Origin of the sequence: Bacillus sp. 22-7 (genome assembly GCF_010628845.1) — a bacterium.
Classification (GTDB): domain Bacteria; phylum Bacillota; class Bacilli; order Bacillales; family Cytobacillaceae; genus Cytobacillus; species Cytobacillus firmus_B.
In genome coordinates this window covers 1-115,343 of sequence record NZ_NJQY01000013.1, presented here as the reverse complement: position 1 = coordinate 115,343, position 115,343 = coordinate 1, and the positions used below count along the sequence as shown (strand labels likewise).

Annotated in this window: 117 protein-coding genes, 1 tRNA gene, 1 other RNA gene and 4 riboswitches (1 of these 123 running past the window's edge); of the genes, 23 read left to right on the top strand and 96 right to left on the bottom strand. The window is 42.9% G+C overall.

The annotated features are described in order from the left end of the window. Positions 1 to 109: the start of a lipoyl synthase gene (lipA, locus tag CE058_RS11175; protein WP_048011989.1), read on the bottom strand. It extends 809 nt beyond the left edge of the window; the window shows 109 of its 918 coding nt (coding positions 1-109); the start codon lies at positions 107 to 109; its stop codon lies beyond the left edge, outside the window. Between the two features lie 316 nt (positions 110 to 425). Between lipA and CE058_RS11170 the strand changes: the two genes are divergently transcribed. Then, positions 426 to 1,418 (top strand): M23 family metallopeptidase, encoded by a 993-nt coding sequence (locus tag CE058_RS11170; RefSeq protein ID WP_163142586.1) that lies wholly within the window; start codon positions 426 to 428, stop codon positions 1,416 to 1,418. Positions 1,419 to 1,456: 38 nt separating this feature from the next. Here the strand turns inward: CE058_RS11170 and CE058_RS11165 are convergent, their stop codons facing one another. Continuing rightward, positions 1,457 to 1,564 (bottom strand): methionine/alanine import family NSS transporter small subunit, encoded by a 108-nt coding sequence (locus CE058_RS11165; protein ID WP_156185225.1) that lies wholly within the window; start codon positions 1,562 to 1,564, stop codon positions 1,457 to 1,459. Next, entirely contained in the window at positions 1,564 to 3,081 is a 1,518-nt protein-coding gene (locus tag CE058_RS11160) for a sodium-dependent transporter (protein ID WP_048011991.1), read from the bottom strand. The genes CE058_RS11165 and CE058_RS11160 overlap by 1 nt, the downstream gene beginning before the upstream one ends. 470 nt (positions 3,082 to 3,551) lie before the next feature. On the opposite strand from CE058_RS11160, the gene CE058_RS11155 reads away from it, so the two are divergent. Continuing rightward, positions 3,552 to 4,418 carry a YsnF/AvaK domain-containing protein gene (locus tag CE058_RS11155; RefSeq protein ID WP_163142583.1) on the top strand — a complete coding sequence of 289 codons (867 nt, stop codon included), beginning with the start codon at positions 3,552 to 3,554 and terminating at the stop codon, positions 4,416 to 4,418. Between the two features lie 94 nt (positions 4,419 to 4,512). Here the strand turns inward: CE058_RS11155 and CE058_RS11150 are convergent, their stop codons facing one another. From CE058_RS11150 to CE058_RS11015, 29 genes are all read right to left on the bottom strand, one after another. Further along, the gene (locus CE058_RS11150) at positions 4,513 to 6,090 is read right to left on the bottom strand and encodes a Na+/H+ antiporter NhaC family protein (protein WP_163142579.1); all 1,578 of its coding nucleotides are present in this window, start codon (positions 6,088 to 6,090) and stop codon (positions 4,513 to 4,515) included. Positions 6,091 to 6,403: 313 nt separating this feature from the next. After that, positions 6,404 to 6,611: riboswitch (Lysine riboswitch) on the bottom strand. A 65-nt stretch (positions 6,612 to 6,676) separates the two neighbouring features. Further along, positions 6,677 to 7,423: a sporulation protein YunB gene (yunB, locus tag CE058_RS11145; RefSeq protein ID WP_048011994.1), complete on the bottom strand. Its 747-nt coding sequence runs from the start codon at positions 7,421 to 7,423 to the stop codon at positions 6,677 to 6,679. Positions 7,424 to 7,801: 378 nt separating this feature from the next. After that, on the bottom strand, positions 7,802 to 8,896 hold the full coding sequence (locus CE058_RS11140; protein WP_163142576.1) for an HD-GYP domain-containing protein: 1,095 nt from the start codon (positions 8,894 to 8,896) through the stop codon (positions 7,802 to 7,804). A gap of 222 nt (positions 8,897 to 9,118) precedes the next feature. Then, positions 9,119 to 9,421: a YunC family protein gene (locus tag CE058_RS11135; RefSeq protein ID WP_035329361.1), complete on the bottom strand. Its 303-nt coding sequence runs from the start codon at positions 9,419 to 9,421 to the stop codon at positions 9,119 to 9,121. A 116-nt stretch (positions 9,422 to 9,537) separates the two neighbouring features. Beyond that, positions 9,538 to 10,383, bottom strand: a complete 846-nt coding sequence (locus CE058_RS11130; protein WP_163142573.1) for a DUF72 domain-containing protein — start codon at positions 10,381 to 10,383, stop codon at positions 9,538 to 9,540. 368 nt (positions 10,384 to 10,751) lie between these two features. After that, on the bottom strand, positions 10,752 to 11,930 hold the full coding sequence (locus tag CE058_RS11125; protein ID WP_163142570.1) for a Ger(x)C family spore germination protein: 1,179 nt from the start codon (positions 11,928 to 11,930) through the stop codon (positions 10,752 to 10,754). Continuing rightward, positions 11,917 to 13,014: a GerAB/ArcD/ProY family transporter gene (locus tag CE058_RS11120; protein ID WP_163142567.1), complete on the bottom strand. Its 1,098-nt coding sequence runs from the start codon at positions 13,012 to 13,014 to the stop codon at positions 11,917 to 11,919. Before CE058_RS11120 ends, CE058_RS11125 begins: the two co-directional genes overlap by 14 nt. A gap of 12 nt (positions 13,015 to 13,026) precedes the next feature. After that, positions 13,027 to 14,592 carry a spore germination protein gene (locus tag CE058_RS11115; protein WP_048008473.1) on the bottom strand — a complete coding sequence of 522 codons (1,566 nt, stop codon included), beginning with the start codon at positions 14,590 to 14,592 and terminating at the stop codon, positions 13,027 to 13,029. A gap of 432 nt (positions 14,593 to 15,024) precedes the next feature. Beyond that, complete coding sequence (gene sufB / locus CE058_RS11110; protein WP_048008472.1) at positions 15,025 to 16,422, bottom strand: Fe-S cluster assembly protein SufB; 1,398 nt, start codon at positions 16,420 to 16,422, stop codon at positions 15,025 to 15,027. 106 nt (positions 16,423 to 16,528) lie between these two features. Then, positions 16,529 to 16,978, bottom strand: coding sequence for a Fe-S cluster assembly sulfur transfer protein SufU (gene sufU, locus CE058_RS11105; protein WP_035329358.1), 450 nt, complete (start codon positions 16,976 to 16,978; stop codon positions 16,529 to 16,531). Continuing rightward, positions 16,968 to 18,197, bottom strand: coding sequence for a cysteine desulfurase (locus CE058_RS11100; protein ID WP_163142564.1), 1,230 nt, complete (start codon positions 18,195 to 18,197; stop codon positions 16,968 to 16,970). The genes sufU and CE058_RS11100 overlap by 11 nt, the downstream gene beginning before the upstream one ends. Next, positions 18,197 to 19,507: a Fe-S cluster assembly protein SufD gene (gene sufD / locus CE058_RS11095; RefSeq protein WP_048008469.1), complete on the bottom strand. Its 1,311-nt coding sequence runs from the start codon at positions 19,505 to 19,507 to the stop codon at positions 18,197 to 18,199. Before sufD ends, CE058_RS11100 begins: the two co-directional genes overlap by 1 nt. A 17-nt stretch (positions 19,508 to 19,524) precedes the next feature. Next, entirely contained in the window at positions 19,525 to 20,310 is a 786-nt protein-coding gene (sufC, locus tag CE058_RS11090; RefSeq protein WP_035329355.1) for a Fe-S cluster assembly ATPase SufC, read from the bottom strand. Positions 20,311 to 20,643: 333 nt separating this feature from the next. Further along, entirely contained in the window at positions 20,644 to 20,796 is a 153-nt protein-coding gene (locus tag CE058_RS24755; protein WP_169799774.1) for a YuzK family famiily protein, read from the bottom strand. 294 nt (positions 20,797 to 21,090) lie between these two features. Continuing rightward, positions 21,091 to 21,462: a carboxymuconolactone decarboxylase family protein gene (locus CE058_RS11085; protein WP_048008467.1), complete on the bottom strand. Its 372-nt coding sequence runs from the start codon at positions 21,460 to 21,462 to the stop codon at positions 21,091 to 21,093. A 125-nt stretch (positions 21,463 to 21,587) separates the two neighbouring features. Continuing rightward, on the bottom strand, positions 21,588 to 22,433 hold the full coding sequence (locus CE058_RS11080) for a MetQ/NlpA family ABC transporter substrate-binding protein (RefSeq protein WP_163142561.1): 846 nt from the start codon (positions 22,431 to 22,433) through the stop codon (positions 21,588 to 21,590). 12 nt (positions 22,434 to 22,445) lie between these two features. After that, a complete protein-coding gene (locus tag CE058_RS11075; protein ID WP_048008465.1) occupies positions 22,446 to 23,114 on the bottom strand; it encodes a methionine ABC transporter permease in 669 nt (222 codons plus the stop codon). Beyond that, complete coding sequence (locus CE058_RS11070) at positions 23,107 to 24,132, bottom strand: methionine ABC transporter ATP-binding protein (RefSeq protein WP_163142558.1); 1,026 nt, start codon at positions 24,130 to 24,132, stop codon at positions 23,107 to 23,109. The genes CE058_RS11075 and CE058_RS11070 overlap by 8 nt, the downstream gene beginning before the upstream one ends. 151 nt (positions 24,133 to 24,283) lie before the next feature. After that, a riboswitch (SAM riboswitch) is annotated at positions 24,284 to 24,387 on the bottom strand. Between the two features lie 140 nt (positions 24,388 to 24,527). After that, complete coding sequence (locus CE058_RS11065; RefSeq protein ID WP_163142555.1) at positions 24,528 to 25,844, bottom strand: O-acetylhomoserine aminocarboxypropyltransferase/cysteine synthase family protein; 1,317 nt, start codon at positions 25,842 to 25,844, stop codon at positions 24,528 to 24,530. 86 nt (positions 25,845 to 25,930) lie between these two features. Continuing rightward, positions 25,931 to 26,032: riboswitch (SAM riboswitch) on the bottom strand. Between the two features lie 51 nt (positions 26,033 to 26,083). Beyond that, the gene (locus CE058_RS11060; RefSeq protein WP_048008462.1) at positions 26,084 to 26,422 is read right to left on the bottom strand and encodes an SCP2 sterol-binding domain-containing protein; all 339 of its coding nucleotides are present in this window, start codon (positions 26,420 to 26,422) and stop codon (positions 26,084 to 26,086) included. A gap of 144 nt (positions 26,423 to 26,566) precedes the next feature. Continuing rightward, positions 26,567 to 27,838 (bottom strand): MFS transporter, encoded by a 1,272-nt coding sequence (locus CE058_RS11055; RefSeq protein ID WP_163142552.1) that lies wholly within the window; start codon positions 27,836 to 27,838, stop codon positions 26,567 to 26,569. A gap of 146 nt (positions 27,839 to 27,984) precedes the next feature. Continuing rightward, positions 27,985 to 28,296, bottom strand: a complete 312-nt coding sequence (locus tag CE058_RS11050) for a thioredoxin family protein (RefSeq protein WP_048008460.1) — start codon at positions 28,294 to 28,296, stop codon at positions 27,985 to 27,987. A 15-nt stretch (positions 28,297 to 28,311) separates the two neighbouring features. Continuing rightward, positions 28,312 to 28,665, bottom strand: a complete 354-nt coding sequence (locus CE058_RS11045) for a toprim domain-containing protein (RefSeq protein WP_035329346.1) — start codon at positions 28,663 to 28,665, stop codon at positions 28,312 to 28,314. A 293-nt stretch (positions 28,666 to 28,958) separates the two neighbouring features. Continuing rightward, the gene (locus tag CE058_RS11040) at positions 28,959 to 29,198 is read right to left on the bottom strand and encodes a YusG family protein (RefSeq protein ID WP_048008459.1); all 240 of its coding nucleotides are present in this window, start codon (positions 29,196 to 29,198) and stop codon (positions 28,959 to 28,961) included. A 160-nt stretch (positions 29,199 to 29,358) separates the two neighbouring features. Further along, a complete protein-coding gene (gcvH, locus tag CE058_RS11035) occupies positions 29,359 to 29,742 on the bottom strand; it encodes a glycine cleavage system protein GcvH (protein ID WP_009331744.1) in 384 nt (127 codons plus the stop codon). A 72-nt stretch (positions 29,743 to 29,814) separates the two neighbouring features. Beyond that, positions 29,815 to 30,177, bottom strand: a complete 363-nt coding sequence (locus tag CE058_RS11030; protein WP_048008483.1) for an arsenate reductase family protein — start codon at positions 30,175 to 30,177, stop codon at positions 29,815 to 29,817. A 209-nt stretch (positions 30,178 to 30,386) separates the two neighbouring features. Continuing rightward, a complete protein-coding gene (locus tag CE058_RS11025) occupies positions 30,387 to 32,171 on the bottom strand; it encodes an acyl-CoA dehydrogenase family protein (RefSeq protein ID WP_163142549.1) in 1,785 nt (594 codons plus the stop codon). A gap of 66 nt (positions 32,172 to 32,237) precedes the next feature. Continuing rightward, entirely contained in the window at positions 32,238 to 33,413 is a 1,176-nt protein-coding gene (locus CE058_RS11020; RefSeq protein ID WP_163142625.1) for an acetyl-CoA C-acetyltransferase, read from the bottom strand. Between the two features lie 39 nt (positions 33,414 to 33,452). Next, complete coding sequence (locus tag CE058_RS11015; RefSeq protein ID WP_163142622.1) at positions 33,453 to 35,834, bottom strand: 3-hydroxyacyl-CoA dehydrogenase/enoyl-CoA hydratase family protein; 2,382 nt, start codon at positions 35,832 to 35,834, stop codon at positions 33,453 to 33,455. Positions 35,835 to 36,096: 262 nt separating this feature from the next. On the opposite strand from CE058_RS11015, the gene CE058_RS11010 reads away from it, so the two are divergent. The 3 genes from CE058_RS11010 to CE058_RS11000 all read left to right on the top strand — a co-directional run bounded on the left by CE058_RS11010 (position 36,097) and on the right by CE058_RS11000 (position 36,991). Beyond that, on the top strand, positions 36,097 to 36,228 hold the full coding sequence (locus tag CE058_RS11010; protein ID WP_076258846.1) for a YuzL family protein: 132 nt from the start codon (positions 36,097 to 36,099) through the stop codon (positions 36,226 to 36,228). Positions 36,229 to 36,358: 130 nt separating this feature from the next. Next, complete coding sequence (locus tag CE058_RS11005; protein ID WP_197087584.1) at positions 36,359 to 36,628, top strand: hypothetical protein; 270 nt, start codon at positions 36,359 to 36,361, stop codon at positions 36,626 to 36,628. 15 nt (positions 36,629 to 36,643) lie between these two features. Continuing rightward, positions 36,644 to 36,991, top strand: a complete 348-nt coding sequence (locus CE058_RS11000) for a spore coat protein (RefSeq protein WP_048008456.1) — start codon at positions 36,644 to 36,646, stop codon at positions 36,989 to 36,991. Positions 36,992 to 37,407: 416 nt separating this feature from the next. Here the strand turns inward: CE058_RS11000 and CE058_RS10995 are convergent, their stop codons facing one another. The 5 genes from CE058_RS10995 to CE058_RS10975 all read right to left on the bottom strand — a co-directional run bounded on the left by CE058_RS10995 (position 37,408) and on the right by CE058_RS10975 (position 41,372). Then, positions 37,408 to 37,656: a YusU family protein gene (locus CE058_RS10995; RefSeq protein WP_048008455.1), complete on the bottom strand. Its 249-nt coding sequence runs from the start codon at positions 37,654 to 37,656 to the stop codon at positions 37,408 to 37,410. Then, positions 37,649 to 38,413, bottom strand: a complete 765-nt coding sequence (locus tag CE058_RS10990; RefSeq protein ID WP_227888670.1) for an IucA/IucC family C-terminal-domain containing protein — start codon at positions 38,411 to 38,413, stop codon at positions 37,649 to 37,651. Before CE058_RS10990 ends, CE058_RS10995 begins: the two co-directional genes overlap by 8 nt. Beyond that, the gene (locus CE058_RS10985; protein ID WP_163142543.1) at positions 38,410 to 39,234 is read right to left on the bottom strand and encodes an ABC transporter ATP-binding protein; all 825 of its coding nucleotides are present in this window, start codon (positions 39,232 to 39,234) and stop codon (positions 38,410 to 38,412) included. Before CE058_RS10985 ends, CE058_RS10990 begins: the two co-directional genes overlap by 4 nt. Before the next feature lie 81 nt (positions 39,235 to 39,315). Continuing rightward, entirely contained in the window at positions 39,316 to 40,371 is a 1,056-nt protein-coding gene (locus tag CE058_RS10980; protein WP_163142540.1) for a FecCD family ABC transporter permease, read from the bottom strand. Beyond that, entirely contained in the window at positions 40,371 to 41,372 is a 1,002-nt protein-coding gene (locus CE058_RS10975; RefSeq protein ID WP_163142537.1) for a FecCD family ABC transporter permease, read from the bottom strand. Before CE058_RS10975 ends, CE058_RS10980 begins: the two co-directional genes overlap by 1 nt. Positions 41,373 to 41,597: 225 nt before the next feature. Here CE058_RS10975 and CE058_RS10970 point away from each other — a divergent pair, with 225 nt between their 5' ends. The 4 genes from CE058_RS10970 to CE058_RS10955 all read left to right on the top strand — a co-directional run bounded on the left by CE058_RS10970 (position 41,598) and on the right by CE058_RS10955 (position 46,535). Then, complete coding sequence (locus tag CE058_RS10970; protein ID WP_163142534.1) at positions 41,598 to 42,566, top strand: ABC transporter substrate-binding protein; 969 nt, start codon at positions 41,598 to 41,600, stop codon at positions 42,564 to 42,566. Positions 42,567 to 42,831: 265 nt separating this feature from the next. Next, the gene (locus CE058_RS10965) at positions 42,832 to 44,325 is read left to right on the top strand and encodes a spore germination protein (RefSeq protein ID WP_048008450.1); all 1,494 of its coding nucleotides are present in this window, start codon (positions 42,832 to 42,834) and stop codon (positions 44,323 to 44,325) included. 54 nt (positions 44,326 to 44,379) lie between these two features. Continuing rightward, on the top strand, positions 44,380 to 45,480 hold the full coding sequence (locus CE058_RS10960) for a GerAB/ArcD/ProY family transporter (RefSeq protein ID WP_048008449.1): 1,101 nt from the start codon (positions 44,380 to 44,382) through the stop codon (positions 45,478 to 45,480). Beyond that, complete coding sequence (locus CE058_RS10955; RefSeq protein WP_163142531.1) at positions 45,477 to 46,535, top strand: Ger(x)C family spore germination protein; 1,059 nt, start codon at positions 45,477 to 45,479, stop codon at positions 46,533 to 46,535. Before CE058_RS10960 ends, CE058_RS10955 begins: the two co-directional genes overlap by 4 nt. A gap of 31 nt (positions 46,536 to 46,566) precedes the next feature. Here CE058_RS10955 and rodA read toward each other — a convergent pair whose 3' ends face one another. From rodA to CE058_RS10935, 4 genes are all read right to left on the bottom strand, one after another. Beyond that, entirely contained in the window at positions 46,567 to 47,739 is a 1,173-nt protein-coding gene (gene rodA, locus CE058_RS10950) for a rod shape-determining protein RodA (RefSeq protein WP_048008447.1), read from the bottom strand. Between the two features lie 246 nt (positions 47,740 to 47,985). Further along, on the bottom strand, positions 47,986 to 48,768 hold the full coding sequence (locus CE058_RS10945) for a DUF4931 domain-containing protein (protein ID WP_163142528.1): 783 nt from the start codon (positions 48,766 to 48,768) through the stop codon (positions 47,986 to 47,988). Between the two features lie 391 nt (positions 48,769 to 49,159). Next, entirely contained in the window at positions 49,160 to 49,924 is a 765-nt protein-coding gene (locus tag CE058_RS10940; protein ID WP_241746580.1) for a FixH family protein, read from the bottom strand. Between the two features lie 155 nt (positions 49,925 to 50,079). Next, a complete protein-coding gene (locus CE058_RS10935; RefSeq protein ID WP_286167965.1) occupies positions 50,080 to 50,535 on the bottom strand; it encodes a hypothetical protein in 456 nt (151 codons plus the stop codon). 121 nt (positions 50,536 to 50,656) lie between these two features. Between CE058_RS10935 and spoIIP the strand changes: the two genes are divergently transcribed. Both spoIIP and CE058_RS10925 read left to right on the top strand, forming a co-directional pair. Beyond that, positions 50,657 to 51,790 (top strand): stage II sporulation protein P, encoded by a 1,134-nt coding sequence (gene spoIIP / locus CE058_RS10930; protein ID WP_048008443.1) that lies wholly within the window; start codon positions 50,657 to 50,659, stop codon positions 51,788 to 51,790. 230 nt (positions 51,791 to 52,020) lie between these two features. Continuing rightward, on the top strand, positions 52,021 to 52,770 hold the full coding sequence (locus CE058_RS10925; protein ID WP_286167966.1) for a (S)-benzoin forming benzil reductase: 750 nt from the start codon (positions 52,021 to 52,023) through the stop codon (positions 52,768 to 52,770). A 35-nt stretch (positions 52,771 to 52,805) separates the two neighbouring features. On the opposite strand, the gene CE058_RS10920 is transcribed toward CE058_RS10925, so the two are convergent. The 5 genes from CE058_RS10920 to CE058_RS10900 all read right to left on the bottom strand — a co-directional run bounded on the left by CE058_RS10920 (position 52,806) and on the right by CE058_RS10900 (position 56,883). Continuing rightward, positions 52,806 to 53,441 (bottom strand): adenine nucleotide alpha hydrolase family protein, encoded by a 636-nt coding sequence (locus tag CE058_RS10920; protein ID WP_163142520.1) that lies wholly within the window; start codon positions 53,439 to 53,441, stop codon positions 52,806 to 52,808. Positions 53,442 to 53,683: 242 nt separating this feature from the next. Continuing rightward, complete coding sequence (locus tag CE058_RS10915) at positions 53,684 to 54,418, bottom strand: amino acid ABC transporter ATP-binding protein (protein WP_048008440.1); 735 nt, start codon at positions 54,416 to 54,418, stop codon at positions 53,684 to 53,686. Between the two features lie 18 nt (positions 54,419 to 54,436). Next, the gene (locus CE058_RS10910) at positions 54,437 to 55,138 is read right to left on the bottom strand and encodes an amino acid ABC transporter permease (RefSeq protein ID WP_048008439.1); all 702 of its coding nucleotides are present in this window, start codon (positions 55,136 to 55,138) and stop codon (positions 54,437 to 54,439) included. Next, the gene (locus CE058_RS10905) at positions 55,125 to 55,946 is read right to left on the bottom strand and encodes an amino acid ABC transporter substrate-binding protein (protein ID WP_048008438.1); all 822 of its coding nucleotides are present in this window, start codon (positions 55,944 to 55,946) and stop codon (positions 55,125 to 55,127) included. The genes CE058_RS10910 and CE058_RS10905 overlap by 14 nt, the downstream gene beginning before the upstream one ends. Positions 55,947 to 56,055: 109 nt before the next feature. Further along, entirely contained in the window at positions 56,056 to 56,883 is an 828-nt protein-coding gene (locus CE058_RS10900; protein WP_048008437.1) for a DUF2935 domain-containing protein, read from the bottom strand. 128 nt (positions 56,884 to 57,011) lie between these two features. Between CE058_RS10900 and CE058_RS25085 the strand changes: the two genes are divergently transcribed. Further along, entirely contained in the window at positions 57,012 to 57,143 is a 132-nt protein-coding gene (locus CE058_RS25085) for a hypothetical protein (RefSeq protein WP_258751946.1), read from the top strand. A gap of 32 nt (positions 57,144 to 57,175) precedes the next feature. Here CE058_RS25085 and CE058_RS10895 read toward each other — a convergent pair whose 3' ends face one another. The 5 genes from CE058_RS10895 to CE058_RS10875 all read right to left on the bottom strand — a co-directional run bounded on the left by CE058_RS10895 (position 57,176) and on the right by CE058_RS10875 (position 60,825). Further along, entirely contained in the window at positions 57,176 to 57,388 is a 213-nt protein-coding gene (locus CE058_RS10895) for a hypothetical protein (protein WP_163142517.1), read from the bottom strand. Positions 57,389 to 57,486: 98 nt separating this feature from the next. Next, positions 57,487 to 58,065, bottom strand: coding sequence for a peptide deformylase (gene def / locus CE058_RS10890; RefSeq protein WP_163142514.1), 579 nt, complete (start codon positions 58,063 to 58,065; stop codon positions 57,487 to 57,489). A gap of 11 nt (positions 58,066 to 58,076) precedes the next feature. Then, positions 58,077 to 58,211 carry a hypothetical protein gene (locus tag CE058_RS10885; RefSeq protein ID WP_412059445.1) on the bottom strand — a complete coding sequence of 45 codons (135 nt, stop codon included), beginning with the start codon at positions 58,209 to 58,211 and terminating at the stop codon, positions 58,077 to 58,079. Positions 58,212 to 58,463: 252 nt separating this feature from the next. Next, on the bottom strand, positions 58,464 to 59,954 hold the full coding sequence (locus tag CE058_RS10880; RefSeq protein WP_048008434.1) for a potassium/proton antiporter: 1,491 nt from the start codon (positions 59,952 to 59,954) through the stop codon (positions 58,464 to 58,466). Positions 59,955 to 60,291: 337 nt separating this feature from the next. Beyond that, the gene (locus CE058_RS10875) at positions 60,292 to 60,825 is read right to left on the bottom strand and encodes a GNAT family N-acetyltransferase (protein ID WP_163142511.1); all 534 of its coding nucleotides are present in this window, start codon (positions 60,823 to 60,825) and stop codon (positions 60,292 to 60,294) included. A 270-nt stretch (positions 60,826 to 61,095) separates the two neighbouring features. Here CE058_RS10875 and liaG point away from each other — a divergent pair, with 270 nt between their 5' ends. Both liaG and CE058_RS10865 read left to right on the top strand, forming a co-directional pair. After that, a complete protein-coding gene (gene liaG, locus CE058_RS10870; protein ID WP_048008433.1) occupies positions 61,096 to 61,950 on the top strand; it encodes a LiaG family protein in 855 nt (284 codons plus the stop codon). 117 nt (positions 61,951 to 62,067) lie between these two features. Beyond that, complete coding sequence (locus CE058_RS10865) at positions 62,068 to 62,760, top strand: C39 family peptidase (protein ID WP_163142509.1); 693 nt, start codon at positions 62,068 to 62,070, stop codon at positions 62,758 to 62,760. A 208-nt stretch (positions 62,761 to 62,968) separates the two neighbouring features. Here CE058_RS10865 and CE058_RS10860 read toward each other — a convergent pair whose 3' ends face one another. Next, complete coding sequence (locus CE058_RS10860) at positions 62,969 to 63,967, bottom strand: LLM class flavin-dependent oxidoreductase (protein WP_163142506.1); 999 nt, start codon at positions 63,965 to 63,967, stop codon at positions 62,969 to 62,971. Positions 63,968 to 64,107: 140 nt separating this feature from the next. Here CE058_RS10860 and CE058_RS10855 point away from each other — a divergent pair, with 140 nt between their 5' ends. Continuing rightward, positions 64,108 to 64,824, top strand: coding sequence for a 3-ketoacyl-ACP reductase (locus tag CE058_RS10855; protein ID WP_048008430.1), 717 nt, complete (start codon positions 64,108 to 64,110; stop codon positions 64,822 to 64,824). 100 nt (positions 64,825 to 64,924) lie between these two features. Here CE058_RS10855 and CE058_RS10850 read toward each other — a convergent pair whose 3' ends face one another. The 3 genes from CE058_RS10850 to CE058_RS10840 form a co-directional block, all read right to left on the bottom strand. Next, a complete protein-coding gene (locus CE058_RS10850) occupies positions 64,925 to 68,053 on the bottom strand; it encodes an MMPL family transporter (protein WP_048008429.1) in 3,129 nt (1,042 codons plus the stop codon). 121 nt (positions 68,054 to 68,174) lie between these two features. Beyond that, positions 68,175 to 68,624 (bottom strand): MarR family winged helix-turn-helix transcriptional regulator, encoded by a 450-nt coding sequence (locus CE058_RS10845; RefSeq protein WP_048008428.1) that lies wholly within the window; start codon positions 68,622 to 68,624, stop codon positions 68,175 to 68,177. Between the two features lie 74 nt (positions 68,625 to 68,698). Next, positions 68,699 to 69,688 (bottom strand): nuclease-related domain-containing protein, encoded by a 990-nt coding sequence (locus CE058_RS10840; protein WP_163142503.1) that lies wholly within the window; start codon positions 69,686 to 69,688, stop codon positions 68,699 to 68,701. Between the two features lie 292 nt (positions 69,689 to 69,980). Between CE058_RS10840 and CE058_RS10835 the strand changes: the two genes are divergently transcribed. Next, positions 69,981 to 70,517 (top strand): flavodoxin family protein, encoded by a 537-nt coding sequence (locus CE058_RS10835; protein ID WP_048008427.1) that lies wholly within the window; start codon positions 69,981 to 69,983, stop codon positions 70,515 to 70,517. 35 nt (positions 70,518 to 70,552) lie between these two features. On the opposite strand, the gene CE058_RS10830 is transcribed toward CE058_RS10835, so the two are convergent. The 11 genes from CE058_RS10830 to secG form a co-directional block, all read right to left on the bottom strand. Beyond that, positions 70,553 to 71,653 (bottom strand): mechanosensitive ion channel family protein, encoded by a 1,101-nt coding sequence (locus CE058_RS10830; protein WP_048008426.1) that lies wholly within the window; start codon positions 71,651 to 71,653, stop codon positions 70,553 to 70,555. A 100-nt stretch (positions 71,654 to 71,753) separates the two neighbouring features. Beyond that, positions 71,754 to 72,122, bottom strand: coding sequence for a fluoride efflux transporter CrcB (gene crcB / locus CE058_RS10825; protein WP_163142500.1), 369 nt, complete (start codon positions 72,120 to 72,122; stop codon positions 71,754 to 71,756). Further along, on the bottom strand, positions 72,119 to 72,496 hold the full coding sequence (locus CE058_RS10820) for a CrcB family protein (protein WP_048008424.1): 378 nt from the start codon (positions 72,494 to 72,496) through the stop codon (positions 72,119 to 72,121). The genes crcB and CE058_RS10820 overlap by 4 nt, the downstream gene beginning before the upstream one ends. Positions 72,497 to 72,556: 60 nt before the next feature. Continuing rightward, a riboswitch (Fluoride riboswitch) is annotated at positions 72,557 to 72,617 on the bottom strand. Between the two features lie 54 nt (positions 72,618 to 72,671). Beyond that, entirely contained in the window at positions 72,672 to 73,112 is a 441-nt protein-coding gene (locus CE058_RS10815; RefSeq protein ID WP_048008423.1) for a hypothetical protein, read from the bottom strand. 38 nt (positions 73,113 to 73,150) lie between these two features. Then, positions 73,151 to 73,303 carry an anti-repressor SinI family protein gene (locus CE058_RS10810; protein WP_082138926.1) on the bottom strand — a complete coding sequence of 51 codons (153 nt, stop codon included), beginning with the start codon at positions 73,301 to 73,303 and terminating at the stop codon, positions 73,151 to 73,153. 46 nt (positions 73,304 to 73,349) lie between these two features. Further along, complete coding sequence (locus tag CE058_RS10805; RefSeq protein WP_227888654.1) at positions 73,350 to 73,976, bottom strand: TetR/AcrR family transcriptional regulator; 627 nt, start codon at positions 73,974 to 73,976, stop codon at positions 73,350 to 73,352. Positions 73,977 to 74,213: 237 nt separating this feature from the next. Then, positions 74,214 to 74,573, bottom strand: a transfer-messenger RNA (tmRNA) gene (ssrA, locus tag CE058_RS10800). Positions 74,574 to 74,717: 144 nt separating this feature from the next. After that, positions 74,718 to 75,185: an SsrA-binding protein SmpB gene (gene smpB, locus CE058_RS10795; RefSeq protein WP_009331807.1), complete on the bottom strand. Its 468-nt coding sequence runs from the start codon at positions 75,183 to 75,185 to the stop codon at positions 74,718 to 74,720. Positions 75,186 to 75,334: 149 nt separating this feature from the next. Further along, entirely contained in the window at positions 75,335 to 77,659 is a 2,325-nt protein-coding gene (gene rnr, locus CE058_RS10790; RefSeq protein WP_163142497.1) for a ribonuclease R, read from the bottom strand. Positions 77,660 to 77,695: 36 nt separating this feature from the next. Beyond that, positions 77,696 to 78,442, bottom strand: coding sequence for an alpha/beta hydrolase (locus tag CE058_RS10785; RefSeq protein WP_163142494.1), 747 nt, complete (start codon positions 78,440 to 78,442; stop codon positions 77,696 to 77,698). 179 nt (positions 78,443 to 78,621) lie between these two features. Beyond that, complete coding sequence (secG, locus tag CE058_RS10780) at positions 78,622 to 78,855, bottom strand: preprotein translocase subunit SecG (protein WP_035329304.1); 234 nt, start codon at positions 78,853 to 78,855, stop codon at positions 78,622 to 78,624. A 147-nt stretch (positions 78,856 to 79,002) separates the two neighbouring features. On the opposite strand from secG, the gene CE058_RS10775 reads away from it, so the two are divergent. Continuing rightward, on the top strand, positions 79,003 to 79,305 hold the full coding sequence (locus tag CE058_RS10775; protein WP_163142491.1) for a nuclease-related domain-containing protein: 303 nt from the start codon (positions 79,003 to 79,005) through the stop codon (positions 79,303 to 79,305). A 270-nt stretch (positions 79,306 to 79,575) separates the two neighbouring features. After that, the gene (locus CE058_RS10770; RefSeq protein ID WP_156185107.1) at positions 79,576 to 79,998 is read left to right on the top strand and encodes a hypothetical protein; all 423 of its coding nucleotides are present in this window, start codon (positions 79,576 to 79,578) and stop codon (positions 79,996 to 79,998) included. Positions 79,999 to 80,078: 80 nt separating this feature from the next. Here the strand turns inward: CE058_RS10770 and eno are convergent, their stop codons facing one another. The 9 genes from eno to CE058_RS10725 form a co-directional block, all read right to left on the bottom strand. Next, positions 80,079 to 81,374, bottom strand: a complete 1,296-nt coding sequence (gene eno / locus CE058_RS10765; RefSeq protein ID WP_048008419.1) for a phosphopyruvate hydratase — start codon at positions 81,372 to 81,374, stop codon at positions 80,079 to 80,081. A 64-nt stretch (positions 81,375 to 81,438) separates the two neighbouring features. After that, a complete protein-coding gene (gene gpmI, locus CE058_RS10760; RefSeq protein WP_048008418.1) occupies positions 81,439 to 82,974 on the bottom strand; it encodes a 2,3-bisphosphoglycerate-independent phosphoglycerate mutase in 1,536 nt (511 codons plus the stop codon). Then, on the bottom strand, positions 82,967 to 83,728 hold the full coding sequence (gene tpiA, locus CE058_RS10755; protein ID WP_035329301.1) for a triose-phosphate isomerase: 762 nt from the start codon (positions 83,726 to 83,728) through the stop codon (positions 82,967 to 82,969). The genes gpmI and tpiA overlap by 8 nt, the downstream gene beginning before the upstream one ends. 73 nt (positions 83,729 to 83,801) lie before the next feature. Continuing rightward, positions 83,802 to 84,986 carry a phosphoglycerate kinase gene (locus CE058_RS10750; RefSeq protein ID WP_035329300.1) on the bottom strand — a complete coding sequence of 395 codons (1,185 nt, stop codon included), beginning with the start codon at positions 84,984 to 84,986 and terminating at the stop codon, positions 83,802 to 83,804. A gap of 258 nt (positions 84,987 to 85,244) precedes the next feature. Next, positions 85,245 to 86,252 (bottom strand): type I glyceraldehyde-3-phosphate dehydrogenase, encoded by a 1,008-nt coding sequence (gene gap, locus CE058_RS10745; protein WP_048008417.1) that lies wholly within the window; start codon positions 86,250 to 86,252, stop codon positions 85,245 to 85,247. 44 nt (positions 86,253 to 86,296) lie between these two features. Then, complete coding sequence (locus tag CE058_RS10740; protein WP_048008479.1) at positions 86,297 to 87,319, bottom strand: sugar-binding transcriptional regulator; 1,023 nt, start codon at positions 87,317 to 87,319, stop codon at positions 86,297 to 86,299. Positions 87,320 to 87,454: 135 nt separating this feature from the next. Further along, positions 87,455 to 87,703 (bottom strand): glutaredoxin family protein, encoded by a 249-nt coding sequence (locus CE058_RS10735; protein WP_082138925.1) that lies wholly within the window; start codon positions 87,701 to 87,703, stop codon positions 87,455 to 87,457. Positions 87,704 to 87,720: 17 nt separating this feature from the next. Beyond that, positions 87,721 to 89,052, bottom strand: a complete 1,332-nt coding sequence (gene rpoN, locus CE058_RS10730) for an RNA polymerase factor sigma-54 (protein WP_048008416.1) — start codon at positions 89,050 to 89,052, stop codon at positions 87,721 to 87,723. Positions 89,053 to 89,397: 345 nt separating this feature from the next. Beyond that, positions 89,398 to 89,469, bottom strand: a tRNA-Arg gene (locus CE058_RS10725). 306 nt (positions 89,470 to 89,775) lie between these two features. Between CE058_RS10725 and clpP the strand changes: the two genes are divergently transcribed. Further along, positions 89,776 to 90,381, top strand: a complete 606-nt coding sequence (gene clpP, locus CE058_RS10720; protein ID WP_048008415.1) for an ATP-dependent Clp endopeptidase proteolytic subunit ClpP — start codon at positions 89,776 to 89,778, stop codon at positions 90,379 to 90,381. 105 nt (positions 90,382 to 90,486) lie between these two features. Here the strand turns inward: clpP and CE058_RS10715 are convergent, their stop codons facing one another. From CE058_RS10715 to CE058_RS10655, 13 genes are all read right to left on the bottom strand, one after another. After that, positions 90,487 to 90,744 carry an HPr family phosphocarrier protein gene (locus CE058_RS10715; RefSeq protein ID WP_009331822.1) on the bottom strand — a complete coding sequence of 86 codons (258 nt, stop codon included), beginning with the start codon at positions 90,742 to 90,744 and terminating at the stop codon, positions 90,487 to 90,489. A 29-nt stretch (positions 90,745 to 90,773) separates the two neighbouring features. Beyond that, a complete protein-coding gene (gene whiA, locus CE058_RS10710; RefSeq protein ID WP_048008414.1) occupies positions 90,774 to 91,724 on the bottom strand; it encodes a DNA-binding protein WhiA in 951 nt (316 codons plus the stop codon). Positions 91,725 to 91,843: 119 nt separating this feature from the next. Then, positions 91,844 to 92,821 (bottom strand): gluconeogenesis factor YvcK family protein, encoded by a 978-nt coding sequence (locus CE058_RS10705; protein ID WP_163142488.1) that lies wholly within the window; start codon positions 92,819 to 92,821, stop codon positions 91,844 to 91,846. Next, positions 92,818 to 93,711, bottom strand: coding sequence for an RNase adapter RapZ (gene rapZ, locus CE058_RS10700; RefSeq protein WP_048008412.1), 894 nt, complete (start codon positions 93,709 to 93,711; stop codon positions 92,818 to 92,820). Before rapZ ends, CE058_RS10705 begins: the two co-directional genes overlap by 4 nt. A gap of 27 nt (positions 93,712 to 93,738) precedes the next feature. Continuing rightward, positions 93,739 to 94,197, bottom strand: a complete 459-nt coding sequence (locus tag CE058_RS10695; protein ID WP_035329286.1) for an 8-oxo-dGTP diphosphatase — start codon at positions 94,195 to 94,197, stop codon at positions 93,739 to 93,741. A 336-nt stretch (positions 94,198 to 94,533) separates the two neighbouring features. Then, on the bottom strand, positions 94,534 to 95,484 hold the full coding sequence (gene trxB / locus CE058_RS10690; RefSeq protein ID WP_048008411.1) for a thioredoxin-disulfide reductase: 951 nt from the start codon (positions 95,482 to 95,484) through the stop codon (positions 94,534 to 94,536). Positions 95,485 to 95,611: 127 nt separating this feature from the next. Then, positions 95,612 to 97,111: a tetratricopeptide repeat protein gene (locus CE058_RS10685; RefSeq protein WP_048008410.1), complete on the bottom strand. Its 1,500-nt coding sequence runs from the start codon at positions 97,109 to 97,111 to the stop codon at positions 95,612 to 95,614. 468 nt (positions 97,112 to 97,579) lie between these two features. Continuing rightward, the gene (locus CE058_RS10680; protein ID WP_048008409.1) at positions 97,580 to 99,043 is read right to left on the bottom strand and encodes an alanine/glycine:cation symporter family protein; all 1,464 of its coding nucleotides are present in this window, start codon (positions 99,041 to 99,043) and stop codon (positions 97,580 to 97,582) included. Between the two features lie 144 nt (positions 99,044 to 99,187). After that, on the bottom strand, positions 99,188 to 100,690 hold the full coding sequence (locus tag CE058_RS10675) for an aldehyde dehydrogenase family protein (RefSeq protein WP_163142485.1): 1,503 nt from the start codon (positions 100,688 to 100,690) through the stop codon (positions 99,188 to 99,190). Between the two features lie 20 nt (positions 100,691 to 100,710). Continuing rightward, the gene (gene dapA, locus CE058_RS10670; RefSeq protein WP_163142482.1) at positions 100,711 to 101,604 is read right to left on the bottom strand and encodes a 4-hydroxy-tetrahydrodipicolinate synthase; all 894 of its coding nucleotides are present in this window, start codon (positions 101,602 to 101,604) and stop codon (positions 100,711 to 100,713) included. Between the two features lie 31 nt (positions 101,605 to 101,635). Further along, entirely contained in the window at positions 101,636 to 102,589 is a 954-nt protein-coding gene (locus tag CE058_RS10665) for a proline racemase family protein (RefSeq protein ID WP_163142479.1), read from the bottom strand. Continuing rightward, the gene (locus tag CE058_RS10660) at positions 102,586 to 103,623 is read right to left on the bottom strand and encodes a proline racemase family protein (protein WP_048008405.1); all 1,038 of its coding nucleotides are present in this window, start codon (positions 103,621 to 103,623) and stop codon (positions 102,586 to 102,588) included. Before CE058_RS10660 ends, CE058_RS10665 begins: the two co-directional genes overlap by 4 nt. Next, positions 103,623 to 104,798 (bottom strand): NAD(P)/FAD-dependent oxidoreductase, encoded by a 1,176-nt coding sequence (locus CE058_RS10655; protein ID WP_163142476.1) that lies wholly within the window; start codon positions 104,796 to 104,798, stop codon positions 103,623 to 103,625. The genes CE058_RS10660 and CE058_RS10655 overlap by 1 nt, the downstream gene beginning before the upstream one ends. 212 nt (positions 104,799 to 105,010) lie before the next feature. Between CE058_RS10655 and CE058_RS10650 the strand changes: the two genes are divergently transcribed. From CE058_RS10650 to CE058_RS10635, 4 genes are all read left to right on the top strand, one after another. Further along, the gene (locus CE058_RS10650) at positions 105,011 to 106,621 is read left to right on the top strand and encodes a sigma-54 interaction domain-containing protein (RefSeq protein WP_048008403.1); all 1,611 of its coding nucleotides are present in this window, start codon (positions 105,011 to 105,013) and stop codon (positions 106,619 to 106,621) included. A 76-nt stretch (positions 106,622 to 106,697) separates the two neighbouring features. Beyond that, positions 106,698 to 106,973 carry a (2Fe-2S)-binding protein gene (locus tag CE058_RS10645; RefSeq protein ID WP_048008402.1) on the top strand — a complete coding sequence of 92 codons (276 nt, stop codon included), beginning with the start codon at positions 106,698 to 106,700 and terminating at the stop codon, positions 106,971 to 106,973. Next, positions 106,966 to 107,298: a (2Fe-2S)-binding protein gene (locus CE058_RS10640; protein WP_048008401.1), complete on the top strand. Its 333-nt coding sequence runs from the start codon at positions 106,966 to 106,968 to the stop codon at positions 107,296 to 107,298. The genes CE058_RS10645 and CE058_RS10640 overlap by 8 nt, the downstream gene beginning before the upstream one ends. Continuing rightward, positions 107,295 to 108,533, top strand: a complete 1,239-nt coding sequence (locus CE058_RS10635; protein WP_048008400.1) for an NAD(P)/FAD-dependent oxidoreductase — start codon at positions 107,295 to 107,297, stop codon at positions 108,531 to 108,533. Before CE058_RS10640 ends, CE058_RS10635 begins: the two co-directional genes overlap by 4 nt. Before the next feature lie 45 nt (positions 108,534 to 108,578). Here the strand turns inward: CE058_RS10635 and hisIE are convergent, their stop codons facing one another. The 8 genes from hisIE to CE058_RS10595 are packed head-to-tail and all read right to left on the bottom strand — an operon-like array spanning position 108,579 to position 115,059. Continuing rightward, positions 108,579 to 109,220, bottom strand: coding sequence for a bifunctional phosphoribosyl-AMP cyclohydrolase/phosphoribosyl-ATP diphosphatase HisIE (gene hisIE, locus CE058_RS10630; protein WP_048008399.1), 642 nt, complete (start codon positions 109,218 to 109,220; stop codon positions 108,579 to 108,581). After that, positions 109,217 to 109,975 carry an imidazole glycerol phosphate synthase subunit HisF gene (hisF, locus tag CE058_RS10625; protein ID WP_048008398.1) on the bottom strand — a complete coding sequence of 253 codons (759 nt, stop codon included), beginning with the start codon at positions 109,973 to 109,975 and terminating at the stop codon, positions 109,217 to 109,219. Before hisF ends, hisIE begins: the two co-directional genes overlap by 4 nt. After that, positions 109,975 to 110,706 (bottom strand): 1-(5-phosphoribosyl)-5-[(5-phosphoribosylamino)methylideneamino]imidazole-4-carboxamide isomerase, encoded by a 732-nt coding sequence (hisA, locus tag CE058_RS10620; protein WP_163142474.1) that lies wholly within the window; start codon positions 110,704 to 110,706, stop codon positions 109,975 to 109,977. The genes hisF and hisA overlap by 1 nt, the downstream gene beginning before the upstream one ends. Beyond that, positions 110,703 to 111,341, bottom strand: coding sequence for an imidazole glycerol phosphate synthase subunit HisH (hisH, locus tag CE058_RS10615; RefSeq protein WP_163142471.1), 639 nt, complete (start codon positions 111,339 to 111,341; stop codon positions 110,703 to 110,705). Before hisH ends, hisA begins: the two co-directional genes overlap by 4 nt. Continuing rightward, positions 111,342 to 111,929 (bottom strand): imidazoleglycerol-phosphate dehydratase HisB, encoded by a 588-nt coding sequence (gene hisB / locus CE058_RS10610; protein WP_163142468.1) that lies wholly within the window; start codon positions 111,927 to 111,929, stop codon positions 111,342 to 111,344. 15 nt (positions 111,930 to 111,944) lie between these two features. Beyond that, positions 111,945 to 113,216: a histidinol dehydrogenase gene (gene hisD / locus CE058_RS10605; protein WP_163142465.1), complete on the bottom strand. Its 1,272-nt coding sequence runs from the start codon at positions 113,214 to 113,216 to the stop codon at positions 111,945 to 111,947. Positions 113,217 to 113,233: 17 nt separating this feature from the next. Then, positions 113,234 to 113,878, bottom strand: coding sequence for an ATP phosphoribosyltransferase (gene hisG, locus CE058_RS10600; protein WP_048008393.1), 645 nt, complete (start codon positions 113,876 to 113,878; stop codon positions 113,234 to 113,236). Continuing rightward, a complete protein-coding gene (locus CE058_RS10595) occupies positions 113,875 to 115,059 on the bottom strand; it encodes an ATP phosphoribosyltransferase regulatory subunit (protein ID WP_163142462.1) in 1,185 nt (394 codons plus the stop codon). Before CE058_RS10595 ends, hisG begins: the two co-directional genes overlap by 4 nt. Between the last annotated feature and the right edge of the window lie 284 nt (positions 115,060 to 115,343).

The following is a 115,343-nucleotide window of genomic DNA, read 5'->3' as shown; positions in this document are numbered from 1 at the left end:
GCAGATTCTTTTCCCTCATCATTTTTTTTAGGCCAGTATAATTTTCATTTGTGTTCAACTTTATTTTCAGCCATTCCGGCTTGCGCAAATACTCTTCTTTCTTGCTCATTTTTCCCACTCCTTAATCTGAAGCTAGACGTAAAGAAAAGCGCAAGCGCCCTTGTCCGCCACTCCCGAAACATCGAGGGGGCTACGCTGCTTGAGCTAGACCATTTTTCTGACTTCAGAATTTATACTTTCTGCCCATTAAAAAAGCCAGTCATACAATTCCGACTAAGCTGATTAGGCTTCACCTGATGCCACTTTATCATAATGAATTGAAGAGGACAAGCCGAAGATTCTGGTATTACCATTAATTGATATTTATTAAATTATCCATTCATCACAAACTATATAAGCAGACCATCACAGAAGGGAGGATTTCCGTGCGTATTATATTTACCGCTGCTGCGGCCTTATCGTTTTTTCTGATTTCCTTATGCACCGTCAGTGCGCAAGAAAATGCAGCTGATATATATAAACAAAGAATGGCCTTATATAAAAGAGTAGAAGCTGTTACGAACATTCCCTGGTATTACCTTGCGGGGATTGACCAATATGAAAGGAATGTCCGGCAGTCAAGAAGAGACATTCCCAAGGCTGAAGGCATAACAGGAATCTATTTTAAACCTGAAGAATGGGCGGGAATTCTGAATCCGGATCCAGCTGATGAAAACCCTGCATCCATTCGATTTTTCAATGGAATAGGATTTGACGGGGACGGGGACGGTAAAGCCAGCTTGAAAAGTGATGAAGATGTTCTTCATTCCTTTGCAAATTTCCTTCTCTCCTATGGTACAGACCATGATAATTTAAAAATTGGATTGTGGAATTATTATAAGCGGGATAAAACTGTTGGCATTATCATCGGCAAAGCCCAAATTTACAAACAATTCGGCCGCCTTGATCTCGATGATCACGCCTTCCCTGTCCCCTTGAGAAGCAATTACAGCTACAGAAATACCTGGGGTGACGCAAGGGGCTGGGGCGGCAGACGGATTCATGAGGGAACCGATATTTTTGCTGATTACGGGGTACCCGTCCGGGCTACCTCCTATGGAATAGTGGAAATGAAGGGCTGGAACAAATATGGAGGATGGAGAATTGGCATCCGTGACATTAATAACAATTACCACTATTTTGCCCACTTAAGCGGGTTTGCCAAGGAGCTCAGAGTCGGACAAATCCTCGAACCCGGCATGATGATAGGCGGAGTAGGAAGCTCCGGATATGGGCCTCCGGGTACATCAGGCAAATTCCCGCCACATCTTCATTATGGCATCTATAAAGACAACGGCTATACTGAATGGTCCTACGATCCATATCCACACTTAAGATTATGGGAAAGACAGGAACGGATTAAAGCCAGAAGAAAATAAATGAAGGACTGCCCATTAGCAAGGCAGTCCTTCATAAATTATTTAGCTTTTTTGGCTTTGGACACAGCATTCATGATACTTGCTGCAAGGCCGCCCCAGATAATGAGCATCCCAACCACCATCATTGTAATTGCACTTATAGACATTATTGAGATACCTCCTTATCAGCTGGTATTGTAAGCTTAGTCTGTGTATCATTCTTTTTAATAGCCATAAACACAAATCCTAAGATAATGGCTCCAATTGCTACTCCCCATCCGGAATAGAGAAGGAAGCTGGTAGGATACCCTTCATAATTCTCTTTAATATTCGTAATAATGTTTTGAACCATCATATAGCCAAGCACGATTGGTGTAATAGCTGTCAAGCATATCTTCCACCAGGAACCAAGTCTTATATCAGAAACAGCATCTGCATGATTTTGAAGATTCTTGAGCTCTTTTAGCACCCAGCCAACAATAACAACCTGTACCAGGCCTGCTAACGCAACACCAAATTGGTTGATAAAGTAATCAGCCGCATCCAGGAAGTATAAACCGCCCTGAGTCGCAAAAAGTATGGAAATTACAGCAGATAAACCGCCGCCAACAAGAACAGCTTTATTACGAGATACATTAAACTTATCCTGTACACCGGCAACAAATGTTTCAACAATTGAGATTAACGACGTTAAGCCGGCCAGTGTTAAACAGATGAAGAAGAAAGAACCGAATAAGCCATTTAAAGCAGGGAATTCGTTAATGATCTGCGGGAATACAACGAATGCCAATCCCACACCTGATGATACTACCTCATTAATGCCTACACCCTGCTGTGCAGCCATAAATCCAAGTGCCGCAAAAACACCGATACCAGCAAGAAGTTCAAAACCGGAGTTTGCAAAGCCGGTAATGAAGGCGCTGTTTGTCAAATCCGTTTTCTTTGGAAGGTAGCTTGAATAGGTTACCATGATGGCAAATCCAATTGATAAGCTAAAGAAAATCTGGCCGTAGGCCGCTACCCAGACTTTAGGATCCGCTATCATTTCCCAGTTTGGCTTAAAGAATGCATCCAAACCAGCAATAGCTCCGTCGAGTGTCAATGCGCGAACAACAATAATTAAGAATAAAACTACAAGGACAGGAATAAAAATTTTGTTCGCGATTTCGATACCTTTTTTGATCCCTTTAAACAGGATTCCAAGCGTCACAACCCAAACAATAACTAATGGTATAAATACTCCTGGTACAATTCCGCCTACATCTCCAGGCGTTTCTGCAAGCTTTAAATATTCTCCAAAGAGGAATCCATTTGGATCGTCACCCCATTTAAGGTTAAACGAGAAGCCTGCAAATGACATTGCCCATGCGATGATAACTGCATAATATGTTGAAATCACAAATGAAATGGCGACCTGCCACCAGCCCAGCCATTCGTATTTTTTACTTAATCTTGCATAAGACAATGGCGCTGATCCGCGATACTTATGGCCAATTGTAAATTCCATGATCAAAAGCGGTATACCTGCTGTCAGCAAGGCAAACAAATATGGAAAAAAGAATGCTCCCCCTCCATTTTCATAAGCAACTGCCGGGAAACGCCAAATGTTTCCTAGACCAATTGCTGAACCCACGGCTGCCATAATAAACCCAGCTCTGGATCCCCACTGCGGACGATTATCCATAGTAAATACTACCCCCTGTAAATTCTCCCAATTAAAAAGAACAATGGGAACTTTTTATATTTTCAGATAATTAAAACTGACTAAGCCTAGTATAGCTAGTTTTTGATATTCTGTCAAAACATTATTTTCCTAATAGTAATATTTTTCGAAATAATTAGTTTTAGTACAATACCACAGTAAAGCGTCAATAAAAATTAATATACTCCTATTTTAATTTCCATTTGGATTCCACCCGGTCAGGAGTTATCCTACCAAAACTGACCACGTTATCCCTGTCCTCACCTCCTTTGTAAAATTTATTCCTAAAACTTAAAAACTTTCGTTTTTTATTCAGATAATTCAAAATTATATTATGTGAATGTTAAAATTAACCTCGTTTGTTCTTCGTGGCCCCGGGAATATAACCAATGTGCTTAAAAATTTTCAAATATAGCATAAGCATAAATGAAATACTGAGGAGGTTTTTACAAATGGATACCAATATTATCGGAGTTTATAATTCACAAAGGGAAGCAGTAAATGCCATTCAAGAACTGCAAAATGACGGATACCCTGTTCAGGAGCTTTCGATCATTGCACAGACTGAACATCTGGATACATCTCTTGAAGATAAAACGGGTGTTCATACAGAAACCTTCGAGACTAAGAATAGAGACAGCAGTGAAAGTGCAGGTTTCTTAAACAGTCTGGCATCCTGGTTTGATGATGACCGCATGAGCAGCAACTCTGCAGGTGAAAAGTTCAGAGAACTGGGCATGTCAGAGAATGAAGCCCGCAAGTATGAAACGTATGTGAACGAAGGGAAAATCATTTTATACAGTGATAGTATGGATACTCCGAAAGGATTTTCCGGTGCAGGGACTGCAGAAGTCAGAGAGGACAGCACTTACACAGGCGGATATGATGAACTAAGAAATTCAACTGCAGATGATGAGCAATCATTAAAACTGCGGGAAGAACAGCTCGATGTGTCGAAAGAACGTGTACAAGCCGGAGAGGTTGAAATCCAGAAGGATGTTGTAGAAGAACAAAAAACAATAAATGTACCTGTCGAGCATGAAGAAGTATATGTAGAAAGAAGAAAAGTGGATGATCCGGATGGCGCCGGCGTCTCACCAATATCGGACGATGAAACAATCAGGATTCCTATTACAGAAGAGCGTGTGGAAGTCTCCAAAAAGCCCGTTGTCACCGAAGAGATTGTCGTAGGCAAACGGGAAGTTGAGGAAACACAGCAGGTCAAGGAAAATCTCAAAAAAGAAGAAGTGCATTTTGAGGGCGGCCGTGAACACATTACAGATGATGAAGACTTAAATAGAAAAAATAATAACCTATAAATAAAAGGGTTCCCTCAGGGGGAACCTTTTTATTTATGTTGGACAACACCAAAAAAAGGCCTTCTCTCAAAGAGAAAGCCTTTTTCTATAGTGTTTAACTTGCCCTATTTTCCTGCCAGGCTTCTTTTTTACCGCGGCCAAGGAAAGCAAATGCCGCTACAAAAACAGCTACTGTAAGTAATGCGATAACAGTGCTGCCAGTAAATCCGATGACCAGATATCCAACAGCAGCGATTCCTGCTGAAATCAAGGCATATGGAAGCTGAGTCATCACATGGTCTATATGGTTACAGCCTGCCCCTGTTGAGGAAAGGATCGTTGTATCGGAAATCGGTGAACAATGGTCACCGAATACTGCACCCGCCAGGACAGCTGACATAGCCGGCAATAGCAGATTCATATCTGTTGCAGCAGCTATGTCTCCAGCAATCGGAAGCAGGATTCCGAAAGATCCCCATGAGGTTCCAGTACTGAAAGCCATAATTCCCGCTATGGCGAAAAGTAAAAACGGAAGCCATGATGTGCTCATATTTGAGCTTTCCACCAGACCGGCTAAATACTTTCCAGTTTCCAAACGGCCGATTAAATCAACAATCGCCCAGGCAAACAGCAGGATATAAACAGCTGGAAGCATGGATTTAATGCCTTCCCATACCCCTTTTCCAAAAACATTTGGATTAACACCTTTCAAGGAGAACGCCTGACGGAAGAATAAACCAAGCGAAACCAATAGACCCACCAGGCCACCAAGGATTAGGGATTTAGAGACATCCGTGTTCTCAAATATTTGTAAAACGGTCGCATTTCCTTCAACCGCCTGTGAACCCGTCCAAAACATTGAGCCCACTGTACCAATAACAAGAGCTATAATCGGCCAGACAAGATCACCAACAGATCCTTTAGAACTTGTTGGAAGGTCGTCCTTCAGTTCACCAGGTGCCGGCTTCTCAGGATCCATTACTAGCCCCTCTTCAACCGCCCGCTTCTCATGCACTTTCATTGGCCCAATCTCTATGCCTCTTATCGCCACGATAAATACAATAGCAAGAGTAGCCCATACATAAAGGTTCATGGGAATCATTTGAATAAATGCCGAGAAAGCTGAATACTCGGTAACATTATGTGCAGCAAGGATTGTTCCGATCAGCGCAATAATATATGCTCCCCAGCTCGAAACCGGTGAAACCACACAAACAGGTGCTGAAGTTGAATCAATCAGGTACGCCAGCTTTGCACGGGATACACGCTGGCGGTCTGTAATCGGACGTGAAATCTGACCGACTGCCAGAGCATTGAAATAGTCGTCAATAAAAATGATAATACCTAAAACAGCTCCGACAATCTGTGCGCCTGCACGGGTCTTGACCCGCTTCATCGCCCATTCTCCAAAAGCGCGGCTTCCGCCTGAGATAGATATAAATGCAGTAATAACTCCTAATACAAGCAAGAATAGAATAATATATACATTCCAGGTGTTCAGCTCTCCGTCTGAAACAAAAATTCCTTTTACAGCATCCCAAATGATGCTGAAAGTTTCTGTGATGCTGAATTCAGCCAGCAATAGCGCGGCTGTAACGATCCCCACTCCCAGTGACAGCAATACGCGCCTGGTCAGGATAACCATAGCGATTGCTACCAAAGGCGGCAGCAGGGAGAAAATCGTGTTAGTCATTTCTTGTCCTCCTCTGAAATTTGAATGGTGTCCAGCTACAGGCGCCATCGGCTCGAGGTCATAAGCCAATCCGTCAAGAAGGTTAAAGAACAACCTTCATGCCGGCTCGTCTTATGCTTGAGGCCCGCAGGAAGCGGGTCATGCAGACGTTGCCACAGGACGTGGCGGTTTTAGTCTGCGTTCCTTTATAAGCGGGCGCCTTCCGCTTTTCGTAGGGGAAACAACAAGGATGATGACGAAAACCAAAATAAAAAAAGAGTAACGATAGAGAAAAATCTATCATTACTCTTTTGAAGTAATTAGTTTCTCCATCACGATCTGTAGCTCCCCATTATGAAGGGCTTTGACAAAGTATATTCATACTTTCCCCTCATAATGACAGTGTTACTCCTATTCGAAGTAACCCCAGCATGATTAGTTTTGACTCACTAATTCTGCTTCGGCAACATTCCCTTTCGGCTGCGGTCGTCGTTGTCATCCTCACACAGCGTACTTTTGAATCCTGCACCTCTACCCCATCGGATATGATAAGGTTTTTATGAAATTATAGTAGAATTTTATCAAAATACTAACCTAATAGCAAGAGTTATTGGCCGGCCGGTATTTCTATTGAAGGCGAGGTGCCCCCTCCGCCATTGTAAAATTGCGGGACCTTTCCCGGGTAAATGCCATAAGCCGCCAGCACATCCTCCTGTACTGTGATAATTTTGGTGGCAAAAGGAATGATAATTTGAACCTGTACGTCCAGGCGGACCAGCACCTTCACTTCCACATTATTTATGCCGTGATCCTTTGTCTCAGTTATGAAATTGGAGGTAACGGAACCGACTGCATTAAACTTCACAGGTATTCGGGGACCCAAGTTACCGAGGAGGGCATTATTGGTTGCCTGGCCAAGCGGCACGTAATAGACAATTCCATTTGAGTGCTGCATTTCCTCCGTATTGATTTCCACGTCTGTAAAGGACTCCAACGCATCCAAATCGCCCTTTTCCGCTTTCTTAATATTATCCTGAACCAGTTCGGTTACTTCCGCTTTGACTCTGTTCAGCTTTTCCACGTTTATGCTGACAACACCGCTCTCGCTTGCTTCAAACATATCTTCCAAGTCCATCACATTGGTAATTTTTTTATTAATCGCATTGTTTATCACCAATGATGCAATTTTCCTTGTCTGTGAATCGGCATAGCTCATGAGTGTTGGCTTAAGCCCTTCATTGATAATCCAGAGGCCGGCAGCTGTTGAGATAACAAAAAATACAAAGGTCAAAAGAAATACATAGCGAAATGGAAGAGGACCTTTCCGGGGCAGCCGGCCGCGAAATTTTGCCAAAACAAATCCCCCCTTTACAAGCTATATGTATGCTGTAAAGGAGGGAACTAGGCTCAAAAATTCAAAATAGTTTATCGCAGTCTAACGGGCAGTAAGACCACACTTCAAGACTCAGCGGAATCAAAGGAGGATAAGTGGGAGGCAAACTGCCCAATCTAGCTGCGGCTCCTAGGGGCTCGCTTGTCACCCCTGGGCAAGTCGCCTCGCTTTATAATGTAAAGGCCCGAAAGAAGGACAAAGACTAAGAACGCCACATCCTCCCAAAAGCTGACGCATTTGGTCGTGCGATGCTCATGCTGACGAAGCCTTCCTTGTCCTGTGGGCCTCAACTACCAATCAGTGGGGGATAAGAAAAGCCCCACTGAAGAAAGTTTCACTTTATTGTTGTACTAAAGTCGTATCACAGCCTGTAATAACAGAATTCAATTCAAGCCCTAAATCCGCTTCATAGGGCTCCACATTCCTGCCCTTTTCTTCAAGTATGCGGATGACAGGCCTGTCGCTGAGACCCGGATTCTGCCGGCAGACAACACCTTTTCTTCCGTCATTCAGCTCGACTGTAACACCAACTGGATACACGGCAACCGCCTGCCGGAAAACTTCAATGACTTTCTTATCAAATAATTTTCCGGCCCCTGCATACAGAACTTCCAGGCCTTCATGCGGGAGCATAGCCTGTCTGTAAATGCGGTTGGATGTTACTGCGTCAAACACATCGGCAATCGCAATTATCTTGCCGAATTCATGAATCTCCTTCCCCTGCAGGCCGCGCGGATAGCCTGAACCATTTAATCTCTCATGATGCTGAAAGGCGCAATGCGCAACGAGGAGAGGGATCGTATCTACCTTTCTTAATATATTAAATCCATCTTCCGGATGCTTCTTTATTGATTCAAATTCGTCCTCTGTCAATTTACCCGGTTTCATAAGAATATCTGCAGGCACCTTCATCTTTCCGACATCATGAAGAATAGCACCCAGCCCCAGGATTTCAAGTTCCTTTGGCAGGAGCTGAAGCTTCATCCCGATTGCCAGTGAATACAGAGTTACATTCAGGGAGTGTGTGAAAATATAGTGATCATATGTATAAACATCTGATAGGATCGTAAGAAGCTCTTTATTTCCCCTTATTTCAATGAGTAGCTGACGTATCAGCCCTGAGAGCCGCTTGGAGGCATTCTCAATTACCAGAGAGCCTGATAACTCTTTATTTGCTTGTACTTCCTTCAGAACGGTTTCAATGGTTTCGATAGCCTGTTTGCGCATTTTGGGAGTCAGAGGGTCCTTATATTGGATATCCTCAGTGCGCAAATCCTTAATATACACATAGGTAATACCCATTTCCTGCAGTTTATGTATTAATTTATCAGCCAGCTCCACACCTTCTTGCAAAAGGACCTGACCCTTGTCATTATATATAGCTTTGGCCAAAACACTGCCAGTCTCAATTGTATTGGTTGCTGCTAATCTCATATATATCTCCCATTATCCTTTTTTCGGTGCTACCTTATATTTCGGGAATTATTTGGTTTTATTTACATTATACGACAAAATTTCCGGCGTGAGAGTAAGTTTATGATATATTTCCGGATAGAAAGATTTATATGTAGATAACCTGTTTTTACGTGCGGATAGAGTAATTTATGTGCAGAGCGCTCATGCATTAAAAAAAGACAGCCCTATTCAGGCATGCCTTTAAATCATTTTTAGAAGTGCTTCTTTTCCAATGGTTCCTTTAACAATACCCAGTTCCTCCGCCTCATAAGTGACAGATTCAAGCGGGGCATTTAACAGCTGATCTATCGTTTTTACACCGACAGCCCTGCCGGCAATTACTTTTCGGTCCTTAAGCTTCTCATTCAGCAAAGCTACATCCAGGGCTCCGCACATGATATACCCTTTATCATTCGTTACCACCAGCAGATTGGTCTTCGGCAGCTGCACTGAAACACTCAAAAAAGTGTGGCCATCTATATCAATCGGCTTCAAATCAATCATACCTGCACCCACTCCTTTCCTTTTCCCTTACACAATATGTGCGGACAAGGAAAAGGGTGAAAGTGACAGGCACCTATACCAGTTGGCTGAAGTGGTGTAGGTGCCTGTCACCCGCTTTAGAATAAATCAAGCTGTCTTGGAGCAAGCTGCTGATATTCGATATCCAGCATTTCGATCATTTGTTTAGCGTTGTCTGCCGCGTCACCGCCAGAGTTGTTGTTGAAAACGACGAATACATTTTTACATTTTTTCTCGAGCAATTTCAGATGTTCTGCCCATTCTGCCAGTTCTTTTTCGTTATAGCGGTAAAGATAGCGGACCTCCCGCCAGTTGTCCGCATTCTTTTTCTGCCAGCCGTGAAAATTGCGTCCATGAAAACGAACGAGCACCTTGTCAGTACTGGTTGTTTCCAGAACTGTCGGAACTGAACCTTCACCGGCTTGCGGCTCGTCACAGATGCTGTGAATCCAGTCTTCCTCTTTCATAAAGCTTAATGTGCTTTCCCTGAACTCCGGACGAAACCATGATTGATGCCTGAACTCCAGGGCACATGGGATATCCCCCATCTGCTCCTTGCACCAGCGGAGGTAATCGACATTGGCTTTTTTGCAGTCAAACCATGGCGGAAATTGAAACAGTACCATAGCCAGTTTGCCGGATTCGATATAAGGCTCCAATGAATCTTTAAACGCTTCAAACATTTCTTCTTTGCTTTCAAAAGGGATTTCACCTCTCTGATGACCTGTCATGCCCTGGTAGGCTTTTACTATGAATTGAAAAGATTCAGGCGTGTCCTTTACCCATTTGGAAGAGTTACGCTTTGGCTGCACCGCATAAAAAGCAGAGTCCACCTCCACAGTAGGGAAATGGCCCGCATATTCTTTTAGCTTATCTCTAGGTGAAACATTGCCCGTATATAGGCTATCATGGTCGCCCCAGCCTGTTACGCCGATGATAATCATTGAAACACCTCCGTTTTTTACTCTACTTTTCTTTTAACGGAAAATTTTGTACTGAAACTCTATATGATTATAATTTATTAAAAGTTTCAATTTCCAAGATTTTTAATCCAGTTTACCATAGGATTTTTTAAACTTCCTTTAAAATAATAAACAATTGATTGCTAAGCATTGATTTTATTGAACTCCAAGCTCTTGCCATATATAAAACAAGACGCTTTCTCCTTAACTCTAAGAAAGCGTCCTATGGCTGTGAAGTATTCTTATTTTGTTACTCCTCTGATTTTACCCTATATTGGGAAGTTGCTACTTATATAAATTAAAGGGGCGAGTATAAGCTAGTTGAAGGTTTTGCTCCTTTTGCACTTTTATTATTTCGATTTATTCATTTTTCTGCCTTGAGTCTGGAATTGTTTAATGTTAACCTTCACGTTAATATTAATTGAAGCTTCAGGAAACCGTTCCTCCCAATTTCCCTTTACTTTTTTCCACACTTTCGGTTGATTGATTCGTAAACTCTCTCCAAATCCAGCGACATCTACTTTTAATTCTTTTTGAGTCTTGGTTAATCCTGCTTCCATTAATCGCATAAATTCTTTTTCAACTGTTTTTTCTGCATCTCGAATAAACTTCTCATTAAAAGCATCACTGTTTGGAATCCAATCTTCAGATAATCGGCCTTCAGTATTAATGTTTACTGTATACGAAATATCCCCTCCATTTACGTGAGGCCTAATTGAACTTTTCAGCTGATCAATTTCATATGTAATGATTTTGCCCGTTTCTTTATCGACTCCTGTTACGGCACCTGCTTTCGCTTCACCTGTAATACAATTAATGCCCAAGGTTTCGTCTTCATTAAGCTCCCCAATCATTTTCTGTGTAATCCCTTTAATAACTGCTGCTCCAATGATTTGAACTCCACCATTAAATTTTTGTACTTTCTGAACCAAAAAACTTGAACTGGCCGACATTTTTTCCGAGAAATCGCCTAAGGATAATTTTGGGGGCATTTTTGCTGTTTTCGTTTTCATATTTTCAGTTATAGACAATAGCTTTAAAGCAGGTACTGGATCCTTTGTTCCTTTTATGCTTAATATTTCGCTTGCTTTTTCCTCTGATATCAATACATGAACTGTCCGTCTTATTTCATGGTCGCGAAAGAAAAAATTCAATAATTGGAGCAAATTAATGGATTGTGCTGCTTCCTTACTAATTACCAATACTTTTAAATGGGCATAATTCGGACTGCGACTTGTAGCCGTGGAAGCTTCACGGCCCGCTTCAAATAAAGAGGATTCCTCAATTGTTAAGTTTTGAAATGGCTCTGCTTGACTGCCGCCGCCTCCATTCTCTCCAGCCAATACTTTAGGTACAACAGATTGAATTGTAAATTCAGGAGTTATGCGTTTTGTTGAATGTTCTTGATAATCCACTCCGACACCAACAGCCAGACCTATATCTTCAATATCAACGCGATCCCAACACCCTCCCATAAAAAGGATCGAGATGCAGCAGCATATCAAGATGCTTTTTTTAATTCTTCGCATTTCGTTTCCTCCTTATGAAGGCAATCATTAAAAAAAGGATGGGGATAAATCCTGTAATTATGATGGCCATGTTGCCAATATAGTCAGCTAATTTAAAAACTCCATTTATATCTTCCGGATACATCGCACATAGATAAATGAATGGTATAAGACCATACACAAAAGGTTTGTACGCTTTCTTAAAAACTTGACTCAAACCTAAACTAGCAAAATAAAAATTCATTATAAAGGATGTAAACGTTGTAATCACCCAAAGAATGATAAAAAAGCTTTCAAATCTTTCTAAAAGGAGGAATTTCATTTCAATTGATTTGACCAGTTCGATCGTCGGCCATGTTAACTGCCTGACCTCATCTACTGTTAATGAGCCAATAACAGCTATTACGATCAGGATATACAAAAATAACGGGATAAATATTCCCACGGCTGCAGCTTTCATAGCTTGTTGTGGACGTTGCATATATGCGATTAAAATAAGAAAACTTTCAATTCCAGCAAGAGATAAAGTTGTTGGCTTAATCCCGTTGACAACTGGCTTAAATCCTTCACCTAAGACAGGGCGAAGATTATTTAGATCAACATTTGTTACACTAAGACCCAGCATAAAAAAAATAAATACCAAAACAACCGGAAAGTAAATTTGAAGCAATTTTACAATAGGATATATGCCGCTGATCACGATATACACGCCTACTGCGATATAAACGATAATCACTGCTTCTATCGGAGTTTTATCCAGCAAATAAGCGCGAAGCACTTCAGCCATTGATCGTGCCTGATATCCACTAACTAATATAAAATACATAATAATAAATAGATTAAAAACAAGACCTGCCCATTTGCCAACCAATATAGGACTAAATTGATAAATCGTCATTCCTTTAAATCGAAGGCATAACTTGGTTATAAAAAAAGCAGCAACAAATGTGATTCCGCCACTAAAAAGCATACTGATCCAAATATCAGGCGTTTGAACTTCCTCTGCACTTACGCGGGGTAATGTTACAATCCCCACACCAATGATTGTCATTACTAAAGCGACTGTAGCCTGTGTAGGTGTAATTTTTTCGTTTGAACCATTCACTATGATCTTCCTTTATCTAATCCGAGTGGAGTCTTTGGGTTTTAACATTTCAGGTCTCTCTTTAAGAACACTATATGGTAATCGAAGTATTGCATCCTTCCAATCTTTAAATTGATACGGAACAAATGGAGAGGTATATTCAACACCAAAACTTTTAAGCTTGACAAGGTGAATCGTAATGGCCATCGCAAACATAATAATTCCAAATAACCCTAATACAGCAGCTGAAAGCATCATTCCAAAGCGTAAGATTCGAATAGCTATTGCCGCCCCATACTGCGGTAAAGAAAAGGAAGAAATTGCCGTAACTGCCACAACAATGACCATCATTGGGCTGACTAAGCCCGCTGTAACAGCCGCCTCCCCAATAACTAGCCCTCCTACAATTCCAACTGTTTGTCCAATTGGTTTAGGAAGCCTTACACCTGCTTCCCGCAGTATTTCAATTGTGATTTCCATCAATAATGCTTCTACAATACTTGGAAATGGCACTCCTTCCCTGCTTCCTGCAATCGAAATTACTAAATCAGTTGGAATTAACCCTGGATGATACGAAATAAGTGCTACGTATAATGAAGGACCAAATAAAGAGACAAACGCTGCTCCAAACCGCATGAAGCGAATGAGGGTACCAACAAACCATCGTTCATAATAATCTTCCGGCCCCTGAAGAATAGAGGTAATCGTGACTGGCAGAAGCAATACAAAAGGCGTTCCATCAACTAAGATGGCTACACGTCCTTCTAATAATCCACTTGCTACTTTATCCGGCCTTTCAGTTGTTATGAGTTGTGGAAACGGTGATAAAAAATCATCTTCAATGAACTGCTCAATAATCCCCGATTCAAGTATTTGGTCAATATCAATTTTTTCTAATCGTTTTTTGGCTTCTTGGATGATGCTGTCATTTGTAATATCTTTTATATATGCCATGATAACCGGTGTTTGACTTCTGAGCCCTATTGTATATTTGTCTAAAACTAAATGGGGATCTCTAATTCGCTTTCGAATTAAAGACATATTCACAAAAATATTTTCGACAAATCCTTCTCTTGCCCCCCTTACAGTAGCTTCTGTAATTGGTTCTTCAATTTGTCTTGATGGCCATTTTTTTGTTCCAAGTATAAGGGATGTATCGACGTTATCAATTAGTAATGCCGTATCTCCATTCAAAACCCCTATCACGCAGTCTTCTATCTTGTTGTTTTCTTCGACATCGGTTAGCGTTACAACATGGTCTTTAATGATTTCTTTGATGTGCGAGCCGGTGGCCTGGTCTTGTTTTACATAGCATTCTCGCATTTGAAGTTCTAACATGATTGACTTTAATATTTGTTCATGAATTTGCTCTTTATCGGCAAGCCCTTTAATAAAAACGACAGCTGCTTTAACGTTATATAAGTCAATATTAAATCTGCGAATCGCGATATCAGGGTTATTTCCTAAAATATTTTGTATTTGCTCGAGGTTAGAATCCAAACTAGATGAAAAGAATACATCTGTCCCATGTATCTTTACTTGTTGATGAGCATTTTTCGTTTGTTTTTTCTTTTTTTGCAGCCAAGCCCATTGATTCATCTCCCTCACCTGCTTACATAAAATATTTTTTCGAGACTGGTAAGTTTTAAGTTACACTTTAGGTGTGGAAATTTTGATTAAGAGGATGCTAAATCTTTAACTGGATTTTATTGATCGTAACCATTTTGAAACTTTGGAAATAGAATAGGGAATTAAAAAAGCTAAACATGCACCAAATAAGTGTTCCCATTTTGGAAGGAAAGATATGATATTCTCCATAAACTCATCACCTGCTATTTATTTTCACCTAACACTTTATTTATCATTCATTTTATAAAAGATGGAAATCCTAAATGAAGAAATAAAGAAATCGGCAGGACTTGGAGTGGAAAAATACAGGTTGACTAACTGCCCTCCTTCAAAGGTGGAGTCTCTTAAACAAAAAAAAGATTGAACGGCATAGCCGTTCAATCATTTTTTTTAAAATTATTATTAACCAATAGAACCTTCCATTTCAAACTTGATCAGGCGGTTCATTTCTACTGCGTATTCCATTGGAAGTTCTTTCGTAAATGGCTCGATGAAGCCCATTACGATCATTTCTGTTGCTTCTTCCTCTGAAACTCCGCGGCTCATAAGGTAGAATAGCTGTTCTTCAGATACTTTTGAAACCTTCGCCTCATGCTCAAGAGAAATGTTGTCGTTCAGGATTTCATTGTATGGAATCGTATCTGAAGTTGACTGGTTATCCATAATCAACGTATCACACTCGATATTGGCGCGTGCACCTTCAGCTTTGCGGCCGAAGTGAACGATTCCGCGGTATGTTACTTTACCGCCCTGCTTGGATATCGATTTCGATACGATCGTTGAAGACGTGTTTGGTGCAAGGTGGATCATTTTCGCACCTGCATCCTGATGCTGCCCTTTGCCTGCTAATGCAATGGAAAGGGTCATGCCGCGTGCGCCTTCTCCTTTAAGAATAACTGCCGGATATTTCATTGTCAGTTTTGAACCGATGTTTCCGTCAATCCATTCCATTGTTGCGTTTGATTCACAAACCGCACGCTTCGTAACCAGGTTGTATACATTGTTTGCCCAGTTTTGGATGGTTGTATAACGGCAGTATGCGTCTTTTTTGATGATGATTTCAACAACCGCACTATGAAGAGAGTTGGTTGTGTACACAGGTGCTGTACAGCCTTCTACATAGTGTACATGTGCGCCTTCATCAACAATAATTAAGGTACGCTCAAATTGCCCCATGTTTTCAGAGTTAATGCGGAAATAAGCCTGCAATGGCGTATCAACCTTAACTCCTTTAGGAACATAGATGAACGATCCGCCAGACCAAACGGCTGAATTTAATGCAGCAAATTTGTTATCTGTTGGAGGGATAACCTTTGCCCAGTGCTCACGGAAGATATCTTCATTTTCACGAAGAGCGGAATCTGTATCCTTAAATACGATTCCTTTTGCTTCAAGGTCTTCCTGCATGTTATGGTAAACAACCTCTGATTCATACTGTGCAGAAACACCAGCAAGATACTTCTGCTCCGCTTCCGGAATACCCAATTTATCAAACGTTTGTTTGATTTCTTCAGGAACCTCATCCCAAGAGCGTTCAGTTTTTTCAGAAGGCTTTACATAATACGTAATTTCATCAAAGTTTAATGACGCTAAATCTCCGCCCCATTGCGGCATAGGCATGTTGTAGAAATGGTCCAATGATTTTAAACGGAAGTCAAGCATCCATTGTGGCTCTTCCTTCAATTTTGAAATCTCTTCAACAATTTCTTTTGTCAAACCGCGTTTTGATCGGAAAATGGAAACGTCTTTATCGGCAAAACCATACTTGTAATCGCCGATCTCAGGCATCTTTTTTGCCATCGTCGTATTCCTCCATTCATATAGGAAAGGGTTCACACCCTATCAATTCATAGTTTTTTAGCACACAAGGCAGACGAAAAAGTTTTTAATCAAACGTTTGATTGATTTATTCCTGTTCTTCTTTCTCCGTGCCAACGCCTTTTTCCATTGCTTTCCATGCCAAAGTGGCGCATTTGATTCGGGCAGGAAATTGGGAAACTCCCTGAAGAGCTTCGATATCGCCAAGATCCAGATCATCTTCATCATATTCTTTTCCCAGCATCATGTCCGAGAAAACTTTGGAAAGCTTTAAGGCTTCTTCAATATTTTTACCCTTGATGGCTTGGGTCATCATGGAAGCTGAGGACATGGAGATGGAACATCCTTCGCCTTCAAATTTCGCATCAGCCACTTTGCCGTCCTCAAGCTTCAGCGTCAATTGAATCCGGTCCCCGCAAGTAGGGTTATTCATATTGATCGTCAGGCTGTCATCTTCAAGTACCCCTTTGTTACGAGGGTTTTTATAATGATCCATTATAACCTGGCGGTAAAGGGTATCTAAATTTTTAGAAGACATCGCTGAAATACTCCTTTGTTTTGACAAGCCCTGAAACAAGCTTATCAATATCTTCTTCCGTATTGTACAGATAGAAGCTTGCACGTGCAGTTGCCGACACCTTGAGCCACTTCATCAGCGGCTGTGCACAATGGTGGCCGGCGCGGACTGCAATTCCTTCTGCATCCAATACAGTTGCCACATCATGTGGATGAACATCGTCTATATTAAACGTAACCAGGCCGGCCCTTTTTGAGGCTTCTTTTGGCCCATAAATGGTCATTCCGTCTATAGCAGACATTTTTTCCATAGCATAAGCGGCCAGCTTGTGCTCGTACGCCTCAATTTCGTCCAGGCCAATCTGTTCAAGGAAATCAATTGAAGCACCTAATCCAATGGCACCTGCAATAATTGGCGTGCCTCCTTCGAATTTCCACGGAAGCTCCTTCCATGTTGATTCATAGAGGCCGACAAAGTCGATCATTTCACCGCCAAATTCAACCGGCTCCATTTTTTCCAGGTGCTTTTTCTTTCCGTAAAGAACACCAATGCCAGTAGGGCCGCACATCTTATGACCGGAAAAAGCAAGAAAATCACAATCCAGATCCTGAACATCAATTTTCATATGCGGAGCACTTTGCGCACCATCCACAATCATAATTGCGCCGTTCTCATGGGCAATTTTTGCAATTTCCTTAATTGGGTTCATAACACCAAGCACATTCGACACCTGCATAATGGATACGATTTTCGTATCAGCTGTTACGGTTGTCCTGACATCCTCTAGGGAGATGGTACCATCTTCCTGCAAGGGAAGGTACTTTAATGTGGCACCCGTCTGCTTAGCTACCTGCTGCCACGGAATGATATTGCTGTGGTGCTCCATATAGGAGATCACAATTTCATCGCCTTCAGACAGGTTAGCACGTCCGTAGCTTGCTGCAACTGTATTGATGGAAGTTGTTGTTCCTCTTGTAAAAATAACTTCCTCAGTCGATTTGGCATTAATGAATTTACGCACCTTTTCCCTGGCACCTTCATAGCCATCCGTTGCTCTCGTGCCTAGCGTATGGACGCCTCTATGAACATTCGAATTATATTCCCGGTAGTATTTATCAATCGCCTCAATTACCGGAACAGGCTTTTGGGAAGTAGCGGCACTGTCCAGATAAACAAGAGGCTTTCCATTGACTTCCTGATCCAGGATGGGAAACATTTGCCGAATCTCACGGGCATTCATTATTTTACTTTCCTTTCAATGACGGCAGTCAACTGCTTCTTAACGCCTTCGATCGGAAGAGCATTAACAACAGGCGCCAAGAAGCCGTGAATAACAAGACGTTCAGCCTCTTTTTGGGAGATACCGCGGCTCATTAGATAATAAAGCTGCAATGGATCCACACGGCCAACTGAAGCTGCGTGTCCTGCTGTTACATCATCTTCATCGATTAATAAAATCGGGTTGGCATCCCCACGCGCTTTTTCGCTTAGCATCAATACGCGTGACTCCTGCTCGGCATTTGACTTGGAAGCCCCATGCTCGATTTTACCGATTCCATTAAAGATGGATGAAGCAGAGTCTTTCATAACCCCATGCTTTAAAATGTAGCCTTCGGAATTCTTTCCGAAATGAACTACTTTCGTTGTAAAGTTTTGAGTCTGTTCTCCGCGTCCTACAACAACTGTTTTAGTATCCCCGAAAGAACCGTCTCCAACAAGGTTAGTTGTATTCTCTGAAACTGTATTGCCATCGTTCATAAGTCCAAGAGCCCATTCAATGCGGGCATCACGGCCTGCAACCCCGCGGCGGTTCACATAAGCTGTTGTTCCCTTAGCAAGTGTGTCAACTGCACCATACTGTACTCGTGCATTTGCATTGGCAATGACCTCTGTAACAATATTGAAGATGCCGTTCGCTTCCTCAACTACAGAAACATAGTTTTCCACGTAAGTAACTGAGCTGTTATCATCAGCTACAACCAATACATGGTTGAATAGGTTTGCCTCTTTATCATCATGGATATATACTGCCTGAATTGGCGCTGAAATTTCCACATTTTTCGGAACGTACAAGAACGCTCCGCCGTTTAAAAGAGCCGCGTGCAGAGAAGTTAAACGGTGTTCGTCCGTTTTGACGCCATCCTTCATAAAATATTTCTGAAGAAGCTCGCTGTGTTCTCTTGCCGCTGTAAAGATGTCTGTGAAAATAACACCTTTTTCCTGAAGTTCTTTAGATACAGACAAATGAGTTGGTCTATTATTGCGCTGAATATATAAATTCTGATCGCCAGCTTCTGTATCAATCAGGTTTCTTACATCCTCAGGAAGGTCGTTTAGAGACGCAAAGTCTTCGCTTCCGACAATGTGCTTTTCGAACTGTGTGAAGTTCCATTTAGCTATTTTGGTTTTATCAGGCTTTGGCATTGGCAGGCTTTCCGCGTCTGCAAGCGCATTTAGACGGAGTTCTGTCAGCCATGCCGGCTCGCCCATATCTTTTGAAAAGGAACTAACATATTCCTTATCAAATGGTAGTTTTATTTCCGTTGTCATAGTGATCCCCCTAACGCTTACGCTTCTTGCCCAACTGTTTCGTCTTCAATGCCCAATTCTTTCTTAATCCAGTCATATCCTTCAGCTTCTAAGCGCTGTGCAAGCTCCGGTCCGCCTGATTTTACAACGCGGCCCTGCATCATCACGTGAACATGGTCAGGTGTGATGTAGTTAAGAAGGCGCTGGTAGTGTGTGATAATTAAGCATCCAAACTCTTCTCCGCGCATTTCATTGATTCCTTTTGAAACAACTTTCAATGCATCGATATCCAAACCGGAATCGATTTCATCCAGGATAGCCATTTTAGGTTCAAGCATCATTAATTGAAGAATTTCATTGCGCTTCTTTTCTCCGCCTGAGAAACCTTCATTAAGATAACGCTGAGCCATGTCAAGATCCATTTCAAGGAATTCCATCTTGCTGTCCATTTTGCGGATGAATTTCATAAGAGAAATTTCATTTCCTTCTTCAAGGCGGCTGTTAATTGCAGAACGTAAAAAATCGGCATTTGTTACGCCGCTGATTTCACTTGGATATTGCATTGCAAGGAACAGGCCGGCACGTGCGCGCTCGTCAACTTCCATTTCAAGAACATCTTTACCATCTAAAGTGATGCTTCCCTGTGTTACTTCATATTTTGGATGGCCCATGATAGCAGAAGATAAAGTAGATTTACCTGTACCGTTCGGCCCCATAATTGCGTGAATTTCTCCGCCTTTAATCTCAAGGTTTACACCCTTTAGTATTTCTTTTCCCTCAATAGCAACATGAAGGTCTTTAATTGTAAGTACTGATCCTGCCATAATATATACCTCCGTCAATAAAAGAAGATTTGTAAATCGGTTTCATCCGCAAATCTCTATTCTCATTTTATTCTCATTACAATCTTATAACAAATCAAATATCATAGCAACTCTTTGAGACCATTAACAAACTTTTCAAACGAAAAAGTTTAGAAAGCCTGTAAATATAAATTTTATCATATAAAATCTTTGTCATCAAAGAGTGAAATTACCGGAAACCATCATGTCCTGTCTATTTTTTCCCGGTACTGTAATTTCATGTATTGCAAAAAGAAAACCAGTGCATCATCGGCACTGGTTACTATTTACTTCATTATTATATATACCTTTAACTTAGGAATGAATTTTTCTTTCAAGATCTGCAACTAAGCGCTGGCTTTGAAGATAATCTTCTTCACGTCTTTTTTCAACTTCCATTCGAATATCATGTTTCCGGCTGTACACTTCATATCCAACTCCATGGGCAGCTTGCATAGCTTTTTCCATTTCACTCGTGTAGTTCAGCTGTAACTGACTGATAATGAATCAATCCTTTCGGTTTTTATGCTTTTCAGCATTTGGTTTTACATCTAAAATCTTAACACTCACACTATACCCCGCACAAAGCGGAAAAAACCTGATTTTTTTAGCAAAATAAGGAATGAGAACTGGTGAAACGCTTTCATACTTCCTATCCTTAGAATACTGGCCGAATGCTCTGGATTAATGGTTGTTTTTATAAATTTTCTGAAAAATTACCATTGCAGAAGAAAACTCCTGCTGCCAAGCAGGAGAAGATTTTCAGTGATTTTGCTGATTCAATTCGGTCATGGCCTCCTGGACGAGCGTAACCGCCTGGCTCATGGCCGCTCCGCCACCAAAAGCTGCTGTTACTCCTACTGCCTCAAGAATCTCTTCTTCGGACGCCCCTTGATCAATGCAGCCTTTCGTGTGGTAAATAATGCAGTATTCATCCTGAGAATATAAACTGATGCCGAGCGCGATCAGCTGCTTCTCTTTTTGAGATAAAACCCCTTCTTTAAAGCAGGCTTCTGTAAAAGCATTATAATGCTTTGCCAAATCAGGCATTTTTTCAGTGAAAACTCCTAATCCGACTTTATAATCATGCAGGGCTTCTTCTATTGAGTTTGAAGGTTCATGATAATGTTCCATCGATCTCCACTCCATTTCAAATAGTATCAAGGTTAGTATGTTTGATTGCATTTCAATCTATACGGGAAGTGGGACTGCTGATCCACAAAAAAAAGCAGGCGCTGTGAACGCCTGCATTTCTGCCTTTACTCAGATACCGGCACAACGGCACCTTCATATTTTTCAAGAATGAAATCCTGGATTTCCTTTGAACGAAGCACTTCTACAAGAGCTTTAATTCCTTCTTTTTCTTCATCACCTGTGCGGACTGCTATCACATTTACATATGGTGATTCTTTGTCCTCGATGGCAATTGAATCTTTAAGAGGATTTAACCCTGCATCGATTGCATAGTTTGAGTTAATCAGGACTGCGTCTCCTTCTCCATTATTGTAGATCTGAGGAAGAAGTGATGCTTCATATTCAGTATCAAACTTTAATTTTTTCGGATTTTCTTTTATATCTTCCAGTGTTGCTTCCGTTTTTTCCACATCTGCATTTAAAGTGATAAGTCCCTCAGCTTCAAGCATGGAAAGGATGCGGCCATGGTCAGCGACAGAGTTGCTCATGATGATTGTTGCACCCTCAGGAAGCTCCTCAAGGTTCTTATACTTTTGGGAATACACACCGATTGGTTCAATATGAATTCCGCCTGCATTCGTAAAATCATATCCATGCTCAGCCTTTTGTGACTCAAGATAAGGAATGTGCTGGAAGTAGTTTGCATCAAGCTCTTTAGATTCAAGAGCCTGATTTGGCAATACATAATCCTGGAATTTCACAACATCAAGTTCAAAGCCTTTTTCTTCAAGTAATGGCTTTGCTTCGTCAAGAATTTCAGCATGAGGGACATTGGAAGCCCCCACTGTAATCTTTTTGCTTTCTTTACTATCTCCGCCTTCACCGGCATTGCCGCCCTCTTCTGAAGTGCCGCAAGCTGCAAGTACAAGTGCAACTGCCAGTGCAAGAACAAGTGATAACCATTTTTTCATGTCAATCTCTCCTTATCGTTTGTCTAATTTTGTTGTAATGATATCTCCAATAAACTGGATGATAAATACGATGATTAGAATAATGACGGTCGCCATAAGCGTTACATCACTTCGGCTCCGCTGGAATCCTTCCAGATAAGCCAGATTTCCTAGACCCCCGGCGCCGATTACACCAGCCATGGCTGTGTAGCCAACCAGCGCGATAGCTGTCACGGTTATTCCCGAAACAAGGGCGGGCATTGATTCCGGAAGCAGAACCTTCCAGATGATCGTGCTTGTTTTTGCGCCCATTGACTTGGCCGCTTCAATTACCCCTTTGTCAATTTCCCTCAAGCCGATTTCCACCATTCGGGCATAAAACGGGGCAGCACCAATAATTAATGCAGGCAATGCTGCATCCTCCCCAATCATTGTCCCAAGCAAAAACTTCGTAAATGGAATCAGTAATACAATAAGGATAATAAATGGAATCGAACGGAAAATATTGACGAACGCAGAGATAATTTTATTGATTGCTGCATTTTCCCAGATATTCCCCTTTGAGGTCAAAAAGAGCAGCAGCCCCAAAATCGCTCCTAAAATAAACGTTGCAATAACAGAAATAGCTGTCATATAGAGAGTTTCCACAGTAGCTTCCCACATGGAGTCCCATTTCACATTTGGAAACCATTCATTAAGCATTGGAAATCACCTCCACGCCCACCTGCTGAGAATGGATAAATTCAATCGCTTTTGCAACTTCCTCTGCTTCTCCATCAACATGGATGAATAGGGTACCGTAGGAACCATTCTGCGTCTGGGAGATCTTCCCCTGCAGAATGTTAACAGTTACCTGGAAGTGACGGATCAGGTTTGTAATCAATGGCTGTTCAGCTGCTTCGCCGACAAATCCTAATTGGACTACTTTTCCTTTTGGATACAAATCGACCAGATGATCAATTGTTTCCTTCGTTTCTTCAGGCTCTGTCACCTGCTGGACAAAACGCTTTGTAATCACAGCTTTCGGATTCTTAAAGACATCCAACACAGGGCCGATTTCCACAATCCGGCCGCCTTCCATAACAGCAACCCGATGGCAAATTTTACGGATTACGTGCATTTCATGTGTAATGAGGACAATGGTTAAGCCCAGCCGCTCATTGATGTCAACAAGCAGCTCCAAAATGGAGTCTGTTGTCTGCGGATCAAGGGCAGATGTTGCCTCATCACAAAGCAGCACTTTTGGATTATTGGCAAGGGCTCTGGCAATCCCAACTCTTTGCTTTTGACCCCCGCTAAGCTGCGAAGGATAGGCATCTTCTCTTCCTTCGAGACCGACGAGTTTAATGAGCTCATCTACTCTTTTGAGCCTTTCCTGCCGGGAAGCCCCTGCGATTTCAAGCGGAAATGCAATATTCTCTCTTACTGTCCTCGACCATAACAGGTTAAAGTGCTGGAAAATCATGCTTATTTCCTGCCGCGCTTTTCTTAGCTTGCTTCCCTTTATCTTTGAAACCTCATTGCCTGCTACTGTTACACTGCCATGGGTAGGAAGCTCCAGCCCATTCAGCATGCGGATTAAGGTACTTTTACCTGCACCGCTGTATCCGATAACACCGAAAATTTCTCCTTCTTTTACCTCCAGGTTTACATCGTCAACTGCTTTTACCTGACCGTTTTTTGAAGAGAATATCTTCTGTACATCTTTTATGGAAATCAACGTGATAGTCACCTCTTTTATCGAAAGATACAGATAATAATTAATAGACTGCTTTTATTCCCTATTTTTCACTCTATATAGGCTTTCATGCGCAAAAGCAAAAATGCCTTTCTGCACATGAGCAGAAAGGCATAAAAAAATTTAGTCCTTTCTCTCATCTATCAAAGCTATGCTTTGAGTGAATTGGCACCATTTCAACTAATTGACGGTTGCCGGGCTTCATAGGGCACTTCCCTCCACCTCTCTTGATAAGAGCGTAACGTTCTATATTAAATTAATACTTTAAATGAATTAAGCAGTTTTTTAATTACGTTTGCTATCGTATCATAGCCATTAAAAAGGTGTCAACGATGAAATTTCAAACTTTCGGAAAAAAGTGAATGGTAAATTTTCCTTTACGCTTTTGCAGCTAGCGATGTGAGACCTGCAGCTGCTTCTATCGCCTGTTCCAGGTCTTCAATTAAATCTTCTGCATTTTCGATGCCGATCGAAATCCGAATCAGGTCCTCCGGCACTCCTGCAGCTTTTAAACCTTCCTCATCCAGCTGCTGATGAGTAGTGCTTGCAGGGTGGATAATCAGGCTCTTTGCGTCCCCGACATTTGCCACATGTGCCCATAGCTGCAAACTATTGATCAGCTTGGCTCCAGCCTCTCGTCCGCCCGCAATTCCAAATACAGCCACTGCCCCGGCTCCTTTTGGCAAATATTTATCTGCCAAGTCTTTATCCGGGTGGTTTTCATGACCTGGATAGAGCACCCAATTAACGGCTGGGTGCGCCTCTAAATATTCCACTACCTTTTTGGTATTGGCAACATGTTCCTTCATTCTCACATGCAGAGTCTCAAGACCCAGTGTGAACTGGAATGCACTTTGCGCACTCATTGCAGGTCCTAAGTCTCTTAACAGCTGTACCCGTGCTTTGATAATATAAGCAGCTTCGCCAATTGCTTCGCTATAGACAATATCATGGTAGCTCGGATCAGGCTCTGTAAAGCCCGGAAATTTAGGAGAATTCCAGTCAAATTTTCCGCCGTCTACAATAACTCCCCCCATTGTGGTCCCATTGCCGAGCAGCCATTTTGTCGCAGAGTGTATGACAATGTCAGCGCCATGTTCAATAGGCCTGCAAAGATAAGGGGTAGCAAAAGTGTTATCAACAATCAGCGGCACACCGTTTTCGTGGGCAATTGCGGCAACCTTTTCAATATCCAGGATTTTCAGGCTGGGGTTTCCAATCGTTTCGGCGAAGACAGCCTTTGTTTTATCTGTAATGGTGCTCCGGAAATTTTCCGGATCCTTTGGATCCACCAGTTTTACCTTTATTCCATACTTGGGAAGTGTAACTGCAAATAAATTATAAGTGCCCCCATATAAATTGGATGCGGCAACAATTTCATCACCAGCTTCGGCGATATTTAAAATGGCAAGTGTAATAGCAGACTGGCCGCTGGCAAGAGCCAGCGCACCCACTCCTCCTTCAAGCATGGCCACTCTTTCCTCAAACACACTGACAGTTGGATTATGTATCCTGCTATAAATATATCCCGGTTCTTTCAGGGCAAAGAGATCTGCAGCGTGATCTGTATTTTTGAACTGATAAGCATTATTCTGATAAATTGGGACCGCCCTCGCTCCAGTTACAGGGTCAGGCTTCAGCCCCCCATGTACTCCAATTGTTTCAAAGCGGTAATTTTTCTGTTTGTCCGTCATCGCTATCTCTCCTCTATAAAAATGTTTGTATTTCATTTCTTAAAAGCAGAAAAACCCTCTTCATAAGAAGAGGGCTGTATCGACTCTTCTTATCTTTCAGAGCATTCTGCTCTGCTGGATTTAGCACCGTGTACTTTACCGGTTGCCGGGCTTCGCTGGGCCAGTCCCTCCGCCTCTCTTGATAAGAATATTCAGTTAATTAATATTAAAACGATATTATCATACTATTAAAAATACGGTCAAGTATTGTGCAGTGAAATTTTCCCTAAACAGAAAAAAGACTCGAGCAGCAACTTTTTTCTGTAAGTGGTTTCAAGCATGATTTCGTTTTGGGAAATGGCATCCCTTAGCTTTACTTTTCCTGTAATCAGTGACAATACAGCTTCTTCCGATCCCGAGATTTCCACATCAAAATGGCTGGTGCGGCTTGCCTTCTGTATTTCCCCATTCGAAATTTTCAAAGGAATGCATGTGTTTCCCGCCTTAATAAGCAGAGAAAAGTTTGAACTTCTTAAGAAAAATCCAAGATGCCCTTTAGCCTTTAATTCCCGGATAAATACATCAGGTAAACTCCTCACAGCCTCACCTCTTTTAATGGGGTCAATTGACTTTAATATTCAGTAATAAAGTGCTTTAATCCTTTATTTTTCATTCGACAAAATCAGAAAGGCATTGCCTGTTTAATTGGCATTGCCTTTTCATTTCCCGAGAAATATGTCAGATCATACTATTTTCACAGAGGCTGCTGCAGTTTTTGTCTTTTTATAGCCTCTGAATACAAAGAAAAAGTAGAGAGAGCCAATCAAGTATAAAGAAGCTGTAATGGAGAATACGAGTGCATATCCCCAATAATCTCCATATCTCATGACGATTCCTGTTGAAACCGGGCCCATTACAGCCCAGCCCAGATTGAACACCATCTGATTGACTGAGTTTGCCAGTCCTTTCATCGAATCATTTACCTTTGACATCATCAATGACATTTGTATAGGATTTCCCGCATTCATCAACGCCTGCCGGAACAAAAAGCCAATGGCAGCCAGCCAAAGGTTTTCAGTATAAGCGGTTAAAAGCAGGAAAGGAAGTGACATGAGCTGCAGGATCACAACAGCTTTTACCTCTCCCACTTTTCTTACCACAACCGGTCCGATAATCATGGCAAAGGCCGTGGCAGCCTGCCCTAAAGAAATAATCATGCCAATAGCTGAATTGGAGGCTTCAAAGCGGTCTGCGAAGTATAGATTCAGATAGGGAATAACTAGTCCTGCACCAATTCCAATCAGCAGCTGAGCAAAAGCAAACATCGCGATAATTTTGACACCGTCATTTTTAGCTGAGAGATTTTTGAATGACCAGCCTTTTATGCCCTTTGCACCTTTTCGATCTTTCGAAACCTCTGCGAAACGCAAAATTGGAAATAAGCCGGCTATAAAAAACACACTTGCAATCAGAAGGGTGATGCGTATGCTGGTGAGCTGATCCGTAAACAAAGAAAATACATCCGTTAAGATGCCCCCGCTTAAGTTCCCGATCACATTTGCGCCCGTCATTATAGCAAAATGGATACTGAATAAATGAACCCTTTGATCAGCCTTTGAATTTTCAGCCAGCCATGGTATGCCGGATACCTGAAGAAAGGCTGTTGTCAGCCCGGTTAAAAATGCAAATAAAATCAGGAGCTCCTGCATTTCAACTATACTTCTGAAGAGCATAACTACACCTGTTGCAACTGCACCAAACATCATCGCTTTTTTTCTGCCAATTCGGTCGCTGGCTATCCCTGCCGGCACAAGAATCATTGCTGTCGCGAGAGCAGTCATGGATATGATTTGTCCATTAACACTTTCTGAGTAGCCGAGCTCCCTTATGTAGAAATTATAAATTACCATGAATATCCCAAAACCAATTTGTGTAAGGATATTCGCCATAAAAGCCAATTTTATGTTGCGGTTATAACCTTTAAATTGACCAGCCCACTCCCTGTAAAATGCCATGCGGATCCCTTCCTGCACTGTATGATTTTTATTTCGATTCCCTAAGTATCATACTCTTTCGGAATGGGTTTGTAAATATATTTTGAATAGTGAAAAGGCTTTTTTAAAACATGCAAAAAACCAGGCTGCTTTGCTCCTGGTTTCTGCTAATCGATGCTTCTGATTTTATCCAATAAATAGGGTACGGATCGGAAAGCATATAATTTTTCATGTAAAGTTCCTTTTCTGAAGATGAGGAGGCAGGGTACGCTTTCCACTCCCCATTTTTCAGCCAATTGCGGCATATAATTTAAGTCCGCTTTCCCCATTTTTTGACCTGGCAGCAATTGCTCTGTAACTGCCAGCATCTTTCCTGCCATCTGGCAGGTTCCGCACATAGGCGTATACAAATAGATAAGAATCGTTTTTTCTTCTCCGCTAATCGCTTCCTCAATGTCCTGCTGCGACCATTCCTGCATTTTATCATCCTTACTTTATCTGTCCAGATATTGTGTATAAACGTCAATGTTAGCTCCCAGCAGCACTGTTGCCAAATGGTGTTCCGGTGCTGTCGCTACTTCTCTGTACATTCTGTCGATGTATAGATGCTCTGCCTCTGGAAATTCCCTTTTGAATTGTTTTCTCAGCTTTTCACCTGCTGAATCGGCATCCACCAATATATATACATCCTTATCAAACAGTGTGTCAATTAATTCATCCAGTTTGGTAATGCTTATTGTTCCATTTGTGCAGATAATTTCAACGGGCTCTCTTATAATGCTTTTAACCTTTGTTTTATCTGACTTTCCCTCGACAATAATCACTTTTTCCGGAATTCCATCGTTCATCGTCATCACCTGAAAGGAGTTATTTTGAAACTGTTCGTTTAAGCTAAAAGCCAGTAATGCATTGTTTTTATCTTAATATATTCATTATTCTCGGTTATGGTGTGAATCTCCTGCCCATTTTGGAGGTTAGGGCCATGCTGATTTATATATTCCTTGCCCGGTTTAGGAAAGGAAATGTTTTTGAAGAAAAATATTTTTATGTCTTCTTTAAATAGCCTAATTCATTGTATGCCCGGTCATAACACTTTAGCCTATTAAATAAACAGCGGAAATAATTCCGCTGTTTACAGTAGTCAGCACCAGCCGCCTTCGTCACAGTCTGTGTAGCGCGCTTGCGCTTTATCTGGAACGGAGACATTCTGGTATATTTTTTGGTGTTCGGTTTCAAAATGATGGGACAGATTGAAAGAAGAGCCTTCCGGAAGGCTGATTTGGCCAATTTTTTCATTTTCAAGATAAAGATCTATCCCATTATTGTTAAGTTTGCCGACAACCCGGTCAGTTATATCGATTTTCTGCTGCTTCAATGTCATCTGTAATCATTCCTTCCATGCATTTGGGTACCTATAGTTTTGCCCTGTCTATGTAAAAGAAAAATAGCAATTAAAGGTAAGAACAAAAATGCTGAAGCAGCTGGACATGATTTACCCTAAGAAACGAAAAAACCGGTTCGGAAGTGAACCGGCTCTCTAATTAATCTTCGTTTGTCATTTCTTCATATTGCTCAGCAGTCATCAAGCTTTCTACTTCGCTTAAATCTGAAGGCTCCACCACAACCATCCATGCTTTTTCATATGGAGACTCGTTTACGAACTCAGGATTGTCGTTAAGATCTTCATTTACTTCAACCACTTTACCGCTTAGAGGCGCATAAAGTTCAGAAACTGTTTTTACAGATTCTACGCTTCCGAATGGTTCGTTTGCACTTAGCTCATCGCCAACTTCAGGAAGCTCAACGAATACAATGTCACCAAGTTCTGATTGCGCGAAATGCGTAATCCCAATACGTACTTTCCCATCTTCTGTTTTTACCCACTCATGCTCTTCTGAATAACGTAATTCTTTTGGTGTGCTCATTATGTATCCCTCCATATTAATATTTCAATTTATGATCAGTAAATCGATCTCATGGTTAATGGTGGCTTCCAGCTATAAGGAAAGCCATTTCTTTTCATATTCCTCTTCTTTGAAGCCCACTGTTACTTTCTCTCCATCTGTCAGCAGCGGACGCTTGATGAGCATGCCGTCTGTTGCCAGAATATCGAGCAGTTCTTCATCTGAAGAGGTTTTTACTTTGTCCTTTAAGCCGAGCTCCCGATATTTTTGGCCACTCGTATTAAAGAACTTCTTTAGTTCCAAACCGCTGTTTTTATAAAGCGCTTTAAGTTCGCTTCGAGAAGGCGGATTGTCTGTTATATGTATTTCTTCATAGGACAGATTATGTTCGTCAAGCCATTTCTTGGCCTTACGGCATGTCCCGCATTTAGGATACCAATAAAAAGTCAACGCCATTTTTTCACCACCCATTTTAGCAAATTCAGGCTTATCCAAAATTGCTGCCTTTTAATTGAATAGTAACATAAAAGGGTGACAAAGCATAACCTTGATTACCAATTTAATATTCGACATTTTTCTATTTGTTCCTGCAAGCCGGAAAAATTTTTTGAATGGTTATTTTTACAATAATAAAGCTCCCTTCATCGGAAGGGAGCTTAGTCAGATTAAACGGTAAAACGTTCCGCGTCGATCAGTTTTTCTGATGCTTCACGCTTCTTTGTAATCACGTTGACTGGCGTGTGTCGTGTGAATTTGCGCAATGCTGACATCATCATGCGCAGTGCATCGCCGTTTTCAACTGCCACAAGTGTTTCCTTTGCATCCTGCTCGATTTCGTTAAATGCCTCCTGGCAGAAAATTTGAGTGTACAGGAGCTTTTGTTTGCTCTTTTCAAGGCCAGCTCTTTCAATGGCCTTTTCAGTGCGAAGAACAACAGATTCCATTGCATAAGCATTCGAAATAATATCCGCAATGTTTACAAGTACTTCCTGTTCTTTATCAAGAGCCTTTCCATACTTTTGTGCTGCCAGACCAGCAGCAAGCAGTCCGATCTTCTTCGCGTTCTTAACCAGATATTTTTCCTGTGCAAGCGGCTCGTCGCCAGGCTCTTCAGGCATCATCATCATGAGCTCTTCCTGCAGCGCCTGGGCTTTCTGGAATAACGGAAGCTCTCCCTTTAGTGCTTTGCGGAGGTACGTGCCTGGTACTAATAGTCGATTGATTTCGTTTGTTCCTTCGAAAATACGGTTAATTCGTGAATCACGGTAAGCTCTTTCAATCTCATATTCAGCCATGAAACCGTAGCCCCCGTGGATCTGAACACCTTCATCTACTACGTAGTCGAGGACCTCCGTATTGAAAAATTTATTCATGGAGCACTCAATGGCATATTCAGCAATTGACTTTGCGACTTCCTTGCCATCTTTTACTTCCTCATCTGTAAGCTTGCTCATACGGTCCTCGAACAAACCTACTGTACGATACACTGCACTTTCCGCTGCATAAATCTTTGAAGCCATGGTGCCCAGTTTTTCTTTAGTCAAATTAAATTGAGAGATAGGTGTCTTAAACTGCTGGCGCTGGTTCGCATACTGAACAGCCAGTTCGAATGCACGCTTCGCTCCGCCAACTGCTCCTACACCTAACTTATAGCGGCCAATATTTAAGATATTAAAAGCAATCACATGGCCCTTGCCGAATTCACCCAGCAGGTTTTCCTTTGGCACCTTGGCGTCTTCAAGAATTAACGTACGGGTAGAAGAGCTCTTGATTCCCATTTTCTTTTCTTCTGCCCCTACAGATACACCTGGGAATTCTCTTTCAACGATGAATGCAGAAAAGTGTTCGCCGTCAACTTTTGCATATACTACGAATACATCTGCGAAGCCTGCATTTGTTATCCATTGCTTTTCACCGTTTAATACATAGTGTGTGCCCTCAGCATTCAGTTTGGCGGTTGTTTTTGCTCCAAGAGCGTCCGAACCTGAGCTTGGCTCTGTCAATGCATAAGCGGCAAGCTTTTCGCCTGTAGCAAGTTCAGGAAGGTATTTTTGCTTTTGCTCTTCATTTCCGAATAGAACAATCGGAAGAGAGCCAATGCCGACATGGGCGCCGTGAGAGATGGAAAAGCCGCCTGCACGCGCCATTTTCTCTGCAATAAGTGCTGAGCTTACTTTATCTAATGCAAGTCCGCCGTATTCCTCTGGAACATCTGCGCCTAATAGGCCAAGGTCTCCAGCTTGCTTCAATAGTTTTACAGAACGGTCAAATTCATGGTTTTCAAGATGTTCAATTTGCGGGACAACTTCATTCACCACATAATCTTCAGTCGTCTTAGCAATCATAACCTGCTCATCTGTATAATCTTCAGGTGTAAAAACCCGGTCATAGGAAACATCTTCGATTAAAAAGCTTCCGCCTTTGATAAGATTTTCAGTTTGATTTGACATTTACTTTCCTCCATTCTGTTTTTGCGGAGAAAAGCCTGAGGGCTTCTCTCCAAATTTCGATTCATCTTATAAAAGTTCAAATACTCCGGCTGCGCCCATGCCGCCTCCGATGCACATTGTTACTACTCCGAATTGCTGATTGCGGCGTTTCATTTCATGAATTAGAGACAGAGTGAGCTTGGCTCCGGAACAGCCCAGCGGGTGCCCGAGTGCAATAGCACCTCCGTTAACATTTACCTTCTCTTCATCCAATCCCAGCTCACGGATAATTTGAATGGATTGGGATGCAAAAGCTTCATTCAATTCAAATAAACCGATATCCGAAAGCTCCAGCCCTGCAAGCTTTAATGCTTTAGGAATGGCCACAACCGGGCCGACACCCATGATCTCAGGAGGAACACCGCCTACGGCAAAGCTTCTGAATTTAGCCATTGGCTTCAATCCTGATGATTCTGCCTTTTCCCGGTCCATAACCATTACCGCTGCTGCTCCATCACTTGTCTGAGATGAATTTCCAGCTGTGACACTGCCGGTTACCGAGAATGCGGGACGCAGTTTTCCAAGTGATTCTATTGTGGAATCTGCACGAACACCTTCATCCTGGCTGAATTGGATTGTCTTTTCTGTCAGCTTATTGTCTTTTCCAACAGTTCTGAACGTTACGTCTACAGGTACAATTTCATCTGCAAATTTGCCTTCCTGAATTGCCTTCGCAGCCTTCTGATGACTTCTGACAGCAAATGCATCCTGGTCTTCACGTGTAATGCCATACTTTTTTGCAACCTCTTCAGCTGTATGTCCCATACCCATATAATATTGAGGAGCTGTTTCCGCCAGTTTGGCGTTCGGGCGGACTACATGCCCCATCATTGGCACCAGGCTCATAGATTCTGCACCGCCAGCGATAATTGTATCTGCATGGCCAATCATGATTTTTTCAGATGCATAGGCAATAGCCTGCAGGCCTGAGGAACAATAGCGATTGATCGTTATTCCCGGCACTTCATGTGAAAGTCCGGCAAGGGCGCCGATATTCCTGGCCATGTTCAGCCCCTGTTCTGCTTCAGGCATAGAACATCCGATAATTAAATCATCGATATTTCCTTCATAATTTCCTGCACGCTTTAGGGTTTCTTTTACTGCGAGCGCTCCTAAGTCATCCGGCCTGACATTTGCAAGCGTACCTTTTTTGGCTTTTCCGACCGGTGTCCTGGCACCTGCAACTATAACCGCTTCTCTCATCATGTTCCCTCTCTTTCTATTAATGTCCCACTCTATCACTTAATTGCGCAATGGTTTCCCTTTTAAAAGCATGTGCTGCATGCGCTGCTGTGATTTTGGTTCCGCAACAAGACTAAGGAATGCTTCGCGCTCCAAGTCAAGCAAGTATTGCTCATCAACCTCTGTTCCGTATGGCACTTTTCCGCCTGCAATTACATAGGCAAGCTTTTTGGCAATTTTCAAATCATGCTCTGAGATATAGCCGGAGTAAAGCATTGCCTGTGCTCCAAGCAGAAGGGTTGCATAACCTGTTTCACCGACAACAGGCACTTTTTTGCGGACAGGGGGCTTATAGCCTTTCTCATGCAGCGCAAGGACAGCCTGCTTTGCATCATAAAGGAGATGATCCCCATTTACACTGATGCCATCTGCCAGGTTCAGGAAGTTATTGTCTCTTGCTTCCTCGCCAGATGTTGAAACCTTTGCCATTGCAATCGATTCAAACACTTTATTCGCAACCTTTTGAAGGTCAAATTCAACACCATTTGGCATATTTTCAAGATGCTTCAAATAAAGCTCCTTGTTTCCGCTTCCTCCCGGGATCAGGCCGACACCCACTTCAACTAGCCCCATATATGTTTCGCTTGATGCCTGGATATGTGCAGCAGGCAGACATACCTCAGCCCCCCCGCCAAGTGTCATGCCAAATGGAGCGGCAACAACCGGCTTCGCGCTGTACTTAATTTTCATCATGGCATTCTGGAAGTGGCGGACTACCATATCCAGTTCATAAATATTGTCATCCTGCGCTTCCATTAGAATCATTCCAAGATTGGCACCTACGCAGAAGTTCTTGCCTTGATTCCCGATTACAAGCCCTTTGTAGTTCTTCTCCACTTCATCTACCGCAAAGTTGATCATCTGGATAATATCCAATCCAATGGCATTGCTTTGCGAATGGAACTCCAGCAATGCAACCCCATCGCCTATATCAACAATGCTTGCACCGGTATTCTTTTTAATAACACCTTTTTGCTTCTTAAGCTGTTTTAAATTAATTACTTTAGGGTTTTCCTCGATTAATCTGTACTCGCCATTATGATAAAAATATTTCTGTCCTTCTTCTTCTTTGTAGAAGGAATTAATGCCTTTTTCCAGCATCTCTTTTACCCATGCCGGCACTTCTTCGCCTGCTTCCTCCATTTTTCGAACCGATTTCTCTACTCCAATAGCATCCCAGGTTTCAAACGGGCCAAGTTCCCAGCCAAAGCCCCATTTCATCGCCCGGTCTATCGCTGTCACATCATCAGCTATTTCTTCGTGAAGCTGTGCTGAATAGAGAAGGGCCGGGCTGAGAATGTTCCACAATAATTGGCCAGAGCGATCATCTGAATATACAAGCGCTTTCAATTTTCCTGCAGTGCCTTTTTCCTGTTTGGCCAGTTCAGTCGAAGCTGTCTTAAGCTTTTGGCGCGGGCCATATTCCAAAGTTTCCGGATTCAGCTCCAGAATCTCTTTGCCCTTTTTCAGGAAAAACCCTTGCCCTGTTTTGCTTCCGAGCCAGCCTTTTTCCTGCATCACTTTCATGAAGCCCGGAACTTCAAAAACTTCCTTTTCTTTACCGCCCACCTGGTCATAAACATTGTTTGCCACGTGTATAAATGTATCAAGCCCTACTACATCAAGTGTTCTGAAGGTAGCACTTTTCGGCCGGCCAATCAGAGGACCTGTTATGGAATCCACTTCGCCGACACTGTATCCGCCCTTGAGCATCTCCTGCACTGTAACCAGCAGGCCATACGTGCCGATCCGGTTGGCGATAAAGTTCGGTGTATCTTTTGCTTCAACTACTCCTTTTCCCAGTACATCTTCGCCGAATTGCTTCATAAATGACAGCACTTCAGAAGAAGTGTTTTTAGTAGGTATGACTTCAAGAAGCTTTAAGTAGCGGGGAGGATTAAAGAAGTGCGTTCCCAGGAAGTGTTTTTGAAAATCTTCCGAGCGCCCTTCTGACATTGCTTCAACAGATATCCCTGACGTATTGGAGCTGACAATGCTCCCTGGCTTGCGGTGCTGGTCTACTTTTTCAAATACCTGCTTTTTTATGCTGAGGTTTTCCACAACAACTTCAATAATCCAATCTACATCTTTCAGACGCTCCATATCATCTTCAAAGTTTCCTGCCTCAATCAAAGCTATATTTTTTTTAGAAGTTAATGGAGCAGGCTTTTGTTTTAACAGCTTTTGGCGGTTTCCTTCACTGATTCTATTGCGGACTTCTTTATTTTCAAGAGTAAGCCCTTTTGCCTTTTCGGCATCCGTTAATTCGCGAGGCGCTATATCCAGTAAAAGTGTTGGAATTCCGATATTGGCCAAATGGGCTGCGATCCCCGATCCCATGACTCCGGAGCCTAATACTGCCGCCTTTTTTATTTGTTGGATCAACTTTATTTCCCCCTTTTGCTTTTTTGAATGAATACTCATTCATTTTATTTTCAAAAAAAATATGCATCTCTTCTGAATGAGTTCTGTTAATTATAACTATAAAATATTTGCAAAATTTACGCAACGATTTTAAGCGGAAATTTAAAAATGTTTTGAAATTTAATAGTGTCCAGCTGTAATTTTTTTGTGCAATTTGTGATAAGTGTTTTGGACACTCTAAAAAGGAAACATTCTTAGTTCGTGAGCGGAGGTGAAAGAAATGGGAAAAATGAAAAAAGATCCTTCTAAGGCAGGAGTCAGCGCTGCAAGTGTCCAGGGAGATGCGGGCCCGACTGTTGAAAGGGAAGGTCCTAAAAAGAGAAACAGCCAAAATAATCAATATAAGCGATGATCCGTTTTAGAGTCAGGCTGCCTTAAAGTTTGCATTATCCATATAGGTAAATCATCTTCAGCAGAATAGCAAATATTTTTCAGAGGCAAGATATGTTCGAATAACGCTATTAGAATTGGAGGAACAAATTATGCAGCAAAATATGAACATGCAGAATCAGCAGGGTATTATGCAGCAGCCTCCTGCTGTCATTTCCACTAAAGATTCCCTTTACTTAACAGACATGCTTTCCTGGAATCTTCTTGCCTGTAAAAAAGCGCATTTTTACGCGCAGCAATGCCAGGACCAGGAGCTAAAAACACATTTCGAGCAATGCGGCCAAATGCATCAGCGTCACTATGAGCAGCTGCTTGTTCATTTAAACCAGCAAAGTCAGCAAAACTTTATGGGAATGCAATAGGAAGGAGTCTTGAAAATGAACCAGAACCAGAATCCAAATACGATTCAAAATCCCGAAACACAGGTGAATAAAACACCGCAAATGAATGAGCGGGACTTTACAAATGATATTCTGACTACTGAAAAGTATATGACAGATGCCTATTCGGTTGCCTTAAATGAGGCAAGCCACCAGAGCCTGTATCAGGATATTCTTGCGGCATTTAATGAAACACAAAACCAGCAAAGAGAATTCTATAACCTAATGTTCAAAAAAGGCTGGTATAAGGTTGAAGCCGCAGACCAGCAAAAACTCCAGCAATCTTATCAGCAGTTCCAGGGCTATACGAATCAATTGCCTTATGGCAATGGCCAGATGCAATAAGAAAAGCGGAAGCGCCTTCTCCCCGAAGGAACGCAGACTAAGAACGCCACGTCCTCCCAAAAGCTTTCGGTCGTGCGATGTATCGCTGCCGTAGCTTTCCTTGGCAACGTCTGCATGACCCGCATCCTCCCAAAAGCTTTCGCTTTTGGTCGTGCGATGGTTGCTGACGAAGCCTTCCTTGTCCTGCGGGCCTCAGGCATAAGACGGTTCCTGGAAGAAGGCGTTCTTCCTTCTGCAAGGAAACGGCTTATGACCTCGAGGGGGTAGGCGCTCCTCCTAAAAGCTAACGCTTTTAGTCGTGCGATGATGTTGCTGTCGAAGTGTTCCTTGTGGGGCTAGACAATTATCGAATTTGCAATATGCTTAAAAAAACCGCTGCTTTTGATGGCAGCGGTTTTTTTAAATACAAAATGTCTTTACTTTTTTTTGCTTCTCATTTCTTCATTCAGTGTTTTAATTTCAGATATGAGAGTTTTCATTTCTTCTTTTGCATCAGGATATGTATCATTCCAGTGCTTGGCTAAAGGCGGCATGGATTTCGCAATAAAAGAGTACAGTGCCCATGCTTCAACCTTTTCTTTTAACTCCGGAGAGGCCTCGCCGATTAGGAGTTCGGTATATTTTTCAAGCAGGCCATCCAGCTGTTCCTTCAATTGATCATTCATCAGGAATCCTCCTTTTACTGCTGCAGGAGTGTGGACAAGTCCCGCATCGTTTACCGCTGCTGGTCAAGTAAGAGTAGCAGCATGTTTTTCTGGGCCGCACCATTTCCCCGGTGTTTTCACTCAATATTTTCCTGCTGTCAAATTTCTTTAAGGGATTCGTATTTTCACAGCCGAATAAATTGCCCGGAGCTTCCTCCAGGATAAACCTATAATCTTCAGCCGCCCTTTCCGAATGCATTTCCAAGGGTAAAATCTTTTCGTAAAGCCAGAACAGATAAATCGCTATATTCTCCCAAAGAATTAGTCTAGAGACTTTTCCTTCGCTAGCTATTCTATTGATCAGCGGAAAGATATGGCCCTTAAATAGAGTCCTTACCGCATCCTCTCTCCATTGATCCCTATCCATTCCAGCCCCTTGACCCTGAAGGCGGACAAAATGAAAACCCGGAAGCCACAGCCCATCTCTTTCCTGACTGACAATTGTAATATTTTCATGCCTGATATCCAATTTCACATTCCAGGACGTCATGCAGTATAAGTAAATGACAGGCAGAAAGGCATACCTTTTTATTAAAATTGAAGCCGCCGTTTTGTTATCAGGTGCTCCTAACTGGTTTTTCACTGCTTCCAGATATGCACCCGTTTGAGTTGGGTCCAGCAAATTTTCCGCTTTAATGGTTAAAGGAGAGCTCTTCCCTTTCCGGGCAAGTCTGAATTGCCCGAGAGCTTCTTCCTGTTCGCCTGTTAATTTAATCATCCCTGAAGTCCTTGCCCCTTTAAAATACATCGCCCTTTTCCATATGGGATGCATAGCGGTGTGCCGAATAATGGGTCAATCGTTACTTCGCATTCCATGCCAAACACGTTTTTAACCAATCCGCAATTAATGACATGTTCCGGCTTGCCCTGAGCAAAAACCTTTTGATTTTTTATCGCAACAATATTATGAGCATAGCGGCAGGCCAAATTCAAATCATGAAGCACCATGACGATGGTACGCTTTTCCTTTTCATTCAGCTCGAATAATAAATCAAGTATTTCAATTTGATGTGTCATATCCAAATAGGTTGTTGGCTCATCCAGCAGAATGGTATCTGTATCCTGTGCCAGAGTCATGGCAATCCAGGCCCTTTGACGCTGCCCCCCTGATAGCGAATCCACTGTCCGGTCTTTCAATTCTTCCATTCCTGTTGCCTTCAAAGCATTTCTGACTTTTAATTCGTCTTCAGTAGACCATTGCTTCAGCCATGTTTGATAAGGGTATCTTCCCTGTTTGACAAGCTGAAGAACTGTGAGCCCTTCCGGAGCTGAAGGAGATTGAGGCAGAATCGCCATCTTTCTGGCAACATCTTTCGTGGAAAGTTTGGCTACAGCCTCACCTTCCAATAATACAGCACCAGATTTCGGCTTTAGCAGCCTGGCAATAGACCTTAGCAATGTCGATTTCCCGCAGCCATTTCCACCAATAAATACCGTGATTTCCCCTTTAGGTATTTCCAGGTCCAGTTCATTAATAATAATGGTGTCTCCATATGACAAGGTTAAGTCTTTTGTAGCGATTGCTTGCCCTGCTGTCATCTCTGCCCTCTCCTTTTCCTAATATTTATATCTATAGGCTCTCCAGTTGCCTGTATCATACGAGTTTCAAGCTTTTCCAGCTTATGCGTTTCTTGTCTTGAAAAGCAGGTAAATAAAGTAAGGTGCGCCGATGCTGGCTGTAAACACCCCCGCCGGAATTTCAAGCGGCGAGAACAAAGTCCTGCCTATCAGATCGGCTGCCATGACCAGGATTCCGCCAATCAGAGCAGAAGCCGGAAGCAAAGCGCCAAAAGCAGAGCCTACCATCCTTCGTGCCATATGAGGAGCCATTAAGCCGACAAAGCCTATCCCTCCGCCGAATGCGACAGCTCCGCCAATTAATGCCGTGCTGACCATCAGCAGCAGAAAACGGTATTTCTGTACAGTGCTGCCTACACCCATGGCAATATCATCGCCAAGTTCCTGGATATTAACATTGCGCGCCAGAATAAACGCAAGTACTAGAAACACGAGTGTCCACGGGACCAAAATTGCTACATTATCCCAATTCGAACCGTAAACTGTCCCGGTTATCCAGATATTCGCCTGGCTGGCCTGATAAATTGGCCCAAAGACCATCATCAAGGTGGTGAGTGCCTTCATTAAGCTTGCAAGCCCAATCCCAATTAAAACAAGGCGTATTGGCGACACTCCATCCTTGTAGGCTAGAAAATAAACAAGGAAAGCCAAAATAGCAGCACCCGCAAAAGCTGCAAGAGGCATCCAATTAATACTTACAGTTAATGCATTATTTTTATCACTAAAGAAAGCAAGAAAACCTACAACTGCTACAGATGCTCCCCCTGTAATCCCGATAATATCAGGAGATGCAAGCGGATTTCTTATAATACCCTGCAGGATTCCCCCCGCAGCAGCAAGCGCCATTCCCACCATTAAGGCAACGATGATTCTTGGAAGTCTGAATGACTGAATGATCAGTCTATCCATATCCGAGCCCCCGCCAAAGAATACCTGTACTACCTTTAGCGGGCTGATCTTCATTTCACCTGTACCGGTGCTGATCACGAAGACTCCAGCAGCCGCTGCTGCCAATAATAAAAATGTGATAAGTGCTTTCCGGTTTACTAAAAAAGATATCTTATCGCCAAAAAGGCGCAGGTTATAATATTTTTTCATTATTTATTGAACCCCCTTCTGGCAATATACACAAAGAAAGGAGTTCCAATGACGGCGGTCATGACGCCGACAGGTACTTCCTGCGGCATGATGATGTACCTGGATGCTATGTCTGCAATCAGAAGGAGCATTCCGCCGAGAAGACCCGCATAAGGAATAACCCAGCGGTGATCAATGCCAACGACAGCCCGGGTCAAATGTGGAATGACAATTCCGAGGAAACCAATGGGACCTGCGACAGCTACCGCTCCTCCTGACAGAAGAACGATAACAATGCCTGCACCCAATTTAAGCAATCCTGTTTTCAGGCCAAGCCCTTTTGCAACGTCCTCACCCATTGACAGGACATTCAATTTTCCAGCAATGATGAGTGAAAAGATCCAGCCGGCCAGTAAATATGGGAATACAGCTGCGAGGGTCTCAAGCTTCCTTCCGGATACAGACCCCGCCAGCCAAAACAGCACCTGCTCAAGGGCAGTCTCATTAATGACGAGAAAGCCTTGTGTCATCGAAGCAAACATGGCACTCATCGCCGCACCGGCAAGGGTTAATTTCATAGGCGTCAGCCCTTCCCTGCCGATGGAGCCGATAATATATACAAATATAAATGAAACAGCTGCTCCCAGAAATGATACCCATGTAAAGACCTGCAGATTACTGATGGAAAATAGCGTTACTGTAATGACAACCGCAAATCCGGCACCTGCGTTAATCCCGAAGATCTCAGGAGCAGCGAGAGGATTCTTTGTTAATGACTGGAGCAGGACACCCGCAATCGCTAAGCTTGCCCCTACCGCCGCTGCAATCAGAGCTCTCGGCAGACGGACAGATTGAATGATTATATGTTCATTCGTTCCATCGAAGTTTGTAAATGCATCAATTGCCATCTTCCAGGTTGTGTCGGTATATCCGTATACAATACTGAAAGACATTAATACTAATAATAGGAGAGCAGCTGCAATTAGCCCAGCCCATCTTAGAGAATTTGTTTTTAATAGCATAGCGAGACCCTTCTTGCGTCTATTTAATAATGTTTAGTTATATTTTCAGTCTATTGTACAGAGGATTAGCTGTCAATGAGTTTGAAAATCATTTTCATTGGTCATTTAAAAAATTAAATGAAAATGATTTTCATTTACCTATTGACAACGTAAAGCGTTCACATTAGTATAAAAGTGTCAAATGAAAATGATTATCATTAACAACACAAAATGGAGGAGTACATAATGAAATTCAAGTCTTTACTTGCCATTCTTTCAGTTTTCACAATCTTGTTCCTGACAGCCTGCGGGAATAGCAGCGAACAGGATGAGAAAGCCGATAAGGAAAAAGAAGGAACTAAAACAGAAGATACTAGCTATACAATTGAGCATGCAATGGGGACAACTAAGCTTGATAAAGCACCTGAAAAAGTAGTCATTTTGACAAACGAAGGTACTGAAGCATTACTTTCCATGGGGGTTACTCCAGTTGGTGCCGTTCAGTCCTGGACTGGCGATCCGTGGTATGACCATATCGCTGATGATATGAAAGATGTTCAGGTTGTTGGTACAGAAAGTGAAGTAAATGTAGAAGCAATCGCAGCGCTGCAGCCGGACCTTATTATCGGCAACAAGATGCGCCAGGAAAAAATCTATGATCAATTAAATGACATTGCTCCTACTGTCTTTGCTGAAACATTGCGCGGAGACTGGAAGGAAAATTTCGAGCTTTACGCAAAAGCAATCAATAAAGAAGAAGAAGGCAAAAAAGTCCTTGCTGATTATGACAGCCGCATCGAAGAAATTAAAACGGGCCTTGGTGATAAATTAGACCAGGAAGTTTCCATTGTCCGCTTCATGGCTGGGGATGTCCGCATCTACCATAAAGACTCCTTCTCAGGCGTCATTCTTGACCAAATTGGACTTGCGCGTCCGGAAAGCCAGAATGTTGATGACTTCGCTGAAAAGAATGCTACGAAAGAGCGCATTCCTGCCATGGATGGAGATGTATTATTCTACTTCACATATGAAACAGGGGATGGCGAAGCAAATAAACTTGCTAAAGAATGGATTGAAGATCCATTATTCAAAAACCTTAAAGTAGCTCAGGAAGGCAATGTACATGAAGTAAGCGACACCATCTGGAATACTGCCGGAGGCGTTATTGCTGCTAACCTGCTATTGGATGACATTGAGAAATACCTTGTGAAGTAATGCAAAACTTGTGATTGCGCTCCCATAATACCCCCTCTTTTATGAGAGCTCAAATATATATTAAATTCGGCGCCTGCCTAACAGACTCGAGTGGCCAGGCACCGGAGCTTAATAAAAAAGGAACCCGACCCGGGTTCCTTTTTTATTTGCCGTCATTATCTCCTTAAATTATTTATTAGACATCCTTTTTTTATTGCCCTCCATTCATAAGTTTTCCAAAACCGGCAACAATAAGCGTAATGCCGAAAATGATGGTGATTTACCTATGAGAAAATGGTTGAAGAATAAACGGATTAAAGAGGATATAGAGCATAAGGAATGGGAGCAATCCTTCATTAAATCCAAAGACTTTAAAAAAATCTTTTATTATAACCAAAAAACGAATGTGCGTTTTGGACTTACTTTCATGGCTACATTAATCGATGAAAATATAATTCAGGATGGTATTCTCCCTAATCTGCTCGAAGACGAATTCCGGGAAATTGAGGACATTAAACAGCTCGTCCCTGTGGCTGATGTGCAGATTTGCGGCGACCCTTCATTGATTGAACAAAAGCTGATGAATGGCTACGTCATGCTGACAATTGAGACAGAGCTCAAACATTTCGGCTTTATAGCTGCGCAAAAAGAAATAGTCAGAGGTCTAAGCCAGCCTGAGGTTGAGTTTTCTGTTATCGGGCCTAAGGAAGCCTTTGTAGAATCGATGGGCCAAAATTTAAATTTAATCCGGAAACGTCTGCCTGTAAAAGAACTGATCATTGAAGAATTCACACTGGGAAGCCTGTCAAAGACTTCAGTCGCAATTCTTTATATGGAAAATATCACGAATGAAGATAATGTAGACACTGTCAGGCAGAGACTTAAGAACGTACAGTTTGATGCCATCACAGACAGTTCTTATATTGTCCAGCTGATTAGCGATAACTCCAATTCCCCTTTCCCGCAGCTGCTTGATACAGAGAGGCCTGACAGGGTGGCGGGGATTTTGGCAGAGGGAAAAATCGCTATTGTGGTTGACGGATCACCCCATGTATTAATAACGCCAACCACCCTCGTTGAGTTTTTCAGCTCTTTTGAAGATTATTTTTTAAATTATATTTTATCTTCGTTTTTCCGGCTTATCCGCTTGTTTGCGGTTGCGTTTTCTATTCTGATTACACCTATTTATGTAGCAACTCTTTCATATCATTATGAATTGATACCAAAGGATTTGATGAGTACCTTAATCACATCAAGGCGGGAGATTCCGCTTCCTCCTATTCTTGAAGCGCTGTTTTTAGAGCTTACAATTGAATTGCTTCGCGAGGCTGGAGCACGTCTTCCGACGAAGGTCGGCCAGACAATCGGTATCGTGGGAGGAATTGTAATAGGAACTGCATCAGTAGAAGCAGGCCTGACGAGTAACGTCCTGCTAATTATTGTAGCCCTTGCAGCTCTCGCTTCCTTTACAACACCTGTATACAGGATGGGCAATACGATTCGTTTGCTTCGCTTTCCTTTTCTGTTTTTCGCAGAGTTATGGGGCCTGCTCGGAATTGTATTTTGCTTCTGTGTACTGTTGACTCATTTAACCAGGCTGACTTCACTTGGAAGGCCATTCCTTGAACCGCTCTACCCCCCTCGGGTGGTGGATATGAAGGATGCCCTTATCCGGCTTCCATTTGAAGCACAATCCAAAAGGCCGATTTTTTTAAGAACTAAAAATCCTATCCGTTTTAACAAGAAAAAAGCAAAAAAGAAAAAAGATATTGATGAATAATGAAGCAGGTATCTGCTCAGAGCCTTTTGAGATTATCATATGGAGGTGAACCAGATGAAGGAACAGCCTATACCAGAGAGATTACAAATATCCCCCTTTTTAGTATTTTATATGGTCATGTCCATACAAATCGGAATTGGCGTGTTAGGTTATCAGAGGATTATTGCAATGGATGCAGGATATGATGCCTGGATATCCATTTTATTTGCCGGCGGATGCATTCACGTAATTATTTGGTTAATCTATAAAATCTGCGAGACTGCTGGCGGTGATATTGTAACTGCACATAAATACGTCGCAGGAAACTTTATTGGCAAAGCACTCAGCGCCATTTTCATTGGCTATTTTATCCTGTTTTCCTTAACAGTTTTAAGGACATTTATAGAAGTCATTCAGGTTTGGATGTTTCCGGAAATCAATACCTTCTGGTTCTCCTTCGGCTTTTTGGCGCTTTGTGTATACATTATTTTTGGGGGATTTAGGACTGTCGTGGGTATTGCATTCTTTGGGCTTGTTTTGCCGGCCTACCTTCTCCTTACATTTGGCTGGGCGATTAAATTCGCCAACTTTTACAATCTGCTGCCCATTTGGGATCATTCCATAAAAGAGATGCTTACAGCTTCTTATCATATGTCCCTTACTTTTATTGGGTTTGAAAGCATTATTTTTTTCTATCCTTTTATTAAAGAACCAAGGAAATCCCAGAAATGGGCTCATTTGGCCGTAATGACTACTACTCTTATATATACGATTTTAGCCATCATTACCTTTGCCTATTTTTCCGAAGAACAGCTGTCTAAACAAATTTGGGCCAGTTTAACAATGTGGAAAATAGTGGAGATGCCCTTTGTTGAACGTTTTGAATATATTGGAATCGCCAACTGGAACTTAATCATTCTTCCTAATATATGCATATCCGTATGGATCGCTTCCCGGCTCGTTAAAAGGGTCTTTAATATTCGCCATAAAGTGGGCGTGTTTTTTGTTGTTGCCGCAGTGCAATCCATTATTACTTTTTTGGATACAAGGGAAAAAATTAATATGCTTAATGACTATGTTGGTAAAATGGGATTTATTTTTAACTTTATTTATATTCCTTTGCTTTTCGCTGCTGTCATGATAGCCAAAAAGCTAAAAAAGGGGAAAAAGAAATGAAAAAACTGCTGCTTATCGGTCTTTTGATGCTGCTTTCCGGCTGTGTGGACAAAGAAATACTGGATGATATTAACATTGAAGTAGGGGTTGGCTACGATTTAGCAGAGGATTCAAAAGACAAATACAGAGGGACAGTATTATTTCAGGAATTCCAGCCTGATAAAAGTGTGATTAACCGGACCTTTTCAGGGAACGGAAAGCTCCGGCAAGATCTTTTATTAGATGTGACCCGGCAATCATCGGAGCCCGTAGTGACAGGCGGGTTAAAGGTGGCCGTCTTCGGACCTGAGATTTCCAAAAAGGGGATCTATGATCTGATAGATTCTTTTCAAAGAGACGCAAGTATAGGAGCACGGGTATTTGTTGCGACCTCGGAGGATAAAGCGGAAGATGTGATGAAGGGAGAGTATGGAACAAGGGGAAATTCAACTTACATTTATAACTTGATACAGCATAATATTGAGCACCGGGATATACCGAAAACCAACCTCCACATTTTATCCCGTAATTATTACGAAAAAGGGAAAGATACTTTTCTTCCCCGCCTCAAAAAGATTGCGGATGATAAGGTGGAGATCATTGGAGTTAGCCTTTTCGATCAGGATAAGGAGGTAGAAATCCTGCCTGTAAAGGATTTGTTCTTTTTTAAGCTGCTGGTTGACAAGTATAGTGAAGGAAATTTCGACGTTAAATTAAAAAAAGACGATACTGCTGCTGTAAAAAGTATAAAATCCAAACATAAAATTAAGATTACTGATAATCACGCTTCCATTCACATTAATATAGAAGGCATTATCCGTGAGTATACCGGCAATAAGCTAGCGTCAGAGGTGGTTGGTGACGTTGAAAAGAAGCTGGAGAGTAAGATTGAAAAGGAATGTCTCAGACTATTGAAAAAATTTCAGGAGCTTGGGATTGATCCAGTTGGGCTGGGTCAAATTAAGAAAACACAGCACCGGAATTTTGATTATAAAAAGTGGGAGGATGATTATAAAACACTGGGATTTGATGTTAAATGCAATGTAATAATTGAAGAAACCGGCATTATTGAGTAAGAGCGGGCTTTAATAAGCCCGCTCTTTCTATTTAATCACTAGTTGAGAACATATATTTTTTATAATGGTAGCGAATGGAGAATATCAGTCCCATGGCCAGCATATTCCCCATCAGCGAGCTTCCTCCATAGCTGATGAAAGGAAGCGGAATGCCTGTGATAGGCAAAAGGCCGATGGTCATTCCGATATTCTGAAAGACATGGAATGTAACCATGCTGATAACACCTACACAAATATAGGTATAGAAATTGTTCTTGGTTTCCATGCCAATCTTGGTAATATGGTAAATCAGCAGAAAGAAAAGGCTGACCACAATGCTTGCCCCTACAAAGCCAAATTCTTCCCCTACAATACTGAAAATAAAGTCAGTATGGCTTTCAGGCAGGTAGACCTCCCTCGTTCCATATCCTTTCCCGCTTGTTTCACCGGACCCAATGGCAAGGAGAGAACGTGTCAGCTGAAACCCGGTTGAACTTTGGTAATTATAGGGGTCAATCCAGGAATAGATGCGCGCAAACTGATATTCCTTTACTCCCAAATACTTCTCAAGGATATCCGGATGCCATAAAACAAAATATAAAATGGTGCCTGCAAGGGCCGCTCCTGTTCCAAATATAGGGGCCAGCAGCTTCCAGCTGATTCCTGAAATGAAGATCATGCCAAGCATGATTGCCAGAAATACAAGGCTTGTCCCTAAATCGGGCTGCTGCATAACCAGCAGCAGGGGCACCATTGTTAATCCAACCAATTTAATCAGCAGCCATAAATCAGTCTGTATGGTTTTGAATTGATTTTTTTGATGATGCTCATCGATCGTTTTCGCCAATACCAGAATAATGAACACTTTAACAAGCTCAGCTGGCTGAAGGGATCCCATCCCAGGAACCTTGTACCATGCTTTTGCCCCATTAATGACAGGAGCTATGCTTGCTGGCGCCACAACCAGGAATCCAAGCAGTATAATGCCCAGGCCATACACATACCAGGAAATCTTCTTCAGCTGATCGGAATCCAGTGTGATTACGGCAGCGATGATTCCTGTTCCAACGGCATACCAGACAACCTGCTTCAAAAGGAAGTTTTCTGTATATTGTCCTGTAGTCTGTGCGCTGTAAATAGATATGGCACTTACCAGGAATAGCAGCATCAATATTAATACTAAGCCCCAATCCAGCTTAGGAGGTGTATATCGATTTGAGGTCATGATTATTCTTCTCCTTTAAAAAACAAAACCATTTACCTTTTAAGGCATAACGGAGCACAGTGCAAGGAATAGCATATGTACCTCACAATATTCCTCGCTACAATATTTCATTATATTTTTTATAGAGATAAATCACAACTTCTAAAAGCGAATGGTTATTATTTCAAATTTTTACGATTACTGAGAATGGTTATTTACAGCCATATTCAGCACAGTCTTAGATACACTATTCGTATGCAAAAGGTATTAAGACCCGGTTTTAAACTCCCCGCTGAAATATCTCACTTTTATATCATCTCTCATCCACTCGAGATTATTAGGCACCTGGGGGATGCTGTATCCGATGAAAATAGGCGTTGTAATATAGCGCGGAACAATTTTCGCGTAAATCTCCCTGCCCAGCTTGTAGAAAAACAAGTTATAACTATTGCTTGGAAAAGGGAAGGCATTCAGAATATAATGCGCGGCAGTCTGGATACATTTCGCAAAGTACGGAATATCATCCTGATCGGCAAGCTTCACATTAAATTCATAAAAGCCGATTCTCGGGGAAGTCGATAAAGTGAACACCGTGCCGCTTTCCTCATGAATAAGGAGCCCTTCAAAATCCTGCACCTGGATTTTTTCCTTGTAATCAATGTTTTTCAATCCCACAATCTGCATATGCGGATGGGCGATACTTCCCCCGGATAATGGCCCGTGGTTTTTGAAAAATAATACAGATTCATATTCCCCGCTTTCTTCCATAAGCAGCCAATGTTTTAAACCAAATGAAATTAACCTGACCAAATGCTCCTCAGGGTAAACAGACAGCTCACCATCACATTGATCCGTTTCAATCAGCACCGTCTGATAGGAGTTTTCCAGAACAGGATACTTATTTTTCAGCAAAATAATTGAATCCTCTACGGCAATGATTTCGGTCAGCTCCTCCCTTGCACAAAAAGGGCAGCTGATATCCTTATTCCGAATGCTATTAGGCTTTTGGACCCCAATCCCCGTATTAAAATGCAAATGTGTATCTGACATCTCTCTGACACCTGCTTTTCTGTAATCTCTCCTTCTATATTATCATGAAACTGGGAGTAGGGTATCTGTGCCAGTTTCATGGGTGCTCTAGTCAGAAGGCTCATGGGGGGGCGGGGAGGGAGTTCGGACATTCATCGGATTTTTCCGGGGGTTTGTGTCTGAAGTTGCACCGTGTTCGGACTCAAACTGACTGCTTCCTGCCGCTTGTGTATGAAGTTGCTCTGACTTCCGACTCAAACTGACTTTATCCTGTGGTTTGTGTCGGAAGTTGCACCGACTTCGGACTTTCACCAGACTTTTCGGGGGTTTTGTGTCCGAATTTCCCGCCAAAACTTTATCTGGTAAACTAAAAGAATCAGCGGGGTAATTAATCCTCCCCGCTGAAAAGTATTTAATGCACCGTTAATTCAGTTTCTGTGTGCTCGTGAATGTCGTCGCCTTTTTCCACATGTGTCGTGATGATGTATGTGCCTGCATTTGTAAACTGATGGCCGGCTGTGTAATTGCCCGGTTCTGCTTCAGACATGTTCACCCATTGAGGTGTTTCACCATTCAGCGAGATTTCAAGCTTTACTTTAGCATCCCCCAGCGGTTCCCCTTCATTATCAACCAGGACAGATAATTGTGTTTGTTCGTTTGATTGGATTTGGTCAGGGGCCTGCAGCTCAATGGATACCTCACCGCCATGGCTGTGAGAGTGGCCTTCTTCATGGCCCTCATTTTCCTGATCATGCCCCGTTCCTGAGTCCTCCGCTTTTGCTTCACCAACTTGTATCGAAACCATTGGCATAGTATGCTGGCTTCTTGCCGTTACATGGGACTGAACATAGTAAAGGCCTTCCTCAGTAAAAGCATGATCAGCAGTATATTTACCCTCTGATCCGTGCTTTGCCTCTATCATTTCACCGTTTTCTTTTTGTCCTTCCTGCCAGACTTCAAATTTCACCTCATCTGCATCTGTTACAGCCTCACCGCCTTGTTTAACAGTGACAGCAAGGGCTGCCTCCTCGCCAGGATTAATCGTTTCAGGCACCTCGATGACAGCTTCAATGATTTGCGGCACTTCGTCTTTTTTTGCTGGCTTTTCTTCTTCAGATTGGCTGCATCCGCCAAGAACCAGTAAGCCCGCCATTATGCTGAATAATATCTTTTTCAATTTTAATGTCCCTCTCTTTATCTATATTGTTCTTTGATAAGATAACTATAAAAGCTATTTGTGATAAAACAATGAAATCTTTTCAAAAAGTAAAAGGCCCTTTCAGGCCTTTTGAGATTTAGTACAAAGGATTGCTTTTTATTATGTATTTTATACTATATAGATGCAAGATCATTCAGGACCACTTTTTTGTCCTCTTTCTTTGCGATGTCTTCCGCAGACTCGTAAGCAAGCTTTTTATACTTCTGAACATTTTCTTCATCGCCGGCTATTTGATAGGCGCGGGCCAAAGCTTCATAGGCGAATGCCAAATCAAAGTCCCCAATTTTGTTAGAAAGACAAATTTCCAGATTTCTTTTAGCATGAAAAAGAGCAGGCTCAGCCCGGTTTAAGACTGCATATACCCTGGATATCTGCCACTCTCCCCTTGAAAGGTTAACAGGCTGTCCTGCAATTCCCCAATGATAGCGGGATGTATGCACCATATGTATCATTTCCAGGTTTTCATCTTCCGTTCTATCAGGATTCTCCATTAAGTCCCATACTTTGTTGAATAAACTGATGGCCATTTTTTTATGTTCGTCTTTTTCCATTAATACTTGCTGGACCATTTCAGACATCTCCTTTTAATAGGCTCTTATAATAATTTCGTCCAACAGCCCGATTTCCCTTTCGTCCCTTATCTTCTAATTCAACTTATCCGTCATATATTTAAAGAGTGGAGGGATTGATATGAATTCTAAACTAAGTTTCCATTCTCTTTTCTTTTATATAAACAGCTGGCTTTTCAGTATTTGTGCAGTCGTGGCGCTTGCCGGGGCTGTTACGCTTTATCCGGCTGCCTTTTCTTCGTCACATATGAATGTGCTGCTGAAGGATATTAAAGCAGACCAGCTCTTCATTCACTTTTTAAAAGCTGAAAATCATTATTTTTATAAGGAAGCTCCTGCCGAAAGCTACTCCCTGTCCGGAACCCTCTTTAAGCTTGCAACCAATACACAGCCGCAGGATATTAGGACGTTCCTTGGCCGGGAGCTCCCTGGTTTTTCGATTTTTGATACCGGTATTGCCGTTGCCGGAGAGGGTACCGATTTCACCAACCTGCCAGTGGAATCCGCCCCTCCACTTGAAGTTCTTTTAAAAGAAAAAGAATTGGCTATGAATAACGGCCAAAGTGAGGAAAATGCTGCTCCCCCGGTAATTCCGGACAAAAAAGGGGTTTTCATTTACCATTCCCACAGCTGGGAATCGTTTGCTCCATTATTAAAAGATGTAAAGAATACAGATGAGGCCGTCAGCCCCAATGAACAGGTGAATGTTATTGCTGTCGGGAAAAAGCTTAGTGAAGAATTGGCGAGAAAAGGCATAGGTGCTGAGCATGATAAAACCAACATAGCCGCAGAACTGAAAAAGAAGGGCTGGAACTGGGAAAATTCCTATGCGATGTCCAGAGAAACTGTCCAGACTGCCATGACAGAGAATAAAGATGTTAAATTCCTGATTGATATCCACAGGGATTCGCTGCCCCGCGGGAAAACAACCGCATTAATTGGCCAGGAGTCATACGCCCGACTGTTTTTTGTCGTCGGCAAGGAGCACAAAAACTATGAACAGAACTTAAAAGTGGCTACAGAGCTCCACCAGGCACTGGAAGCAAAATATAAGGGAATTAGCAGGGGGGTCATTGTGAAAGGAAAAAGTGAAGGCAACGGCATATATAACCAGGATCTTTCCGAACGGGCCCTTCTGCTGGAATTCGGAGGTGTGGAAAATAATCTGGATGAACTGAATAATTCCATTAACGCATTTGCGGATGTGTTCAGCGATTATTACTGGAAGGCAGAACCGGTCAATGCGAAAGATTAGCGCTTGCCATTATTGTCTCCTGTTTACTTTTTTCAGCACCTGTTTTCTTTACCTTCTTTTTGGCATAAGCACGATTACGGTTGCCTGCCTTTTTTCAGGAATCACCCTCTCCATTATCAATTTAATAGAGGATGAAATGAAGGCATTCAGACGGGAACACAATGGCCGATACAGGAAAAAATAATTGTTTTCTGCTTTAATAGTAGATAATGAAGCAGAAAATAGGAGTGATGAAAGTGAAATTGGCTATTATAACAGGCGCATCAAAAGGGTTAGGAGCTTCCATTGCCAGGAGAATGATCACTGAAGGGACAGGAATCATATCTGTATCAAGGACCGAAAACCCGGAATTGGCGAAACTTTCTGCAGAAAAACAAGTATTCTATGCCCAATATTTCTGCAACCTGTCCTCACCGGATGAGCTTGAATCTGTTTTCAGCGAACTGACAGCATTATTGAAGGAAAAACAGCCTGAGACCGTATATGTATTTAACAACGCAGGGGTCATAGATCCAATCGGTACAGCCGGGAATCTCAATCATGCGGCATTAATACAAAATGCTAACGTTAATCTGATTGCTCCTATAATGATTTCGAACATCCTGCTGCGTGAAGTTTCAAGTGAAATGGTCATTGTTAATATAACTTCAGGCGCTGCGGAAAGACCTATACAGGGGTGGAGTGCTTACTGCAGCACTAAGGCCGGAATAAATATGTTCACGGAAACTGCTGCATTGGAATTGCAGACAGCAGGAAGCAGCCATAAGATTATTGCCTTTAGTCCAGGTGTCATGGACACAGATATGCAGGGAACCATTCGTTCTTCAGCGAAGGAAGCATTCCATGATCTGGAGAAATTCCAGGAATATAAGGAGAAAGGAATGCTAAGAGATACGGAAACTGTGGCAAGCGCATTGACCGGTCTGCTGCATAAGGAGCTTGAGAGCGGAAAAGTTTATTATGTTAACGACTTAATTTAAATATGTCAAAAGCCGGCTGGCGGGCCGGCTCTTTTTTATTTATCTTCTAATATATTACTATCGACAACACCATGGTGAATTCGCAGCACTTCATGGTTATTTTCCCTTTCTATAACAAAAAAACCATTTGAGAAGTCGGAGGATAATTCTTTAAAGAAGATGCCCTTTATACCATTCTCGTGACTTTCTCCAATGATTAGATGATAATCGGTGCCTTTTTTAACAATCTGGGCCGGCACCCCTTTATCCGTAACATCAGAAGGATCATGGATCTTTCTGGAAACTTCTGCGACATGAATATCCACCCCATCAAGCAGCTGGAATAATTCATTGACCAGGGAAGGCTTTACCATCCGCTCCAGCTTGGTTTGAACTGCCTGTCCAAGAATAATCTGGGTAATTTTATACTCCTGAACCACATCAGCAATCACCTTGGCTGTTTTTTTGCCCCCGGCATACTTGGAGAGCATCTTCAGCCCGTATTGCTCTGCTAAGCTTTCGAACAAGTATTTTGTCTGAAGCTCGTTAAAATTAAACTCTTCCTGTTTCCGGTTTTCTACTGAGAGAATATAGCCCGCCCCCTGAAAAGCTTCCTTCAGTTTTTTTCCTCTCTGGGCCAGTCTTTCCGCATGATTGGGATTGCTTACACAAATTAAAATATTTTCCTTCATTTTAACACCTCTCCCACCGGATTCTATTTTCAGTATAGCACGAATACCATGGAATAAACCCCGCGGCAAAAGGGCACCCTTGAATATGTTTAAATCAATTAATTATTTTTAGAAATTATGAATAAGAACTTCTCTGCCCGGACATACTAATCCTACAAGTGTAAATCCCCCTTTTTTTCCGCTTCCTGTTAAGGAAGCATTTTTTTTATAAAATTGACCCCTGCCTTTCTGCAGAGGCCTGTTTATTGAATTAAATTCAAGAACTGGCTAGTGCGCACTTCTTTTGGACTGGAGAATATCAGTTCAGGTCTGCCGCGTTCCACAACAATACCGCCGTCCATGAAAATGACTTCATCTGCTGCTTCCCTGGCAAATCTCATCTCATGAGTAACGACCACCATTGTCATTCCTTCAGCGGCCAGATCCTTCATTACCTTCAGCACTTCCCCAACTAGTTCAGGGTCCAGTGCCGAAGTAGGCTCATCAAATAGCATAACCTTTGGCTCCATTGCAAGAGCCCGTGCAATTCCTACCCGCTGCTGCTGGCCTCCTGAAAGCTGAAAAGGATAATAGGCAGTTTTATCCGCTAAACCAACTTTTCTTAAAAGCATTTCCCCCTTTTCCTTTGCCATTTCTTTTGATTCGCCTTTCACTGTAACCGGCCCCTCCATGACATTTTCGAGTGCAGTCATATGCGGAAATAAGTTATAGTTCTGAAAAACCATTCCCGTAAGGCGCCTGAAAGGTGGTATTTGCCTTTTCAAGACCTGCTTAGAAAAGTCGAGGACTTGATCGCCAATAGCAAGCAGGCCTGAAGTTGGCTGCTCCAGTAAATTTAAGCACCTAAGCAAGGTCGTTTTTCCGGAGCCGGATGGCCCAATCACTACAACCACTTTTCCTTTCTTCACTTCCAAATTAATTCCTTTCAGTACTTTCAGCTGATCAAATTGCTTATGCAAATCCTTAATATTAATCATTAATAGCCTTGCCTCTTTTCATGAAGAAATATATCGGTCCAGACGGCGTTCAAGCCTTCCCTGCACGATTGAGAGCATAAAGCAAATCACCCAATATATGAAGGCAGCCTGCGTATATAGAAGCAAAAATTCATAATTAGTTGCGGCTATTTCCTGTGCTCTTCGGAACATCTCTGTAACCAGAATCATGGAAGCCAGAGATGTATCTTTTACAAGACTGATGAATGAGTTGGATAACGGCGGTATCGATACTCTGGAAGCCTGCGGAAGGATAATCCTCTTAAGCGTCTGCGAATAAGACATGCCTATGGAATATCCCGCTTCCCATTGTCCTTTTGGGATCGAAAGGATGGCAGCCCGGATAATTTCAGAGGCATACGCCCCTGCATTCAGCGAAAATCCTATGATCGCTGAAGGGAAAGGATCTATAATGACACCAACCGTCGGAAGCCCGTAAAAAATGATGAACAGCTGCACAAGAAGCGGCGTGCCCCTTATGGCTGATACATAAATTCTGGCTATTGTCTCCAGTGCCTTATTTCCTGAAATACGGGCAAGTGCCGTAAATATTGCCAATGCCAGCCCGCATATAAATGAAATCAGAGTTAATGGGATGGTATAAATAATGGCACCCTCCAGCAATGGCTGGAATGAATTCTTGCCAATCTCTATAAGTCTTTCGATCCTTTCCGGGTTGGCAAAAATACTACTTAAGTACATCTTCGCCAAACCATTTTTCTGAAATTTTCAAATAAGTGCCATCCTCTATCATTTCGGTCAATGCTTTATTGACTTCATCAACCAATGTATCGCTTCCCTTTCTGAACATTAGTCCACTTTGGGATGCATCTTCGGATTCATCTGCGATTTTGACTGGAGCGTCAGGCTTATGTTTTTTAAAATCCAAAAAAGACAAATTATCGTTGAGTGTAACATCTGCACGCTTTGAATTAATCAGCTCAATCGCCTGGTTAAATCCGTCTACTCCTACAATTTCTGCTCCATAAGACTTTGCCAGATCAGCATAATTGCTTGTCATGGACTGTGCGGCTTTCAAACCCTTTATGTCTTCAAAACTTGAAACTGAATCATTGGATTCATGTTTAATCAAAACAGCTGCAGAAGAAATATAAGGATCCGAAAAATCGTATTTCTCCTGGCGATCAGGGCGAATCCCCACCTGGTTTGCGATCATATCAAATCGTTTTGAATCCAATCCGGCGAACATGGCATCCCATTGTGTTTCCAGAAATTCCGGCTTCACACCAAGCCTTTTGGCCACTTCCTTTGAGATTTCCACATCAAAACCGGTAAGTTCACCTTTATCGTCATGGAACGTGAATGGCGGATAAGTGCCTTCTGTTCCTATTAACAGCTTTCCCTCATCCTGCACTTTTGCCCATAAATCCTGCCCCTCCTCTTCTGATGCAGTCTCATCCTGATTGTCCGGGTTTGCTTTATTCGTTCCGCACCCTGAAATGATTAAAACGAAACAGATTAGAACAGCACAAAAAAAAGTCTTTTTCATCTGTTTGCCTCCTGTTTAAGAAATGATTTTATTTTATCTTTTCCTAAAGTGCTTAGTTTATAGGAGGCCAAAGAAAAAAACCCTCTTTCTAATAGAAGGCTTTAGGAAACTAAGAATAAGATGGTTTTTTCAATGAGCATTTAGAAGCCTCTTCCGCCAGTTCAGGAGCATAGAAGCTGAGCTTTTTAATTAAATAGCAGGCTTCAGGGAAATGATGTTCGAGAAATCTCAGGGTTGTTTTATTGAGAATCCTTTTGCCGGAGTATTTCTGGACTATTCCCTTAATGTATTCATTCATTTCAATCACAGCCAGCCCTACATCCCGGGCCATTTCCTGCTGGCGCGGAAACCCTGGCTGCGTAAACCGGAGATATCCTTTCATATGTCGGTTCTGCACCATAAAACCCTGAAAAATCCGGGTATAAATTTCTGCCTGTTCATCTACAAATACCTCAATTGGATCGATTGAATTTCTCAGAAGAACGATGTGTCCCAGCTGATCCTCCAGCCACAAATCCAGCAATTCAAAAAGGGATTGCTGTGGCGGTGTGAGTCCTTTTGCATAATAGGACAGCAGACGCAAATATTCCTGATTTTCACTTAATGTGCCGTTAAAATAAGTTGGCGAAAGATTTAGATTGATTAAATTATTGATTCTCAGATTCTGAAGCTTTCCCTCAAATTGAAAATAGCCGTTTGCAATTGGCCATATCTCCAGAGCCAAGGCAATTGCCTCCTGAGAGGATGCCTGTATAGACGGAGATAACTGATTAAGCCTATTTCTAAGGTTACGGAAGGCTTGTCTGTATTCATCCGCTCTTTTTACATACTTGCTTTCTGTTGGAGAAAGATAGTCCCTGACAAAAATCGCATGGTCTTCAAGAATCTCCAGCCAAAAGGCATGCTCCTCCCATGGCGTCAATCCTATTTCATTCATTAAAGATCCCCCCATCATAATCCTTTTAAATGTATATGCCTTTTAAAAAGGAAAGATGAAAGCCGCTCCGGATAAAAAAGGAGTGATTTAGAAAAAATAAGGTAGCAATCAAAGAAAGGAGAATCATCATGACAAAGAAGTTCAATAAAGGCAGCAATAATCAAAATTCACCAAGAGGGAATCAATCCCCGATCAGCGGTGATAACAGCAAAGGCAATAAGAGGAATAAAGATCAAAAGGATAAGACTGATTTGGATTAAGAGAAAACCGGCTTCCTTATCGAAGCCGGTTTCTATTCGTCATCACCTGAAATTTTAATCGCTGGCGTGTTGTTATACAGATAGGTTGGAGCCATGTTTTGTTTCTCATTACAATTATTCATAGCTTCTTGCAATTTTAGATTTGCATCCTCTGTTTCTGTCTTGCTGTTAATTTGGGAGTGCACAGTCAGATCCTCCAGCTTTTCATTAAGCCTGATATTCGTTTCAGCAGTAGTATCATTCATTTACCTAATCCTCCTTTTGTTATAAGTGGTTATTAAATATTTACCGCTTTTTGTTTCCATAAAATAAAACAAAAAGCATAAACCCATGGCCTATGCTACTAAAAGTTCTCCATAACTGAGTTATCCGGAATTTTAAACGGGTCGTTTTTATCAATTCGATCATAAAACATTATTCCGTTCAGGTGGTCGATTTCATGCTGCATTATGATTGACGGAATCCCCTTAAACCGGTGTGTCACTTCCTCGCCATCAAGATTATGTACTTTTACCTTAATGCGCTCATAACGGGGCACATACCCTTTTACGTCACGGTCTACAGACAGGCAGCCTTCACCCTCTGGAAGAAAAATAACACCGACAGAGTGGCTGATAATTTTCGGGTTAATTAAATAATGCTCCTGTGGCTCACCTTTTTCATTGGTAAAATAAGCAGTAAACATGCGCTTGTTCAGGCCAATTTGGTTGGCGGATAGCCCAATGCCCGGACGCAAACCATATTTCTTTGCAACAGCAGGGTCCTGGCTGTTTTTCAAATACTGCATCATCGCAATCAGCGTTCCGCGATCTTCTTCAGTCAAAGGCACTGTGACTTCTTTTGTTACTTCACGCAGGACTGGATCACCCTCACGTACAATATCCTTCATCGTAATGATTGTATCAGCATTAAATTTACTCATAAATAAACAATTCATCTACCTTTACATTTAGTGTTTTTAGATATTTTAAAAAGCAAGCTCCAATGTGGGATTGTATTTATTATTTCTATGCAGTTAATTGTCTGCCTGGCCACACTGCATTCTTGAGCAAGCCTTTTCTGAGTTATTCCCAGCTTTTTTCGTATTTCCTTTATTTTATTTTTGATCCTGCCACCTTTTGGGCCGAAACTGATCTTATGGTAGCATTTCAGATGTCAGGATGTCTAATAGTTTAGACATTTCGCAGCTGCACAAAAAATTTTTCCGCGAAAAATTGAAGATAACAGCGAAATTTTGATTTTACCCGCGATTTAACTTCTTTATCCGCAAAAAATGCAAAAATCCAGTGCAGATCCTCTCCACACTGGTTCCCTATTTGACTACGCCTCTGCTTTTACCAGAGTTTCAGCTGGTTTTTTCTTTTTCAGCAGCAGCTTTAGCTCTCTTTTATATTTCCTCTTAGTAAGAATGTAAAGAAAATCTCCCTGCTCAATTTGGGTGTTGCCTGTTGGAGTAATTAACTCATCTTTACGAATAATTGCATTGACGAGTGCGCCTTCAGGAAATGGAATCTCCATCAGATTTTGACCGATAATGAATGCATCTTCTTCAATTTCAAATTCAATCATTTCAGCATCTGCTTTCCCAAGGGAGACCAATTCCAGGGAATGCATGGGAGTAACCTTTTCAGGCCCAGTCAGACCAAGCTTTTCAGCTAACAATGTAATTGTTGATCCCTGAATAAGAGCGCTGGTCAGGACAACGAAAAAGACAACATTGAAAATCTCGTGACTGCCTTCCACGCCGGATAGCAGCGGAAAAGTGGCCAGCACAATTGGCACAGCACCTTTTAATCCTGCCCAAGATAAGAAGATCAATTCTTTCATCGAAAAGCCCATTTTAATGGTGGTTAGAAAAACAGCAGCAGGTCTGGCAACAAATATGAGAAGTGCTGAAAGAGCCAGGCCTTTTAGCAAAATGTCAGATTGGAAAAGTTCATTCGGAAAGACCAGAAGTCCTAAAATAACGAACATCGCAATTTGCATCATCCAGGCAAAGCCTTCCGTAAAACGGAAAACAGAGTGGCGATAAGCAATGTCTGCGTTCCCAATCATAATACCTGCCACATATACAGCAAGAAGGCCGCTGCCTCCCAGATAAGCTGTTATTCCATATGTCAGCATGGCAAAACCAGTTGCAAACACAGGATAAAGCCCGCTTGAATCCAAGTTAATTTTATTCAATGACCATATTGCGAACTTGCCAAACAAGAGACCCGCTATTGCTCCTACTCCCATTTGGATAAAGAAGGAACCAACAAGAGAGAAAATGCCCGAGCCGGGAGTCATGATCAGCTCAATCATGGCAACTGTCAGGAACACTGCCATGGGATCATTGGAGCCGGACTCGGCTTCAAGTGTGGCGGAAATCCTGGGCTTTATATTTTGCCCTTTTAATACAGCAAAAACGGCAGCTGCATCAGTTGAACCGACAATCGCACCAAATAGCACCGCGACAGGCCAATCTACACCGAGAATAAACTTTGCAGCCACAGCAACAAGTCCAGTAGTAATCACAACACCTAAGGTTGCCAATGATAAGGAGGGTACAATGACCGTCCGGGCTGTTTTCCAGTTCGTCTGCAGTCCACCTTCAAACAAAATAATGATAAAGGCCAAAACCCCAATCATCTGCGCAATTCTCGCATTATCAAAATAAATGAATTGCCCCAATCCCATTCCGACCGCGATAAACAGAACAAGAGCGGGTACGCCAAGCCGTGCAGAAAATTTAGTTGTCATAACACCAATAATAAAAAGAATAGCAGCCAGCAGGATAAGTGCATCTGTGTGCCAAATAAATTCAGCCAATACGATCACCTTCTTTATTCAGATTTAATCAAAGGATATAGGTTATAAACAATGTTCTACCATTATTGAGGTTTTCTTTTATTGCAACAGGATAATGCCAGGAGAGATTATGACAGCAGCTCATTGCGGATCTTAGCATGGTGCAGAGCTTCTATTAGAAAGAAGTGACAGTGAGTCGCTGGCTTTGTTTCCAATATAAGATTAACTTTTGCCGCTTCCACTGTATTTATCATTTTTTAATGTAACATAAATATATCATATCATATATTATGTTACATCGCACTTCATATGCATGCTTTTTCTAAAAAAAAATCGGACTTGCCCTTAGGCAAATCCGCTAAATTTCTTTAGATAGATGGATCATCTCAGCTTCCATTTTAAACTCCTTATAACCGCAGCTTTTATAGAGGTTTACCGCACTATCCCAGGCAATATTTGTTTCCAGGACAACTTTTTTGTAACCGGCTTCTTTAGCATGATCCTCCAGTTTCCGTACCATCATTCGGGCAATGCCCTGACCCCGGAATTCCTTTTTTACAGACATTCGCTGCAGCCTGCACTCCCCATTGCCGTCATTGGTAATTGCACCCGTACACACCAGTTCATTATCAATTAAACCAGCCAGAAAAAGAGCACCTTCAGCGCTGTATGTTTCTGTAAGGCAGTTCAAATCAGGATTTAACGAATGGTCAATAAACCCGAAGCGTTCCTGGAATCCATTCAATATTAATTCTTTTGCAGCAGTTTCGTGATCTATTGAGATCGGAACAATCTTTATATGCGACTTAATCATTTTCAGCTCAAGCGCAGTCAGCTTTTTATCGCATACCTCAGGCTTGCCGACATTTCCAATAACATTTTTGATTTTCATAGATTCTCCTGTTTTTTCCTTTTATAATAAGATATTAGCAGTGAAAAGAGAATTCTTTTTAGAGGGTTACTATAGGCAGAGCTCCTCTCTACAACTTCTGCTGCAGTGTATATATTCAAGTTTGCACATCTTTCGCCGGACAAAAAGCTATATATTATATTCCGTAAGACTAAGGTCTTAGCTGAAATTAAACCTGGGGCTCAATGTGCATGAATTGAGATTAGCATAAAATATAATTAAGAAATTATTGAGGGAAAGCAGGGATTCATAGTGAAAAGGATCTTCACCATTTTTATCATTTTAGTCTGTTCCTATTTGCTCTTTACCGGCGTGGGCAGCTGGCTCAGCTTTGGAGGAAGCAATAATGAAGCTTCTCTCAGCAAGAGGACAAATACTATCAGTATAGATGTATCAAGCTCAGATACAGTCATTATTCCTGAAAAGAGAAATGATGTTAGAGCGGAGCTTGACGGTAAAGGCAAAGTGACCGTAAATAAGTCTGGAAACGAAATTCGTGTAGAATATAAAAGAAAGTGGCTGGACGGCTTTCAGTTTTTCAACACCAAAAGCAATCTGAAAATTTACATTCCTGAAGATTTCAATAAATCCATGTCCATTGACATCGGTTCCGGCCGTTTGAATTTCGCCGGTGAATCTGAGAGCAAGCCTTTCGAGCTTGAGAGCCTGGATGTTAATATGAGCTCGGGAAAAGTCAGCCTGGCCAATATTAAGACGAATGAATTTGAACATGAAGGCTCCTCGGGAATGATGGATGCAGATCACTTATTTGCCCGTTCAGGCGAGATAGATATGAGTTCAGGCAAAGTGAAGCTCCGCAACTACCAGGGCAAGCTTGATGCCGGGGTCTCATCTGGACAGCTCGATATAATGATCGGAAAACTGATTGACTCTATTAAAGTGGAAGCCAGTTCAGGCTTTGTCCGCCTTGACTTGCCTGATGATGCAGACTTCACCTTAAAAGGCAAAGCAAGCAGCGGCCATATCAGCAGTGATTTTGAATTGGATGATGAAAAGCGCGATAAAAATGATATTTCCGGCAAACATGGATCAGGAGAACATGATATCCGCATCTCTGTATCCAGCGGGAAAGCCGAAATTAATTAAGTCCGGGAAACCGGGCTTTTTTTTTGATGCAGAATGAGGATTAAGGCTCCACACTATAGGGAAATAGGCTTATACCAATTATTTTGACAAGCGAAATTTCACAAAGGAGTGTGAATCTTGAAGAGAGCTATTTTACTCGCATTCATCCTGCTGGCAGGCTGTTCTTCACCATCCTGGATTACCGGCCAGCACAGTGAAACCGAATCCTCAGAACAGAGAGACGGAAAAGTATTAATTGATGCCCCTCATTATTCGCAAATGCCTGAGCTTGAAAGAGGATGTGAGGTAACCAGTCTCAGTATGCTCCTGAATCATGCTGGAAAAGAGACAGACAAAATGGAATTAGCGGACAAAATAAACCGTGTTCCTTTCGAAAAAGATGGCTATCGGGGAAATATTCATAAAGGCTTTGTTGGCAATATGCAAACATTGGATGAACCGGGACTCGGCGTATACCATGAGCCTGCTGCAGAACTGGCTGAAGGCTATATGCCCGGTAAAATTGAAGACCTGACAGGCAGCGGATTTGATAAAGTGATCGAGCAGCTTGATGGTGGCAGACCAGTCTGGGTGATCATCACCAGCACTTACGACGTATTGCCTGAATCGGAATGGGAAACCTGGGAAACAAAAGATGGTCCGGTCAAAATAACTTATAGAATGCATGCTGTATTAGTCACAGGCTATGATGAAGATCATATCTATGCAAATGACCCGCTTAAGGAGAAAAACACCCAATACCAAAGGGACAAGTTCATTGCCGGATGGGAACAGATGGGAAGACAGGCAATCACTTATGTGGATAAATAAAAGAGGCGAATGTTGGGGATAACTTTTTGTCTCAAACATGATCGCCTATGTGGATAACTCTGTTGTCTCCATGAATTATCCACGCTGTGTGGATGAAACGGGCAAAAAACAACTCTAATTGTGGATACTTCTGAAAAATTCAAAAAATCAATGAATTAGTTATTCACATTTTGAAACAGCGGGAAGTCAATTTGTGGATTACAAATTCTCAACTTAATCCGAAAGCTTCAGCCAGCATTGTGTATGAATTCAGCTTGCCCTGAAAATCATGAATATTGGTGATGATCATAAACTCATCTGTTGCGTAGATTTCGCTGAGCAGCTGCAATTCCTCTTTTATTTTTCGAGGAGTACCAACCAGCATTCTTTTGCGGTTTTCAGCTATTTTCTTCTTTTCCGCATGTGTGAGCTGGATACTTTCAGATTCTGTGTTTGGGATTAATCTCGTATCTCTCCCATTTTCAACTGCCAGAAGCCACATATCCTGGCTCAATGCCAGCTTTTCAGCCTCTTCCTGTGTCTCAGCGCATACAATAAAAATACACACATTTGCTTTCGGTTCAGCCAAAGCTGCTGAAGGCTGGAATTGACTGAAATATGTATCCATTGCTCTCTTTCCATTGGCAGGATTGATAAAGTGCCCATACGTAAAGGCAGCTCCCACTTCCGCAGCCAGCCTTGCTCCGCGATGTGTGATTCCAAGAAGCCACACTAGTGCAGGGTCTTCAGCCTCTGGAAAAGCTTTGACTTGCTGATATGGATGTCCTTCTGGAAGCTCCTTGTTCAAAAACCCCTGCAAATCCCTAAGCTGTCTTGGAAATTCATTCAGACTTTTCCTTACGCCATCTGTCAGGGCAAGCCGGGTGGATGCGGATCCTCCGGGGGACCTCCCAACGCCCAAATCGATTCTTCCAGGAAATAATGTCTGGAGAACATTAAAATTTTCGGCAATTTTATAAGGACTGTATTGCGGCAAAAGTACTCCGCCTGAACCAACCCTGATTTTGCTGGTGCTTGATGCAATATGTGAGATAAGAATTTCCGGTGAGGAGCCAGCCATTCCATTCGAATTATGATGCTCAGCCACCCAAAAACGAGTGTAGCCAAGCTGTTCTGCCATTTGAGCTAGATTGACTGTTTTACGAAAAGTTTCAGCGGCAGTATCCCCTTTCGCCACGACTGATTGATCCAATACACTGAGCTTCACTAGATCTCCCCCTTTCAATGAAGTGATCTTATCATAATGCCTGCAGCTTCCTCAAACGTGTCAGCTGCGCAAGCGGTTTATTAGGAAATTCACCTCCTTTCTGGTAGTATATGAATGATTTTTTTAGAGGAGGAAAAACGATGCATACATTAAAAGGCAAAACAGCTCTCATCACGGGAGCAGGCAGAGGAATCGGCCGTGCAGCAGCCATCGCGCTCGCAAAAGAAGGCGTCCATATTGGTTTGCTTGGCCGCACGATTGAAAATCTGGAAAAAATGGCGGATGAACTTAGCCAGTACGATGTGAATGTATCTGCTGCAGCAGCCGATGTTGCCGACCTTGAAGCTGTTACTCATGCAGTAGAGCATATTAAGTCAGACCTTGGCTCTGTGGATATCCTGATTAACAATGCCGGAATCGCCAAGTTTGGAGGATTCCTGGAGCTTTCTCCCGCTGAGTGGGAAAGCATCATCAAAGTCAACTTGATGGGTGTTTATAATGTTACAAGAGCCGTTCTCCCTGAAATGATTGAACAGAAGTCCGGAGACATTATCAACATTGCATCCACAGCAGGCCAGAAAGGTGCGCCTGTCACCAGTGCTTACAGCGCATCCAAATTTGCCGTCTTAGGCTTAACAGAGTCCCTGATGCTTGAGGTTAGAAAACACAATATCCGAGTTAGCGCGTTAACTCCAAGCACGGTTGCCACTGACCTTGCGATTGAAACAAACCTGACAGACGGCAACCCTGAAAAAGTCATGCAGCCGGAAGATCTGGCAGAATTCATGGTAGCACAGCTGAAATTGAACCCTCGGGTGTTTGTGAAAACAGCCGGCATGTGGTCGACAAATCCATAAGTTTTAGCTGAAAGCCCCAATGCTGATAATTGGGGCTTTATGCTTCTACTTAAATTTAACCATCAAAAAAAGACTGCCATAAAGACAGTCTCAGCTTAAATTAATTTGCACTTCTTTTAAACGGCCACCAGTTTGCCTGACCGAAGTTTTTGACCATGACTGGTATAAATAGCGGAAGCACGACCAGTGCGTAAAGCATTAATCCAATCAGAACGATGGAAGCGATCTGCAATAGCGACAGCATTCCGGACGGCATCATGGCCGCGAATGTTCCGCCTAGGATTACAGCAGCTGAAATAATAACAGTGCCCATCTTTTTCATGGATAACAGCATTGCATCTGCGATTGAAAGGTCACGATATTCATTAAAGCGGTCCATTAAGAAAATGCTGTAGTCAACGCCAAGTGCAACGAGAATAACGAAAGCAAAGAATGGAACCGCCCAGCTGATGCCTGTATATCCAAGCAGATTCACAAAAATCGCTTCGTTCATTGCCATACTTGTATAGTAGGTCAGAATCAATGAACCAATTAAATAGATTGGCATGATGATAGACCTGAAAAGGAACACAAGAATGATGGAAATGCCCAGCAGCATCAATACGACTGTACGGGAATAATCCTGATCAGACATTGTGCTTAAATCAGCATTGGTACTTGTAATCCCGCCTACTGCGACAACCGCATTTTCAAGCTTAGTCCCCTTTGTCGCTCTTTCCACAGCTTCCTTAATCTCATCTACCTGGTTAATGGCTTCATTAGAATAAGGATTTGCTTCAAGCACAACATCCATTGTCATGACTTTACGGTCCTCAGACAAATAGACATCAAACACCTGGGCAAATTCTTCATCCTCCAAAACCTCAGGCGGCAGATAGAAACCATCCATATTATCCGAGTTTGAAAGACCTGCCAGGTAATCCTGTGCAGAACCGAGTCCTTCAGATACCTGCTCAAGCCCATCTGCACTCTGGCCAAGGCCATCTGTCAGCTGATTGATTTGTCCGCCAAGATCGCCAAATCCGGCAAGAAGCTGTTCCTGTCCTCCATTGATTCCGGCTAAACCATTTGTCAGCTTTGGAAAATTATTAACGATTTGTCCCTGGCCGTCTGCAAGCTGATTGAGTCCTGCCTGCTGGGCTTCGATTCCTTTAATAAGCTGCTGGAGCCCTGAAGTTAATTCCTTTTGGCCGGATATGGCGGTTCCGAAGTTTTTATTTGCTTCCGCCAAGCCGTTTTGCAGCTGTGTTAACCCCCTATTAGCAGCATTGATACCTTCTGAAACTTTTGGAAGCTGCTGCTGAAGGCCAGCTACTTGACCTTTAATTGCTTGGTATTGTGGGTCTTGGGCCAACTCAGGGTCCTTGGTTTCAACATAACCAAACAGTGCTTCATTTGCCTGTCTGATGCCATCCGACAACTGATTTAAGTTCGTCTGGATTTCTTTATAGCCCGCCATTAAGGAAGGAATGGCCTCTTCTCCTGACTGATACCCAACTAGCAGCTGCTGATATCCAGCGAGAAGCTCTTCGGCACCGGCCTTGGATTTTTCTAATCCCTCTTTAATTTGATCTGAACCTGCAGATCCCTGACGAATACCATCTTCGATTTTTGCCAGGTTTGTCTGAATTTCACCAAGACCCGACTTGATTTCATTAGTGCCGGAAATCAAGTCATTGATTCCTTTTGTGGCATTCTGCAGCTCAGGTTCTGATTTGGACAGTTCGCTGCTTGCTTCATTCAAGCCATCTGAAATTTTGTTCAGTCCATCTTTTCCTTCCCCAAGCCCTTCTTCAAGCGTTTCAGCTTGTTTGGCAACAAAGAAGTCTTCGATCGGCTCTCCAGTTGGTCTTGTAACAGAACGGACTGTATCCACCAGATCTACTTTTTCGACCTCCCGGCTAATTTTTTCTGCCAGGCCTACATATTCTGCTGAATCCATTTCCTCATCGTTTTTCAAGACGATCTGCGTCGGCATGGATTCTCCCGGTCCAAAGCTGTCAGCTATGGCATTAAACGCCTTAATGGAATTTACATCCCCGCCGATTTCCTCAAGGGAGTTGTAGGAAAGGTCTCCGTCATACGTCACCAGGAATGGCACACAAACAGCTGCCACGATAAGCAATGCCAGGAATGGACGCGCCAGCGAGAATCGGCCGGCCGTACCCCATAGCTTGCTTTCACCATGCTCGGCACTCTTTTTCGAAGGCCAGAAAATTTTCTGTCCCAGCACCGCCATAAAGAATGGCACAATCGTAAATAAAGCAATTAAGAGGATCGCTACACCAATGGCCACAGCTGCTGCTGACTGGTAAAGAATAAACTGCGAGAAGCCAATTGCAGCAAAGCCAATCATAACAGCCAGGCCGCTGAAAAATACTGTGCGCCCCGCATTGCGGTATGTTGCCACAATGGCGTCCGCTGTGCTTTCATTATAGGAAAGCTCTTCTTTAAAACGGCTAAGCAGCAGGATACAATAGTCTGTTCCAATCCCAAACAGAATCGCTACAAGGAATATTTGGGTATAGTTTGAAATCGGAAAATCCAGCTTATCTACTAAAAATGCCACAATGGATTGTGAAGCAAGATAAGTGAATCCCACTGTCAGGATCGGAATAATTGGCGCAACCACTGATCGGAATACCAGCAGCAAAACGACCAGAATAAAGACGACTGTGATCCCTTCCGTCTTTTTCAGTCCTTCCTGCGAACTGTTCATGAGATCTTCATTGATCAGCCATTCACTCGTATAATAATGATCTACCTCAGCATCATCAATAGCTGAATAAAGCTCTTCACTCAGCTCTGCTGGCTCACGATCGTTCCAGCTTACATTGACAGAAGCAAGAATCGACTTGCCATCCTCTGAAACAAGCTGTTCTTTTAAGCTTTCTTCATTAAAATGTGTAAGAATTTCAGTAATTCCCATTTCTGAACTTTTGTCTTCAAGCGTCCGGATAGCTTTCTCCGCTTCTTTGATTTCTTCTCCTGTAAGCTTTTTATCATTATGAAAAACAAGTGCGACCTGGGTCTCATCCCCGCCGCCTTCCTGTTTCTGCACTTGTTGCATGATATCCCCGGCAAGTGTGGATGAATACTCTTCAGGAACAGTAATCTGCCCTTTATCACGGACAAGATCAGCCATGTTTGGCGCTGCCATAAATAAGCCGGCAGCCACTGCGATCCAGACGGCAATGACAAGCCATTTTCTTTTAATAATTGAATACACTTTTTAATCCCCCGCTTTGTTTTCTGATAAAGTGAAACCTCAATCAGCGGGTACTTTTCCCCCGCAGATTGTTAGTCTTCCGCCATATTCTTCGATTGCCAGGAGTCTAGAGGCGGCAGTCTTACTGCCCGTTAGACTGCGATAATACTTTATCCAATTTCTCAAAGGTTTCAATGAACTGCTGAATTTCAGCCTGATCAAATCTGTTTATCAGTGACTCTACAAGATTATGAATCTTTTCTTCTGCTTTGACGTACAGCTCATTCCCTTTTTCGGTAAGTGTCAGATAGACTACCCTGCGATCATTTTCATCACGTGTCCGCTGAATCAGACCCTTTTCCCACATGCGCGTAATCATGGCTGTGATCGCACTCTTTTTTACATCAAACACTTCCGCAAGCTCTGACGAAGTACAAGAGCCTGCCTGATTTATGTACCTCAGAGTAAAATGCTGATCATTGGTCAGATCGCTGCCAATCTGATTTTTTACAAGTGACGCAGCCTTTTTCTCAACAGAAAAAGAAACGGCAATATACCGGTCGACCAAATCCTTAATGTCTGGCACACTCACTTATATATTCACCTCACAGTGTGATTATTCTATCATTTAACTGTTCAACTGTTTAACTATTAATGTAGTTAACTTTAATGGAGGGAACTTGGATTGTCAATAAAAAAATCCAATGTATATTTAGTTCCACGGTTCGCACCTCCCTTCTTCCCGCTAACTGATTGGAGAAGCCTTTTAACGGAGTCTCTTGATTTTATTCCTAGATATTCCTTCGCTTGGGCATTGGAGATTGATTGGTTAATTAGAAGAGAGTATTCCTTAAGGGATTGAATATGTGCATCCTTGGAGAGATGCTTGCATGCTGAGCAGATCCATCTTCCATGTATTCTTATCATCGGGAAGGAAGAGCACTTCTGGCATTGGACCCCTTGTTTCAGCTCAGTGGGACTTATTTGATATCGCTGGAGGATCTCTGTTAAAAGGGGAGTATGACTGGTTTTCAGTTTATTGATTAGCTTCTTTAACTGTCCGTTGGAATGAGCTTCAGTTTTGTATTTGTTTTTAAAGTAATTGATTTTATAGGGAATTTCTGAGGAAGGAATAACCAGCTGAGGATTGATTTTATCGCGGGGATCGAATTTGATAACCGAGCGTTCATTGGCTATAACCACCAGAGGTTCGATCGGCAGCACGGGAAATCTTTGTTCTTCTATCCAGCTTTTTAATTGATAGGCTTGTCTTTTTACCTGTTTGACTGGGTCAGGAAATCCCTCCTCTTTATCTTCGATCGTTCGAACCATCTGGGTAAATATAGGATTAAAGTAGAGTGAACCTGAAATATTTTTAACCTCCAGGACGGAGATGAAAAAAGGGGTGAGAATGAGGATATCTATTTGAAAGTAATGTTTACCAGCATAGAGCCTTAAATCATGGAAAATGTAATAATCCTTCTTTGGAAGATAACTTAAATGATACTCAAGAGACCTTTCACCTTTGTATCCCGCCTTTTGCTTAGCATAATCTTCTTCGATGAACCTCCTTTTTGAATGGTTATCGGGAATTCTGTTCAAAAGTGCCTCCAATTGGTGCAGCTGGAGTGGCTTTGTTTTTGATCTTACAATCATATATAAACTCCTTTCTTAATAATTCAACTAAAAATTCTGCTTTCAGGAATCAGATTCCTGCCTTATGGGCGAAATTTTAATTTTATGAGCGAAATTTAAGATTCATGAGCGATTTTTTTATTTTATGGGCGAAATTTAAGATTTATCGGCGAAAAACCACGATTTATGAGCGAAACTGAAAAAAACATCTTCCACACTCCATCTGGAAATAAAGGTATAGTTACTTTCGTTGCTTCACCAATTATTTTTATGTAAAATTCATACAAAGACGATAGTCGAAGGAGAGAATTCAATGAAAGTATTAGCTTTGCTGGGCAGTACAAGAGAAAACGGGAACTCGGAGTATTTGGCAAATAAGATTGTGGAAGGGACTGATCACACCCTGGTAAAACTAGCAGACCTGAATATCAAACCGATTGTGGATCAGAGGCATGCGGATGGCGGCTTTACGCCGGTCGATGACGACTATGAAGAGTTAGTGCATCAGATGCTGACACATGATGTTTTCGTATTCGCCACCCCTTTATACTGGTATGGCATGAGCGGTCCGATGAAGGATTTCTTTGATCGCTGGTCACAGTACCTAAGGGATGAACGCTTTAATCTGAAAGAAGAGCTGGCAAAGAAGAAAGCTTATGTTGTCATTACCGGAGGCAGCAGCGCGAAAGTAAAAGGACTCCCTCTTGTTCAGCAATTTCAATACATTTTTGATTTTGTCGGGATGGAATTTGCGGACTATATCATTGGGAGCGGAGTAAAGCCGGAAGAAGTGAAAGAAGATTCTTTAGCATTAGCGAAGGCCGAACAATGGAATAAGATATTTTCATAATAAAAAGGCGGACTCAAGGTCCGCCTTCTTATATATTACGATTCCTGTCTCACTCTGGATTCTTTTTTTAGCTGATTTTCGCCCTCAGGATCTAAGTATAGTTTCCTGCTAGGCATAGCAACATAAACACGCTCATTTTCAAGAATGTCCATGATCTCAAAATTGATTTCTTCCTTAATTTTAAGGAATTCTCCCCAGTTTGTTGTTTTAGTGAAGAAATAAAGGAAGATATCGAGCCCATTTTCTTTGTAGTCGTCAAAAGTAACAAGAATGGTTTCCGGATGAATATCCGGATGATTTTTTAACAAATACTCGATCTGCCCGACGACATTGGCCATTTGATCTTTGGTTGTATCATGGGTAACACGCAGTCTAAAGCTGATCTGTCTTTTTCCCATCTTGCTCCAGTTGGTAATGGATTCATTTGCTAAAGTTGCATTAGGAACAGTAACAAGCGCCTGGGCGAATGTTCTTACTCTCGTGCTTCGAAAAGAAATGTCTTCAACGGTTCCCTCGACACTTGGTGTCATAATCCACTCACCGATTGTGAACGGCTTTTCAGTAATAATGACGAAGCCGCCTAACAAATTGCCAAGTACGTCCTTAGCAGCAAAAGCAATGGCAACTCCGCCTAACCCGAGTCCTGCCACAAAACCATTCACATCATAGTTAAATTCTTGAGCAACAATGCTGATGCTAATAGCCACAATCACGAATCTCAGTGCCTTTGAAATGAACGGAATGAGAATATCATCAATTTCCAGATCGTACTTAACCTTTAGGCTTGTGAAAAGGGCTGAAGATGCCGATGCCATGTTGTACAAGCCCCATGTGAGCATGATGATGACAGATGCTCTAATAATATCCAGGAACAGTGAATTATGCTGATTCAGATAAGGAAAATAACCAACAGAAACATAGATTCCTATAATAATGAATAAACACTGAATCGGCTTTTGAAATGAAACAAATACGTGTGAGAAAAAGTCATTTGGGGCTTTTCTGCTAAGCCTTAATAATAGTGTAAATACATATTTGGCGAAAAGCTTCCGAAAAATTAAAAACAGCAGGAAAATTCCAATTGATATTCCCAAGTCCACTAATATATCTTCTTTCATGTAAGTTTCCCAGAACATATGAATAACCTCCTTGATGCTATTTCTTATCATAACATAATTCTGTAAGACAGGTTATCATACGATATTCCCTAAAAAACGCATTGGAAAAACCTTCTCTTCATCCGAGGAGCATTCCCAGTTCAATACCGAGAAAAGCCAAAAGAATTCCTCCGCCATAGCTCAATATATTATATAGAATAAACTCCTTTTTCCTTTTATCCATGTGCAGCTGTATAGCTTCCAGCTTAAAGGTAGAAAAAGTAGTGAAAGCCCCCATAAATCCTGTGCCAAGCAGCATTAAAAGGCTGCCTTTTATCCCTGAGCCCACCATGATTCCAAGAAGCAGTGAACCAATTAAGTTAATAACAAGCGTGGCAGCAGGGAAACCCGACACAAACCTTTTACTAACGAACTGACTGACCCAAAGCCGGGAAATCGCTCCAAAGAAACCGCCTATCCCCACCATTAATACAAATAACGTACTCATCCGGCGTCTTCTCCTTTCCTGACCTGAAACCCCAATCGGCTCATCCATAATCCGCCAAAAATGCTGGCTGCGATATACAAAACGGCCAGAGCTGTTTTTCCATCGAGAAAGAGTGCTGCCGTTTCAACGCTTAAAGTTGAAAAAGTGGTAAAGGATCCCACAAAACCAGTTCCGAGTGCTGTTTTTATATGAGCCGGCAAAGAAAAACGAACCATCAGGCCCGTCGTCAGCCAAGCCAGGAGAAAACTTCCCAGAAGATTAACCGTCAAAGTGGCGAAAGGAAAAACCGCACTTTCCTGAAAAAGAAAAACACCTATGCTGTAACGTAATGCGGCACCTAAAAACCCTGCTGCGCCAACCAGTATATAAACCATCCAGAACCCTCCATTTCTCTTAGTTTACCCAAAACAAAAAGACTCCTGCCAGTTACCACATAACTGACAGGAGTCATTAGCCAAAAGGCGGTTAAAGGTGAACTCCATCACCTAATAAGACAAATCTTTACTAACACTATAAAACATATTAACAAGGATTAAAAGACCTTTATCCCTAATTCAGTAAGAATTCCTTTTTTATAAACAGCAAAGAAAGCAGCAGACCATATAACAGATGGCCTAGAAGCCAGAAAAATAGGGCAGGTAAAGATGTAAGTTCAGGGGTTCGATCCGATAATCCAGTCGTCGGATAAAGCAGAAATCCTATGGAAAAGGTGATGAATAATGTACGGACGATGATTTGGACCCTGTTCCAGCAGTACTTTTTTATTATTAATAATAAGCTGATTGCCACTATAACTGAAATGATTAGGTGAAATCCAAATTCGACTAATTCGGGAAAATGATAGTTTTTTAAAATCGGAAAGTAATCCACATTTAATAGCAATGTGTACACTTTTATACCTGTGGATATCTCAATCATTTTAAGAAATAAACCCAGAAAAGTTCCAGACAGCAGTCCCGTAAAAGTGCCCCCTATCCAAAGTTTCCTCATTTGTTCCTATCCTTCCCATTGATCTCAGGATAATCAAGCTATTTATGTTTTTCCTGAATCCTGCCTTTATTAGACCCACTTTTGGATTGTTTAATAAAGTCCTGTATTTCCTCAATTGTTAACCCCAGCTGTTTGGCTGTCAATATGAGCTCTACCCATTCTTTATCAATTTTCCCCTCACAGGTTTCCATTCCCTTTTCCACTCTCCCGTAAAGATTCTGTTCCCCTCAGAAGTCTTCATTGAGTGCTGCTTTTATTAATCATTCCATAAAGGAATAAATGGACAATTTCTTTTGCTAAATCTTCTGGAGTCTTTATCCCTTTAAATAATTTGGTTAATGTCAGGCGTTCAATAATCCCTGTCAGACTCTGTGCGACAATTCCCATATCAACATCTTCCCTGAAGTATCCTGCCTGCTGCTCTGACAAGAGATTGGCTTCAATTTGACCAGCAAGTATCTCCTTAAATTCGTCGGCATCCGAAGCCATAAAAAAACCGATGCGGGTCAAATGCTGATTATCCCTAAAAAATGAAAAGATAGCAGCCAGACCTGAGGTTATTCGTTCAGGCAATGATGACAAATCAACACCTGTTTCTACGCGGCTCCTGGAAGTAAGCTCAGAAATCCGTCTGCGAAACATGTCGGTAAGCTCCTGGAAAATGGCATCTTTGCTTTCAAAGTAAAGGTAAAAAGAAGGCTGTGTCAAACCTGCCCTTTTCACAATATCGCTGATTTTTGTATGAAAATAGCCTTTCTGCGCAAATTCCTCCGCGGCAACTTCAAGAAGCAATGCGCGGCTCTGCTCCCCGCTGGCCCCTATTTTCCGTCCTCTGTGCCCCATAAATAACAGCTCCGTCTGCATTATATTACTCACAAGTATTATCTACTACCACTATTGGGAAAGTCAACCAATTATCTGAATTTTTTATTAATAAACAGGAAAAGTTATGTTATACTCAAAAAGGGAACGTACATTCTTATTTTACACTGTGGGATGGGAAATGGAAAGTTACCGGAAGTAAAATTGAAAAGAAAATAGAAAACATTAATTGAGGAAGAATGTTAAAAAAAGACAATAAAAAACCACCAAATATGTATTTGGTGGAGACGGAGGGAGTCGAACCCTCGTCCAGAAATATCGGCACTTAAGCTTCTACGAGTGTAGTCGATATATTCGCGATTCGCTGATCCTTATGCCTATCGACGGGCGTCCGGCCAGCTAGCCTGGTTGTTCTCTTCCTTCATCCTCAGGCGGTGGAATCCGGCGTAGCCCACTAAGAGTGAGTCCGCTACCCTACCACATGGGCGATGGAGGGGCGAACCGCTAAAGGCCTATTAGGCAGCTAAAGCGAAGTTGTTTTGAGTTTTGCCAGTTATTGGCTTTGACGTTTTAACGAGGCCGATCCCCTCGACTCGCAACCTAAGCTCGAACTATCCCTGTCGAATCCGTAGCGTCCCCATTATAATAGGTCTGCGCCGAATCTTATTCAGCACGCTGACGTTCGGATAAGCTCGAAATAGATGAGCTAAAGTTTGTGTCACTCGCTGTGACAATTACTATTATAGCACACTGAACAAATTTTTCAATTGTAAGGTTCTGGATTTACATTTTCTGCCTTTCGCGGAAAGCACGCTCAACCTCACGCTTGGCTTCTTTCTTCTTCAGATCCTCACGCTTGTCATATTTCTTTTTACCCCTCGCCAGGCCAATTAAAACTTTTGCATAACCATTCTTGAGGTACATTTTTAATGGAACGATCGAGTAGCCGACTTCCTTCGACTCACCAATCAGCTTGCTGATTTCTTTTCTGTGCAGGAGAAGCTTTCTGGTCCTTAGCGGATCGTGATTGTAACGGTTTCCCTGCTCATAAGGACTGACATGCATGCCGAAAAGATAGATTTCATTGTTTTGAATTCTTGCATATGAGTCCTTCAGATTCACCTTGCCCGCTCGGATCGATTTAATCTCCGTCCCCTGCAGAACAATTCCCGCTTCATATGTTTCTTCTATAGCATAGTCATGATAGGCCTTTTTATTTTGCGCAACCATTTTGCCAGTTCCTTTTGGCATGTTGAATCCCCCTTTGCTCCCCTTTCCTGTTATCAGGAAATGCAGCATCCGTTCTCTAGCGGTTCTTCTATTATAGCAAAATTGCGTGCCCCTCTCAACGAGGAGCCCTGCCGGGAAGGAAAGAGAGAGCCTTTAAGGCCCTCCCGCTTTTACCGCTTCTTTTTCTTCCGCTTTGCTTTTGGCGCATTTTCGTAATGCTTTTTCTCTTTTTTCTTTCTTGGACCGCCTGAACTGTTTCCTTTGCCCTGATCAGACTTCCCTCTGCGCGGCTTTTTCTCGGTGCTGCCAGTCTTGAACACTTTTGGCGCTTCCCGAGTTTCCCGTCTGCGGGTGCCCTTCATGCCGACGATTTCAAAATCAATCGAGCGTTCGTCTTTGTTTACATTAACGACACGGACTGTAATCTCGTCGCCAATGCGGTAGACATTGCCTGTACGCTCCCCGATCATCGCCATCTGGCGCTCGTCATAGCGGTAATAATCGTCTGTCATATAGCTGACATGGATAAGTCCTTCAATCGTGTTTGGAAGCTCGACAAACATGCCAAAGTTTGTAACAGAGCTGATGATCCCATCATATTCCTCGCCGATTTTGTCAGCCATATATTCCGCTTTCTTCAGTTCATCTGTTTCGCGTTCTGCTTCAACTGCACGGCGCTCCATATTGGAAGAGTGCTCAGCAATATCAGGCAGCTGTACATTCCATTTTTCCCTTGTCGCCTGATCCAGCTTGCCTTCAATTAAGTAGGTGCGGATAAGTCTGTGGACAATTAAGTCCGGGTAACGGCGGATCGGTGATGTGAAGTGTGTGTAAAACTCTGTTGATAACCCGAAGTGCCCAAGGCTCTCTTCAAAGTATTTCGCCTGCTGCATAGAGCGCAGCATCACTGTGCTGACAACCATTTCTTCCGGTTTTCCCTGAACCTCTTCGATGATTTCCTGAAGGGCCCGCGGGTGAACGGAATTGGCTGTTCCTTTTACGATATAGCCAAAGTTGGTGATAAACTCGAAGAATCTTCTAAGCTTATCTTCCTTCGGATCTTCATGAATTCGATAGATGAACGGTACATCCATCCAATGGAAGTGCTCAGCAACAGTTTCATTGGCTGCGAGCATAAACTCTTCAATCAGGCGCTCTGCAATCGAGCGTTCGCGCAATGCGACTTCTGTCGGGTTGCCCTCTTCATCCACAATGACCTTCGCTTCTTTAAAATCAAAGTCGATGGCTCCGCGATGCATTCTCTTTTTACGCAGGATTAGAGAAAGCTCCTTCATCAGTTCGAACATAGGCACAAGCGGTTGGTATCTGTTGATAAGTTCTTCGTCCTGCTCTTCTAAAATCTTATTCACATCTGAATAAGTCATTCGTTCCGTTGTTTTAATCACACTCTGGAAAATCTCGTGATTCACTACTTCTCCATCCGATGTGATTTCCATCTCACAAGAAAGTGTAAGCCGGTCCACTTTTGGATTCAATGAGCAAATGCCATTTGATAAGCGATGCGGGATCATCGGGATAACCCGGTCCACTAAATACACAGAGGTTGCCCGCTCTTCCGCTTCCCTGTCAATCGGGGAATCCTCACGGACATAGTATGTGACATCGGCAATATGAACGCCAAGCTTGTAATTGCCGTTATCCATTTTTTTAACCATTACTGCATCATCAAGATCCTTTGCATCCGCACCGTCTATTGTGACAATAACTTCGTTTCTCAAATCACGGCGGTTTTCAAGCTCACTTGGATCAATCGTATCCGGCGTTTCTTCAGCCTGCTTAAGCACCTCATCAGGAAACTCAAGCGGAAGGCCATGCTTGTGAATAACAGAAAGGATATCCACACCCGGGTCGTTTTTATGCCCAAGTATGTCGATAACTTCTCCTTCTGCGCTCTTTCTGCCTTCTGGATAAGTGGTCAGTTTTACAACGACCTTATGCCCTTCAACCGCACCTTTTGATGCTGCTTTGGGGATAAAAATATCGCTGGCAAACTTTTTATCATCCGGGATCACAAATCCAAAGTGCTTGCTTTCCGTATACGTTCCAACAATTTGTGTCACACCGCGCTCTAAGATGCGGACAATCGTGCCTTCCCGCCTCTGGCCGGAACTCTCAGACGTCACACGCGCGAGAACAATATCTCCATTTAAGGCATTATTTGTTTCATTGGGCGGGATAAATATATCATCCATTCCCTGCTCTTCCGGAATGACAAAGGCAAATCCCTTTGCATGGCCGGAAAGCTTCCCGCGGATCAGGTTCATTTTTTCAGGCAGGCCATAGCGATTGCTTCTCGTTCTGACAACAAGCCCTTTTTCCTCCATGACAACAAGCGCCTTAACGAAATCTTTGAAGCCTGTGGAATCCTCAATTCCAAATGCGGCTTCCAGCTCCTGGACCGTCAATGGCTTATAGGCTTCATCCTTCATATAATGAAGCAGCTTGTCGATCAGATGTTGTATATTATTTTCCATATCTTCATCCCTCCTCAGGGAGATTTTCTTTTGTTATTATTCTTCCCAATCAAGCTTTTCTAAAAACTCATATACATCTACATGCAGCTGGTCACGCTCTTTATCAAGAGTAATGACGTGCCCGGATTCTTCGTACCACTTGAGCTTCTTTAAGTCATTCTCCACTTCATTGAAAATGATGTTAGCGCTGTCCGTGTTGATCATATGGTCATGTCGTGCCTGTACAACAAATGTCGGGGAGTAAATCATATCCACATGATTGCGCACATCCGCGATCAGCTCCTGTAGTGCCTTTAATGTATTCATCGGTGTTTTTTGGAACTCTTCCATTTCCTGCTCAATTTGGTCTTCCGTCTTTCCTTCAAGTCTCTTATATTCTCTTGCGTAGCTCAGAATTCCTTCATACATGACTTCTTCGCTTTTTATGTACATAGGTGCGCACATCGGGACAATACCCTTTACAGGTACAGTGTAACCCAATTTAAGGGAAAATACGCCGCCAAGTGAAAGTCCGGCCACTGCAATTTCTTTATGTCCCTTATTTTTCAGAAATTCGTACCCTTCCATCACATCTTTCCACCAGTCTTCCGGGCCTGTATGAACAAGCTCTTCGGGCGGAACCCCATGTCCTTTATATTGCGGCGCATGGCAGGTGTAGCCCTTTGTTTCGAGAAACCTTGCCATCATTCTGACATCTGCTGTATTTCCGGTAAACCCATGCAGCAGCAGGACTGCTCTGTTTCCATTTCCAAATGTAAACGGTTTTGGTGCAACAACTCTCATTGATAAAACTCCTTTTACCTTATGATTCCTATAATTTTATTAATCAAACGTTTGATTGAATCTGCATTCCTTATTTTTAGCAAACAGCGGGGGAACATGCCAATAAAAAGCTTTCTTAAGCGAAAACTGCCGAAGAAAAATAAAAGCCTGACCTTCTGAAGGCCAGGCGCTGCGTTCATTTATATCGCAAAATAAGAAACTAAAACAGTAAGTACAAAGAATAAGACAGAAAGAACAACCGTGATGCGGTGAAGAACCAGATCAATACCGCGGGCTTTTTGCTTTCCAAAAAGCTGCTCTGCTCCTCCTGAAATGGCACCGGAAAGACCTGCGCTTTTACCAGATTGAAGGAGTACAACTACAATAAGGCCAATCGAAACAATGACTAAAAGGGTAATCAATAATGTATGCATGAAGCCACCTCCTGAAAACGTACAATCACATTATTCTTAATTTATCACATTTTGGTGGTATTCACAATAAGATTTTGGCAGTGTATGGACTGCGGAAGGACTTTTATAGCGATAGAGAGAATCTATCCTGTGAAAGGAATGATGCTATTGATAATAAAAGAGTGTAAGAAATCAGACCATTTTATACTAAGCATAAATGCCTTATTAAGAAGGCTGCCGCAATCACATCCAAAAAGGGGCCTCATCGAAGGTGATTTAGCGAAGCGGAAAGCAGGTGTCCGCGGAAAAGAAGCTGTGGATTATTTTTTAAAAGATTTACCTGGGTTCATTCTTCTTAAAGATATTCGGCATTCCAATGGAACAGGCGACTTCTATCAAATCGATGTGCTGCTCATGTGTTCAAACTTCCTTCTTATCCTCGAAATTAAGAACATCTCCGGCACTATTTAGTTTGATCCCGCATTTAACCAGCTGATTCAGAGCAAACAAGAGAATGAAAGAGGATTTCTTGACCCCTTAATACAAGCTAAAAGACAGCAAAAGGAACTTGCAAAATGGATAGCTGCTATGAATATCTGCATCCCTATTGAATACCTCGTTGTTATCAGCAACCCGTCTACTATTATCAAGACTTCTTCATATCATAAATTGGCCTTAGAAAAGGTCCTGCATGCAAGCCATTTGAGAGATAGGATAGAAAAACTAAAGGAGAAATATCCATTGCAGAAAGTAACAGACAGAGACATCAAAAAGTTAAGCAGAGCTATTACCAAAAAGCATATCCCTGCGAATTACAATATCTTAAAATACTATGACATGGATATAAAAGAGATTATTACCGGGATTCAATGTCCGGCATGCAGCAGATTTTCAATGAAAAGGGTGCGGGGCACCAGGAAATGCAGCAGTTGCCAATCTGCTGATAAGGAAGCACATATTAGAACCCTCCATGATTACCTTCTTTTAATCAGCTCCTCCATAACGAATCAGCAATTTCGGGAATTCACCCATCTATCCTCCTCAAATATTGCGAAAAAGCTGCTTACTGGAATGAAACTTCCCTATTCAGGTTCATTTAAGGACAGAAGCTGCCAATTATCTGCCGATTTTTTTGAAGGACTTCATTTTACCGGCCGAAAATGAATATTTACCGGCCAAACTGCCCCTTTTACCGGCCAAGCAAAAAAACAGCCGCCCCACCCGGGACGGCTGCACAAGCAAGATTACTTGCTCAAGTTATAGAAAGATTTTAAGCCATCGTATACAGCTAAATCGCCAAGCTCGTCTTCGATGCGAAGAAGCTGGTTGTATTTCGCGATACGGTCTGTACGGGACATTGAACCAGTTTTGATCTGGCCAGCGTTTGTTGCAACAGCGATGTCAGCGATTGTAGCATCTTCTGTTTCACCTGAACGGTGGGATACAACTGCAGTGTAGCCGGCACGCTTTGCCATTTCGATTGCTTCGAAAGTTTCTGTTAATGTACCGATTTGGTTTACTTTGATCAGGATTGAGTTGCCTACGCCCTGCTCGATTCCTTGAGCAAGCTTCTTCGTGTTTGTAACGAACAAGTCGTCACCAACAAGCTGAACTTTTCCGCCGATGCGGTCAGTTAATAGCTTATGGCCTTCCCAGTCGTTTTCGTCAAGACCATCTTCAATTGAGATGATAGGGAACTCGTTTACAAGCTCTTCGTAGAAGTTAACCATATCTTCTGAAGTTAAGCCAGTGCGGCCTTCGCCTGCAAGATCGTATTTGCCAGTTTCTTTGTTGTAGAACTCAGAAGAAGCAACGTCCATTGCAAGGTAGATGTCTTTGCCAGCTTCGTAGCCAGCGTTAGAGATCGCTTCGATGATTACTTCAAGAGCTTCACGGTTAGAGCCAAGGTTTGGAGCGAATCCGCCTTCGTCACCTACAGCAGTGTTAAGACCTTTGCCAGATAAAACTTTTTTCAATGAATGGAATACTTCAGCACCCATGCGGATGGCTTCCTTGAAAGTAGGCGCTCCTACAGGCATGATCATGAATTCCTGGAAGTCCACGTTGTTGTCAGCGTGAGATCCGCCGTTGATGATGTTCATCATTGGTGTTGGAAGCTGCTTCGCGTTGAAGCCGCCAAGGTAACGGTATAAAGGAAGTCCTACAGACTCAGCAGCCGCGTGTGCACAAGCCATGGATACGCCAAGGATTGCGTTTGCGCCAAGCTTTCCTTTGTTTTCAGTTCCATCTAACGCGATCATTGTGCGGTCGATGCCAACCTGGTCTGTTACATCCAAACCAATTACAGCTTCTGCAATCAGGTTGTTCACGTTGTCTACCGCTTTTTGAACACCTTTTCCAAGATAGCGGGACTTGTCGCCGTCACGAAGTTCTACTGCTTCGTGCTCGCCAGTTGATGCTCCAGAAGGAACAATCGCGCGTCCAAAGAATCCTGATTCTGTTAAAACTTCAACTTCAACTGTTGGGTTACCGCGGGAATCCAATACTTCACGTGCATATACTTGTTCGATAAATGGCATAGTAATTCTCTCCTTTATGATAAAAAATTGTAATCGACAAAATTCGGGTGGTGCCTGTCACCAGTTATTTTTTCAGTAATGAGGTTCCTGTCATTTCAGCCGGTTTTTCCAGTCCAAGCAGGTCCAGAACTGTTGGAGCAAGGTCTCCTAAGATTCCGTCTGTACGGAGTTCTGCGCCATCCTGTGTGACGATGACTGGAACCGGGTTTGTTGTGTGGGCGGTCATCGGGCCGCCTTCTAGCGTAACAACTTCATCGGCATTTCCGTGGTCAGCTGTGATGATCGCTTTTCCGCCTTTTGAAATAATCAGGTCAACAATTTTGCCAAGGCATTCGTCAACCGTTTCAACCGCCTTAATCGTTGGCTCAAGCATGCCTGAGTGCCCCACCATGTCCGGGTTGGCAAAGTTCAGGATGATCGCATCGAAATTGTCAGCTTCCACTTCCTTCAGCAACGCGTCCGTCACTTCATAAGCACTCATTTCAGGCTTAAGGTCATAGGTAGCTACTTTCGGTGAGTCGATCAGGATTCTCTCTTCACCAGGGAATTTCTCTTCCCTTCCGCCGCTCATAAAGAACGTTACATGAGGGTATTTCTCTGTCTCTGCAATGCGGAGCTGTGTTTTTCCGTTTTGCGCTAAAACCTCACCAAGGGTATTATCAAGGTTCGTCGGTTTGAACGCAACATATCCGTCAACCGTTTCACTGAAGTGGGTCAAACAAACGAAGAACAAGTTCTCAGGATGTCCAGGCCCTCTATCAAAGGAACGGAAGTCTTTATTTGTAAACGTGTTCGAAATCTGAATTGCCCGGTCCGGACGGAAGTTATAGAAAATAACTGCATCATCCTTCTTAATCGTTGCAACCGGCTTCCCATCTTCTGCAGTAATGACCGATGGAATGACGAACTCATCAAAGATACCATTTTTATAGTTATCTTCAACTAAATCCAAAGGATCGTTGTATGCAGGGCCATCACCATACACCATGGAACGGTAAGACTTTTCAACACGCTCCCAGCGTTTGTCTCGGTCCATGGAATAGTATCGTCCGGAAATGGTCGCAAATTCGCCGACTCCGTATTCTTTCATTTTTTCCTGCGCTTCTTTAATATAGCCTGCTGCCGTTTGCGGGCCAACATCACGTCCATCCAGGAATCCATGAACATAGACATTCTTCACGCCTTCCTCAGCAGCCATGCGAAGCAGCGCAAATAAGTGCTGAATATGGCTGTGAACGCCTCCATCTGACAGAAGTCCCATCAAATGAAGATCCGTGCCTTTCTTTTTCACATGGTCAATCGCAGAACGGAACGTTTCGTTCTTCTCAAACTGTCCTTCACGAATGGCCACGTTCACTCTTGTTAAACTCTGATATACAATCCGGCCAGCGCCGATGTTTAAATGTCCAACTTCCGAGTTTCCCATTTGCCCTTCCGGAAGACCTACTGCTTCGCCGCTCGCGGTCAGTGTTGCGTTAGGGTAGGTATTCCAGTAACGTTCGAAGTTTGGCTTCTTTGCCTGAGCAACGGCATTTCCCATCCGCTCGCCCCGCAATGCGAAACCATCTAAGATGATTAATGCAACTGGAGATTTACTCATTCTTGCCTGCCTCCAATAATTGAAGAAAGTCTGTAGGCTGTAAGCTTGCGCCGCCTACAAGAGCTCCATCAATATCAGGCTGGCTCATATATTCTTTAATGTTTGCAGGCTTTACGCTGCCGCCGTACTGAATGCGGACTGCATCTGCCGCAGCCTGTGAAAATTGCTTAGCCACGACTGAACGGATATGTGCACATACCTCATTCGCATCTGCAGATGTTGAAGATTTGCCAGTTCCGATTGCCCAGATTGGCTCATACGCAATAACAGTCTGCTTTACCTGCTCTTCAGTTAAGCCATTTAGGGCCTTCTCAACCTGTGAGCCTACAAGATCCATTGTTTCGCCGTTTTCCCGCTGTTCTAGCGATTCACCGACACAAACGATTGGAGTTAAGTTGTATTTGAATGCAGCCAAGGTCTTTTTATTAACAGCCTCATCTGTCTCATTGAACATCTCACGGCGTTCTGAATGACCAAGAATTACGTATTTCACGCCAAGATCTTCAAGTGCCACAGGGCTGATTTCGCCTGTAAAAGCGCCGTTTTCTTCAAAGTGCATATTCTGTGCGCCGATTTCAACATCTGAATCCTTTGAGTTTTCAACCAGGCGCTCAAGGAATAAGGCAGGAGCACATACAACTGTATCTACCTGCTCTTTCCCAGGAACTAATCCGTTAATTTCTTCAAGAAAGACTTTCGCTTCCGGAAGTGTTTTATGCATTTTCCAGTTTCCTGCAATAATTGGTTTACGCATGTTGCACGTCCTTTCATGCATTTTTATTAGTGTCATATATTCGACAGATTTCGGGTGGTGCCTGTCACCAAAATTATTTATCGTTTAAAGCAACTACGCCAGGCAGGGCTTTTCCTTCCATAAACTCAAGGGAAGCGCCGCCGCCTGTTGAGATATGGCTCATGCGGTCAGCAAGGTGGAATTTTTCAACTGCAGCTGCAGAATCACCGCCGCCAATGACTGAATATGTATCGTTTGCTTCTGCTAAAGCCTCAGCCACTGCTCTTGTGCCGCCTGCAAATTTATTTAATTCGAATACACCCATTGGTCCGTTCCAGATGACAAGCTTTGAATTCTGAATTACATCGCTGTAAATATCGCGCGTTTTAGGTCCGATATCAAGTGCTTCCCAATCAGAAGGAATTTCTTCGATTGCTACAGTTTTAATATTAGCCTCTTCAGAAAAATCGTCTGCTACCACGACATCAACAGGCATGTAGAAGTTCACGCCTTTTTCTTTCGCTTTTTCCATAAACGATTTGGCAAGGTCAATTTTATCTTCTTCTAATAGTGACTTTCCTACTTCATGGCCGTTTGCTTTTACAAATGTATAAGCCAGCCCTCCGCCAATGATCAGGTTGTCTACCTTTTCAAGAAGATTTTCGATTACGCCAATCTTATCTTTTACCTTTGCACCGCCAATAATAGCTGTAAATGGGCGTTCAGGATTTGAAAGAGCTTTTCCAAGTACATCAAGTTCTTTTTCCATTAAGAGTCCTGATACAGCAGGAAGATGATGAGCAATTCCTTCCGTTGAAGCATGTGCACGGTGTGCTGCTCCAAATGCATCATTCACATAGACATCTGCAAGCTCAGCAAAGGCCTTTGCAAGTTCAGGATCATTCTTTTCCTCGCCAGCATAGAAACGCACGTTTTCAAGAAGCATAACATCGCCTTCACTTAACGTGTCAACCAGCGCTTTTACAGAATCGCCATATGCTTCATCCGCCTTCTTCACTTCTTTGCCAAGAAGCTCGGACAAACGCTTTGCTACTGGTGTTAAGCGTAATTCTTCAACAACTGAACCCTTCGGACGGCCCAAATGGCTGGCTAAAATCACTTTTGCACCCTGGTTCATCAAGTATTCAATCGTTGGAAGAGCTGCTTTGATGCGAGTTTCATCTGTTACTTGTCCCTCTTTCATCGGAACGTTGAAATCAACCCGGCAGAAAACACGCTTACCCTTTAACTCCACATCTTTAACGCTTTTTTTGTTCATAGCAAAAGGACCTCCTTACCAGAAAAGCGGAAGCGCCTTGCCTGATGGCTCATAGACTAAAAGCCTCCAGGTTACGGAGCTAAGCACCATCCCGGTTAAATAGTTTTACTTAAAACAAAAGGGAGAGGGAATGTTTCCCTGCTCCCCTTTTACCCTTATCCATTATAGACGTTAGCGATTTGAATATCCAACAAGATGAGGTGTTTTTTCAGAGAAAAAATTCAGCTTGTGAATGCTTCGCAAAACGAATATTTTTGATTAAAGTCCCTTTTGAGCGATGTAGTCAACTAGGTCAACTACACGGTTAGAATAACCAGTTTCGTTGTCATACCAAGAGATTACTTTTACCATGTTGCCTTCCATAACCATTGTAGAAAGTGCATCGATTGTAGAAGATGCAGGGTTTCCGTTGTAGTCGCCAGATACTAATGGCTCTTCGCTGTAGGCAAGGATGCCTTTCAGGTCGCCTTCAGAAGCAGCTTTTAGAGCATTGTTTACATCTTCAGCAGTTACGTCTTTGTCAAGCTCAGCAACAAGGTCAACAAGAGAAACGTTTGGAGTTGGAACACGCATAGCCCCACCGTTCAATTTGCCTTTTAGTTCAGGCAATACTAGAGATACTGCTTTTGCAGCTCCAGTAGTTGTAGGAATGATGTTTTCCGCTGCTGCACGTGCACGGCGGTAGTCCTTGTGAGGCAAGTCAAGGATTTGCTGGTCATTTGTGTATGAGTGAACAGTTGTCATCATACCGCGTTTGATTCCGAAGCTGTCGTTCAATACTTTTGCAAATGGAGCCAAGCAGTTTGTTGTACAAGAAGCGTTAGAGATTACATGATGGTTTGCAGCATCGTATTTCTCATGGTTAACACCCATGACAACTGTGATATCTTCGTCAGATGCAGGAGCTGAGATGATTACTTTCTTAGCACCAGCTTCAAGATGTTTCGCAGCGTCAGCACGCTTTGTGAAGCGTCCAGTAGATTCTACTACTACTTCTACACCAAGATCTCCCCATCCTAATTGAGCAGGATCGCGCTCTGCAATAACTTTTACTTTATGGCCGCCAACAACAAGATAATCGCCGTCAACAGTTACTTCTTCATTTAGAGTTCCGTGTACGGAATCATATTTCAAAAGGTGTGCAAGCATGTTTGCATCTGTAAGGTCATTTACTGCAACAACCTCTACGTTAGGGTTATTAAGAGCTGCACGGAAAACAACGCGCCCGATTCTTCCAAATCCGTTAATACCAACTTTAACTGCCATGATTATTTCCTCCTTGAAAAGGTAATTTTATATTTGAAAAGGGATTACCCTTTTATCAACTGTTTTGCTGCACCTTCATCTGTCACTAGTATGGTAGAAGATGGTGCACGTTTCATGTATGCAGCGATGGCTTTAGCCTTTGTGGAGCCGCCTGCCACTGCAATGACATGTTCAATTTGTGATAGGTCATCCAGCTGAAGGCCGATGGTCTGAACCTTATGTACAACCTCGCCGCCTTCGTTGAAGTAATAGCCAAATGATTCACCGACTGCTTTGGCTTGCTTGATTTTAACCAAATCTTCTTCACTGGTTTTGCGGCGTTCCGCCATTGTAATAGCGTCCCCAATCCCGTGCAAAACCATGCTTGCCGATTTGATCTGGGTGATTACTTCTTTAATATTGGGTTCTTTAATAATGCTTTCATACATCTCCCTGCTTACCTGGTCCGGCACATACAGGACGCGGTGCCTGGAATCTGTATGGTCAGCCATTTTGGCACATATGGTGTTAGCCTGGTTTTTAACATCCTCGCCTATTCCGCCACGTGCCGGCACAAACAGCCAATCGCGTTCAGCAAGATCAGGAGTAAGCATCTCCGCTACGGCTGCCATTGTGGACCCGCCGGTAACTGCGATGATATTTTTTCCTTTGAGCCTTGATTTCATACACATTGCTGTGGCTCTGCCAAGCTCCTGCTTCACCCATGGAGATTCATCGCTGTTTCCGGAAACAATGATCGCCTGGCGAATGCCAAGCTTTCGGGATAATTCCTGCTCCATTACGGCTATACCCGAAATATCTCTCATTATTCCTTCAAGAGCTTCGAGTAATTCAGTACCATCGGAAGAGAGACTCATTCCTGTACTTGAAATGCGAATCAGGTTCTGGTCTTTTAGAAATTCAACCTCACTTCTCAGCACTCTTTCCGTCAAACCCATACTGACTGCAAGGCTTCTTCTTCCAACCGGCTCCATCAGCCCTATGTAATGAAGTATCCCATAGCGCTTCTGCATAACTGCAAGCATATCAGGCAATAATCTTTTTTGAATATCAATTAGTGAGTACATCCGGAAAGCTCCTTCATCATATGTGGTCATTTTTTGTCCCGCATAGACATATTATGTCCCACTTACCGTAAAAAAAATCACCCTTGCTTCTCCTCAATAATAGCAAGAGTGAGTATTGAAATCAACTGATAAAACTCAGTTTTTTTCTGTAAGCGCTTCACTTACGGTAATGGGGTCAATATGCCCGAATTGCACTTCACGCCCATTAATTTCAACAACTGGAATCATGAGTCCGTACTTCTCAGTCAGGTCATCGCTTTCATCAATATCTTTCTCAATTAACTTAAATTCATATTCTTTCTTTAAATCCATTAACACACTCTTTGCTTTATCACACAGCGGGCATCTGCTGCGCGTATAAAACACTAGCTCAGGCTGTTTCAATCAGCAAATCTCCTTTGTCAGTCATACCTTTTCCGTTTGGATGATGACGGGATGCCCAGCTGATCCCGATATTTCGCAATTGTCCTTCTGCTGACAACCATCCCCTCTTTTTCCTTCAGCAGCTTCACAAGCTCCTGATCGGATAAAGGCTTTTGTTTATTTTCTTTTTCTATCATTTTACCAATAATCGTCTTGACCTGCTGTGAAGACGTATTTTCATCAGAAGTCGTTTTGATCGTACTGGAGAAGAACGATCTCAGCTCATATGTCCCAAATGGCGTTTGCGCATATTTTTCCCGGACAGCCCTGCTTACTGTTGATTCATGAATATCGAGTTCATCTGATATTTCCTTCATTGTCATCGGCTTCAGATATGCAGGCCCTTTAATGAAAAAATCCTGCTGCTTTTCAACGATTTTAAGAGTCACATTCGCAAGTGTCTCTTTCCTCTGCTCAATGCTTCTTATAATCCATTGATAATCCTGCTGCTTTTCCTGCAGGAAGCGGCTGACATTTCGATCACCACTTGCCGAAAACTTTTTAAAATAAGGTTCATTAAAACTAATTTTAGGAAGCACTTCATCAAACACGCTGACGGAAAAAGAGCTGCCATCCCACTGAATAATCACGTCCGGTGTTATATAAGCGGATTTTTCACTTTGGAAGGATGAAGCCGGCCTTGGATTCAGGGTCTGAACAAGATCGAATACTGCCTGAATGTCTTTAAGCTCCACACCGAGCTGTTTTGCAATTTCCTTCCATTTCTTCTCGGCAAAAAGGGTAAAGTATTCATCTATAATGATTTCAGCCAGTTCATTTTCTTCCGGCAATCTCTTGATCTGCAGGGACAGGCACTCCTGAAGATTCCTTGCGCCAACGCCAGCAGGCTCGAGTTCCTGAAGCTCTTCAAGCATCTGCTCCACTTTCTCAAGGGGCATCTTAAGAGCATCAGCTGACGCCTTTAGATCCGCCCGGAAGTAACCGTTTTCATCAAGGCTATCAATAAGATGCTCAATCACTTTTTGGTCATCCCTGTTTAATTTCAAATGAAGCTGCGATTTCAAATATTCATCAAGCAGCATGGTCTTTCCGCAGCCAATCTGCTCAATCCAATTTATTTTATCTTTTTCGGCTTTTATCCTTGTCGGTTTGACACGGTCATAACGGGGATCCATCGTCTGGACATGACCGGACTCTACTTTTAAAAGGGGATTTTCAAGCGCCTTGCTTTCCAGGAAAGCAGAAAGCTCCTGTGTGCTGTATTGCAGAAGGGCAATCGCCTGCGTCAGCTCCTGTGTCATTGTTAATTTCATTGTCTGCTGCTGCCATAACCCAGCTTTCAAATTCATCGTACATTCCCCCTGTCCCCATTTTACAATATTCACAGAAAATGTTGTATGGAAATATCCTGGCAATCCCCAATTGCACCGGCACTTCTTTCTGAATACTTCACAATATGCATGGCTGAGTGGGGAATATTCATTCTTTATGGTGAAACCTGCGGATTTTATGGATTTTTTTGAAATTAAGTCGGAAGTTTATTAGATTTATTTGCGGATAGAGGAATTTTATTTGCGGGTATGGCCCATTTACTTGCGGATAATTTTTTTTATATACGTATCGGCTGGATTCATTAGCGGATAGTTTAAAAAGTAAAAACTCCCTGTCCATATCAGACAAGGAGTTTTTGCTAGCGCCCTCGGCAGGAATCGAACCCACATCTTAAGAACCGGAATCTCACGTGCTATCCGTTGCACCACGAGGGCATAGATTTTATTAATTGGCTGACCAAGCGCTCAGCCGGTACGATAACTAATTATATGCTATGTTTAATCACTTTGCAAGCCTCCTTTTAGTTTTAAAAGTCGGAACAATGGGTATCATGGAATGAGATAGAGCATCACAGAAAAAAGTGTCGAACGAATCAGGGGCTATTTCCATGCGATTCGTTTGACCTTAATTGACCATCAGTGTATCATGATAATACATAGGAGTTAAAAAATTTTCTTTACTTGGAAGAACATGCTTGTTCATCTTGTATGTTGACCTTATCTTGAAGGAGGAATTGGAAAATGAACTTAATCCCTACAGTTATTGAACAAACAAATCGCGGGGAGCGTGCTTATGATATTTACTCCCGCCTTTTAAAAGACCGCATCATTATGCTCGGAAGCGGAATTGATGATAATGTGGCAAACTCCATTGTTGCCCAGCTGTTATTCCTTGAAGCAGAAAACCCTGAAAAGGACATTTCCATTTACATTAATAGCCCTGGCGGAAGCATTACAGCTGGTATGGCTATTTATGATACGATGCAATTCATTAAGCCAAAGGTACAAACCATTTGTATCGGTATGGCTGCATCCATGGGTGCATTCCTTCTTGCAGCGGGTGAAAAAGGAAAGCGTTTTGCTCTTCCAAACGCTGAGGTTATGATTCACCAGCCACTTGGCGGTGCACAGGGACAGGCGACTGAAATTGAAATCGCTGCAAAGCGCATTCTTTTCCTGCGCGAAAAATTAAACACGATCCTTTCAGAGCGTACTGGACAGCCGCTTGAAGTCATTGCAAAAGATACAGACCGCGATAACTTTATGACAGCTGAACGAGCTCTTGAATACGGTTTGGTTGACCAGATCATTTCCAGAAACTCTCTAGAAGAGAAGAAGGATAATTAATAAGAAAAGCGGAAGCGCCTTGCCCACCCCCGACACCTCGAGGGGGTAGGCGCTGGAGCTAGACAGACATAAAAAACAACTCGCATCTTCCCGATGCGAGTTGTTTTAGTTTTCCTTCTGAATATAATTTGCCAGCGCTTCGAGAGCTTCGTTTTCGTCGTTCCCCTCAGCCTTCAGGGTAATGACTGATCCTGAGCTTACAGCCAGGCTCATTAGCCCCATAATGCTTTTCGCATTTACCTTCTTTCCATCCTTCTCCAGGAAAATATCGGATGAAAACCGATTAGCCTCTTGTACGAACAATGCAGCCGGACGGGCCTGCAATCCTGTCTTCAGCTTAACTTCTACCTGTTTTTCTGCCATTGTATATCTCCTCCCTGCTGATGCCTCTATTAGTGAGCATCTATGGTGCTGCCTGCTCTGAGTTTTTCAGCGATTTCATCTATTTTTCTTAATCGGTGATTAATGCCTGATTTGCTGATATTTCCGCCTGAGACCATTTCCCCAAGCTCTTTTAAGGTGACATCCTGGTATGCTACACGCAATTCGGCTATTTCCCTCAGTTTGTCGGGCAAAACCTGAAGTCCAACCGTCTGGTCAATAAACCGGATATTCTCCACTTGCCGCAAGGCCGCCCCGATGGTTTTGTTTAAGTTCGCTGTTTCACAATTCACGAGCCGATTGACCGAGTTTCTCATATCGCGGACAATCCGGATATCTTCAAACCGGAGCAGAGATGCATGTGCCCCCACAATATTCAGGAATTCCGTTATTTTTTCGGCTTCCTTTAAATACGTGATATAGCCTTTTTTCCGTTCAAGCGTTTTGCTGTTCAGCCCGAACGTATTCATCAGTTCACAAAGGGAGTCGTTATGCTCCTTGTAAAGTGAAGCGATCTCCAGATGATAGGAGGAGGTTTCCGGATTATTAACCGATCCCCCGGCAAGGAATGCACCGCGCAGATAAGAACGCTTACAGCATTTCTTTTTTATGAGCTCTTTGGAGATATCGTGTGTAAATACGAATCCCTCACTTAAAATTTTCAGGTCATCAAGAATCATGCTGGCCTGTTCCGACAGCCTGACAATATATACATTGTTCTTTTTCAGCCGCATTTTTTTCCGGACCAGGAGCTCGACCTGAACGCTGTAATTCCTTTTAATCAGCGTGTAAATCCTTCTTGCAATGGCTGCATTCTCCGTCTGAATATCAACGATCAATTTCCGGCTGGAAAAAGAAAGTGAACCATTCATCCGGATCAAGGCGGACAATTCCGCTTTGCCGCAGCAGTCTTTTAATTCCAGGTTCGTCAATTCTTTTTTCGTTTCCGAAGCGAAAGACATCCCTTCACCCCCTATCCGTAAAAGTGCTTAGCCAGAGACATATAAAAAGATATTCTTCACTGAGCAAACGTATGCACAGTTTATTTTTTTACTGGCAAAAGCCCTTTTACACCTTTATATTACGCGTTAAAACGCCTATTGGTTTCATGTAGTATTAAATTATAAAGCATTTGGGCAACCTCTTTTGTATCATGGCGTATGATCCCGCCTTCGTGGCTGACAATTTCACCGTGCATAATATCAAGGCCCAATTCGGCAAGAGCACCTGTATCATACACAACAGGCCTCGCCATTTCCTCGCTGTACCTCTCCTGAATATGGGCAGGAATTTCTTCATTGTTTACCAGGATGGTATTGATAAAAGCACAGCTCATATGATCATAAAGTGCTTTTACATGGTCACTTGCTGTATAATCGAGCGTCTCTCCTGCCTGTGTCATTAAATTGCATATATAGACTTTTTTTGCTTTCGATTGACAGACCTCACGTCCGAGCCTGGGAACAAGCAAGTTTGGAAGAATACTTGTATATAAGCTTCCAGGGCCAATGATGATCATGTCAGCCTGTCTGATTGCCTGCAGTGATTCAGGCAGGGCTTTAATATTTTTAGGAGTTAAAAATACCCGCTTGATTTTTTTGCCGGAATAAGGAATTTTTGATTCTCCCGATACGATAGTCCCGTCTTCCATTTCAGCGTGAAGGACCACACTCTGGTTCGCAGCCGGCAGCACCTTTCCCCTTACATTTAACACCTTGCTCATTTCCTGAATCGCATGAACAAAATTTCCTGTAATTGAGGTCATTGCCGCGAGAATTAAATTGCCAAGCGAGTGCCCGGACAATTCATTGGATGTCGCAAAGCGGTGCTGGAACATCTCCTCAATGAGCGGCTCTACGTCTGAAAGAGCGGCCAGCACATTGCGGATGTCACCGGGCGGCGGGATATGAAGATCATTTCGCAATCTTCCTGAGCTGCCGCCATCATCGGCTACTGTCACAATGGCAGTAATATCAACAGGGTACTGCTTCAGTCCCCTTAAGAGGACAGGCAGTCCCGTTCCTCCGCCGATGATGACGATTCTTGGCTGTCGGTTCATTTGATGTTTTCCTTTCTCCTGTCGATGTCACGGTGGGTGATTGCAGTATTGTAATCCTTGCTAAAGTAGTCTGCAATATATTCCGTCAGCGCTACCGAACGGTGCTGGCCTCCCGTACATCCAATTGCCACCACCAATTGAGCCTTCCCTTCCCGCTTATAATGCGGAAGCATAAAGCTCAGCAGCTCCGTAACCTTCTCAAGAAATTTACTGGTTTCCGTCCATTTCAGCACATAGCCTGACACCTCTTCATCTAATCCTGTCTTCGGCCTCATATGTTCAATATAATGGGGATTCGGAAGGAACCGGACATCGAATACCAGGTCGGCATCAATTGGAATTCCATGCTTAAAGCCAAAAGACATGACGTTAACCGTAAATATGGTTTTTTTATTCAATGAGAATTCCGTAAGAATTTTCTCGCGCAATTCCCTCGGTTTCATTTGTGACGTATTATAAATCAGCCGGGCCCTGCCTTTTAATTCTTCGAGCAGCTCCCGCTCAAGCTTGATGCCTTCAAGAGGCAATCCTGATGGTGCAAGGGGATGGAATCGTCTTGTTTCTTTATATCTTCTGACGAGTGTCGAATCATCCGCATCAAGATATAAAATCTGCGGAGTGACCCAGGATGTCTCGGACAATTCATCGAGCGCCTTAAACAGGTGGTCAAAAAACTCACGGCCGCGCAAATCCATCACCAATGCCACCTTATTCATTTTATTCCCGGATTCCTTCATAAGTTCAAGGAATTTAGGAAGCAGCGTCGGCGGCAAATTGTCTACACAGAAGAAGCCAAGATCTTCAAAGCTTTGGATGGCTACTGTTTTCCCTGCCCCTGACATTCCCGTAATAATCACCATTTGAGTATCATTAACTGCACCCGTACTCATTTTTGTTTCCCCCTGTATCTGTCAAATTCAGCTTGGATCCAGCCTGTAACTAAGTAATTCAAAATCCGGCGTATACGTAAATGTTCCATAAATCATTCCCTGGCCATGAATCATATACTCCAGAATATGCGAATCACCGGCAGCCATCGGCAGATTCTTTATCTCTGAAAACGGATGCCAGCGAAGCTTGCCTTCCTCTGATTCATCCAGGTTCAGCCCATCAGAAGCTGTAGCCAGAAAAGTAAACATCATCCACTCCTGTACAACCTTTTCGCCATCCTTCATGATGAACGTAAAAATGCCCTTAATATTCGGATTGCGCAGATAGATGCCTGTTTCTTCCCTGAACTCACGGATGCACGAGTCCCTCACTGATTCACCCGGCTCCATCTTTCCGCCCGGGGCAACCCACCAGCCTCTTCTGGGCTTTTGTAAAAGCAATACTTTATCGTCTTTCAGTAACACACAGTTCGTGACTCGCTGCAACACATTTCACCTCTAATTTCCAAAATCATACCGCTGCCGCCTTTTTCATGAAAGCAAAGGCTGGCTAACGTACTTTTCTTATTCTTTTCATTATACTATTTTTGTCTTAGAGCCACAATGAATACAGATTTCTAAAAAACTTATTCAAAACATACTGTATTTACGCAAAAAAAGAGCACAGGCATGGGCCTGTGCTTTAAAAAGGATTATATCTTTAAAAGGGGGTCAATTTCTATTCCTATACTACCCGATTTTTATTTCATCAAGGTTACAGGAGAATTAAAACCGCATGACTTTTTGTAAAACTTTTCAACCAGTGGCTATTTTTTCTAAAAATTATCTCTTCTCTTTCAGGCTTTCCATTAATTCTTCCACATAGTGCTGGGCGCTTTGGGCAGCGATGCTTCCATCACCTGTAGCTGTAACGATTTGGCGAAGAGATTTTTCGCGGATATCTCCTGCTGCAAAAATGCCTTCCACCTTTGTTTCCATTCTTTCGTTTGTTTCGATATAGCCATTGCTGTTCGTGATGCCAAGGCTTTCAAATGGCTTGGAAAGCGGAACCATGCCGATATAGATGAATACACCATCTGCCTTGAATTCTCTTTCTTCGCCGGTTTCAGCAGAAACAAGTGTTACGCTTCCCACTTTTCCGTCCTTATCGTTAACTTCCTTCACTGTCGTGTTCCAGATGAAGTCAATTTTGTCATTGTCGAACGCACGCTGCTGCAGGATCGCCTGCGCACGAAGCTGGTCCCGTCTATGAACGATAGTCACTTTAGAGGCGAAACGCGTCAAATATACGCCTTCCTCAACAGCAGAGTCACCGCCGCCGACAACCACAAGCTCTTTGCCTTTAAAGAATGCTCCATCACAGACTGCACAATAGGATACGCCGCGTCCGCCAAGCTCTTTCTCACCAGGAATACCAAGCTTTTTGTACTCGGCACCAGTAGAAATAATGACTGAGCGTGTTTTATATTGTTTCGATCCGGCAACAACCGTTTTGTATTCTTCGCCGTCAATGATTTCTTTAATATCTCCATACGCATATTCAGCGCCAAACTTCTTCGCATGATCAAACATTTTCGTGGATAAATCCGGCCCTAAAATATGGCCAAAACCAGGATAGTTTTCCACTTCTTCTGTATTGGCCATTTGCCCGCCCGGAACACCGCGTTCAATCATTAGAGTAGACAAATTTGCACGAGATGTATATACAGCAGCAGTCATCCCTGCCGGTCCAGCACCAGCGATAATGACATCATAAATTTTTTCTTCAGTCACAGCGATTCACTCCTTCAGTAATCAGAAATCCAGTAATTAATCAAACACTTTATAAGTACGCATATTATAGTATGACCTTCTTACTGTTATCCTATAAAATTGGCACGTGTTCCGTCCAAATATCTGCTCACTGAAGGCGGTCATTCACCGATTTTACATATTTGCCCATCGTCGAAGCGGAAATGCCGTATCTTCCTGCAATCTTTGACTGGGAAACCTTTTCGTTCCGAAGCTTATGCCAGACATACTCAATGGCTGCAGCCCAGGCATTTTTGTTTTTAATATTCTGCCGGTTATTTGTCAATTCTGCAAAAATAGTAAACCACATTAAATAAAGTCCGGCTTCCACCGTGCCGATCGGGTGGAAGTTTTCATAAAACAGCTGGGCTGTTTGGTGCGCAGCCTGAACCTGGGCAGGCGCTTCCTGCTCAGTTTTAACGAAAGAAAGGTACTCCTTCTCAACAGCTGAAAACTTATTGTTTTGTAAAATAGCTTCAGAGGTGAGGATTTCATCTCTTCTGCTGGATACGGATGTTAGGAAGAGGCCGAATAACCGCTCTTCAATATAGTCGCTTTCCAGCTTTTTTAATATCGAAGAGTAATGGTCTTCAAAGCCGCTGCTGGTTACTTTTTCATCATTCCAGGGCTCGAAGCCTTCTTTTTCCGGATTAATTTCAATTGCCTTCTTCCATGCTGATTTCGCCAGCTCTTCACGCCCGGTGAAATAGGCGGAATAGGATAGCCAGTAATAAAATGGTCCATCCCCTTCAAAGCCCTTCTTCTGAAGCTTGCGAAGCCATGCAAAGGAAGCCTCATACTCGCCGGTCAGAGCGAAAGTCGCACCCAGCTTGAACTGGTGTTCAACCGAAAGCGGCTTAATCTTTTTCAGAGCCTCTTTTAACAAGCGCACCTGCCGGAAATCCCGCTCGTAAAAAGCAAAGACCAGCTTGTTGCAAAGCGCATGAAGATTACCCGGATTTTCTTCCAGTACCTTCTCTAAAATATCTGACGCCTTTTGCACTTCTCCCAGGTAAAAATACGCCAGGGCCAGATTATTGTATGCGGACCAATACTCAGGATACTCATCAATAACAGAGTTCAGAATCTCAACCGCTTTTGGAAAATGGCCGGACTCCAGCAATTCCCGTGCATGTTCCTGCTTCGTAATCAAATCATCCTGCTCGTACAGCTCGTCATCCAGATCATCCGCTTCAAGCGTAAGAAGCTCCAGCAGATCCTCTGTATCTTCCGTAAACTCTCCATCCTGATCTAAATCCAGATACGTATTGGCATGTGTATAAGCATCTTTAAAAAGGCCCATATGAGCATAGTTGTTGGCAAGGAAATAATGGCATTCCGACATATCCTCATCAAGCTCTTCCAATATCATATGAAGCAGCTGATTCGACTCCTGATACTCACCCATTTCTGAATGAACAATTGCAAGCTGGCAGACAATCATCGGTTCACCCGGCTCAAGCTGCATAGCCCGCATTAAATATTTCTTCGCTTTATGAAAATCCCTGCGGTGGTACGCCTTAATCCCTTTGGAAAAATAGTACTCACCATTCGGGATAAATGACAGTAACTTTCCCTTTTGGTGTCTAGCTTTAGAGTCTTTACTCATGAAATCCTCCATAAATGTTAGTAACTAAAGTAGTATATCACACGAACAAGCCTATGGAGAAGGGAAGAAATGACAATACTATTTTTAAGCGGGATTTTTTATTGGAAATCTTATCACAGTTATGTTTTAAAGGGTTATTGCGTTGATTTAGCGGTGATGGTGTTTACTTCGGAGATTAAGCGGCAGTTTGGCTGAGGAAATCTATTAATCGTCTGGATATAATGAGGAGACCTCTTTTGATATTTTATAGAAGCATAAGATGCCAGCTTTCTTGAAAATTATTTTATGTATCATCTATAGTAAGTGAGGATTGGGAATCCAGCTGCTGAAATAAACATGGTGACAGCCTGGAGGACTGGCGGTTCCCAACTTGGGCTCCAGCAGTCAGCAGTGAGGCTGCCACCACGTGCAATAAGAATTTTGGAATAAAAAAATGGAATGTGTTCTTTGTTTCCGGCTGTATTTCTCTTAAATTGCCTTCTTGCCTTTTGAATTCCTTTCTTTCGCTTTCTCTTCCCAGAAATCTGCACCTTTAATGCCAAGTTTAACAGGATCGAAGACTGGTTCAATGCCTGCTTTCCTCTGTTCTTCATAATCTTTAAATACTTTTAAGGCTGTTTTAGTCAGGAATAGAATAGCGACTAAGTTAAGCCAGGCCATGCTTCCGAATCCAAAGTCTCCGAGCGCCCATAATAGGGATGCATTTTCGACACTTCCCAAGTAGATCATTCCTAAGAAAACAATCATCAAGCCTGCTTTAAGCCCTTTTAGCCTTCTTTTTCTGCCAAGGTAAACAAGGGTTGTTTCAGAAATATAGTAGTAAGCCATCAGAGTTGTAAAGGCAAAGAAGAAGATAGCAATTGCAACAAACAAACCGCCAAATCCAGGGATAACGCTCTCAACGGCCGCCTGTGTCCACATTGGTCCAGCTTCTACACCCTGGATATTTTCAACAATCGGCTGCTTTCCTTCTGGTGTAACGCTGTACATGCCGGTAATTAAAATCATAAGTGCAGTAGCTGTACAAACAATGAGGGTATCAATATAAACAGAGAACGCTTGAACAAGACCTTGTTTTGCCGGATGGGATACATCTGCTGCGGCTGAACTATAAGTTCCTTCCCCTACACCAGCAACATTAGAGAATACGGCTCTCTTAACGCCCCATGCAATCGCTGCACCGATTATACCGCCGAACATTTCGTTTGCACCAAATGCACTGGAAATAATCAGCCAAAGCATTGCTGGTATTTCTGCTGCATTTGCAAATAAAAGAACAAAGGTGATAACCACATACCCTAAGGCCATAAAAGGGACAACTTTTTCCGCAACATTGGCAATTCGCTTAACGCCGCCAAAAATAATGATGCCAAGTAATACAACAAGAATGATTCCAGTGATGCTTTTATTGAGACCAATGGTATTTTCAAATCCAACAGCAATTGTATTGGCCTGTATACCTGGAACTAAAATTCCGTAGCAGAGGGTAACAACAATCGCCACAAACACCGCGAACCATTTCATATTTAAACCTTTTTCAATAAAATAAGGAGTTCCGCCCCGGTATTGATTACCATCTTTTACTTTATAGATTTGAGCAAGAGTGGATTCAATAAAGGAACTTGCTCCTCCTAATAAAGCCATGATCCACATCCAGAAAACCGCTCCCGGACCGCCAAAGGCAATTGCAGTAGCAACCCCGGCAATATTTCCAATACCGACACGGCCGGCTAAAGCCATTGAAAACGCCTGGAAAGAGGACACACCGGATTCTGGGTTACCCTTTTCAAAAAGAAGTTTAATCATTTCCTTAAAATATCTAAATTGCACAAAGCGTGTCATAATGGAAAAGAACAATCCAGCTCCAAGCGCGAAAGCTACCAATCCAAGACTCCAAACCATCCCCGACGCTTTATTCACTAATTCCTCCATCTTATCCCACCTTTTTATACTTTAAGTAGATAGTTCCATCTCTTTCAATCCGTAATATTAGTAATATTCAGATAAATATAGACAGAATGGGACAAAACGCTGTCCCACTCCCATCAATCCGTGCACAGTTTGTCCCATTGGTCCTTATAAAAACTCATCATGTTTGATGTTAACAAATACACTTTTCACTTCCGTATAGTTTTGCAGGCCATACTCTCCACCCATTTCGCGGCCGATTCCTGATTGTTTGTAGCCGCCGAAAGGCATTGTTTCCCATTCAAGTCCAAAATCATTAATCCAGACTGTACCTGATTGCAGCTTGCTTGCAATGTAATGCCCCTTTTTCATACTTTCTGTCCAGACACTTGCAGCTAAACCATAGTCACTATCGTTCGCCCGTTTAATGACCTCATCAATCGTATCGAAAACGAAAATGGACATGACAGGACCAAATATTTCTTCACGTGCAATAACCATATGATCTTGTACATCTGCAAAAATGGTTGGCTGTACAAAATATCCTTTTTCAAATCCTTTATTCCCGCCTGTTACAAGTCGCGCCCCTTCTTCCTTCCCTTGTTCTATATAATTAAGAACAGTTTGATGCTGTTTGGCTGACACAAGCGGGCCCATTTCCGTTTCAGGGTTCATTCCATCTCCCAGCTTCATTGCTTTCGCCCGTTCTGCTAAGGCTTTTACTACATGATCATATATGTTTCTCTGGACAAATACACGAGTACAGGCACTGCAGTTTTGCCCATGATTGTACATCGTTCCGTTAAATACCCCTTCAATTGCTTCCTCAAGATTAGCATCTTCTAAAACAATGGCTGGCGATTTTCCGCCAAGCTCCAGCGTAACACCTTTAATTTGATCTGCAGCTTTTTTCATTACTTCTTTTCCGACAGCCGTTGATCCTGTGAATGCTATCTTATCGACATCTTTATGTGCAGTAATCGCTTCTCCCGCAATCCTGCCCGTTCCCGGCACAATATTCACAACACCATCCGGGAACCCTGCTTCTTTAAATAGCTTACCTGCGTAGAGAAGAGATAATGGTGTCTCAGTTGCCGGTTTAATCACAACCGTACATCCGACTGCAAGTGCAGCTCCGAGCTTCCAGGCAGCCATGGCGAGCGGGAAGTTCCATGGAATAATTTGGCCTACAACCCCAACCGGTTCGTGTACCGTATAGGTTACATAATTCTTTGAAACCTGAGTTGTCTTGCCAAATATTTTTGTGGCCCAGCCTGCGTAATATCTAAAATGCTGGATTGTTCCGTCAACATCATCTGCCAAAGCGACCCTGCAGGGCTTTCCGTTATCCAATGATTCCAGTTGAGCGAGTTCTTCCCGATTTTCTTCTAAGAGATCCGCAAATTTATAGATTAGATGAGAGCGTTCTGCGGCATCCATCTTTGTCCATTCGCCTTCATCAAATGCTTTCCTTGCAGCAGCTACCGCAGCGTTAATATCATCCTCTTGCGCTTCACTTACTTCCGCAATGACCTCTTCGTTTGCCGGATTAACGACGGGAAACGTTTTACCACTAAGCGCCGGTACATAGTTACCGTTAATGTATAATCCTTTCACACCTTCCAGGAATTCTTGAACTTTTGGTTTCAGATTATAATTTGTCGCTTGCATGTTCTCACTCCTTCACTATTTTAGTTTTTTACAGTCTCTAAACTTGCAAGCAGGTCTTTTAGCTTTTGATCTTCTTCCGGTGATAGGCCTAAACGAGGGTACCGCGCAGGCCCGCCAGCCTGGCCAGTCAATTCCATGGCTCTCTTCACAATTTGCACATACTTTCCAGATCCTTCAAGGAACGCGCACAGTGGTAAAATACGATCATTGATGGACCAAGCTTCTTCAAACTCACCTTTTTGGAAGTGGTTATACATATCTGTAACCAGCTTTGGCACGATATTTCCTGCAACAGAAATCCACCCAGTTGCTCCAACTAAGTAAGACTCCATTACAAGCTCTTCAGCACCGCAGAATACTTCAAAATCTCCTTTTCCTTTTCTTGCAAGATCTCTTACCTTGCTGATTTCACCGCTTGATTCTTTAATGTGAGTCACATTTTCGCAATCCTTGCCAATTTGAAGCATTAAATCTGCGCTCATATTTACACCGGAAGTAAATGGGTTGTTATAAAGCATGATTGGAAGATTGACACTGCTGGATACCTCTTTAAAATGATGGTAAATTTCATTTTCCTTTGGCTTCATGTAAAAAGGGTTAATGATTAAAGCAGCATCAGCTCCATGTACTTCAGCTTGCTTTGTATACTCAATTGTTTCCCTTGTTGTTTCCGCAGCAGTACCCACGATAACAGGGATGCGGCCGCCGGCTTCCTTCATAACCGTTTCTACCATCTGGTATTTTTCTTCTCTTGACAGACTGACAAATTCACCAGTACTACCATTGATGACGATGCCTGCCACATCTTGATCGACAAAGTAATTGACATTATTCTTTACTCCGCCCCAATCAATTTCCTGCTCCTGTGTCATTGGTGTAATTAATACTGGATAAGCTCCTCTAATTGCAGTCATTTTAATTTTCCTCCCTATTTTTAATAGTTTCTTATTTTAATAAAAACCCTGCGAATAATGGATCTGCCGGGTCTAATACATATGTCTGCATACCCGTAATAAATCCGCGGGCTGAAAAACTAAACTCGTAACCTGCTTCAAATTGTGCTGAAAGCTCGGCTGTCAATTTGCCGTTGAAAATGCTTTCATTTTCAATTGGGCTATCAGGAGGTATATCACCATTTTCTATTAGATAGCTGCAACAGGCAGCTAGAGTTCCAAATCCTGGAGAACGCACAATATAACAATCCGGACGGAAGGTTACCGTTTTGATTTTGCCTTCATTTTTTTGCGAATGATCCATCAAGATCACTCTGCTGAAGGCATGTTTGCCTTCTAAGGCTTCAATCACCTTCTGCCCCCATTGATTTATGACTGGAAGGTCCTCCATCTCAATCTCAAAAGGCAGCTCTGCTTTATCAAAAATCGCATAAAGATGATCGGCTTGGACTAGAGATACTTCTGTCTTTAAATCTAAATAAGACACTGGCACTTTGGTTTGCATAACCTGGCATGGCTCGTTTTTTAATTTAACTAATTTCACTTCATCATCTTTCATCGTTGCAGCGACACCAATAACACCGCTGATTGTTTCAAGTATGTATTCACCTGAAGACTTGGCCTTTAGCTGGCCACACTCTAATAATGCGGTTATGACAGCAGCGATTCCGCCATATTGCAGCGGAACGGTTCCGTTATGGTCGAAAAAAATAACAGCTGCATCGGCTTCGCTTTTAAAAGGCGGAACGACCAGACAACCCATTAGTCCAGCAAATCCGCGGGGCTCATTTAAAAGAAAATTAATTTCCTCCTCATAGGCAAGCGAAAATTGCTCATTCAGCTCCTGTATACTTGAATAATGAATAAGTGGGCCATCCTTAATAATTCGATATGCCTCACCTGCTACGTGTACATCAGTTGCTGTGTAAGACTTTTGAATTTTCATTTCACATCCTCCATTTCATGTTCCATTGGGGGAATAAGTAAAAAGCCCTCTTTAAGCGGGTCTTCCTCGTTATAAAAGAACCGGTGCATTCCCATTAGCCAGGCTGAACCTGTGATTCTTGTAATAACAGCCTCTACACCCTGAACATCTGCTATTTCAAGTATTTCTCCGCGGAATAAAGAGCCAACTATACTCTCATGTACAAATTCTTCTTTGATCCCTATCTCCTTTTTGGAATAGAGGACAGATAATTTAGCCGAAGTGCCTGTACCGCATGGGGAACGATCGATCCCGCCTGGAGGCACAACAACCGTATTTTTCACATCTGCTTCTTCATGGCTTGGCTCAGTGAAAAACTCAATATGGGTCAGGCTGCGAATAAATGGATATTGCGGATGAACGACATCCATTTTTGCGTTAATTGTATTTCTAATTTTGATAGCCTTTTCAATGATTTTTGACGCATTCTCCGGTGTTAGTTCTAATCCAACAGATTGGGCATCAATGATTCCATAGAAGTTGCCTCCATAAGCAATATCTGCCTCAACAATTCCAATCCCCTCAACATCGACAGAGACACTCTTTAGCAGGAAGGCCGGAACATTGCAGAAGGAAACCTCTTTTGCTTTTCCGTTCTCTACCTTAATCTCTGCCTTAACAAGGCCGGCTGGTGTATCAATTTTTATCGAAGTAACTGGTTCTTGAACAGGTATTAACCCCGCTTCAACTAATGCTGTACAAACACCGATTGTGTCATGTCCGCACATTGGCAAATATCCGCCGGTTTCGATATATATAACACCGATATCTGCTTCCGGATGACATGGATCTGTCAAAAGTACTCCTGACATGACGTCATGTCCTCTTGGTTCATTCATCAGGAGCTTGCGGATCCAGTCATATTCCTTTTGCATATGAAGCATTTTTTCGGACATTGTCGCTCCTTTTAGCTCTGGGAGCCCACTAATCAATGTCCTTGTCGGATTGCCGCCCGTGTGTGTATCAATGGCCGTAAAAACTCGATTTGCTTTCATCAGGTACTCACCCTTTCCTTAAATCGAGAAAATTTCAGCGGTTCAATCGGGATGCAAGTTTCCTTTTCATTAAGCATTTCCTCTATTACTTTTCCAGTAACAGCAGCAAGGCTAATTCCGTCTCCCTCATGACCGGCTGCAATATAATAGTTTGGAATTCCCTCTACTTCTGACACAATTGGCAAGTGATCCTCCGTCCAGGGCCGCAAACCGGCATAGGAACGTATGACCATCATGTCAGCCATTTTCGGATAAAACCGAATGGCCCGATTGGCAATGCATTTAATAATTTCATTGTTGATCTTTGTATTAAACCCAACAAATTCCCGGCTGCTTCCAATCAGGAAGTTTTGACTTTCAGTTGGTTCAAAAACAAGGGCTACTCCGTATTTTTCAGTAATCGGGTCAACCTGGCGCCTGCCGCCAAATTTTGATATTAAGTAGCCAAATTCCATCACTTTTCTCGGTCCTACAAATTCCTGGCGTGATGCGACAATGATGTGGCCTTTTCTTGGTTTAATTGGAATAGGCAAGTCCAGCATCTCTCCGATATATGGAGCCCATACACCTGCAGCATTAATGACATAGTTCGCGGTGAAAGTGCCATTAGATGTTTCAACGGTAAATGCACCGTCCGGCTCCCTTCTCATTCCAGTAACCTCAGTTTGTTTATGGGCCTTAGCTCCCATCTCCTTTGCCCCCTCAAGAAGGTTAAAGGCAAGAAGGTATGGATTAACGGTTGAATCTGTTGCACATTCTAACCCGCCTAATAAATCATCAGCAAAATACTTTGAATCCTGGCGAATGTCCTGTCTGTCCAGCATCCTGAACGGCAAGCCGGCCTTCTTTTGCCGGTCAACCCACTTTTGTGCGGCTTCCATTTCTTCTTCTGTCTCACAGACAAGGATGCTTCCAGGAGCACGATATTCAAAAGGCTGCTTCAATTCTCTGCTTAATTCATCTACTAACTTCTGACTGACAAGTGACATTTGACTATCAAAGCCAGGATCTTTATCGATAGCTAAAATATTTCCGTCACAGCGGGATGACGTGCCACTGACAAATTCACCTTTTTCAATAACTGTTACATTTCTTCCTGATTTAGAAGTATAATAGGCAATTGCACAGCCTATGATTCCCCCGCCTATAACCAGAACGTCACAATGATTTCTCACAAAACCAACTTCCCTTCGTCTTGTTACACCATTTTTAATGCAAATAACATGCCAACTTTTTATAACCTTACTCAGAAATAAGAACCTTCTAAATAATTATCCTTCTAGCGCAAACAGAGATTTTTTTGTTTCTTAATTGTCAAAAAATTTGATAAAATAGTGTATAAAATATTAAACAGTGTATAAAATATTTTACATACCAGGAGGCTATTATGTTTGAATTACCCTCAGTCAAAGAAATAATTGAAAATAATTTCATCTGTCTTAACACAAAAAATGAAAATGCCTCAGTCAGTGTTTATTTAGATGATACGTTTGCTTCATTAGCTGATGCCTGCAAGCGCCATGCAGCCGTTGCCGTTGTAAATTCAAGCGGTCAAGCACTCGGCTGCATCACAAATGAACAAATCATTGATTTTTTGCATGATTCCTACAACCAATTAAAGGCTTTCTATGAAGCTGTCATCCATACATCGGACGCTTCAGTCACAGTGATTGATGCTGATGAACGTGTCCGCACATGGACAGAGGGAGCCGAAAAAATCTTCTCTGTAAAAAAAGATGAGATTGTTGGCAAACCAATAATAGAATTCTTTGAACATCAGAATCTGCAAATTCTGGAATCCTTGTACAAAGGAAAAAGAATCCGGGGAAAGCATCACCAGCCAAGATCTGATCTTTTTGTTCTAATAAATTCAAACCCCGTTCACTTTAATGGACGAATTATCGGGGCTGTTGTATCGGAAACTGATGTGACAAGCCAGGTGGTTCTTAATGAGAAATTATTTAATATGTCGACTGAGGTTCACCGTTTAGAACAGGAGATGGCGAAATACAGGCCCTCAGATCCCTTTAGATACATTAAAGGGAAAAGCGCGGTGATGGAAAAGACTGTAGAAATGGCGAAAAAGGTGTGCTCTGTCCGGTCAACTGTATTGATTTTAGGAGAGAGCGGAGTCGGCAAAGAGGTCTTTGCCAAATCCATTCATGAGGCAACTGAAGGACCTGAAGCACCATTTATATCAATTAATTGCGGTGCTATTCCAGCTTCATTATTTGAAAGCGAATTATTTGGCTATGAACGCGGGGCCTTTTCGGGTGCAGATCATAGAGGAAAAAAAGGAAAAATTGAGCTTGCTAGAGGGGGAACTCTTTTCCTGGATGAAATTGGCGAAATGCCTTTGGAAATGCAGGTCAAGATGCTTCGTGTGCTTCAAGAAAGAAAATATTACAAGGTTGGCGGTGAAAAAGAGATTGAAGCAAATTTCCGGGTAATTGCTGCAACCAATAGGGATTTAAAAGAATTAATAAACGAAGGCCAATTTCGTGAGGATTTATATTATCGGCTAAATGTGGTCAGTTTAAAAATCCCTCCATTAAAAGAACGCTGTGAGGATATCGTTGAACTCATTCATTACTTTTTAAATGATTTTTCACTGCGGTATCAGCGGCCGATCCATCATTTTTCCCAGGAAGTTATGCAGGAAATGCTTCAATATGATTGGCCAGGCAATGTTCGGGAACTGCGTAATGTGGTTGAACGCCTGGTTGTCTTTGCAACAGATGGAGTCATTCGAAAAGAATATTTGCCATTCCACTCAGCAATGAGCTATCCAGATGCATCTGATATGGATCTTCAGGAAAACAGCATAGAAATAAAAACGGGCATTGTGCCGCTTCAGGAAGAAATGGATCGGCATGAAAAGCAAGTGCTCGAAAAAGCATTGGCATTAACCGGCGGCAACAAATTAGAATGCTCGAAAAAACTGGGAATCACCCGAGCGACTCTCTACAATCGTCTCAAACGTCTTGGCTTAAGCTGATTTAATATCCAGGCTTCAAAGTTGGTACGATTTTTGCATTGTATCTTTGCATATACCTGAAGAGGAGGATTTCCAAATGAGTAACAAAGAGGCACTTGTGATCTGCCGCTGTGAAGAGGTTACCTATGGGCAGGTTTTCGCAACTGCAAAAGAACATCAGTGTACATCCAGGGAATTGAAGCTTAGAACAAGAGCTGGAATGGGATTTTGTGGAGGACGCACTTGCAGGGTCATGGTCGATCGGATTATTGAAAGTATCGTCCCTAATACAGGCGAAGGTGAAATTCCCTTAAAATATCAGCCTCCAATTCGCCCTGTAACTTTTGGAACGGCAGGTGATAATAATGGCTAGAATTATAGATCATCCGGTTTTAGGCAAATTAGATGATAGAAAAAAGATTCCATTCACATTTGATGGAAAAGAATATGAAGCATATGAAACTGAAACAATCGCTGCAGCTCTGCTGGCAAACGGTGTGAGAACACTCCGAGTTCATGAGGAGAGTGGGACACCAAGAGGGTTTTATTGCAATATTGGCCACTGTATGGAATGCCGTGTATATGTTAATGGGCAGGCCAATATAAGAGCCTGTTTAACGGCTGTGAAGGAAAATATGGCTGTTGAAAGAGGAAAACATCATCCTAATATAGTTAAAAGGATGGTGGAGAACCAATGATAGATGTAATCGTAATCGGAGCTGGGCCAGCCGGTTTAGCGGGTGCCATAGCCTGTGCTGAGTATGGCTTAAAAGTAACCGTCATTGATGAATTTGTCAGGCCAGGCGGCAGATTAATCGGCCAATTGCACCAGGAACCGTCCGGAGAATGGTGGAATGGAATAAAAGAATCAACTCGTCTGCACAACGAAGCACAGAAACTATCAGTAGATATCCGCTGCGGCGTTTCTGTATATAACCTTGAAAAAGATAAGGATTGCTGGAATGTTCATACTAATACAGGAACACTGATAGCTCCTTATGTGCTGGTGGCAACTGGTGCTGCTGAGTTCCCAATTCCTGTGCCAGGCTGGACTCTTCCAGGTGTTATGTCCATCGGAGCTGCTCAGGTCATGACGAATGTTCATCGGGTCGAGGTTGGCAAAAAAGGCATCATCATTGGTGCAAACATTCTGGCATTTGCCATTTTAAACGAGCTCCAATTAGCCGGGATCAATGTGGAACATATTGTGCTGCCAGAAAAGAGTCCGCTTAGCCAAAATGCCGGAATACCAGAGGAAGTCTTGAAGTCACTCCTAAATGCAGCACATCTTGCCCCGTCACCAATCTTGCGTTTCGGCAGCCGCTTTATGAAAAATAGAGGATTCCGCAAATTAGGAATGAAATTTTACCCTAAAAGCGGCGTTAAAGTGAATGGAACACCATTGCAGCTTAGAAAAGCAGCACTTGAAATTATTGGAAAGGATCATGTGGAAGGCGTCCTCACTGCGGATATTGATGCGAATGGAAACGTGATCAAAGGTACGGAAAAAATATACGAAGCAGATTTCGTTTGTATCGCAGGTGGCTTGTATCCGTTAGCAGAGCTTACAGCAGTTGCCGGCTGCCCATTCCAATACGTACCAGAACTTGGGGGACATGTTCCGCTTCATTCTGAAAAAATGGAAACTCCAATCGAAGGATTATTTGTTGCCGGGAATATCACTGGGATTGAAAGCGGAAAAATCGCCATGGCCCAGGGAACAACAGCAGGGATCTCGATTGCTAAATATGCTGGAAAAGGCAGCACTGACATCACCAAGAAGCTTGAACAGGCACTGAGAAACGTTCATACAGTCCGTCAAAACGCTGCCATCCAATTCAACCCTGAAATTGCAAACGGCCGGAGGAAAATCTATGAACTTTGGGACGATCTTTATGGAAAAGAACAGGATTCTTTACAGGAGATAGGATGAAATGATAATCATCCCAAAGCAAATTTCCGTAAAAAACCGCCCTCCCTATTCGGAGGCCGGTTCTTTCTTTTCATGCCGTTTATTAAGCACTTTCAAGACTTCGCTAAAAGGCAGTTCCTGCTCCCGCAGCAGCACCATCAAATGATAAATCAGGTCTGCCGCTTCCCATTTCAGTTCGTCCTTATCACGATTTTTCGCAGCGATGATGACTTCTGCGGATTCTTCGCCGACCTTCTTCAGGATTTTATCCACGCCTTTTTCAAAAAGATAGGTCGTGTAGGCTCCTTCTGGGCGTGTCTTTTCGCGTTCTTCAATGACTTTTTCAAGTGTATTAAGGATTTCGTAGTCAGATAAACCGCCTGACTCTTCCCCGTATACTCTTTCCTCAAAGCAGCTGACTGTTCCCTTGTGGCAGGCAGGTCCCGCTGGTTCAGCCAATACCACAATGGCATCCTGGTCACAGTCAAGCTTCATTTCTACAATTCTCTGCGTGTTTCCGCTTGTTGCCCCTTTGTGCCAGAGCTCATTGCGGGAACGGCTGAAAAACCAGGTCTCCCCTGTTTCCGCTGATTTTAAAAGGGATTCCCGATTCATATAAGCTAATGTTAATACCTCTTTTGTGTTCGCATCTTGCACAACGGCAGGGATCAGTCCCTTTTCGTCAAACTTTACACCATCGATATTCATCGGACTACCACCCCTTTTTCCTTAATAAAAGCTTTCACTTCTGCCACAGATGTTTCTTTATAGTGAAAAATAGATGCTGCCAACGCGGCATCCGCTTTCCCATCAATAAATGCTTCTGCAAAGTGATCGGCGTTTCCTGCCCCGCCAGAAGCAATAACCGGAATCGAAACGGCCTCGCTTACTGCTTTTGTCAGCTTAATGTCGAAGCCCTTTTTCTCACCGTCTGAGTCCATACTTGTCAATAAAATTTCTCCGGCACCGCGCTCTGCCGCTTCACGGGCCCAGGCGATAACCTCCAGATCAGTCGGCGTGCGTCCGCCATGTGTGTACACCCGCCAGGAACCGAGCTGTTCATCGTATTTAGCATCAATCGCCACAACGATGCACTGTGATCCGAAAAAATTTGCACCTTCTGTAATTAAATCAGGATTGTTTACGGCAGCTGTATTAAGAGAAACCTTATCAGCCCCCGCCCGCAAAATTCGCTTCATATCTTCAAGAGCGTTTATCCCTCCGCCGACTGTAAAGGGAATGGCCAGCTCCGACGCAACAGCCTTCACAACTTCAACCATTGTTTTCCGGCCTTCATGAGAAGCGGAGATATCAAGGAAAACCAGCTCGTCAGCTCCCTGCCCATCATAAAATCGGGCAAGCTCAACCGGGTCACCGGCATCACGCAGCTGCACAAATTGCACCCCTTTTACCACACGGCCGTCCTTTACATCCAGACAGGGAACGATGCGTTTCGTCAGCATTATGCCTTCACCTCTTTCAGAGCTTCCGCAACAGTAAACCGGCCTTCATATATTGCCTTTCCGACGATGGCCCCGGCAACACCTTCAGATGTGTATTCCTGAAGTTCCGCCAAATCAGCCAGCTGGCTGACCCCGCCGGATGCAATTACACTTTTGCCAGTTTCCCGCGCAAGCAGGCGAACAGCTTCAACGTTAGGACCAGAAAGCATTCCATCTGTTGCGATATCTGTAAATATAAATGTTTCCGCACCGGCGTCGGCAAATCGCTTACCCAAGTCAACTGCCTTGACTTCAGATGTCTCCAGCCAGCCGTGAGTGGCCACATAGCCATTTTTCGCATCAAGTCCTACCGCTATGGCTTTGCCATATTTGCGGATCATGTCAATAGCAAACTCAGGATTGGAGACGGCGATGCTTCCAATAATTACGCGTCTTACACCATTATCAAGGTAATGCAGGATGTCTTCTTCTGTACGGATTCCCCCGCCAATCTGGACAGAGGCGCCAAGTTCGCGGGCAGCCTGGATGACATACTGATCATTAACCTGCTTCCCATCCTTTGCCCCGTCAAGATCTACCATATGAATCCAGTCTGCTCCTTCATCAGCAAACTTTTTGGCCATATCAAACGGAGAGTCTCCATACACCGTTTCCTTATCATAATCCCCCTGCAGGAGCCGGACGCACTTGCCGCCTCTCATATCGATTGCCGGATAGATGGTAAAACTCATTTCACAGACATCCTTTCTTCAACCAGCTCGGTAAAATTGCGTAAAAGCGCCATGCCGAGCGAACTGCTTTTTTCAGGGTGGAACTGCATGCCGAACACATTGCCTCTGCCGACCACTGCCGGCACTTCTACATCATACAAACTCCTGCTGATAACTACCTTTTTATCATCTGTATCTACAAAATAAGAGTGGACGAAATAGACATAATCTTCATCAAGCCCTTTTAAAATCGGCGAACCCTGCAGGAATTCAAGACGGTTCCAGCCCATATGCGGAACTTTGTACGTTTCACCTGCTGCTGTTGCACCGGGAAACCGCCTCACATGGCCAGGCAGAAGCTGCAATCCTTCTGTCAGTCCATTCTCAGCACTGCTTTCAAATAAAAGCTGCATGCCAAGGCAAATGCCAAGGAGCGGCTTGCCTGTATCAGCAAACTCCTTAACCAGATCTGCCAGGCCAGTAGAATTTAAGATATTCATTGCATCCTTGAAAGAGCCGACACCCGGCAAAATCAGGGCATCCGCTCTCAGAAGCTCGTCTTTATTTTCAGAAAGGAAATAAGCAACCTCCAGCCGTTCAAGCGCTTTGCTGACACTGAACAAATTCCCCATCCCGTAATCGATGATGCCGATCATTTACAACAGCCCTTTCGTTGAGGGAACTCCCTTAATCCGCGGATCGATCGTAGTTGCATCATCCAGCGCACGAGCTAGCGCCTTGAAAATCGCCTCAATGATGTGGTGTGTATTCTGTCCATAGTGAACGATGACATGCAGGTTCATTCTCGCTTCAAGCGCGAGTTTCCAGAGAAATTCATGCACTAGCTCTGTATCAAATGTCCCCACCTTTTGGCTTGGGAACTCGGCACGCATCTCAAGGTGAGGGCGGTTACTGAGGTCAACTACCACTTGAGCCAGTGCTTCGTCCATTGGAACAAAAGCATTCCCATAGCGCTTGATGCCTTTTTTATCTCCTAAAGCATCCTTCAGCACCTGGCCTAAGCAGATGCCAATGTCCTCTGTAGTATGGTGATCATCCACATCGGTGTCGCCATTTGCAACGATATTCAAGTCAAATTGTCCGTGCTTGGCAAACAGGTCCAGCATATGTGTCATAAAAGGCACGCCTGTTTCCAGATCGCTTTTGCCTTCTCCGTCTATATTTAAGGATAGAGTGATATTCGTTTCATTGGTTCTACGTGAAATTTCAGCAGTTCTGGCCATGATTATTCCTCCAGCTTATTTTCTTAGTCTTGTTTCAATGGATCTGGCATGGGCTTCAAGGCCTTCCAGACGCGCAAAGGACGCAATTTTCTCGGCGTTATCTTTTAATGCTTTTTCGCTGTATAAAAGAATGCTTGATTTCTTTTGAAAATCCTCCACATTAAGCGGGCTTGAAAAACGGGCTGTCCCGTTTGTCGGCAGGACGTGGTTTGGACCGGCAAAATAATCGCCAACCGGTTCAGGGCTGAATCTTCCGAGGAAGATCGCTCCTGCGTGACGAATCCGTCCAAGAAGCTCCATCGGATTTTCTGTTAAAATCTCCAGATGTTCAGGAGCCAGGCTGTTCACTGTTTCAACAGCCTCATCCATGCTTTCCGTCACATAAATAGCTCCGTAATTCCTGATGGATTGAGCAGCAATTTCCTGGCGGGGCAGATCGGCAAGCTGGCGTTCCACTTCTGCTGACACCGCTTCTGCCAAAGCAGAAGATGGTGTCACGAGCACAGCGCACGCCATAGGATCATGCTCAGCCTGTGATAGCAGATCGGCCGCCGCCTCATCTGGCTGTGCCGTTTCATCTGCAAGAATCGCAATTTCACTCGGACCTGCGATCATATCTATATCAACATCCCCAAAAACTTCGCGTTTTGCGAGGGCAACGTAGATGTTCCCCGGACCTGTGATCTTGTCGACAGGCCGGATCGATTCGGTTCCATATGCCAATGCAGCAATCGCCTGGGCTCCGCCGACTTTATAGATTTCTTCCGCACCGGCGATGTGTGCTGCTGCCAGAACAGCCGGAGGCAGCTTTCCAGTCTTTTTATCAGGAGGAGAAGTAATCACGATTCTCTTGACCCCCGCAACCTTTGCCGGAATCACATTCATGAGTACGGATGACGGGTATGCCGCCGTTCCGCCCGGGACATACAGGCCAACTGAATCAAGCGGTGTAATCTTTTGGCCAAGGACTGTGCCGTTCTCTTCTGTTGTCATCCAGGAAGGACGAAGCTGTTTTTCATGAAAAGACCGGATATTTTCGGCAGCTTCTTTAATGATCTCAAGGATTTTCCCATCCACTTGACTCAACGCTTCTCCTATTTCAGCCTGTGGTACCTTTAATTCATCCAGAGAGATGCCATCAAATTTTTCTGTGTACTCTTTTAAAGCTTGATCGCCGTTTTGGCGGACTGTTTCAATTATATTTTTTACAATCGCCCGCTGTTCTTCTGTTCCGTTATCAACAGACCGTTTAATTGAAATCTGGTCATCAATTTTTAAAATTTTCATAGGGGTTCTACATCCTTTTAAGAGCTTATTTCTTCTCGTGAAATAACTTCTGTCAGCCGGCCAACCAGCTCGCTGATTCGTTCATCCTTAATGCGGTAGCTGACTGGATTGACGATCAATCTTGAGGTGATTCCGACAATGGTTTCGTATTCAACGAGCCCGTTTTCTTTCAGTGTCCGGCCGGTTGATACAATATCCACGATCCGGTCCGCCAGCCCGATCATCGGGGCCAGTTCTATGGAGCCGTTCAATTTAATGATCTCCACCTGCTCCCCCTGTTCACGGAAATACGCTGCCGCAATCTGCGGATACTTTGTAGCAATTTTAGGAGCCACATCATTCAGCCTGGTGTTTGGCAGTCCCGCAACAGCGAGATAACAGGCACTGATTTTCAAATCAAGAAGCTCGTAGACATCCCGCTCTTCTTCAAGCATTACGTCCTTTCCGGCAATCCCAAGGTCTGCTACACCATGCTCCACATACGTTGGCACATCCATCGGCTTTGCCAGGATAAAGCGGAAATTCTCTTCCGGCACATCGATTATCAATTTACGTGAATCATCAAATTCCGGCGGCAATTGAAAGCCTGCACGGCGGAGCAATTCAGCTGCTTCTTCAAAAATGCGGCCCTTTGGCATCGCAATCGTTAAAACATCACTCATTTTATGCTCTCCTTTCCAGCTTTTCCGACTAAAAAGGTAATGTCCTCGTACTGGCTGGTGCAGGCATCTATGTCCTTAACACCGCTAATATCCTGCAGGACCACTTTCTTTCCGGCAGAACGTTCTTCCTTCGCAAAATCGAATGCCTCTTTACGGCGTTCCGGACTGTATAAAATGCAGTAAACAGGTTCAGCCTCATTGCTGTCTTCCAGCGCTTCAAGCAGACGGTCCAATCTAATGGCAAAGCCGGTTGCTCCCGTATCTTTTCCGAACTTTTGAAGCAGCAGATCGTAGCGGCCGCCATTTCCGATCGGGAAACCAACATTACCTGCATATACTTCAAAAAGAATACCCGTATAGTAGCTCATATGGCTGACAAGCGTTAAATCAAATTTAACTGTGCCTTCCTGGCCGTAGTCCCGCATAATGCTCCAAAGCTGTTCAAGCTCAGCTAATGCCTTTTTTCCTGTGCCGTTTTCCAGAAGGCCATAGGCAATCTCAATGACTTCTTCACCGCCCCTTAATTTAAGGAAATCAAGAAGCCTTTGTTTATCAATGGACGAAAGTGCCAGACTCTTTACATGTTCCCTGTATCCTACATAATTTTTCTCATATAAAAATCTTGTCAGGTTTTCCACTCGTTCTTCCGTTCCTAAAATCTGCTGGAAGAAGTCACGGACAAAGCCGATGTGGCCTGCTGAAAGCTGAAAGTTCCGAAGCCCTGCTTCTTTTAGAGCAGAGATCATGAGCGCCATTCCTTCGCCATCCGCACTGATCGTATGATCCCCAATGCATTCAACACCGATTTGCTCAAACTCAGCCGGCCTGCCTCCCTCCCGCTGCTGTGCACGGTATACATTGGCGGAATACGCAAGTCTGATCGGCAGCTCGTCTTTTAAGAGACGGGATGCTGCAACCCTTGCAATCGGCGCTGTCATATCCGGCCGGAGCACCAGGGTATGGCCCTGCTGATCAAGCAGCTTGAACAGCTGCTGATCCAATATCGCTGAAGCCGCCCCTACTGTTTCGTAGTATTCGAGTGCAGGCGTTTCGATAAACTGATAGCCCCAGCGTTTCATTTCCTCCTGGATGGATGTACGGACTGCAGCTTTTCTTTCGTATAGATCAGGTAATGTATCTCTCATGCCTAACGGCTTTTCAAACATAAATAATCGGCTCAAACCATTCACCTCTATGACTTAAAAATTCCGAATCCTTTAGTTCGCTAATATGGTAGTAGATTGAAGTTATATGTAGTTTAACGCGCATTCACCACGCCGTCAACCAAAAGAGACTGAAAAATAAAGTGAAACTTCAATCAGTGGGGGTTTTCCTTATCCCCCACTGATTGTTAGTCGCGTTCTAGTGTCGCTAAGATCTCCGCTAGCGCTTCGATCAATCGACACTACGAACCCGATTGGTTCAACTAAGCCTCTGCATGCGCGACGGCAAGTTTCACTGTATC

Bases quoted from the DNA above. Each gene is read 5' to 3' on its own strand.
- CE058_RS10905 (WP_048008438.1), bottom strand. From the start codon at position 55,946: ATGAAAAAGACTTTTTTTTGTGCTGTTCTAATCTGTTTCGTTTTAATC.
- CE058_RS10975 (WP_163142537.1), bottom strand. From the start codon at position 41,372: ATGCTATTAAAAACAAATTCTCTAAGATGGGCTGGGCTAATTGCAGCT.
- CE058_RS10970 (WP_163142534.1), top strand. From the start codon at position 41,598: ATGAAATTCAAGTCTTTACTTGCCATTCTTTCAGTTTTCACAATCTTG.
- CE058_RS10980 (WP_163142540.1), bottom strand. From the start codon at position 40,371: ATGAAAAAATATTATAACCTGCGCCTTTTTGGCGATAAGATATCTTTT.
- hisF (WP_048008398.1), bottom strand. From the start codon at position 109,975: ATGCTGACGAAACGCATCGTTCCCTGTCTGGATGTAAAGGACGGCCGT.
- dapA (WP_163142482.1), bottom strand. From the start codon at position 101,604: ATGACTGCAATTAGAGGAGCTTATCCAGTATTAATTACACCAATGACA.
- CE058_RS11135 (WP_035329361.1), bottom strand. From the start codon at position 9,421: ATGATTGATTTGAAGCCGATTGATATAGATGGCCACACTTTTTTGAGT.
- eno (WP_048008419.1), bottom strand. From the start codon at position 81,374: ATGCCATTTATCGAACAAGTATATGCACGTGAAGTATTGGATTCCCGC.
- CE058_RS24755 (WP_169799774.1), bottom strand. From the start codon at position 20,796: ATGGAAAAAGCTATGCAAGCTGCCCATGGAGTTGGATATGAAGTGTAC.
- rpoN (WP_048008416.1), bottom strand. From the start codon at position 89,052: ATGAATTTGAAAGCTGGGTTATGGCAGCAGCAGACAATGAAATTAACA.
- rapZ (WP_048008412.1), bottom strand. From the start codon at position 93,711: ATGAGTACGGGTGCAGTTAATGATACTCAAATGGTGATTATTACGGGA.
- CE058_RS11040 (WP_048008459.1), bottom strand. From the start codon at position 29,198: ATGACATTGAAGCAGCAGAAAATCGATATAACTGACCGGGTTGTCGGC.
- CE058_RS10960 (WP_048008449.1), top strand. From the start codon at position 44,380: ATGAAGGAACAGCCTATACCAGAGAGATTACAAATATCCCCCTTTTTA.
- CE058_RS11115 (WP_048008473.1), bottom strand. From the start codon at position 14,592: ATGAATCAATGGGCTTGGCTGCAAAAAAAGAAAAAACAAACGAAAAAT.
- sufU (WP_035329358.1), bottom strand. From the start codon at position 16,978: ATGTCTTCTAAAAATTTAGATACCCTTTACCGCCAGGTTATAATGGAT.
- CE058_RS10750 (WP_035329300.1), bottom strand. From the start codon at position 84,986: ATGAACAAAAAAAGCGTTAAAGATGTGGAGTTAAAGGGTAAGCGTGTT.
- CE058_RS11045 (WP_035329346.1), bottom strand. From the start codon at position 28,665: ATGAACGATGGAATTCCGGAAAAAGTGATTATTGTCGAGGGAAAGTCA.
- CE058_RS25085 (WP_258751946.1), top strand. From the start codon at position 57,012: ATGACAAAGAAGTTCAATAAAGGCAGCAATAATCAAAATTCACCAAGA.
- CE058_RS10855 (WP_048008430.1), top strand. From the start codon at position 64,108: ATGCATACATTAAAAGGCAAAACAGCTCTCATCACGGGAGCAGGCAGA.
- CE058_RS10920 (WP_163142520.1), bottom strand. From the start codon at position 53,441: ATGAAGGAAAATATTTTAATTTGTGTAAGCAATCCCAATCATGCGGAA.
- CE058_RS11025 (WP_163142549.1), bottom strand. From the start codon at position 32,171: ATGTCAAATCAAACTGAAAATCTTATCAAAGGCGGAAGCTTTTTAATC.
- CE058_RS11080 (WP_163142561.1), bottom strand. From the start codon at position 22,433: ATGAAAAAATGGTTATCACTTGTTCTTGCACTGGCAGTTGCACTTGTA.
- hisA (WP_163142474.1), bottom strand. From the start codon at position 110,706: ATGAGTTTTACCATCTATCCGGCAATCGATATGAGAGGCGGCAAGTGC.
- CE058_RS10680 (WP_048008409.1), bottom strand. From the start codon at position 99,043: ATGGAGGAATTAGTGAATAAAGCGTCGGGGATGGTTTGGAGTCTTGGA.
- CE058_RS10835 (WP_048008427.1), top strand. From the start codon at position 69,981: ATGAAAGTATTAGCTTTGCTGGGCAGTACAAGAGAAAACGGGAACTCG.
- CE058_RS10635 (WP_048008400.1), top strand. From the start codon at position 107,295: ATGATAGATGTAATCGTAATCGGAGCTGGGCCAGCCGGTTTAGCGGGT.
- rnr (WP_163142497.1), bottom strand. From the start codon at position 77,659: ATGGAAAATAATATACAACATCTGATCGACAAGCTGCTTCATTATATG.
- CE058_RS11150 (WP_163142579.1), bottom strand. From the start codon at position 6,090: ATGACTAACACGATTTTCTCCCTGCTGCCGCCTTTGGTAGCAATCGCT.
- secG (WP_035329304.1), bottom strand. From the start codon at position 78,855: ATGCATACATTATTGATTACCCTTTTAGTCATTGTTTCGATTGGCCTT.
- CE058_RS10785 (WP_163142494.1), bottom strand. From the start codon at position 78,442: ATGAGAGTTGTTGCACCAAAACCGTTTACATTTGGAAATGGAAACAGA.
- hisG (WP_048008393.1), bottom strand. From the start codon at position 113,878: ATGAGTGATGTTTTAACGATTGCGATGCCAAAGGGCCGCATTTTTGAA.
- CE058_RS11160 (WP_048011991.1), bottom strand. From the start codon at position 3,081: ATGGATAATCGTCCGCAGTGGGGATCCAGAGCTGGGTTTATTATGGCA.
- CE058_RS10675 (WP_163142485.1), bottom strand. From the start codon at position 100,690: ATGCAAGCGACAAATTATAATCTGAAACCAAAAGTTCAAGAATTCCTG.
- sufB (WP_048008472.1), bottom strand. From the start codon at position 16,422: ATGGCAAAAAAGATGCCTGAGATCGGCGATTACAAGTATGGTTTTGCC.
- CE058_RS10640 (WP_048008401.1), top strand. From the start codon at position 106,966: ATGGCTAGAATTATAGATCATCCGGTTTTAGGCAAATTAGATGATAGA.
- tpiA (WP_035329301.1), bottom strand. From the start codon at position 83,728: ATGCGTAAACCAATTATTGCAGGAAACTGGAAAATGCATAAAACACTT.
- CE058_RS11050 (WP_048008460.1), bottom strand. From the start codon at position 28,296: ATGCAGGAATGGTCGCAGCAGGACATTGAGGAAGCGATTAGCGGAGAA.
- CE058_RS10995 (WP_048008455.1), bottom strand. From the start codon at position 37,656: ATGAATGATCAATTGAAGGAACAGCTGGATGGCCTGCTTGAAAAATAT.
- CE058_RS10895 (WP_163142517.1), bottom strand. From the start codon at position 57,388: ATGAATGATACTACTGCTGAAACGAATATCAGGCTTAATGAAAAGCTG.
- CE058_RS11000 (WP_048008456.1), top strand. From the start codon at position 36,644: ATGAACCAGAACCAGAATCCAAATACGATTCAAAATCCCGAAACACAG.
- clpP (WP_048008415.1), top strand. From the start codon at position 89,776: ATGAACTTAATCCCTACAGTTATTGAACAAACAAATCGCGGGGAGCGT.
- CE058_RS10935 (WP_286167965.1), bottom strand. From the start codon at position 50,535: ATGGTCCAGCAAGTATTAATGGAAAAAGACGAACATAAAAAAATGGCC.
- CE058_RS10665 (WP_163142479.1), bottom strand. From the start codon at position 102,589: ATGAAAATTCAAAAGTCTTACACAGCAACTGATGTACACGTAGCAGGT.
- CE058_RS10840 (WP_163142503.1), bottom strand. From the start codon at position 69,688: ATGATTGTAAGATCAAAAACAAAGCCACTCCAGCTGCACCAATTGGAG.
- CE058_RS10900 (WP_048008437.1), bottom strand. From the start codon at position 56,883: ATGAATGAAATAGGATTGACGCCATGGGAGGAGCATGCCTTTTGGCTG.
- CE058_RS11065 (WP_163142555.1), bottom strand. From the start codon at position 25,844: ATGACGGACAAACAGAAAAATTACCGCTTTGAAACAATTGGAGTACAT.
- CE058_RS11075 (WP_048008465.1), bottom strand. From the start codon at position 23,114: ATGCTTAATGAATGGTTTCCAAATGTGAAATGGGACTCCATGTGGGAA.
- CE058_RS10925 (WP_286167966.1), top strand. From the start codon at position 52,021: ATGAAAGTGAAATTGGCTATTATAACAGGCGCATCAAAAGGGTTAGGA.
- CE058_RS10805 (WP_227888654.1), bottom strand. From the start codon at position 73,976: ATGCAGACGGAGCTGTTATTTATGGGGCACAGAGGACGGAAAATAGGG.
- spoIIP (WP_048008443.1), top strand. From the start codon at position 50,657: ATGAATTCTAAACTAAGTTTCCATTCTCTTTTCTTTTATATAAACAGC.
- hisB (WP_163142468.1), bottom strand. From the start codon at position 111,929: ATGGCCAGAACTGCTGAAATTTCACGTAGAACCAATGAAACGAATATC.
- CE058_RS10830 (WP_048008426.1), bottom strand. From the start codon at position 71,653: ATGTTCTGGGAAACTTACATGAAAGAAGATATATTAGTGGACTTGGGA.
- CE058_RS11020 (WP_163142625.1), bottom strand. From the start codon at position 33,413: ATGAGAGAAGCGGTTATAGTTGCAGGTGCCAGGACACCGGTCGGAAAA.
- CE058_RS10945 (WP_163142528.1), bottom strand. From the start codon at position 48,768: ATGTCAGATACACATTTGCATTTTAATACGGGGATTGGGGTCCAAAAG.
- CE058_RS10715 (WP_009331822.1), bottom strand. From the start codon at position 90,744: ATGGCAGAAAAACAGGTAGAAGTTAAGCTGAAGACAGGATTGCAGGCC.
- whiA (WP_048008414.1), bottom strand. From the start codon at position 91,724: ATGTCTTTCGCTTCGGAAACGAAAAAAGAATTGACGAACCTGGAATTA.
- CE058_RS10705 (WP_163142488.1), bottom strand. From the start codon at position 92,821: ATGAACCGACAGCCAAGAATCGTCATCATCGGCGGAGGAACGGGACTG.
- CE058_RS10650 (WP_048008403.1), top strand. From the start codon at position 105,011: ATGTTTGAATTACCCTCAGTCAAAGAAATAATTGAAAATAATTTCATC.
- CE058_RS11085 (WP_048008467.1), bottom strand. From the start codon at position 21,462: ATGGAACATTATCATGAACCTTCAAACTCAATAGAAGAAGCCCTGCAT.
- sufC (WP_035329355.1), bottom strand. From the start codon at position 20,310: ATGGCAGGATCAGTACTTACAATTAAAGACCTTCATGTTGCTATTGAG.
- CE058_RS10820 (WP_048008424.1), bottom strand. From the start codon at position 72,496: ATGGTTTATATACTGGTTGGCGCAGCAGGGTTTTTAGGTGCCGCATTA.
- CE058_RS11165 (WP_156185225.1), bottom strand. From the start codon at position 1,564: ATGTCTATAAGTGCAATTACAATGATGGTGGTTGGGATGCTCATTATC.
- CE058_RS10990 (WP_227888670.1), bottom strand. From the start codon at position 38,413: ATGATTAAATTAACAGGCGAACAGGAAGAAGCTCTCGGGCAATTCAGA.
- gap (WP_048008417.1), bottom strand. From the start codon at position 86,252: ATGGCAGTTAAAGTTGGTATTAACGGATTTGGAAGAATCGGGCGCGTT.
- CE058_RS10955 (WP_163142531.1), top strand. From the start codon at position 45,477: ATGAAAAAACTGCTGCTTATCGGTCTTTTGATGCTGCTTTCCGGCTGT.
- CE058_RS10685 (WP_048008410.1), bottom strand. From the start codon at position 97,111: ATGAGTAAAGACTCTAAAGCTAGACACCAAAAGGGAAAGTTACTGTCA.
- hisIE (WP_048008399.1), bottom strand. From the start codon at position 109,220: ATGAATATCGATGGTGTAAAGTTTGACGAAAAGGGACTGATCCCTGCC.
- gcvH (WP_009331744.1), bottom strand. From the start codon at position 29,742: ATGAGCACACCAAAAGAATTACGTTATTCAGAAGAGCATGAGTGGGTA.
- gpmI (WP_048008418.1), bottom strand. From the start codon at position 82,974: ATGAGTAAATCTCCAGTTGCATTAATCATCTTAGATGGTTTCGCATTG.
- CE058_RS11140 (WP_163142576.1), bottom strand. From the start codon at position 8,896: ATGAGATTAGCAGCAACCAATACAATTGAGACTGGCAGTGTTTTGGCC.
- CE058_RS11010 (WP_076258846.1), top strand. From the start codon at position 36,097: ATGGGAAAAATGAAAAAAGATCCTTCTAAGGCAGGAGTCAGCGCTGCA.
- CE058_RS11125 (WP_163142570.1), bottom strand. From the start codon at position 11,930: ATGCGAAGAATTAAAAAAAGCATCTTGATATGCTGCTGCATCTCGATC.
- CE058_RS11005 (WP_197087584.1), top strand. From the start codon at position 36,359: ATGCAGCAAAATATGAACATGCAGAATCAGCAGGGTATTATGCAGCAG.
- CE058_RS10815 (WP_048008423.1), bottom strand. From the start codon at position 73,112: ATGAGGAAACTTTGGATAGGGGGCACTTTTACGGGACTGCTGTCTGGA.
- smpB (WP_009331807.1), bottom strand. From the start codon at position 75,185: ATGCCAAAAGGAACTGGCAAAATGGTTGCGCAAAATAAAAAGGCCTAT.
- CE058_RS10810 (WP_082138926.1), bottom strand. From the start codon at position 73,303: ATGGAAACCTGTGAGGGGAAAATTGATAAAGAATGGGTAGAGCTCATA.
- CE058_RS10660 (WP_048008405.1), bottom strand. From the start codon at position 103,623: ATGAAAGCAAATCGAGTTTTTACGGCCATTGATACACACACGGGCGGC.
- CE058_RS10910 (WP_048008439.1), bottom strand. From the start codon at position 55,138: ATGTACTTAAGTAGTATTTTTGCCAACCCGGAAAGGATCGAAAGACTT.
- CE058_RS11030 (WP_048008483.1), bottom strand. From the start codon at position 30,177: ATGGCGTTGACTTTTTATTGGTATCCTAAATGCGGGACATGCCGTAAG.
- rodA (WP_048008447.1), bottom strand. From the start codon at position 47,739: ATGACCTCAAATCGATATACACCTCCTAAGCTGGATTGGGGCTTAGTA.
- crcB (WP_163142500.1), bottom strand. From the start codon at position 72,122: ATGAGTACGTTATTTGTATTAATGGTGGGGATAGGCGGTTTCTTTGGA.
- CE058_RS10915 (WP_048008440.1), bottom strand. From the start codon at position 54,418: ATGATTAATATTAAGGATTTGCATAAGCAATTTGATCAGCTGAAAGTA.
- CE058_RS10985 (WP_163142543.1), bottom strand. From the start codon at position 39,234: ATGACAGCAGGGCAAGCAATCGCTACAAAAGACTTAACCTTGTCATAT.
- def (WP_163142514.1), bottom strand. From the start codon at position 58,065: ATGAGTAAATTTAATGCTGATACAATCATTACGATGAAGGATATTGTA.
- CE058_RS11055 (WP_163142552.1), bottom strand. From the start codon at position 27,838: ATGGCATTTTACAGGGAGTGGGCTGGTCAATTTAAAGGTTATAACCGC.
- CE058_RS11130 (WP_163142573.1), bottom strand. From the start codon at position 10,383: ATGATTATCATCGGCGTAACAGGCTGGGGCGACCATGATAGCCTATAT.
- CE058_RS11100 (WP_163142564.1), bottom strand. From the start codon at position 18,197: ATGAATGCCCGTGAGATTCGGCAAATGTTTCCCATCCTGGATCAGGAA.
- CE058_RS10645 (WP_048008402.1), top strand. From the start codon at position 106,698: ATGAGTAACAAAGAGGCACTTGTGATCTGCCGCTGTGAAGAGGTTACC.
- CE058_RS11155 (WP_163142583.1), top strand. From the start codon at position 3,552: ATGGATACCAATATTATCGGAGTTTATAATTCACAAAGGGAAGCAGTA.
- CE058_RS10740 (WP_048008479.1), bottom strand. From the start codon at position 87,319: ATGTACTCACTAATTGATATTCAAAAAAGATTATTGCCTGATATGCTT.
- CE058_RS10965 (WP_048008450.1), top strand. From the start codon at position 42,832: ATGAGAAAATGGTTGAAGAATAAACGGATTAAAGAGGATATAGAGCAT.
- hisH (WP_163142471.1), bottom strand. From the start codon at position 111,341: ATGATCGGCATCATCGATTACGGGATGGGGAATTTGTTCAGTGTCAGC.
- hisD (WP_163142465.1), bottom strand. From the start codon at position 113,216: ATGAAAATTTTAAAAATTGATGACCAGATTTCAATTAAACGGTCTGTT.
- CE058_RS10875 (WP_163142511.1), bottom strand. From the start codon at position 60,825: ATGAAAATCAAAAATGTTATTGGAAATGTCGGCAAGCCTGAGGTATGC.
- sufD (WP_048008469.1), bottom strand. From the start codon at position 19,507: ATGACAACGGAAATAAAACTACCATTTGATAAGGAATATGTTAGTTCC.